The organism is Pararhodospirillum photometricum DSM 122, assembly GCF_000284415.1.
Taxonomy (GTDB): Bacteria; Pseudomonadota; Alphaproteobacteria; order Rhodospirillales; family Rhodospirillaceae; genus Pararhodospirillum; species Pararhodospirillum photometricum.
Genome location: NC_017059.1, coordinates 3,089,545 through 3,204,887, shown reverse-complemented (window position 1 = coordinate 3,204,887; position 115,343 = coordinate 3,089,545). Strand labels below are relative to the sequence as shown.

Sequence of the window (115,343 nt, the reverse complement as noted above, 5' to 3'; positions counted from 1 at the left end):
CTTCGACGTCCGAGAGATAGATGACCATGCCGTAGTGGGGGGCGTATTTGGCGTGGACGGCAGCGGCGATCTTGCCCGCCACCGCCTCGTCGCAGACAATTTCAATACGGATATTAGACGAGACACCCCAGGAGCCCGACTGGATCCCCCGGCTGCCCTTGCCCCGCGCCTCGGTCACGGTATAGCCGCTCGGCCCCAGGGCGTCGATATCGGCCAAGATAGCGTTTTCCAAGGTGGCCTCGGTGATCACCGTCACCAAGCGACGGCGGTGAAACGAGATTTTTTCCATCACAGTCCCTCCACAAGGGCATGAACCTGCAAGGCGAGTTGGTAATACAAGGGAACGCCGAACAAGATATTGAAGGGAAAGGTGACGCCCAGCGAGGCCCCCAGCGACAACGCCGGGTTGGCCTCGGGAACGATCATGCGAAAAGCAGCCGGCACGGCAATATACGAGGCACTGGCAGCCATGGTCGCCAGCAGGGCCGAGCCACCAACCGACAAGCCCAGAAAGCTCCCCAACGTGGCGCCGATCACCGCGCCGACCAGGGGCATGATCAAGCCGAAGGCCAGCAAAAACAGGCCATGACGGCGCAGGGCACCCAGATGACCCGCGGCGATCAGGCCCATATCCAGCAAGAACAGGGCGAGCACACCTTTGAATAGATCAAAGAACAAAGGCTTGATCGGCGCTATCCCTTCGGGGCCCGCCCCCAGGCCAATGAACACGCCGCCGATCAACAGCACCAGTCCGCGCCCCAGGAAGACCTCGTGGGCCATGCGGCCCCAGCGGGTGTCGCGAGCCAGCCCCCGGGCCAGCAACACGCCCACGACAATGGCCGGGATTTCAAGGACCGCCACAAACACCGGCATGTGGTCCTCGAACGTCACCGCATGGTGGGCCAGGAAGGCGGCGGCAACGGCATAGGTGCCCACACTCACCGAGCCATAATGGGCCGCCACGGCCGCCGCATCGGCCCGGGGCAAGCGCCCTAAATGCCGCAAGACCGGGAACGCCAGCAAGGGCATCAGGGTCCCCATGGCCGCCACCGCAAGCACCTGGGGCAACACGGCGCCCAAGGATTGTTGCGACAACGCCACGCCGCCCTTCAACCCGATGGCCAACAACAAAACCATGCTCAAGAAGTCATGAATAGGCGCCGGTAAGCGCAAATCCGACCGCGATACACCGGCCAGAACCCCTAAAAGAAAGAACAAGATTACCGGATCAAGACTAGGCATCACACGATCCTTCCAGACAATGAGGGGTCTGGGGAGGTGAACCTCCCCAGCCTTCCCTTCCCTCCTTGGATCGCGACGGCCAGGACCGAGGCCGACCGCTCTTCTTCTAGGCCCGCACCGCCCGGGCCAGATCGGCGACAAAAGCCAGAGGGTCGCGCCCCTCGGCGATATGGCGCACGATGGCCGAGCCGACGACGGCGGCATCCCCCATTTTAGCGAAAGCCGCCGCCTGCTCGGGAGTGTTGACACCAAAGCCGACAACAACCGGCAGATCGCTCAAGGCGCGGATCCGGCCGATCATGGCGCGCACGGCGTCTTCCTGCGCCGACTGGGCGCCGGTGATGCCAGCGATCGACACCTGATAGACGAAGCCGCTGGCGTTCTTGAGAATGGTGGGCAGGCGCGCCTCGTCCGAGGTCGGGGTGGCCAGCAAGATCAGGTGCAGGCCATGGGCGCGCAACACCGGCTGGATCTCGTCGGCTTCCTCGGGCGGCACGTCCACGAGGATGACCCCATCGGCCCCGGCCTGGGCGGCGTCGCGAGCGAAGGCCTCGACCCCATAGATAAATACGGGATTGTAATAGCCCATCAAGACCACCGGGGTCTCGGTGTTGGTCTCCCGAAACGCCCCCAGGGTCTCCAAGGTGCCGGCCAGGGTCATCCCGCCCTTGAGGGCGCGCAAGGCGGCGGCCTGGATGGCGGGGCCGTCGGCCATGGGATCGGAGAAGGGCATGCCGAGTTCGATAATGTCAGCCCCGGCGCCGGGCAGGCCCTTCAGGACGGCCAGCGCACTCTCCCGATCGGGATCCCCGGCCATGACGTAGGTCACGAGGCCGCCGCGCCCCTCGGCCTTGAGGCGGGCAAAGCAGGCAGCGAGACGATCTTGGGACGACGAGCAACTCACGACGCGATCTCCTTGAGCAGGGCTTCAGCGCCCATGGCCTTGGCCACCGTGGCGATGTCCTTGTCGCCCCGCCCGCTCATGCTGACGACCACGAGGTGGTCGCGTGGCAAGGCGGGGGCGATCTTGAGGACGTGGGCGACGGCGTGGCTGCTCTCGAGGGCGGGGATGATGCCCTCCAGACGGGTGACGCGCTGGAAGGCGTCCACGGCCTCGTCGTCGGTGATGGGCACGTATTCGACGCGGCCCACATCCTTGAGCCACGCATGTTCGGGGCCAACGCCGGGATAGTCGAGGCCAGCGGAGAGCGAATGGGCCTCGGTGATCTGGCCATCGGCATCTTGCAGCAGATAGGTGCGGTTGCCGTGCAGCACGCCCGGCCGTCCCCCGGCCATGGAGCAGGCATGGCGCTTATCCAGACCTTCGCCGGCCGCCTCGACCCCGATCAGGCGCACGCTGGGATCGTCGAGGAAGGGATGGAACATGCCAATGGCGTTGGAGCCGCCGCCGACGCAGGCGACCACGGTATCGGGCAGCCGCCCTTCCACGGCCTGGATCTGGGCGCGGGTTTCCTCGCCGATGATCTTTTGCAAGTCACGCACCATGGCGGGATAGGGATGGGGCCCGGCGGCGGTGCCGATCAGGTAATAGGTGGACGCGACGTTGGTCACCCAGTCGCGCAGGGCCTCGTTCATGGCATCCTTGAGGGTGCCCGAGCCGCTGGTCACCGGCCGCACCTCGGCGCCCAAGAGCTTCATGCGAAAAACATTGGGCGCTTGGCGGGCCATATCGGTGGCGCCCATGTAGACGACGCACTGAAGGCCGAACAGGGCGCACACGGTGGCGGTGGCCACGCCGTGCTGGCCGGCACCGGTCTCGGCGATGATGCGGGTCTTGCCCATGCGCCGGGCCAGAAGGATCTGGCCCATGCAGTTGTTCACCTTATGGGCGCCGGTGTGATTGAGGTCTTCGCGCTTGAAATAGATCCGAGCTCCGCCCAGGGCCTCGGTCAGGCGTTGGGCCAGGGTGAGCGGGCTCGGGCGTCCCACGTAGCTCTTGAGATACCCATCCAGCTCGGCCTGGAACGCCGGATCGTTTTTTGCCGAGTCCCAGGCCTTTTCCAGATCAAGGATGAGGGGCATGAGAGTCTCGGCCACATACCGGCCGCCGAACGGGCCGAACCGCCCCCGTTCATCGGGGCCGCTGCGGAAGGTATTGAGGGTCTGAGTCATGGCTTTTCCTTGAGTGCGCACCGGGGCGGTGGTTATAGCGCACCCCCCGAACCGGGGAAAGAGGAGGCTCCCTTCCGAGGATGGCCAAATAAAACGGCGCCGTTTGCACTTTTTTAACCATTTCGCCCAGAAGAGCCTAAATAGAGCTTCTCCATCGCGATTCGCCGCAAACAAGGATTCCGGGCGATTTCCGCGAGCGTATGCCGCAGAGCCGAGGAACAACGCCTATGCGGAAAGCGATAGTAATAGCCCCTCCGACCTTGCCTGTACTTACCCCCTTTCACGCTTCTGACTATTCCCCTCAAGGCAGAATTTTTGACCAGAAACCACTATTTTCACGTGCATACATCCCCCTTTACCGCTGGCATCGGCTCTTTCCCTCGCTTAGGGAGCGTTAATTCCGAGTTGGAACTTTCCCCCTCTTTCCCCGCCCCCCCTGACCATTCCTCGCCCTTTGACCAGGGCTACACCCCTGGGTATATGAACGAAAAAAGAATAAAAAAAGAACATTAGAGCAACATAGATCAGAACCGCTTCAATTTTCTTTGTTTTTCTCCCATATCGGGTTGTTGGGCCTGTTACTTCGGATCCGCATCCTCCATCATCGGTTTTACCCACATATTCCTATTCTACTCCACCCTGACCCATTGACGCCCATCGGATCCCATGAGATACCATTCTTGTTCCGAAGGCAGGATCCACCGGTCAGGGACAAGGTAACCGGCCAAGCGCCGCCAACCACGAGACTTCCTGGGCCGTCCGGCGGCTGGGGTTGAGCGGTGCGACGGGAGGATCCTGGGCCATGCGGCCTTTCATCGGCACATACGAAAACAAGGTGGATCAGAAAGGACGGGTGTCCGTTCCCGCCAAGTTTCGTGCCGTGCTGCAGGCCGAGGGGTACGCAAGCATCGTCGTGCGGCCCGACCCGGAAAGAGGGTGCATCGAGGGATATGGCATGGATCGTCTGGAGCGCCTTTCGGACCTAACCCCTGACATCGTGGATCTCGACGATCCGCAGGCAGCACCCGTGTATCAAATCCTGGCCGAGTCCGAGGAGCTTTCCTTTGACCCGAACGGCCGCGTGCTGATCCCGGTGCCGCTCCTGGAAGCGGCGGGCCTTGGCGAGACGGCTGTTTTTGTCGGCCTGGGTCGGGTGTTCCAAATCTGGAACCCGCAGGCCTACACCGCTTTTCGCGCCCAAAAGCTGCGTCCGGCAGCGTCTGGCCCGGCAAAGGGGGCGACACCATGAGCCAGACCGTCACGGCCCCGGACTCTCGCCCTGATCTGCCAAGCCCGCTGCACATTCCTGTTTTGCGCGATGAAGCCATCGACGCCCTCGAGGTGCGCGATGGCGGCATTTACGTCGATGGCACCTTCGGCGCGGGCGGCTATAGCGTGTCGATGCTGACGCGCGCGGCTTGCACGGTCTGGGCCATTGATCGTGACCCCGAGGCCCGTGCCCGAGCCGCCGCCCTGGAAAGCCGCTTTCCCGGTCGGTTCACCTTGCTGGCCGGCTGCTTCGGCGCCATGGAAGATCTGCTGGCGGCCCATGGGGTCACCCGGGTGGACGGCATCGCCTTGGACCTTGGGGTGTCGTCGATGCAGATCGACCAGCCCGAGCGCGGTTTTTCCTTCCGCTTCGATGGCCCGCTCGACATGCGCATGAGCGCCAGCGGTCCCAGCGCCGCCGACCTCGTCAATACCTTGGACGAGGCGGTCCTCGCCGACATCTTTTATCACCTGGGCGAGGAGCGTCACGCCCGGCGGGTAGCCCGCGTTGTGGTGGAACGCCGGTGCGACACCCCGTTCACCCGCACCGGCCAGTTGGCCGAGGCGGTGCGCGCCGTGGTGCGCAAGAGCGGCGATGGCCTTGATCCCGCCACCCGGACGTTCCAGGCCTTGCGGGTTGCGGTCAACGACGAACTGGGGGAACTGACCCGGGGCCTGACCGCCGCCGAGCGCCTGCTAACCCCCGGGGGCCGGCTGGCGGTGGTCTCGTTCCATTCGCTGGAAGACCGACTGGTCAAAAGCTTCTTGCGCGGGCGCGCCGGCGAGCGCGCCGGGATCAGCCGCCACCTGCCAGACGCGGCGGTCCTGGGGCCCGAGCCGACCTTTACCTTGGTCTCGCGGCGGGCGATCCAGCCCGGCGAGGCCGAGGCCCGCCACAATCCCCGGGCTCGCTCGGCCCGCCTGCGCGTGGGCGAACGCACAGCCCACCCGGCGTGGCCGGTCGGCGAGCCCCAGTCTTCTCTCGTTCCGGGAGCCCTGACGGGGATCCTGGCCCAAGGCCGTTGGGGAGACGATGCATGATCCGCGCCAGCCATCTGGTCTGGGGTGCCCTGATCATGACCGTGGGCACCGGGCTGTTTCTGGTCGCCAACGAGGTCGGCGCGCGCGAAAAGGAACTCGCGCGGCTGTACGCCGACATTCGTCGCACGACCGAATCTTTACATGTTTTGCGTGCCGAATGGAGCTACCTCAATGATCCATCGCGCCTGGAGCGCTTGGCGAGCACCCACCTGGGGCTCGAACCGGTCCGCCCTGAGCAATATGTCAGCGTGAACCAGTTGCCGTTGCCGCCCGCCGAGACTGGCGAGGGCCTGCCGGCCTCCCTCCCCGGCGGCAAGGGGGGGCGCCACCCGGAGCGCCCCGTCGGCCAAGTCCCTGAGCGCCCACGCCACCCCCACGCCGCGCGGCAAGCCGGCGGCTCGGGGCGCTTCTGAATACCCCAAGCCCGACTTCGACGCCACGATTGGCACCCGGCCCACGCTGGCCCGCCTGGGAGCCCCGCGATGATCGGTCCGTTTAAAAAACGTCGACGCCCCTTTGCCTATCCTGGCGAAGAGATTCGCCTGCCGGGCTCGGGCCCGGCGCCGCGTGCTCCACGCGAGCAAAACGCCTCCAGCCGCGGCATCGAAACCGGGCGCTTGCGCCTGCTGGTGACCGCCTGCTTGTTCCTTGTGGCCTACAGCGTGGTCACCGGGCGCTTGGTCCAGTTGATGGTCCTGGCACCGTGGGCGGCGGAAGAGCCGGCCCAGGCCAGCGCCCCCGACCCGGTGCCGCTGGAAGTGCGCATGAATCGGGCCGACATTGTCGATCGCAACGGGCTGGTGCTGGCCACCAACCTGCCCACGGTCAACCTGATCGCCGACACCCGGGCCGTGCCCGAGCACGACTTGCAGCGCGCCATCCGGGTTTTGCCCACCTTGTTCCCGGAGATGAGCAGCGAGGACCTCAAGACCAAGCTGGTGCCGGGCAAGGCCTTTGTCTATTTGCGGCGCAATCTGACACCGGTGGAGCAGCAGGCGGTCAACGACCTGGGCATCCCCGGCCTGCATTTCGAGCGCTCGGAGCGTCGGGTCTATCCGGCCGGGCGGCTGGTGGCCCATGTGGTGGGGGCAACCGACATTGACAACCGCGGCATCGCGGGCCTGGAAAAGTCGTTCGACACCGCGCTGACCTCGGGTCAGGGGGCGTTGCACCTGTCCTTGGATCTGCGCCTTCAACATGCCGCCCACCAGGTTTTGAGTGATGCCATTACGCGTTTCGAGGCCCAAGGCGGCGCCGCCTTGGTGATGGACGCTCGCACGGCCGAGGTCCTGGCCATGGTGTCGTTGCCAGACTATGAACCGGAAAAGATCGGCGAAACCACCGAAGATGCCCGGTTCAATCGAGCCACACTCGGCGTTTATGAGTTGGGATCGGTGTTCAAGGTGTTCAATACCGCCATGGCCATTGATGCGGGCATGCGGATCACGGAGAGCTTCGACGCGGCCAATCCCATCCGCATTTCGCGCTTTACCATCACCGACTTTCACCCGGAGGGGCGCTGGCTGACGGTGCCCGAGATTTTGGAGCATTCCTCCAACATCGGCTCGGCGCGCATGGCCATGGTGGTGGGCACCGAGCGCCAGCAGGAATTTCTCGCGCGCATGGGGCTGCTGGAGCCCCTTCCCTTCGAGTTGCCCGAGGTCGGTCGGCCCCTGGTGCCCAAGGTCTGGCGCGAGATCAATACCATGACCATCTCGTTTGGCCATGGGCTCTCGGTTACGCCCTTGCACCTGATCACCGGGGTCTCGGCCCTGCTCAACGGCGGCCTTTACCATGCGCCGACCCTGCTCAAGACCGATCCCAACGCACCCCCCGAGGGACGCCGGGTCTTTTCAGAGGCCAACTCGATCCGCATGCGAGCCATGATGCGCTTGGTCGTCGAGGCGGGCTCGGGCAAGTCGGCGGACATCAAGGGCTATTATGTGGGCGGCAAGACCGGCTCGGCCGAAAAGCAGCTGCGCGGCGGCGGCTATGCCAAGGATGCGGTCTTGACCTCGTTCGTCGCCGGCTTCCCCATCACCGACCCGCGCTACATCGTTTTGGTGGTGCTCGACGACCCCAAGGCGGTCAAAGGCACCTACGGCTTTCGCACCGCCGGCTGGAACGCCACCCCGGCCGCTGGCAAACTGATCGCCGAAATCGCGCCGATCCTGGGGGTGGCCCCGGTTTATACGTCGCCGGCCGGGGCCTTTGACCCGACCCTGATCCGCCAGGTGGGGCTCAAGCTTGATGACGCCACGGAGGACAAGCATCTTGCGGCTCGCTGATGCCTTCACGGTCCTGGGCCTGCCGGTGCCGGCGGGTCTTGACCCGACCCTCACCCTGACGGGCCTGACCGCGGACTCGCGGGCGGTCGCGCCGGGCATGCTTTTTGCGGCACTGGTCGGTCAGAAGGGGGACGGTCGCAGTTATATCCCGCAAGCACTGGCGGCCGGGGCCTGCGCGGTGCTGGCCCTGCCCGACACCCAGGTGCCCAAGGGTACGGTCTTGATCGGCGTTGGCGAACCGCGCCGGGCCCTGGCCTTGCTGGCGGCCGCGTTTTATGGCCCCACGCCCCAGCCCCTGGTCGCGGTGACCGGGACCAACGGCAAGACCTCGACGGTCACCTTTGCCGCGGCCTTGTGGCGTCATCTGGGGCAGGCCGGCGCCGCCAGTCTGGGCACCTTGGGAGTGCACGGGGCGGGCTTTGACCGACCGGGGTCGCTCACCACCCCCGACCCGGTGGTGCTGCATCGGATCTTGGCCGAGTTGGCTCAGGCCGGCGCCGGGCCGGTGGCGATGGAGGCCTCGTCGCATGGCCTGGAGCAAGACCGGCTGGCCGGCGTGCGGCTGGCGGCCGGAGCCATCACCAACATCACCCGCGACCACCTGGACCACCACGGCACCATGGAAGCGTACCGGGCGGCGAAATTCCGGCTGTTCATCGACGTGCTGCCCGAGGGGGCGGCAGCGGTGATCAATGCCGACATTCCCGAGGCGGGCACCTTAGTTGCCATGGCCCGCGCCCGCTCCTTGCGCCTGCTGCGCTATGGCCGGATTGGCGAGGAGCTTCGGTTGGTCTCGACCACGCCTTTGCCCCATGGCCAACGGGTGACGCTTGACATTTTGGGGGAACGAATCGAGGTCGAGCTGCCCCTGGCCGGCCTGTTCCAGGTCTATAATGCGCTGGCGGCCCTGGGCTTGGTCCTCGGCGCCGCGTCGAAGGCAGAGGCCTCTTATCTCGAGAGAGCCGTGGAGGGTCTGGCCCACCTGCCTGGCGTGCCGGGGCGTCTGGAAAAGGTGGCCCAGCGGCGCAACGGCGCCACGGTGTATGTGGACTATGCCCACACCCCCGATGCCCTGGAAACCGTTCTTCAGGCCTTGCGCCCCCATTGCGCCGAGCGGCTGGTCTGCGTGTTTGGCTGCGGCGGGGACCGGGACCCGGGCAAACGTCCCTTGATGGGAGCCCTGGCGGCCCAGTTGGCCGACGCGGTGGTGGTCACCGACGACAACCCGCGCTCCGAGGATCCGGCGTCCATTCGCGCCCAGATCCTGGCCGCCTGCCCGCAGGCCCAGGAGATCGGCGACCGGGGCCGGGCGATCTGCGAGAGTGTGGCGCGGCTTGCGGCGGGCGACGTGCTGGTGATCGCCGGCAAGGGACACGAGACCGGCCAGACCATCGGGAGCGTCACCCATCCGTTCAACGACGCCGAGCACGCCCGGGACGCGGTGCGAAAGGAGGACGCATGAGCCCTTCCTCCCGCCCTCCCCTGTGGACGGCGCCCGAGGCTGCGCTTGCCCTGGATCTTCCCGCCGTTGGCGAGTGGAAGGCCCACGGCGTGGTCATTGACAGCCGTCAGGTCCGCCCGGGCGACCTGTTCGTGGCCCTGCCCGGCGAGCGCACCGATGGGCACGCCTTTGTCGCGGCCGCCCTGGCGGCCGGCGCTGTGGCGGCCCTGGTGGCGCGGGTGCCCGATGGGGTTGATCCCGAGCGCCTTTTGGTGGTCGAGGACGTTGTGGCCGGCCTCACCCAACTGGCCCGGGCGGCGCGCCAGCGCTTCAAGGGCATCGTGGTGGGGGTGACGGGCTCGGTGGGCAAGACGGGCACCAAGGAGATGCTGGCCCTGGCCCTGGGCGAGAGTTGCCGCGTCCATGCCACCGAGGGCAACCTCAACAACCATCTCGGCGTGCCCCTCACCCTGGCCCGCCTGCCGGCCGACGCCGGGGCGGCGGTGATCGAGATGGGCATGAACCATGCTGGCGAGATTGCTYCCCCTGGCCCGGCTGGCCCGACCGCATGGGGTGATCATCACCACGGTGACGGCGGCCCACCTGGAATACTTTCCCACCGTGGAGGCCATTGCCGACGCCAAGGCCGAAATCCTGGAGGGACTGGAGCCCGGAGGCGTGGCGGTGTTCAACCATGACATCCGGCACTTTGAGCGCCTGTATCGCCATGCCCGACGGTTGGGCGTCGAGCGGGTGATCAGCTTTGGCCAGCATATCGGGGCCCAGGCCCGGCTGCTCGATTGCGCGGTGGACAAGGACGGCACCGTGGTCCTGGCCCTGGTGGGCGACGAGGCCCTGTCCTACACCCTGCCGGTGGCGGGGCGGCACTGGGCCCTCAACAGCTTGGGCGTCTTGGCCCTGGGGCAATCCTTGGGCTTTGACCCGACGCGGGCGGCCCGGGCCTTGGCACGCCTTGAGGTTCCGGCCGGGCGCGGGCGGCGCCACACCGTTTCCAGGGCCGAAGGCTCCCTCACGCTCCTTGACGAGAGCTATAACGCGAGCCCCGAGAGCATGATCGCCGCCCTTCTGGCCTTGTCGCAAACGCGCCCCGGCCCCGGGGGGCGTCGGGTCGCGGTGTTGGGAGACATGTTGGAACTGGGGACGCAAGCCCCAGCCTTGCATGCCGGACTTGCCCGCACGGTCCTGGATCGCGGTGTCGATCTGGTTTATACGGCCGGCCCCCTGATGGCCCACCTTGATGCGGCCCTGCCGGCCTCGGTCCGCGGCGCCCACGCGCCCGACGCCGAGGCCCTGGCCCGGATCGTTTCGGACGCGGTGCGTCCTGGCGATGTGGTGATGGTCAAGGGATCGCATGGCAGCAAGGTGGGTCGGGTTGTGGCCGCCTTGCTTGCTCCTTCCCGCCCCGAGACCGGCGCCGGCGCGCCCCTTGGACATTGAGCTCACCTCGAGGAACCGGACCCTCCGCCCGATGCTTTTTCATCTGTCAGACTTCGCGGATCACCTGAGCGCCTTGAACGTCTTTCGCTACCTGACGTTTCGGGCGGCGGGAGCGGTGATCACCGCGTTGCTGGTGGCCTTTTTGCTGGGCCCGTCGCTGATTGCCTGGCTCAAACGCGTTCAGCACGAAGGCCAGCCCATCCGGGCCGATGGCCCCGAAAGCCACCTGTTGACCAAGAAGGGCACGCCGACCATGGGCGGGGTGCTCATTTTGCTGGGGGTGGCGGTGGCCACCTTGTTGTGGGCCGACTTGTCCAACCAGTTTGTCTGGGCGGCCCTGGCCTTGACCTTGGGCTATGGCGCCATCGGCTTTGCCGATGACTTTTTGAAGGTGACCAAGCGCAACTCCAAGGGTTTGCCGGGTCGTCTCAAAATACTGGGCCAAGTCTCCCTGGCGCTGATCGTGACCTTGTGGGTGGTCTCGTTGGAGGCGGAAGCCCAGGCCACCGCTCTCGCCCTGCCCTTTTTCAAGGATATCTTGATTCAGATGGGCTGGTTTTATGTGCCATTTGCCGTGTTTGTCATGGTTGGCGCTTCCAATGCCGTCAACCTGACCGATGGCCTGGATGGTCTGGCCATCGTACCGGTGATGATTGCGGCGGGGGTGTTCATGCTGATAGCCTACTTGGTGGGCAACATGATCTTCGCGAATTACCTGCAAATCCATTTCGTGCCGGGCACCGGCGAGTTGGCGGTGTTTTGTGGGGCCTTGGTGGGGGCGGCGCTGGGGTTCTTGTGGTTTAACGCGCCCCCGGCCCAGGTGTTCATGGGCGACACCGGTTCCTTGTCCATGGGGGGAGCGCTGGGCGTTTTAAGCGTTGTAACCAAGCATGAGATGGTCTTGGCGATCGTCGGTGGCTTGTTTGTGCTCGAAACCGTTTCGGTCATCGTGCAGGTCACCAGCTACAAATTAACCGGCAAGCGTGTGTTCCGCATGGCTCCTTTGCACCATCACTTCGAGAAGAAGGGCTGGGCCGAGCCGACAATTGTGATTCGCTTCTGGATTATCGCCTTGATTTTGGCCCTTGTCGGCCTTTCCACTTTAAAATTGCGTTAAGGAGACCGGCGGTGACGATCCTCAGCGACGCCTACGGCGGACAGGATCTAGCGATCATGGGCCTCGGGAAATCGGGGATGGCCACGGCACGCGCCCTCGTCAAATCGGGGGTGCGGGTGCACGCCTGGGACGACAACGCTTCCTTGCGCGACGCCGCCCGCCAGGAAGGGATTCCCCTTGTCAATCTGCTGGACACCACGGACCGCCGCTCGCCCTGGCCGGGGCTGTGCGGCATCGTCTGGAGCCCTGGCATTCCTCACACCCACCCCAGCGTCCATCCTGTCGCCACGCTGGCGCGGGAACGGGGCGTGCCCTTGTTCTGCGATATCGAACTGTTGATGCGGGCCCGCCGGGACAGCTTTTTTGTCGGCATCACAGGGACCAACGGCAAGTCCACGACCACGGCGTTGATCGACCACCTGCTGCGTCAGGCCCGCCTGCCGGTGCAGGTGGGGGGCAACCTGGGGATTCCAGCCCTGTCCCTGGAACCGCTTTCCTTCGACGGCACCTACGTGCTGGAGCTGTCATCGTACCAGCTGGAATTGACTCCTTCCCTCGATTGCGATGTCGCGGTGATGCTCAACATCACACCCGATCATTTGGCCCGTCACGGGGGTATGGAGGGATACATTGCAGCCAAGACGCGCATCTTCGCCGGGGCCGACCGGCCGCGCACCGCGATCATCGGTGTGGATGACGCGCCGTCCCGGCGCCTGCGCGACGATCTGGCCCGCACGCCGGTGCGCCGGATCATTCCCATCTCGGCCCAGGGCGTTCCCCAAGGGGGGGTGGGCGTGAGCCAGGGCAAGTTGGTCGATGCCATGACGGGCCGCCCCCGCCCCATCCTTGATCTCGCCAGCCTGCCGACCCTTCCCGGCCTCCATAACGCGCAAAACGCCGCAGCCGCCTACGCGGCAGCGCGGGCCCGGGGCGTGGACGCCCGAACGATCGCCAAGGCCCTGGCCACCTATCCCGGCCTGCCCCACCGACAAGAGCAGGTGGCCACCTTGGGCGGCGTGCGCTTTGTCAACGACAGCAAGGGCACCAATGCCGATGCCACAGAGAAGGCCCTGGGCTGTTACGACACGATTTACTGGATCGCCGGCGGCCAAGCGAAGGAGGGCGGCATCACGAGCCTGGAGCCCTTGTTCGGACGCCTGCGCCAAGCCTTTCTGATTGGCGACGCCACCGCCTTGTTCGAGGAGACCCTGCGCGGCAAGGTCGCAACCCAGCGCTGCGGCACCTTGGAGCGCGCGGTGAGCGCGGCGGCCGCCTTGGCCTGGAAGGAAGGACGACCGGGGGCCGTGGTGCTGCTCTCGCCGGCCTGTGCCTCGTGGGACCAGTTCAAGAGCTTTGAGCATCGTGGGGAAGTCTTTCGGTCGCTGGTGGCCGCCCTATCGCCCCCGGGAGGCCGCCCATGACCTTACGCGTCGTCACCGCCCCTGCCCCGCCCCCGGCGCCCCGACCCCAGCCCGTCCGGCCCGGGCGACRGTCGCCCCGTCGTTTACCCGGCTCGACACCAGCTTGCTCGGGCGCTGGTGGTGGACCGTGGACTGGGTCTTGCTGGGGGCGATCAGCGTCTTGATGGCGGTGGGCCTTTTGCTGATCCTGGCCGCCGGACCACCGGCCGCCGGGCGTATTGGCGCGGGCACTTACCACTTTGTTCAACGACAAGTTGTTTTTGTGCCCTTGGCCCTGCTGTTGATGCTGGGCGTCTCGGTGCTGCCGGTCCTGTGGGTCCGGCGCTTCGCGGTGACGACCTTTGCCTTTTTCTTCATCGCGCTGATGCTGGTGCCCCTGTTGGGGCAGAACGTGAATGGGGCGGTGCGCTGGATTCCGCTGGGGCCGTTTGCGCTCCAGCCCTCGGAATTCATCAAGCCGACCTTTGCCGTGGTCACGGCCTGGATGTTTGCCGCCGACCGCTCACAGGAGAATTTCCCGGGAACCCTGATTGCCATCGGCATGATGGCGGTGGTGGGCGGGCTTTTGGTGTCGCAGCCGGACTTCGGCATGACCATGGTGATCGCCGCGGTGTGGGGTACCCAGTTCTTCTTGGCCGGGTTGTCCCTGTTTTGGGTCGCGTTGCTGGCGGCCTGCGGCATCGGCGGCGCGGTCCTTGCCTACCACGCCCTGCCCCATGTGCAAAGCCGGGTCGATCGTTTCCTTGACCCGGCGAGCGGAGATCAATATCAGATCCGCCAGTCGATGCGGGCGTTCACGGAAGGGGGCCTGTTCGGTCGCGGCCCCGGCGAGGGACGCGTCAAGCAGTTTCTCCCCGATGCGCACACCGACTTTATCTTTGCTGTTGCTGGCGAAGAGTTTGGAATCTTTCTGTGTCTTCTGATCGTGGCGCTCTTTGGATTCATCATTAGTCGGGCAGCTGTTCGGTTGCGCCGAGAAAACAGCCTTTTCGTCTTGCTGGCCGTTGGGGGTCTGTTGACCCAAATCGGCTTGCAGGCTCTGGTTAACATGGCCTCCAGCCTGAGCATGATGCCCACCAAGGGCATGACCTTGCCGTTTATCAGCTACGGCGGGTCCTCGTTGCTCTCGACGGCCCTTAGCATGGGCATGATCCTGGCGTTGACCCGCCGGCGTGCCCCGGGAGACCCGTTGTGACGCCGGCCCGTTCCTCTTCCTCTCCTCCCGTGCACGTGGTGTTGGCCGCGGGCGGCACGGGAGGCCATATGTTCCCGGCCGAAGCCCTGGCCGAGGCCTTGCTGCGCCGTGGCTGCCGCCTGACCCTGGTCACTGATCGCCGGGGCGAGGCGTTTGGCGGTACGCTGGGCCAATTGGAGACGCGGCGCATTCGCGCGGGCGGCGTGGCCGGGCGCGGGCTGCTGGGGCGCCTGAGCGGCGGGATCAACCTGTTCTTGGGCCTGATCCAAGCCCATGGCCTGCTTCGCCGGCTGGCCCCGGATGTGGTGGTAGGCTTTGGCGGCTATGCCTCCTTGCCTCCCCTGCTGGCCGCCACCCACCTGAAATACCCCACGGTGGTGCACGAGCAAAACGCTCTGGCGGGCCGGGCGAACCGCTGGCTGGCGCGGCGGGTCACGGCCTTTGCCGTGGCGGTCGATCAGGCGCGGCTGCCGGCCGGGGTCGCGCCGGTGCGCGTCGGCATGCCGGTACGCCCGGCGGTTCTGGCGCTGCGCGACGTTCCTTATGCCGCGGCCGAGGGAACGGCGCCGTTTGTGCTGCTGGTCACTGGGGGCAGCCAGGGAGCGCGGGTGTTCTCGACCCTGGTGCCCGAGGCTCTGGCCTTGTTGCCCGAGGCCCAGCGCCGACGCCTCAAGGTGATGCAGCAAGCCCGGGCGGAAGACCTGGAGGCGGCGCGGGAGCGCTATGCGGGCACGGGGATCACGGTGGAACTGGCGCCTTTTTTTGCCGACCTGCCGGCGCGCTTGGCCGAGGCGCATCTGGTGGTGTGCCGCTCGGGGGCTTCGACCATGGGGGAATTGGCGGTGATGGGACGCCCGGCGATCCTGATCCCCTACCCCCACGCCATTGACGACCACCAAAGCGCCAACGCGCGGGGCATGGACGAGGCGGGCGGCGGCTGGCTGATGCCGCAAGCGCCCCTGACCCCCCATGCCCTGGCCGAGCGGATCTCCTGGCTGATGGATCACCCCGAGGTTTTGGCGCGTGCCGCCGCGTGCGCCCATGCCCTGGGCGTGCCCGACGCTGCCGAACGCTTGGCCGAGTTGACCCTTGCCACCGCCCGTCCTTCGGGGGAGACTGTGACATGAGAGCCCTTCCCCTCGACATCGGCCCCTTGCACTTCGTGGGCATCGGCGGCATCGGCATGAGCGGCATCGCGGAGGTGCTGCATAATCTGGGATATCGCGTGCAGGGCAGCGACCTGAGCGACAATGCCAACGTCAAGCGCCTGCGCGGCCTGGGAATCCCTGTGGCGATTGGTCATGACGCGGCTCACGTGGGCGAGGCTCAGGTGGTGGTGATTTCGTCGGCGGTGCAGGCGAGCAATCCCGAGGTGATGGCGGCCCGCGCCCGCTTTCTCCCGGTGGTGCGACGCGCCGAAATGCTGGGCGAACTGATGCGCCTCAAGTGGTCGATCGCCATTGCCGGCACCCACGGCAAAACGACCACCACGTCCCTCGTGGCCCAGTTGCTAGAGACTGCCAATTTCGACCCGACCGTGATCAACGGCGGGATTTTAAACGCGCGCGGCACCAACGCCTACCTCGGCAACGGCGAGTGGATGGTGGTCGAGGCCGACGAGAGCGACGGCAGTTTTGTCAAGCTGCCGGCGACCATTGCCGTGGTCACCAACATCGACCCGGAGCACCTCGACTTCTATGGGTCGTTCGACCGCGTGCGCGAGGCGTTCCGAACCTTTGTGCATAACCTGCCGTTCTATGGCTTTGCCTGTGTGTGCCTGGACCATCCCGAAGTGCAGGCGATGATTCCCCAGGTGCAAGACCGCAAGATCATTACCTACGGCCTGAGCCCGCAGGCCGACGTGCGCGGCACCAACCTGAGCCTGGGGCCGCAAGGCGCCTTGTTCGACGTGGTGTTGACCGACCGGCAGACCCGGGCGACCCGCACCATTGAGGCCTTGCGCCTGCCGATGTATGGCCGCCACAACGTGCTCAACGCCCTGGGCGCCATCGGCGTGGGCGTGGAGCTGGGCTTGTCGGACACGGTGGTGCGCGAAGGACTGGCCCGTTTTAAAGGCGTTCGCCGCCGCTTCACCCGGGTGGGCGAGGCCGGGGGCATCACGGTGATCGACGACTACGGCCACCATCCGGTCGAGATCGCCGCTGTGCTTAAGGCGGCCCGCGATGCCACAACGCGCGGCGTCATTGCCGTGGTGCAGCCCCATCGTTATTCGCGCCTCAACAGCTTGTTCGAAGAATTCTGCACCTGCTTCAACGACGCCGATGCGGTGGTGGTGGCCGACGTCTACCCGGCCGGCGAGCCCCCTATTCCTGGTGCAAGCAAGGATGCCCTGGCCGAAGGGCTGAAGGTGCACGGGCATCGCAATGTCCACGTCTTGCCCCGGGAGGACGCCTTGCCCGAGATGATTGCCCGGCTGGCCAAGCGCGGTGACATGGTGGTGTGCCTGGGCGCGGGGTCGATCACGACCTGGGCCCAGACCCTGCCCGACCGTTTGGCCAAGGTGTTGCGGGTCCCGCACCAGGACCGGGAGGGCTCGGCATGACGGCCTCCCTGAAGCGACAGGCTGACGCCCCCCTGGACACCACGCCCCTGCTGGCCCGCCTGCCTCAGGCGCGCGGCCGGGTCAGCGCCGGACAGCCGTTGGCCGGGCAGACGTGGTTTGGCGTGGGCGGCCCGGCCGAAGTCTTGTTCAAGCCGGCCGACGCCGAGGACCTCGCGGCCTTCCTGGCCGGGGTTCCCGCCGATGTGCCGGTGACGGTGATCGGGGTGGCCTCCAACTTGTTGATTCGCGACGGCGGCATTCCGGGGGTGGTGGTGCGCCTGGGCCGAGGCTTTGCCGACATTCGGGTGGAGGGCAACACGCTGGTCTGCGGCGCGGCGGCCCTGGATGGCTCGGTGGCGCGGGTGGCGCAGGCGGCGGGCCTGGGCGGCTTGGAATTTCTGTCTGGTATTCCCGGGACGTTGGGCGGTGCCGTGCGCATGAATGCCGGGGCTCATGGCCGGTCTCTTGCGGATCTTCTTGTTTCTGTACAGGCGGTTAACCGCTGTGGCCACTCCAGCACCTTAGGGGCAGACCGGTTAAGCCTCTCTTACCGGCACTGCGGATTGTCGGAGGACTGGATTTTTACCGAGGCTGTTTTGCGGGGAACGCCCGAGGACCCGGCCGTTATCACCCGACGCCACGAGGCCCTGCGCCTGAAGCGCGAGGAGAGCCAGCCTCTTCGGAGCAAGACCGGGGGCTCGACCTTTGCCAACCCCGAAGACGGCCCCAAAGCTTGGGAACTGATCGACGCGGCGGGGTGCCGGGGCTTGCGCCTGGGCGGCGCGCAGATCAGCGACAAGCATTGCAATTTTCTCCTGAACACGGGCACGGCCACGGCGGCCGAGTTGGAAGCGCTGGGCGAGCACGTGCGCCTGCGGGTTCGGGAGACGAGTGGCATCGAGTTGCGTTGGGAAATCCGCCGTGTTGGCGTCCCCCTCGATGACCCTCGGGCCCCCGCCCATACCGTTTCATCCCTTTTGGCAGGAGAGCACGCATGAGCCGGGCGCGCCGCGTCACCGTCTTGATGGGAGGCTGCTCCGCCGAACGCGAGGTCTCGCTCAACAGCGGCCAGGCGGTTGGCGCGGCGCTGGCGCGCGCCGGCTTTGCCGTGGACCTCCTGGATGTGAGCCGGGATGTCGGGGCGCTGGTGGCGGCTCTCACGGCCCGGACTCCTGACGTGGTGTTCAACGCCCTGCACGGACGCTTTGGCGAGGATGGGGCGATCCAAGGACTGCTCGACCTGATGGGCCTGCCTTACACCCACTCGGGTCGGCTGGCCAGCGCCTTGGCCATGGACAAGCCCTCGGCCAAGCTGGTGTTCGAGCACGTGGGCATCCCGGTCGCGCCACACGTGATCGCCACCCCGGCCGAGGTTCTGGCCGAAACGGTGATGCCCCGCCCCTACGTAGTGAAGCCGCTGAACGAGGGCTCCAGCGTGGGCGTGACCATCGTCACCGAGGGAACCAACGCCCTGCCCTTCACGGCCACCGACTGGCCCTTCGGAAAGCGGGTGATGGTCGAGCGCTTTATCCCGGGACGGGAACTGACCGTCGCCGTGATGGGCGAGCGTGCGCTAGGAGTGACTGAGATCACAACATCCCGGGGCTTTTACGATTACGATGCGAAATACATCCTCGGGGGATCGCGCCATATTGTTCCGGCACCGGTTGCACCTGAGGTGGCGACGGAGGCGATGAGACTGGCGGTTCTGGCGCATCAGGCCTTGGGATGTCGGGGTGTAAGCCGCGCTGATCTTCGTTTCGATGGCGAATCACTTTTCATGCTGGAGGTGAATACACAGCCGGGCATGACCGGGACTTCCCTGGTACCGGAGCAAGCCCTGGCGGTCGGCTTGAGTTTTGAGGCGTTGGTGAGCTGGATGGTGGAGAACGCGCAATGCGACACTTAACGGACGTGACGGCGGACCTGACGCCGATCGCGGCCGGCCGCGGCCGCGATCCCTTGCGCACGCTCACCCGCGCCAGCCTTGTGTTTTTGCTGGCGGGGCTGGTGGGGGCGGCCTATCTGGCGGCGCGCACTCCGTCGCTGATCCCGCTGTTGACCCAACCTTGGGGCACCGGGTCGGGTCTGCCCGGTGTGGCCGTGCCCTTTGCCGAACAGGGGATGGTACTGGCTCAGGTTTCCGTGACCGGTCGGCGCCAGACCGACGCGCGCGATGTTCTGGAGGCGGTCGGCGCCCCCCAGGGGACCCCCTTGCTGGCCATTGAGCCCGAGCGCGTGCGCAAGGCCCTGGAGGCCCTGCCCTGGGTGGCCGAAGCCCGGGTGGAACGCCGCCTGCCCGACCGCTTGCACATTGCCTTGCGTGAGCGGACACCCTTGGCGTTGTGGCAGAACAACGGCCAGTTCACGGTCATCGACTCCCTGGGCACGCCCATCCCGGTAGACCCGGCGGCGTGGTCGCATCTGCCTTTGGTGGTGGGGCCTGGGGCCCCGAGCCGTACCCGGGCGCTTTTGGATCTGCTGGGCACCCAGCCCGAGTTGGCCGGCAAGGTGGTCGCCTCGACCTTGGTGGGGGAGCGGCGCTGGACCTTGCGCCTGGGGTCCTTGCAAGAGGGAATCGTGGTCCGCCTGCCCGAAGCCGAGCCGGCCCAGGCCCTGGCTCTGCTGGTACGCCTGGACCGCGAGCAGGGCTTGTTGTCGCGTGACATCGACACCATTGACATGCGCCTGCCCGACCGGTTGGTCATCCGCGTTCGCAACCACCAGGAGGAGCGGCCTCGGTCTGACGTCGAGGCGAAGGCGAGCCTGCCCAATGCCGAGGCAAGGGCGAACCAACCCAATGCCGAGGCGAAGGCGAGCCTCCCTAATGTCCAGGCGAAGGCGAGCCAATCTGAGGTTGTGGCGAAGGCGCGCCGCCCCGAGGTCGAGACGCAGGCGCCTCCTCCCGCTCCTCTCCGTTCCCAACCCGCCGGTGCCGGAGCCCGGACGGGGGGACAAGATGCCTAGGGACGCTATGAGCCGAGACCCCACGCCCCCCCGCCCCCGGCGCAAGGAACACCGCGCCCCCCCACCCCGCCGCCAGCGTGATGGCCTGATCGCCGCGCTTGACGTCGGCACGACCAAGATCGCCTGCCTCATCGCCCGCGAGGAGGAGGACGGTCATCTGCGCGTGCTGGGGATCGGCCACCACCGCTCCCGCGGCATGCGCGGCGGCCAGGTCGCCAATATGGACGAGCTGGAACTGGCCGTGCGGGCCGCCGTGGACGCGGCGGAACAGATGGCGGGCGAGCGGATTGGGGCGGTGGTGATCAACATTTCGGGGGGGCAGCCCCACTCGACGCGGGTCGAGGTGGAAATGTCGATCGCCGGGCACGAAGTGCGGGCCTCGGACGTGCGGCGCATCCAGGCCTTTGGCCGCGAACAGCACACAGCGGTGGACCGCGAGTTGGTGCACTGCATCCCCATTTCCTACGCCATCGACGGCGCGGACGGGGTGCTCGACCCCCGGGGCATGTACGGCCAAACCCTGGGCGTGTCGATCCATCTGGTCTCGGCGGCGATGGGTCCCTTGCGCAATCTGGCCACCGTCATCGAGCGCTGCCACCTCGATATCGAGGACCGGGTGGTCAGTCCCTATGCCTCCGGCCTCGCCTGCCTGGGCGAGGACGAGAAGACCATGGGCGTTACCGTCATCGATATGGGCGGCGGCATCACCTCGATTGCCGTCTTCAACGAAGGCCACGTCATCCATACCGCCACCTTACCGGTGGGCGGCCAGCACGTGACCAACGACATCATGCAGGGGCTCACCACGCCGCTGGTGGCGGCCGAGCGCCTGAAAACCGTGCATGGCAGTTGCCTTGCCTCGCCCTCGGACAACCGCGAACTGTTGCGGGTGCCGCAAGTGGGCGAAGACGACGAGGCCAACGTGCACGAGGTGCCGCGCTCGATGCTCATTCAGATCATCCGGCCGCGCCTGGAGGAAACCTTTGAGCTGGCCCGCGCCCACCTGGACGCAAGCGGCCTGCGCAAGATCGGCGGCCGCTTGGTGGTCCTAACCGGCGGCGCCAGTCAACTTCAAGGGGTCCGTGATCTGGCGGAGGCGGTCTTGGACCGCCCGGTGCGCCAGGGCCGCCCCCAACGCATCCGGGGTCTGGCCGACAGCGTGTCGGGCCCCGCATTCTCCACCTGCGCCGGTCTGCTGCGCTATGCGGTGCGCCATCAGGTGGAAACCCCGGAGTCCGACCCGGCGCTCGAGGAGACCGCCGTGTCCGGGGCTTTGGGGCGGTTTGCCCGATGGTGGAAGGAAAACTTTTGACGGCGCGGACCATCTCTTGCGCGGCCTTCGTGCCTGCGGTCCTCGGGAGCGGACCGCAGGGACGAACAAGCGCCCTGGTCAGGGAGCAAGGGGCTGACCACCCCATCATGACCACAATCCAGTGACCCGGAGGCTTACCATGGCTCTTACCTTGAACATCCCCGAGGGGCCGGATACCCCTCACCTGCGGCCGCGCATAACCGTTGTGGGCGTGGGGGGCGCCGGCGGCAACGCCGTCAACAACATGATCGAGGCCAACCTGAACGGCGTTGACTTCGTGGTGGCCAACACCGACGCCCAGGCCCTCAGTCACTCGCGCACCAGCCGGCGCATCCAATTGGGCACCGAAGCCACGCGCGGCCTGGGCGCCGGCGCCCGGCCCGAGGTCGGCCGCGTGGCCGCCGAAGAGGCCATCGAGGCGGTGGCCGCCGAGCTGCAAGGCTCCAACATGGTGTTCATCACCGCCGGCATGGGCGGCGGCACCGGCACGGGCGCGGCCCCGGTGGTGGCCAGCGTCGCGCGCGAGTTGGGCATTCTGACCGTAGGTGTGGTGACGAAGCCGTTTCAGTTTGAGGGCGCCCATCGCATGCGCCTCGCCGAGGCGGGCATCGACGAGTTGGCCCAGTTCGTTGATACCTTGATCATCATTCCGAATCAGAATCTATTCCACGTTGCCAATGAAAAAACAACGTTTGCAGACGCCTTTAAGCTGGCCGATGAAGTGCTGTACTCGGGCGTGCGCAGCGTCACCGACCTGATGATCAACCCCGGCCTGATCAACCTCGACTTCGCCGACGTGCGCACCGTGATGCACGACATGGGCCGCGCCATGATGGGCACCGGCGAGGCCGAGGGCGAGCGCCGGGCGCTCGACGCCGCCGAGGCCGCCATCGCCAACCCGCTGCTGGAGGACACCTCCATGCGCGGCGCCCGGGGCGTGCTGATCAATATCACCGGCGGCACCGACGTGACCTTGTACGAGGTGGACGAGGCGGCCAACCGCATCCGCGAGGAAGTGGAAACCGAAGCGCATATTATTTTTGGCTCCAGCCTCGACGACAGCCTGCACGGCCGCATCCGCGTGTCGGTGGTGGCGACCGGTATCAGCGCCGAGGCCATGGGCCGATCGCAACCGGTGGCCCCGGCCCAGCCGGCGCCCCAGGCGGCCGCCCCGGTCCAGACCGCGCCGCGCCCGGTGGCCGAGCCGCGCCCGGTGCCGAAGTTGGCCCAGGCCCGCCCGGCGCCGCGCGTGGCCCAGGCCGTGGCCTCGGTTGCGGCCCGGGCGGCGGCGGCAGCCCATACGGCGGCGGCCCCGGCGGCCGGAGCCTCGCTGACCAGCGCCGGCCGGCCCGAGGTGCCGCCGCGCCCGGTGAAGAACGAGCAGTCGGTCCGGCTCCTGGAGTCCCTGGTGCTGGAAGCCAACGCCAAGCGCGACGCCCAGGGCACGGCGGTGCCGCCGCCGGCCCCGACGATGCCGACCGCGCCGGTCAGCCAGCCGGCCGCGCCCCAGCCGACGGCGCGTCCACTCAGCCGTCCGGCCCCGACCCTGCCGCTGGGCGGCAGCGCGCGTCCGGCGGCTGCCTCGACCCCCGAGGTCAAGCGGCCCCTGGGGGCTCGATTGTCGCGCGACGCCTTCATTCCCCAGCCGCCGGTCGATACCGGGTCGGCGGGACGGGCCGCGCAGGCCGCCATGGCAGCCATCAAGGCCCGCGAAGCCACACGCTATGACGTCCCGCCGCCGGCGGCGTCCGCGGCCCCCGTCCATGAGGACCTCCACAGCCCCGAGCCCGCGTATCTGGAAGAGGAGGAGACCTACGCCCGCTTGGAGGATGAGGTCGATCTGCCGGTGACGGCCGATGGCACCATGGCCCCGGCCATGCGCGCCCCTGTGTTCCCGCCGCTGCCGGAAACGTCGCGCGGGGCCTACGCGCCGCCGCCGCCGCGCCCGACGCGGGCCAGCGAGCCCGAGGACCTGCCGCCGCCGCCGCCGCCCGCCCCGACCCGCGAACGGGCGGAGAAGCCTAGCCTGCTCGCCCGCATCACGGGTCTGGGCAGCCGGGCGTCGAGCCATCCCGAACCCCGGGAAGCCCAGGCCCAACAGCCCCCGCTCATGGCCAAGACCCTGAGTGCCGATCCCCGGGAGCGGCCGGTCGCCTCCCAGGGTGAAGACCACCTGGAGATCCCGGCTTTCTTGCGGCGTCAGGCCAACTGACGCTGGTTTGCTCCGGGTCGCTTGTCTAACCGCTCCCATGGGGCCCGTCGTTTTGGCGGGCCCTTTTTTCCTGTCTCAAGGGGGGAGCCACGGCGGGTCCGGCGCACGCCACGACTCCGCTCTTTGCCGTCGAGTCCCGCACGCCCTGCCCGTTCATGGCAAGATCAGGGCGCAACATATTGCAACAATGATTGATTTGAGCCTTGCCGCCCCGAGGCCTAGAACCATCCTTGGACGCTCGCCCTTGGGAGGGGTGTCCGGCCTCCCCGCAGGGCCTGCCCCGGGAGACAGGCCAGACCACGAAGAACAGAGAAGGGATACGCATCATGGACGGTCTGAACTGGTGGGGCGAAGGCCCCGCAGGCGAGACAAGCACCGACCTGGAGTGCGATCCTCAGGGGCGTCCCCAGGGGACAGCCTTGCAACGCACCCTCAAAACCACCATCGGCTGTACCGGCGTTGGCCTGCATTCGGGCAAGCCGGTGTCTCTGACCTTGCGCCCGGCGGCCCCCGGCACGGGCTTGGTGTTTCGCCGCCTCGATCTGCCCGAGAACGCGGCACGGGAGTTGCCCGTCAGCGCCGGCAAGGTAACGGACTCCCGGCTGTGCACGACCTTGTCCAATGACGCCGGCGTCAGCCTTTCCACCATTGAGCACCTGATGGCCGCCCTGGCCGCCCTGGCCATCGACAATCTACTGATTGACGTCGATGGCCCTGAACTGCCCATCATGGATGGCAGCGCCCAGCCTTTCTTGTTTCTCATCGACTGCGCCGGGATCCAGGCCCAGGCGGCGCCCCGGCGCGCCTTGCGCGTCTTGAAGCCGGTCAGCGTGGGCGACGGGTCGGCTCAGGCCAGCCTGATGCCGGCCGAGCGGGGCCTGACCATTTCCTTCGAGATCGCGTTCCAAGCCGCCGCCATTGGCCGTCAGTCCTGCCGGTTCATGATGACCGAGAGCATTTTCCGCCGTCACGTGGCCCGGGCCCGCACCTTTGGCCTGCGCGAGGATGTCGATCGACTGCACGCCGCAGGGCTGGCGTTGGGAGGATCGCTCGAGAATGCGGTTGTGGTGGATGGGGCAACCGTTCTCAACGAAGACGGTTTGCGCTACGAGGAAGAGTTCGTGCGGCATAAGGCCTTGGACGCCATCGGCGACCTTTATATGGCCGGCCTGCCCCTCATTGGCCGCTATCACGGCACCCGGGCCAGCCACCACCTCAACAACCAGCTTTTGCGCACCCTGCTCGCCGATCCCACGGCGTGGCGGCTGGAGGCGGTGAGAGAGGCTGAGTTGGGGCTGACCGACGTGTCGCCGTTCCAGGCTCGCCGTGAGCCGGACGCGGTGTTGCGGGCGTGTGCTTGAAGAAACAAGGCTGGGGAGGCGCGGCCTCCCCAGGCCCCTCGCTTGGCTTTACAGGTGTGAGACGAGGCGCACGGCGCCCCAACGACGTCCCAGGACAAACACCGGGGCGTCGATTTCTTTGTAGAGGGTGAAGTTTTTCTCGCCCATGTCGCGGTGGTAGGTCTGCACCAGGGGCTTGAGGCAGCGCGCGGCCAGGATGCCGGAGCGATCGTCGTAGATGCGGCGATTGCGGGAGTTGGCCTTGTTCCACTTCGAATCGCCGGGGCGTTGCGGCTGCGCGTATTCGGGCGCATGGACGGCGACGTAGCCGTTGCGGTCGGTAAACACCGCCCCCTCCACCCCCTGGCCCAAGTTCTTGGAGCGCACGATCACGGGGCCCAAGATCTGTTCGGCCAGCGCGGTATGGCGGGCCGTAAACTGGGTAGGGTCGGTTCCCGGGATCGGGGTGTAGGTGGCATCGAACAGGTCATCCACCGAAATGCGGCGATCATGGACAGCGCTTTCCAGCAGGCGTGACGCCTCGCGCGCCACCTCCTCAGCCATGGCCATGAGGGGCTTGTCCTTGAGCTGTTCGGCATCGATGCGCTCTTGCAAGGCGGCTTGTTGCTGCGCGCTGCCCTCGGTGAATCGCAGGTTGACCCCGAGATCGCTGACATTGACCACCTCGGCCGCCACCCGGCCCACTCCCTCGATCTCGATGGTTCCTGTTCCTTGCGGGGCCCGGTCATCGGACAGCACCAGTAGCAGACCGCCGGTAGAGAGGTCGGCACTGACCCCGCTGATGGTGAGTCCGCCGAACGTACCGCGCACCTTGACGGCAACGGGCAACCGGGCTTCCTGGCGGCGGTTGCCGCCATAGGAGGTCCGCAAGATCACGTAAAGGCGGGTGCGCAAGGCGTCAATGTCGCGATTGACCATCCCGGAGAGGTCATTCACCCGGGTGGCGACGGCGCGGGTCATCTCGGCCCCGGCCATCATGGTCCCCACGCTGTCGGCGACGGCCTGGGTATGCTGGGCGGCCTGCACGGCGCTGGTCATGATTTCGGCGGTGGCGGCGCGCTGTTCGGTGGCGGCGTGGGCCACGTCGGCGGCGATGGCGTCGATGTCACGAATGGTCTCGACCACCCCTTGTACCGTCTCCACGGCGCCCCGGGTGGTGTTGCCGATGGTGGCGGCCTGTTCGCTGATGGTACCGATGGCCCGTTCGGTCTGGTCGGCCAAGCCCTTGACCTCGCCGGCCACCACGGCGAAGCCGCGCCCGGCGTCCCCGGCCCGGGCCGCCTCGATGGTGGCATTGAGGGCGAGCATGCGGGTTTGACCGGCGATGCCCTGGATCAGGTTGACCACCGAGCCGATTTGGGCTGTGGCGTCGCTCAGGCCTTCCACGCGGTGGGCGGCATCGTCGCCACGGGTGCGGGCCGCCTCGGCCAGTTTGGAGCTTTGATCGACCTGCTCCGAGATGGCGCGGCTGGAAGCTTCCAATTGCTCGGTGGCACCGGCCACGGTCTGGACGTTGCCACTGGTAATCCGCACCGACTCGGCAACCTCGCGGGCCTTGGCAAGCAACTCACCGGCCACGTCCGACAACTGGACGGCCCCTTCGCGCAGGCGGTCGGACTGGGCCGAGATGTCGCCCACCGTTTCTTGGACCTCGCCTTCAAGGAGTTCGGTCAAGGCTAGCATTTCCTGGCGGAGCTTGTTTTCGCTGCGCTGGGCCAGCTCGGCCCGTTCCAGAACGAAATACGCCATGCGCGCCTTGAGAGCCCGCAAGCGGCTGGCCAGCACATCGTACTCACGCACGCCGATGGGGGGGGATCTGGTAGAGGAGGTTGCCAGCGGCCACCGCGTCCATGTGGCTTTCCAGATTGCTCAAGGGCCGCCGAACAGTACGCCACACCCAAAGCCCCACCGCGAGTATTGCCGCCAGACTGAGAACCGTGGCGACGCTGGCCAGGATGGCCTGCCAAACCAGGGTTTCCCGGGCTTCCTTTCGGAAGCGCTCGGCATCATCGTGCTGGTAGACCACCAGGGCTTGAAGCGCCTCTTGCGCCGCCCCGAACAAGGGGCGAGCCGTCCGTTCGAGATGCCCGGCCAGGGCCTTGAGGTCACCGCCTTGGGTCAAGGCTGTCAAAGGCGCCACCCCCTGATCGCGCAAGGCGGTGAAGCGGTCGAGAAACACCTGCTGCAAGGTGTGCTCGTCGGCAGGATGTTCTCCCTGAGCGTAATCCTGCCAGCGTGGCCCAATCGCCTCAAGGAGGCGCTGAATTTGGACCAGCCGCGCGCCTGCTTCCGGGTCCCTCCCCTCCAGTTTGAGGCCTTCGAGCGAGCCTGCATGGCGCTCCATCTCGGTCAGGAGAGTGCCCAAGGTCGCCAGATCAATGACCGCCCCCACGTTGTCGTCGAAGACGTGCTGGAGTTCGTCATTGATCACCACCATGCCGCGCCACCCGAGGCCGGCAGCCCCGATCAGCACCCCGGTGGACAAGGCAAGAACCAGCCCCAGGCGTCCGCCCACACTGCTCAGGGCCCGGATCAGGCGGCCCCAGGGGGTGGCCTGGATCACCTCGCCTTCCCTGAGGACCGTATGGGGCAGACGGTGAGCGCGCATCCCGGCGTACAGGGCCTCGGCGTCGCGAACGGCGTCACGCGACGGTTTGGTCCGAATGGAGATATACCCGATGACCTCGGTCTTGTTCATGGTCGGGGTGACATTGGCCCGAACCCAATAGTGGTCGCCGTTTTTGCAGCGATTTTTAACGATACCTTCCCACGGTCGCCCCGCCTTGACGGTTCGCCACAGGTCGGCGAAGGCCTCGGGCGGCATGTCGGGATGACGCAAAATATTGTGGGGAGATCCGATCAGTTCGTCTTCCGTAAAGCCACTAATATGAATGAACTCTTGGTTGGCAAAGCTAATGCGCCCTTGAACGTCGGTGCCGGACACGATGATGGCATCGTCGGCGAGGGCGATTTCCTTATTCGTGACAGGTCCATTGTCGCGCATACCGGTTCCCCTGCGGGTGGCGGGACAAGCGATGCCTGCGCTTGCCCGCTCTCACACCGATCAAGGTACAGCGCAACGGATGTAACTTCAATGAGATCTCGGCCCGTCCCAAGGGCAATCGGGTGAACGGGGCTCTGGGGCCGCGAAAGGAAAAAGGACGGCTGGGAAGCGCGGCCTGCCCAGACCCCTCCCGTCCTGGGGCATGCCGGACGCGAAGGACCTGACTTCCTTTTTTCCTTTCGCCCTTTCTTCCCCCGATGACCCAGCGCGCCGGCGCCCCTTGCCTGCCCTCGGGAATCGCGCTAGGAGACGGGTCCCCCCCCGCCCCGTCGCGACTCGGCTGGACGAAGGGGCTCCCGCGTTCGCACTCCCCCTGCGAACACATCCAATCGATCAAGAGGGTTTCCATGGCACGCAAGAAGATCGCCCTGGTCGGGGCCGGCAACATCGGCGGCACGCTCGCGCATCTGATCGGCCTTAAGGAACTCGGCGACGTGGTGCTGTTCGACATCGCCGAGGGGATTCCGCAGGGTAAAGCCCTGGACATGGCCGAGGCGACCCCGATCGAGGGCATCGACATCGCCTACGCCGGCACCAACGATTACAGCGCCATCAAGGATGCCGACGTGGTGATCGTCACCGCCGGCGTGCCGCGCAAGCCCGGCATGAGCCGCGACGACCTGATCGGCATCAACGCCAAGGTGATGAGCGCCGTTGGCGCCGGCATTAAAGCCAACTGCCCGGATGCCTTCGTGATCTGTATCACCAACCCGCTAGACGCGATGGTGTGGGTCCTGCGCGAGGCCTCGGGCCTGCCGCATAACAAGGTGGTGGGCATGGCCGGCGTGCTCGACAGCGCCCGCTTCCGCTACTTCCTGGCCGAGGAATTCAACGTCTCGACCGAGGACATCACCGCCTTCGTGCTGGGTGGCCATGGCGACACCATGGTGCCGCTGACCCGCTACTCCACCGTGGCCGGCATTCCGCTGCCTGACCTGGTGGCCATGGGCTGGACCTCGCAGGAAAAGCTCGACCAGATCGTGCAGCGCACCCGCGACGGCGGGGCCGAGATCGTGGGCTTGCTCAAGACCGGCTCGGCCTTCTACGCCCCGGCCGCCGCCGCCGTGCAGATGGCCGAAGCCTACCTCAAGGATAAGAAGCGCGTCCTGCCCTGCGCCGCCTGGGTCGAGGGCCCCTATGGCCTGGACGGCATCTATGTGGGCGTGCCCGTGATCCTGGGCGCCGGCGGCGTCGAGAAGGTTATCGAGATTACCCTCAATGACGCGGAAAAGGCGCAGTTCGACAAGTCGGTGGACAGCGTGCGCGGCCTGATCGCCGCCTCGCGCGAACTGATGCCGAAGTAAGACAAGTCCCGCCCGGCCCCTCTTGCGGGAGCCGGGCGGTCCTCACAAGAACGCTTTCACAAGGCGTTGGGGTCTGGCGTTTCGTTCGCTCCGTCGGAACAGGAGAGACAGAACACTATGAATATTCACGAGTATCAGGCCAAGCAGATCTTGGCCAAGTACGGCGTGCCCATTCTGGCCGGCGGGGTGGCCTACACCGCCGACGAGGCCCGGGCGGTGGCTGGCCGTTTGCCGGGACCGGTCTGGGTCGTCAAGTCCCAGATCCACGCCGGCGGTCGCGGCAAGGGGCACTTCCTGGAGGAAGCCGCGGGTGACAAGGGCGGCGTGCGCGTGGTGCGCTCCCTCGACGAAGTGCAGCAAAACGCCTTCCAGATGCTGGGCAACACCTTGGTGACCCATCAGTCCGGGCCCGAGGGCAAGGAAGTTAAGCGCGTTTACATCGAAGACGGCTGCGACATCAAGCGCGAGCTGTATCTCTCGCTGCTGGTGGACCGTGCCACCTCGACCGTTACCGTGATGGCCTCGACCGAGGGCGGCATGGACATCGAGGACGTGGCGGCCAAGACCCCGGAAAAGATCACCTTCCAGGCGATTGATCCGGCTACGGGCATTTCCGGCTTCCACTGCCGCAAGGTGGCGTTCTCGCTGGGCCTGGAAGGCAAGCAGGTCGGCGCCTTCACCAAGCTTCTGTCGTCGCTGTACACCTGCTTCATCGCCACGGACTGCTCGGTCCTGGAGATCAACCCCCTGGTGGTCACCGGCGACGGTCAGGTCATCCCGCTTGATTGCAAGATGACCTTTGATTCCAATGCGCTCTACCGCCATCCCGAGATCCTGGAGTTCCGCGACGAGGCGGAAGAGGATCCGATGGAGCTGGAGGCCTCGCGCCACGACCTCAACTACGTGAAGCTTGAGGGCAACATCGGCTGCATGGTCAACGGCGCCGGCCTCGCCATGGCGACGATGGACATCATCAAGCTCAAGGGCGGCGCGCCGGCCAACTTCCTGGACGTGGGCGGCGGTGCCACCCGTGAGCGGGTGACGGCGGCGTTCAAGATCATCCTGTCCGATCCCAACGTCGAGGGCATCCTGGTCAACATCTTCGGCGGCATCATGCGCTGCAACGTGATCGCCGAAGGCGTGATCGCGGCGGCGCGCGAAGTGTCGCTGAATGTGCCGCTGGTGGTCCGTCTGGAGGGCACCAACGTCGAGCTGGGCAAGCAGATCATGGCCGACTCCGGCCTGCCCATCATCTCGGCCGACAATCTTGCCGATGCCGCCGAGAAGGTGGTGAAGGCCGTTAAGGAGGCGTCCTGATGTCCGTTCTGGTTGGTAAGGATACCCGGGTCATCTGCCAGGGCTTCACGGGCTCGCAGGGCACCTTCCACTCCGAGCAGGCGATCGCCTACGGCACCAAGATGGTCGGCGGCGTGACCCCGGGCAAGGGGGGCACCACCCACCTGGACCTGCCGGTGTTCGACACCGTGGCCGAGGCCCGCGAGCGCACCGGCTGCAATGCCACCGTGATCTACGTGCCGCCGCCGTTCGCCGCGGACGCGATCTTGGAGGCCATCGACGCCGAGCTGGATCTGGCGGTGTGCATCACCGAGGGCATCCCGGTGCTCGACATGGTCAAGGTCAAGCGCGCCCTGCGCAACTCCAAGACCCGTCTGGTCGGCCCCAACTGCCCGGGCGTCATCACCCCGGGCGAGTGCAAGATCGGTATCATGCCGGGCCACATTCACAAGCGCGGCAAGATCGGCATTGTCTCGCGTTCGGGGACCTTGACCTACGAAGCGGTGGCGCAGACCACGGCGGCGGGTCTTGGTCAGTCCACCTGCATTGGCATCGGCGGTGACCCGGTCAACGGCACCAACTTCATTGATTGCCTGGAGATGTTCCTCGGCGACCCCGAGACCGAGGGCATCATCATGATCGGTGAAATCGGCGGCTCGGCCGAGGAAGAAGCGGCCGAGTTCCTGAAGCAGTCCAAGATCCGCAAGCCGATGTGCGGCTTCATCGCCGGCGTCACCGCGCCGCCGGGCCGTCGCATGGGCCATGCTGGCGCCATCATCGCCGGCGGCAAGGGCACGGCCGAGGACAAGATGGAGGCCATGCGCTCGGCCGGCATCTTGGTCGCCGACAGCCCCTCGGCCCTGGGCAGCACAATGCTCCAGGCGCTTAAGGTCTGACGCCTCTTTCAGCCCCCCTCTGTGAGCTTTCCTGTTCTTCATACAGGGAATCGATCCCTGAAGAAGGCGCTCGTCGCAACTGCAACGGGAGGGGCAATCCTGAGGGAAGCCCGTTCGGCTCCCGTGGTACAGGCCTTGAAAGACGTAACCGTATCCCTGGAGCCAGGCGATCGAGTTGGCCTGATCGGAACGAACGGCGCCGGCAAATCCACTCTCTTACGCGTAATTGCGGGGATCTATGAACCGGACACGGGAGACATACACATCAGTGGTGACGTGATGCCCCTGCTCGATCTCGGTCTTGGTTTCGATGGTGATTTGACCGGACGAGAAAATATACGCATGCGAGGCATGTATCTTGGCCTCAAACCACACGATTCAAAAAAATTAGTCCCCGAAATTGCCGCGTTTACCGAATTAGGAGATTACCTTGACCTTCCAGTTAGGACCTATTCTTCTGGAATGCAAATGCGGCTTTCCCTTGGAGTAGCAACAGCGATACAACCTGATATTCTACTTATGGATGAATGGATGATGGCTGGAGATGCGACCTTTATGGAGAAAGCAAAAAAGAGGATCGATACATTTATAGAAAAAGCAAATATTCTTGTTTTAGCTTCTCATTCAGAAGCGATAATAAGACAATGGTGTAATAAGGCAATTATGTTAAAAGGGGGAAATATGATTTCATATGGCAAGACAGATAACGTATTTAAAGATTACAACAGAATAATGTCATCAGAAAAAATATAAAACAAATTCGCTGGTTAATTCCAAATTAACCAGCGAATTTGTTTTATTTTAGAAATAACCAACCGCAAACAGTTTTAATAATTATGTTAAATTTATTAAACTTAACAATTAATAAGTTTATAGAAGATACCCCGCATAAAGTCACTTTATTTAATTAATACGCTAACAAATATTAGTTATATGTTTATTGAATCGATAAAACATTCAGTGATGTTTACCATTGAGAATAGATGCACCTCAGATTAATGTTTCGTGGAGCCATGGAATGTTTTATTATTCTCCAAAATAGAAACATACGGAACCACCCCGATCTCGTCAAAATAAAATCTAAATAGAGAGCTGTAAAWTGRAAAAAATACCTTGCATTGTTTTTATTTATGAAAACCTAGAAATTATTCGCCGGTCTATTGACTGTATCGGACGTCACTCTGATAGACTTGATATATACATTATTGAAAACAAAAGTTTATCAACAGAAAATTATATAGAGCCAGCAATGTTAAAGCTGATTAATCTTGGTATTGTTAAAAAATATATACAGATGGATAAAAATATTTTAAGTAATGCCGTTGAAATAGCTTTAGAAAGTGGAATTATTGAGCTTGATAATAACTACGTTATACTGACGGATGGAGATGTTATAGCCACTCCAGGGTGGTTTGAAGAGCAAATTTCTATTCTTGAAAAATATAAAAATGTTTTTTGTTGTACGGTAAAAATGGATCTAACAGGGTGGATGCCTGCTGCAATTGATGCCTTCCCTAAACCACTCTCTGTAAATGATGATTATATAGAGATTGGTTCTGGAATGTGGCTTTGTATGTTCAGAACATATGAATTCTTAGAAGTTACAAAAAGACTAAGACAAAATGGAATTCGTCTTCGCGACTGGTATATGGAGGTCTATGCTCGTATATTTATGCAAAAAATTTGGGTTTCTACAATAAATTCTGTCGCCCAAGAACTAACGCGATGCGGATACGCGACACCTTCATATCAAAATGAAAAAATAGCATTAGTGAATGAATATGGAGGGCACTACAATTTTTGGTGTCACGATACATTTTGTGATTTCACTGTATTTGACAAAAATGGATCATCGAGGAATCATCCTCCTTTATTTAAGTACGCGAGACCAGAATCAGAAAATACATCAAATGATCCTATTTTACATAGCTTGATTTCTCGAAAAAATATGCTTGGCTGGTTGTTTGTACACCCCGCTTCCTACAGGAAAGGATGGGTGCATATCGTTCGGTATCCATTACACTCAATCGCGTGGGAAGATTCAGACACGTATTTTATTAATTGGCCTGAAGGCGATGCTCCACCAGAATTTTTTGAAAATTTTAATTATTTATATATTTATAATTACTTACACCTTCTAAACGGCGAAGGGATACATTTTTTATTATCTGCCGTAAGGAAGTGGCTCTGCCAAAATGGCATTTTGCGTATTGCTGCCACCAACTATGGCGCTGTTATAAAAGCTCAAGATGAAAACGATGTCGGTTTTTTTGATCGCTTAAGAGGGGCTGACCCGGGATCATTCTATCCAAATTTATCTAATGTGGAATTTGTTCAAAAGTTGCGCACCGAGTTCATTACCCCCTTGTCCGACATCAACGTCATGAGCACATTTGCCCTCAAAGCTGGCTTCAGTCGGGTTGAGCAGACTGACTTCGACCCCACCCTCGATCCAAACGGCCCGAGCGTTGGTGTTTTTTCTGTTTTTTACAATATTTATAAATAAAGTAACTACTCACGGGGTTGGTCGTTTAGCGATGAGGGAAGAGAGAATTTTCCGCTGAAAGGCGGAAAGAGGGCGATAACGGGTTGCCAAGCGGTCGTCGCTGGATTCGCATACGAGCATGATCAAAAAGGGCTTCTTGAGCGCGGAAGAACGACAAGGGTTGCTGGTTCAGGTTCGGCGTCCGTCTGGGGTGCACGGGCCGGCACGGCGTGCCCATGTGATTTTGTTGCTCGACGACGGCCTGTCTGTGCCGGAAGTGGCGCGGCTCATGTATTTGGATGATGACACGGTCTACCAATGGCATCGGCGTTGGATCGACGGGGGACCGGCGCGGTTGTCCGAGTTTGGCTGGAAGGGGTCGTCGCCTCGACTGTCCTTGGAAGACGAGGTGGCGCTGGTCGATGTGCTGAAGAGCCGGCTGTTCACGACCACGGTGGAGGTGACCGCCCTAGTCGAGGAGCGGTTTGCCGTGCGTTACAGCCGATCTGGGATGATCAAGCTGCTCCACCGGTCGATGACCAGACCGTCTCCGCCACCGCGACCGGACGGTCAGCGTGTGGTGTTATCCGCGACATCGACGCCTTAGGCGTGTGGGTGGAGGTCTGACCCATGATTATCAGCCAAGCCAGCCTGTCCGCTATCACGACCGGTTTTCGGGTGCTGTACCAGGGAGCCTTTGATGCGGCGCCGTCGGATTGGGACAAGATCGCCACCGAGGTGCCCAGCACCACCCGCCAGCAGACCTATGCCTGGCTGGGCACCACGACCCGCTTCCGGGAGTGGGTCGGCGATCGTGTGTACCAGAACCTGGGCGCGCACCAGTATGCGATTCCCAACAAGTCGTGGGAAAACAGCATCGAAGTAAACCGTGACGACATCGAGGACGATCAGCTTGGTGTCTACAGGCCACTGGTCACTCAATTGGCGCAAGACGCCAAGACTCACCCCGACGAGCTGGTGTTCGGGCTTCTTGCGGCCGGGTTCGCGACGCCGTGCTATGACGGGCAGTATTTTTTCGATATCGATCACCCGGTAACCGACGCCTCCGGCGCTACTGTCAGCGCGTCGAACATGACGCCGGGCACCGGCGCACCCTGGTACTTACTCGATACCACCAAGGCCGTGCGTCCGGTCATTTTCCAGAAGCGGCGACCGTACACATTCCAGGCCATGGACAAGGCAGACGATGAGGCGGTGTTTAGCCGCAAGGCATACCGCTATGGCGTTGACGCCCGCGTTAATGTGGGGTTTGGCCTGTGGCAGGTGGCGTATGGCAGCAAGGCCACGTTGACCGCCGAGACCTACGCCACCGCCCGGGCCGCCATGATGTCGATCAAGGGAGACCAGGGCAAACCCCTGAACATCCGCCCGTCGTTGTTGGTGGTCCCGCCGTCCCTCGAGAAGGCTGCTCTCGAAGTCCTGAAGGCTGAACGCGACGCCTCGGGAGCCACCAACGTCTACCAGAACACCGCCGACTTGCTGGTGACGCCATGGCTGGCCTGATCCGGGTGAGCGCGCGCCGCGCCGGCTTTCGCCGGGGCGGCCGGGCGTGGGGCTTGGCTCCCACCGAAGTGGACGCCGCTACCATGACCCCCAGCCAGCTCGCCGCCCTGGAGGCCGAGCCCATGCTGGTGGTTGAGCGGCTGGCCGAGGCCGATGGCAACCCCAAGCAACCCAAACCGGGCAAGGAGGCGTGATGGCTTACGCAACCCCCGACGACTATATCGCCGCCGTTGGCGCCGCCGAGGCGGAGGACCACGCGCCGGCGGCGGGCGGCGGGATCGACACCGCACGCCTGACGGCGCGGCTAGAAGCCGCCAGCGACGAGATCGACGGCTACCTGGGAGGGCGGTACCTGCTGCCTGAGGGACGCGCCCGGGCGGCGTGCGTTGCCTTGGCCCGCTACCGCATGGCGGCGGACGCMMCCCCCGAAGGCCGGATCGGCAAAGATTACGCCGATACCCTCCAATACCTGCGTGACGTTGTCGCCGGCAAGACGGCCCTGACCCCGGTTGCTGACGGGACCCCCGTGGGCGGAGGGGCGGTGCTGGTGTCGGCTCGCCGCGTCATGACCTGCGACACACTGCGGGATTACTGACATGGCAGGGGTGTCCATCAGCCTTACCGGCGCCGACCTCGTCACCAAGGGGTTCGACGGCCTGCTGGCCCGCGTCGGCGACATGACGCCGGCCTGGGCCAGCGTCGGAGGCATGCTCAAGACCAGTGTGGATCGGCGCTTTGAGTTGGGTCTTGACCCCGACGGCAACCCCTGGCCGCCGTCGGTGCGCGCCCTTGCCGAAGGGCACACTCTCGTTGAGCGCGGGCACCTGCGGGACTCCGTCACTCAGGAGGCCCAGACCGACCGCGTGGTCCAGGGGAGTGCCTTGGTTTACGCCCGCATTCACCAGCTCGGTGGGACGGTCCTCCCCAAAACGGGCAAGCGACTACGGTTTAGGCTCGGCGACGCCTGGGTGTCGCCAACGTCCGTCACTCTGCCGGCCCGTCCTTACCTCGGCGCAAACGCCGAGGACACTGCCCAGGCGGCCGAGATCCTCGCCGAGTGGGTCGCCGAGGGGTGGTTATGATCGCCGCCCCCCTGATCTCCGCCCTCGTCCCTGTCCTTGCGGGCATCGAGGGTGTCCGCCGGGTGGCGGAGGCCGACGACCTGGCGCTGCTGATCGCAGCGATGGACCTGCCACAAACCACCCCCGCCGCCTTTGTGTTGGTGACGGGGGAGGAGGCGGAAACGCTTTCGCGTACCTTGCACACCGAGCGCGTGCTCTCCCAGCTTTCGGTTGTTCTGGTGGGGCGGCCCCGAGCCACCCCACAGGGGCAGGCCCTGGGCGAGATCGGGCGGGGTGTGGTCGGCGCCCTGTCGGGACGTATCCCGGCCGACGACTGGACCCCGTTGGGCTATCGCGGTGCCACCCAGCAGGTGCGGGCCGCAGCGCGGGACCGTCAGGGCGCTCTTTTCCTGACGCTCCACTTTGACACCACCACGACCCTGAGAGGTTGCTCATGAGACCCGCCGGGACCTACGTCCACGACGACGCCCACGCGGCCCCGCGCCCGGACACCCCGGCCGCCCCGCCGCTGGCCGTCCCTCTCCCGCCCCCCGCTCTCCCTGCGCCCGCTCCCCCGACTGAGGGGCGGCGCCGCCGGGGAGAGGTGAGCGACCCACAGGAGGCCTGACATGGCATTGTCCACCCGCAGTCGGCTGATCGCAGCGGCCGTTGAGACGGCCTATGGCCAGGGTGCCGCGCCCGGGGACTATGTCCCCTTGCTGGCCCTCGATGCCGAGCTGCCCTCCCTCGACGCCCAGGAGGTCGAGCGCAACACCATCGAGCCACACCTTGGGGCTAGGCAAAAGTTCCACTGGCAGAAACGCTGGCCCCTGACGTGGTCGCATGAAGCCGTGGGCTCGGGCTCGGTGACGACGCCGCCCCACTTTGACGCGCTGCTGCGCGCCTCCGGCTGGTCGCGCGTCGCTCTGACCGGCACCGCAACGGTAGCGCCGCGCGCGGTCCCGGTGGGGGTGCCGGTGGGGACGTGGGCTTATACCGTCCAGACGGGCTACACCGGCCTTAACCGCCGCCGCGTCGTGGTGGCCTGCACCACGGCGGGCGGATCGGGGGTGGCGCAGGTGTCGGTGAGCGCCCCCGCGACTGGGCTGGGGGCCACGCGAGAGGTAGCCTACAGCCAGACCGCCACTGTGACCGACGCCCAGCCCCTGACGCTGCCCGGGGGTGCGGCGGTTGTTCCCACCCTCACCGCGCCGCTTGCGCTGGGTGATACGTGGGCGATTGAGTTGATCCCTCCTGGGATTGAGTATTGGCCGAACTCTGAAAAGAAAAACCATGAGAGCGCCGTCGTCAAATACAATGTCGATGGCACTCTTTTCGATATCACCGGGGCTCGCTTCCAGCTTTCTCTTGACTGGGCAATTGGTGCGTTCGGGGTGGTTAAATTCACAGGGCGCGGGCTTTACAGTGAGCCTAGCGCAGCACTGCTCGACACCGCCGACTTCTCGGCAGTCAAAGACCCAGAAGTCCTGGATGCGACCACGTTTGCCCTCCAGGTGGGTGAGGTTGACCTGGGGGCCGTCGGCTGGGTCCCCGTCGGGCAGTCCCTCACCCTGAGGGGTGGAGGCGAGGTTAAAAGCAAGTCGCGCACGAGCTACGACGCGGTCGAGGTCACTGACCATGCCCTGTCCGGCGAGGTGCTTTTTGAGGCGCCCGAGCTGGCGACCTATAACCCGTGGGCGCACCTCGACGGGTACCAGCGGATTATTGCCACGCGCGGCACTCGCCTAGGAGAGCGATGCGAGGTGTGTATCTACAACGCCCAAATAAGGGGGCGGGGCGGCGCGCCCGGCCGGATCACCACCGGGTCGATGGCTCCGGCCGAGGACACCAGCAGCGTTCCATCCGTTGGATCCAAGGAGGCGACCAGCACCCGTCCGCCGGCTCCGTCCCGACCGGCTGCGGCCGCGACCCGGGTCAGCAGAACCTCGGGGGAGGCATCGGGGGTATCGTCGAGGGTGGCACGCAAGGCGGCATGCAGGCGCGCGGCGATCAAGGTGCCCTCCACCCCTCGGGCGGCCAGGGTTCCCAGCGCCACCACCACCCGGCCCCCCGGCGGGGCCAAGCTCACCACCACGTCGCCGCCCGGTCCCCCACAGGGTCGGCGCTCCACCGCGACCTCGGCGGCAAAGCCGGGTCCGGGCGGGGGCAGCGCGACGCGGCACAAACTCTCCATCAAGGCCAGGGCGAGGCGACGTTCCCCTTCAGCCCGGTCCACCGCGAGGCGGGCCGCAGTCTTGAGGCGGGCTTTTTCCAAGCAGGCGCTCACCCGGCCTTCGAGCAGGCGGACGTTGAAGGGTTTGGGCAAGGAGTCCTCGGCCCCCAGGTCGAGGCACGTCAAGGTGTCCTCCATGTTGGCGAGGGAGGAAATGACGATCACCGGTGTATCGGTCAGGAAGCCTTCCTTGCGCAAACGGCGCAGGACCTCGGTGCCGGACAACCGGGGCAAGTTGAGATCGAGCAGCACCAGATCAAAAGTGCGGCTTTTGGCGATCTCAAGGGCTTCGCGGCCGTCGCCGGTCACAGTGATATCGGAAAACCCCGCCTTGCGTAAATAAAGGGCGATCAGGTCCTGGCTGAAGACATCGTCTTCGACGACCAACAGACGTTCGGGACGGGGCATGAGCGGGGAAGGGGACGCGGCACTCATGAAGGGCTCCAATGAGACACCAAGGGGTGGGGGGCTCCGGGCCAAAGCCAGGGCGGCAGTCCCCGCGTTTTCCGGGAACTGCCGCCGCCGACCGCAATGGAGCGTGACCCGAGCCGTTGGGGACGCGCGTCAGTTTTCGGTGAGAGCGTCCGCCGGGACGGTGACCTTGTGGGCCTCGGCCGCGCTCTTGGACATGATCAAGCGGGGCGTGGGCAGGATCACGGGCAAGGTTCCGGCCGGGGCGCCGCCCAGGACCTTGGCCACCTGCTCGGCCGCCGTGCCGCCCATGGCGGAGACCGGCGGCGTGTAGGCGGCCAGCCACTTGCGCAGCACGAAGGTCTGGGTGCCGCCAAAGAGACGGACCTTGTCGCCGATCGCGGCTTGGATCTCGCCGGCCTTGGAGCCCAGGAAGCTGTCGGCGCCGGCATACGCGGCCTCGGCCGTGAGGGCACCCGACTTGATTTCTTCCAGCACCGTGGTGAGGGAGTCCGTATCGGGGACCACGCGCCGCGCCGTAACGCTCACCCCCTTGGCCGCCGCCCATTCCGAGACCTGGGCCTCGATGATGTTGGCGTTGGGCTCACGAGCGTTAAAGAACAAAATCAGCGACTTGAAAGGCGAGAGCGTCATAAAGGCGTTGAGCTGGTCGTTGATGGGCACGCCATTGGTCACGCCGGTGGTGTTGCCGCCAGGCTGCTCCAGGGATTTAACCAACTTGCCGCCCACGGGGTCGAAGACGATGTTGAAGACGATGGGCACCGCTTCTTGGACCACCTGCTGTGTCACCTGGGTGGTGGTGGTGCCGAACGAATAGATGACATCGTATTTTTTGGCCTTGATGTCGGTCTCGGCGGCGCGCAGACGCTCGGCCAGCACCCCCCGGTCCTGATCGCCGACGATTTCGGTGTATTTCACCGCCACCCCAAGCTCGGCCAGCTTGGCCTTGAAGGCCTCTTCCGGCTCGGTGATGCCGCGCCAGAGCACCATCAGGACGTTCTTTTCTTGGGCGTGCGCCGGCGACGCGATCAGCCCCCCCATCGCGAGGACCCCCACCAGGGCCAAGGCCATTACCTTTCTGATCATGACACTCCCTTTTTTCGAAGAAATAGGAACGGAGGTGTATCGAAAACCAAGATCCAAGGCCCACCCTCGCTCGCCTTGGACGGATACGACGCATGACCTTAGACCACAACTCGCCCAATTTACAGCTTCATAAATCGTAAAAGTTGGTTTATGGTTCTGTCTGTACCAGCGCCATACTTTGTGCGCGTGAAGCGTCGTTTCTGACGGAAGCACGCTGTTTTGTCATTTTTCCACAACGAAAGCCGTTCCTATGCCGCTTCCTTCCCCCGAGATCTCGCGCCGGGTGCGCGGGGTTGTGTCTGGGCTTTTAAGCCTCTTCTTGGTTTTGGCTGTGCTGGGGGCCGTGGCGCGGCCCGGCTGGGCCGGCACGGTGCGCGAGGAGCACCTCGCCTCGGCGGTGCTGGGGCGCGACTATCCCTTCCTTGTCTACCTGCCCGATCCCCCGCGGGGTGCGCCCGGCAAGCAGGCCGGCGCCCCGTTGCCCGTGCTCTACCTGCTGCATGGGGCCAATGGGGACGAGCATGCCTGGGTGGACAAGGGCAAGATGGTGGCGACCTTGGATCGTCTGATCGCCGAAAAGCGCATCAAGCCCCTGATCGTCGTCATGCCCGGCCACAAGGGCATGTGGTGGGTGGACGGTCACGGCGACAAGGCCGAGACCGTGCTGCTGAAGGAGTTGCTGCCCGAGGTCGAGCGGCGTTTTCCGGTGCGCTCTGACCGGGCCGGTCGGGCGGTGGCCGGGCTATCGGCCGGCGGGTTTGCCACCCTCCGTCTGGCCTTCAAGTATCCCCAGCTTTTTGCCGCCGGGGCCGCCCTGAGCCCGGCGATCTACGCGCCCGAGCCGCCGGCCGGGTCTTCGGCGCGCAAGGATCCGGCGTTCCAGAAAAAAAATGGCCGCTTTGATGCGCGTCTGTGGCAGCGCCTCAACTGGCCTTCGCTGCTGGACGCTTATCGGAATCAACCCCTGCGGGTGCCGCTCTACATCAACAGCGGCGACCGCGACCGGTTCGACATCGCCTATCACGCGGCCGTGTTCCACCACACCGTGCGTCCCCTCCAGCCCGAGGCCATCGCGTTCCGGGTCGTGGATGGCGATCACGAGTGGCCGGTGTGGGAGCGGACCTTGGGTGATGCCTTGCTGTTCATGGACCCCTACCTCGGCGGGTAAGGCTTCCCGTCGGTTTTATTGGTGCCGTTGTGCCCCGGAACGCGCCGCGCTTCCGGGGTTTCCATGTCCTCCTCTCGCTTTCTCTCCCCCGCTTTTTCTCCCCCCGCTTTCTCGCGTCGAGTGTCGTCGCCGGAGTGCTCCATGACTCGCGCTGCCCCTCCCATGATCCCGGATACCGCCCTGATCCCGGCCTCGCCCGGAGAGTCTCCCCAGATCTATACCTGGGGCGATGCCATGACGTGGGACGACTACGACCTGCTGGTCGAGCGAACCCTGGCGCCCTTCGAGGGGTGCTTCCACACCGCGGACTTTGTGTACCGCCATCCCCTGGCTCTTCAGGCCCACTGGCCGGCGCATCAACGCAAGGAAACGCCGGTGCGTCTGACCTACACCGACTGGGGCGACCCCGAGGCGCCCGTGCTTCTGTGTGTGGGGGGGATCGCCAACACCGCGCGGCGTTGGGACTACTTGGCCCTGGGGCTGTCCGCTACCCATCGCGTGCTGTGCCTGGATTGGCCCGGGCGCGGTCAAAGCGACTGGATGCCGACCCAGGGAGACTACACCTTGGACACCAATGTGGAAGTCTTGCGCCAGTTTCTCGAGGCCCTGGACCGTGGGCCGGCGGCGGTGGTGGGGTCGTCGTTGGGCGGCAGTACGGCGCTGGCTTTGTGCCAGCGGCACCCGGCGCTGGTCCATCGTCTGATTCTCAATGACATCGGCCCCTACATCCCGGCCGAGCGTCGCACGCGCCGGGCGCAGGCGGTGGCGCGGCACTATGTGTTTCGCCGGCCGGCGGATCTGTTTCGTCGGCTAGGGGCATCGGCCAAAAACGACGGGCCGATCCACGAGGATGAACTGCTACACAACACCTATTTCCAGACCAAGCCCTCGGAAGGCGGGCGGATCTACCGCCATGATCCCCGGGCCCTCCAGGCCTACGCCGAGGAAGCCCAGGAAAGCCTGGAGCAGTGGCAGGCCTGGGCTCGCCTCGACATTCCCGTTCTCGTGGTTCACGGGATGCTCTCCGATGCCTTGCTGCCAGACACCCTAGCCGAGATGAAACAAAAGCCCGGGGTGACGGTGATGCATGTCCCCGACACCGGGCATACCCCGGCCCTCAGCGACCCCCACCAGATTGGCTTTCTTCTGGACTGGCTGGAAAGCCGGAGCCCGGAGGGGGATTTCACCTGTCTTAATCCACCCGCCGCCCCCCGCCATCTGTTCGCTGGAAAGACCACGCCATGAGTCTGCGCTCGCGTCGCTCCGCTACCGCCCAGCCTCTCCCCGCCGACTGGCCGGAGGGCGGGCCGTCGCTCGATCATCTCAAGGTCGATGCCACCTTGAGCGACTTACCAAGCCACGACGCCTTGGTTGTTGAGACCACCCCAGGGCGGGAGATCCAGGCGCTGTTCTTGCGACGCCCCGACCTGCCCGGCATTGCCGTGCGGCGCCACAACGGCGACATCTGCCTGCTGGCCCGTGCGCGTTTTCTTGAGTGCTTGGCCGGGCCCTTCGTGCGCGACCTTTACAAGAACCGCCCGATCGGCCGGCTGATCGACGCCATGGGGATCTCCACCCTGACGCTGTCGTCCCATGACCGCCTGGAGCGCGCGGCCCGTCTGGCTTTGCTGCGCCCGGCCCCGCAGGCGCACGACCCCTTGGTCGTCCTCTTTCCCAATGGCGAGCCGCGGGTGATGGATGTCCAGGTCATCTTGCTGGCGCTGTCCCATGTCCTGGCCCTGGCCAACAGTGAAAATCGCCGCTTGCTCAATCGGGTTCGGGTGAATGCCCAGCGCCTGGAGAGCACCTTTAACGAGTTGCAAGACGCGAAGGATCGCGCCGAGGCCGCAGCCCAGGCCAAATCCGCCTTCCTAGCGACCATGAGCCACGAAATCCGCACGCCAATGAATGGAGTCTTGGGCATGCTCGACGTTCTGGGGCGCACCGCGCTGTCCCCCGATCAGGCCCACGCGGTGGGGATCATCCGCGAGAGTGCCCACTCGCTGATGCGGCTGATCAACGACATCTTGGATTTTTCCAAGATCGAGGCCGGCCGGCTGGAGTTGGAGCACATTCCGCTCTCGCTGCCCGACACCTTGGAAAGCGTGCTCGCCCCCTTGCGGCCGGCGGCGCGGGCCAAGGGCCTGGGGCTCGGCGCCGAGGTGGGCCCCGACGTGCCGGCTCAGGGCCTGGGCGACCCCACCCGCCTGCGCCAAATTCTTTACAATCTGGTGGGCAACGCCCTCAAGTTCACCGCTGACGGCGAGGTGAAGGTCTGCCTTGAGCGCTTGTCGGTGCCCGGGGACACCCCCTGGATCCGCATCAAGGTGAGCGATACCGGCATTGGGATGACCCCTGAGCAGACCGCGCGCTTGTTTCGCCCCTTTGCCCAGGCCGAGGCCTCGACGGCCCGGCGCTTTGGGGGAACTGGCCTGGGGTTGTCCATCTGCCGCCAACTCGTGCAGGGGATGGGGGGGCGTATCGCGGTCGAGAGCAGCCCGGGGGACGGCACGACCTTTGGCGTGGACTTGCCCTTTCCCTCGTGCGAGGGGGTGCCCGCGACGGGGGCGGACGCCGCCGACGCCCCCGCGGACACGCCCTTGCCTTGCTTTGCGCCGGAGGCCCCGGTTTTGGTGGTGGATGACAATCCAATCAACCGCGAGGTCATCGTTTGCCAACTCCGGGCGCTGGGCTGTGCCGCCGTCACGGCGGTGGACGGCCACGATGCCCTGAGTGTTCTTGCGCGCCAGCCGGTGGCCCTGGTCATCACCGACTGCGCCATGCCGAGCATGGACGGGCTGGCGTTGGCGCGCCATCTCCGCGCCGAGGCGTCTCCGGCGGCCGGGGGCGGGAGCTTGCCTATTCTAGGCCTGAGCGCCAATGCCCAGGCCGGTGAGGCCCAACGCTGCCGTATGGCCGGCATGGATGACTTCCTGACCAAGCCGGTGAGCACCGCCCGGCTGGGGATGGCGCTGGCGCGCTGGCTTGCGCAAACCGATGGGCCGCCCCCCCGGCCGTCCGGTCCCCCCAACGGCGAGGGGTGGGGCGTTGTGCGAGATGGGAAGGGGCGCTTGATCTTGGATGTGCGCCCGTTCCAGGAAGTGGTCGGCGATGACAGGGAAGCCATCCGGGGCCTTCTGGGGCGCTTCATGGCCTCAAGTCAGCCCTTGGTCGATCGCCTCCGTGCGGCGGCTGCCGACCCTGAGACCCTTCGCGAGGCCGCCCATACCCTGAAAGGGGCGGCGGGCATGGTCGGCGCCCCGGCTCTGGCCGAGGCGTGCCAGACGGTGGAGCAGCGGGCGACGAGAGACTCCGCCTGCGGCAGTGCCGAGGCGTTGGCCGGCGTCGAGCGGGCCTGGCGCGAGGTGACGCAAGCGTTGGAGCCCTTCCTCGCCGGTCCCCGGGAGGCTGGAGCATGATCCGGCGCGTTGTGTTCCTGCGTCACGGCGAAACCGCCTACAACCGCTTGGGGCTGCGCTGTGGCGGGGATGTCGATCTGCCGCTCACGCCCACCGGCGAGCACCAAGCCCGGGCCGCCGGGGAGGCCTTGCGCGGCCTGGGGATCGAGCGGATCGTGGCGGCGCCTCTCCTGCGCACCCGGCGCACGGCCGAACTGGTGCAAGAGGCCCTGCCGGGCCTCGGCGTGACCTTTCATCCCGGCCTCAGCGAGCGACGGTTGGGGGCCTGGAACGGCCTCGACGTCGCGGCCACCCAGGCCTGGATCGAGGCCGGTCAGACGCCCCCCGGGGGGGAAAGCGAGGACGCGTTTCGACGGCGGGTCAACGAAACCGTGGAAGACCTCCTGTACGCCAACGCCATGGTGCCGCTGCTGGTCAGCAGCCGGGGGGTCGCCCGGGTTCTGAGGCGGTTCAGCGGCCAGGAGGCGGGGGCCGGACTGGGCAACGCGGCGGTGATGGAACTGGCGTTTCCCCTACCCGAGGGCGGCGCGCCATAACCAGGCCCAGCGGGGGACGGAGGCCGCGCCTGCCCAGCCTTCCTTTCCCCGCCATCGCCCGGCGGTATCCCCCGCACCTTTTGCGCCAATCCTCCATGGCCTTTGCCGATCTGACGGCTTAAAGAGGAAATGTGGAATTTATCCCCTTGGTTGGACACGTGCTAAGGGAATACGCTCTGGGCGCTCAGGCGCTCTTCTTGGTCGCCTCGCTCATCGCCGACCGGCATCCGTGCGGAAGAAGGACCACAACATGATCGGACTGTATCGCCGTAGTCTCATGGTCCGGGTCATCGTGCCCATTGCCCTGCTGTTGGCCATCATCGCGGTGGCGGCGACTGCCGGAATCGCCTGGACCACCATGACCGCCGCCCGGCAGGCGCTCGACGAGCGGGCCGGCATGATGACCTCGGTTCTGGTGGGCGGCGCCGGTGAGGCCCTTTGGAACATGGACAAGGGCGCGGCCGAGGCCATTCTCTCTTCCCTTGCCGCCGACCCCGACTATCGTGGCAGTGCGATCTTGGGCAAGGGCGACAAGGTGTTCGCCGCGCATGGCGAGCAAGCGGCCGCTGCCGATACGATCGTCCAGCGCGCCCCCATTGTGCGCGGCCCCCGCAAAGAAGAGCTAGGGGCCATCGAAATTCGTCTCTCGACCAAGCGTTTCGAGCAGAACCTCCAGGCCACCACGGGGACGATCGCGGCCGTGGGCGCCCTGACCCTCGTTTTGGTCTGCGGCATTCTGGTCGTGATGGTGCGCGGCATCACCCAGCCGATTCAGCGCATGACCGGTGTGATGACCATCCTTGCCGCCGGCAATACCAGCGTCGAGGTCCCGGCCCTGGGTCGCGAGGATGAGGTGGGGCGCATGGGCGCCGCCGTTGAAACCTTCCGCGAAAATGCCCTGGAAAAGCGCCGCTTGGAAGCCGAACAGGTCCGGTTACGCGAGGAGGCGGAAAAGCAACGCCAAGCCGCGCTTGCCTCGGTCGCCGACTCGTTCGACAGCAAGGTCGGCCGTTTGATCACCAGCGTCAACGAAACCGCCGGCGCCATGAGCCGGTCGGTGGGCGATGTCGCCGAGAGTGCCGACGCCAACGTGCGTTTGAGCCAAGCCGCCGCCACCGCCGCCCAGGAGGTTACCGCCAACGTCCAGACCGTGGCCGCCGCCGTCGAGGAACTGGCCGCCTCCATCCGGGAAATCGCCGTGCAGGCCCAAACCTCCACCGGGGTGTCGGCCCAGGCCAACGAGCGGGTCGATGGCACGGTGGCCCGCATGCGCCGTTTGGTCGAGGATTCCAACAAGGTGGGCGACGTGGTGACCCTGATCTCGTCGATCGCCGGCCAGACCAATCTGCTGGCCCTCAACGCGACCATCGAGGCGGCGCGGGCCGGCGAGGCCGGTAAGGGCTTTGCTGTCGTCGCCCACGAGGTCAAGACCCTGGCCAGCCAGACCGCCCGGGCCACCGAGGAAATCTCGGGGCTGATCAACGCGATCCAAAACTCGACCAACGACGCCGCCGCCCAAATCGGCGAGATCGCCCGGGTCATTGGCAGCCTGAGCGGCATCAGCGCCGCCATTGCCGCCTCGGTGGAGCAACAAAACGCCGCGACCAGCGAAATCAGTCAGGCGGTCCACAAGGCGGCCCAGGGCACCGAGATCTTGCGCCAGAACGTCGAGGGGGTCGCCTCCTCGGCCCAGTCCAATGGCAGCGCCGCGAGCCACCTGCACCAGGGGATCCGCTCGCTGGAGGAACGCTTCCGCACCGTGCAGGCCCATGTGGATGATTTCGTCACACGCTTGAGCGCGTAACCCCCAGGAACGGAGGGGTCTGGGGAGGCAAGCCTCCCCAGCCTTCTTTTTACGCCTGCCGGGCGTCTCTTTGTTTTTCACGCCTGCCGGGCGTCGATCACCGCCTGACGGATGGCGCGCGTCTTGGTGAACAGTTCTTCCAACCGCTCGCCCTCGCCCCAGCGAATAGCGCGCTGCAAGGCAGTCAAGTCTTCAGTGAAGCGCTGCAAGATATCCAGCACCGCCTCGCGATTGTTGAGGAAGATGTCGCGCCACATCACCGGATCCGAGCCGGCGATGCGGGTGAAATCGCGAAAACCCGCCGCCGAGAACTTGATCACCTCGGTGGACAACTGCTCCTCCAGATCAGCCGCCGTGCCGACGATGGTGTAGGCGATCAGGTGAGGCAGGTGGGAGGTGATCGCCAGCACCCGGTCGTGGTGCTCGGGGGTCATGATCTGCAACAGCATGCCGGCCCGGCGCCACATCTCGGCGACCTTCTCCACCATCAGGGGGTCGGTGTTGGGCGGCGGGGTCAGGATGCACCAGCGGCCATGGAACAACTCGGCGAAGCCGTTTTCCGGGCCGCTTTTTTCCGTACCGGCCACCGGATGGCCGGGCACGAGGTGAACCCCGGCCGGCAGATGGGGCACGATCATGTCCACCACCATCTTCTTGACCGAGCCGACGTCGGAGACGATGGCGCCCGGCTTCAAGGCGGGGGCGATGATCTCCATCACGGCCCCGGTGGCGCCGACCGGCGCGGCCAAAACCACGAGGTCGGCCTCGCGCACCGCGAGGGCGAGGTTATCGGTGGCCTCGTCCACGATGCCCAGGCGCAGGGCCCGGGCCGGGACGTCGCCCCGGTCGCCGGCCACCACGACCTTGGCCACGCCCTCACGCTTCAGGGCCCGCGCCAGCGACGAGCCGATCAAGCCGATGCCGAGAATGGCAACGCGGTTGAAAAGGGGGGTGCTCACGCCCGTCCTCCCCCTTCAACGAAGTCGCCCAGGGTTTGCACGAGGCTGTGCATCTCGTCGGCTTGGCCAATGGTGATGCGCAAGGCGTGGGGCAGGCCATAGCCTCCCATGCGCCGGCAGATCAGGCCCCGGCCGCGCAGGTAGGCATCGGCCGCTGCTACCGTGAGCGGCCCCTCGGCCGAGAAGTGGGTCAGCAGGAAGTTGCACGAGGAGTCGGTGACGGCCAAGCCCATCGCCTCCAGGCGTTCCCGGGTCCAGGCGCGCCAATAGCTGTTGTGCTCGCGCGCCAGGGTCTGGAAGGCCACGTCCTCAATCGCCGCCGTCGCCGCGACCAGCCCGACCGAGGAGACGTTGAACGGGCCGCGCACCCGGTTGAGCACATCAACGATAGGGGCCGGGCCGTACAGCCAGCCCACCCGCAGACCGCCCAGGCCGTGGATCTTGGAGAACGTGCGCATCATCACGGTGTTGGGGTGGGAGTCCACCAAGGCGTTGCCCGGGTCGTAGTCGTTGCGCTCCACGAACTCGGCGTAGGCCGAGTCGAGTACCAAGATGATGTCCTCGCGCAGTCCCTCGCGCAGCCGGCGCACGCTGTCGGCGTCCAGGATCGTCCCCGTGGGATTGTTGGGGTTGGCCAGGAACAGCAGGCGCGTGGTGTCGGTGACGGCGGCCAGCAGGGCATCCACGTCGGCGGTCAGGTTGGTTTCGGGGGCGAAGTGTGTTTCCACTCCCGCCCCCTTGGCGTAGATCGAATACATGAGAAAGCCGTGCGCACTCTGGACGATACTGTCGCCCGGCCCGGCATAGGCCCGCACCAGGAAGCTGATCAGCTCATCCGATCCGGCACCGCACACCAAGCGGGCCGGATCCAGGCCATGGCGCCGGCCCAGGGCCTCGCGCAGGTCCGTCCAGGCGCCGTCTGGATAACGATGCGCCTGGGCCGCCGCGTCCACAATCGCCTGCCGGGCCTTGGGGCTGGCGCCCAGGGCTCCCTCGTTGGAGGCCAGCTTGATCACCCGGGTCACGCCGGGAACGGAGGACTCTCCGCCCGCATACGGCGTGATGTCGAGAATACCGGGGCGCGGCTGGGGAAAAGCGATCGTTGCACGCATGGCGCCATCCTCAAGAAAACGCGGCCCTCCCGGGTCCGCGACATGGCGCGCCAGTGCGCTGGCGCGCCTGGAAAGGAAAGGAAGGAAACCAGCCCGGGGGCTGGCCTCGCTCAGGGGCCGTCCAGCTCGGCGTCGCTGAAGGGTTCGGCGTAGATGCCCAACACCACAACGCGATGCACGGCGCCATGACTGGCGGCGCTTAAGGGCCCCAGCCGGTCGTCGTTGCGGGTCAGGCAGCCGCGCACCTCGATGAGGGTCAGGCGCACGTCCTCGCCCTGGGAGCGGGCATCCAAGACGGCCAGCGGGTCGAGGCCCCCTTGGCGCAGGCTGTCGAGCAGACCGGCCCGGCTGAGATCGGGGCCGCTTTCAATGCCCAGCAAAGAGCGGTCGGCGCCGCCCGAGGGTTCGGGTTCGGCAGCGGCCAGGACAAAGGCCTCCAGGCCCTTGCTGCCGCCGGTCACGGGCAGGCGGACGATGACCCGGGGGGTGCCGGGCAGCGAGGACATCAGGGCTGGCCACCACGCCACGGGATCCTCGTGACGGGGCAGGGGCACCACGCCGACCGTGGCCCGCCCTTCGCCCACTTCCTGCACCACTTGCCCGACCGACTGGTGAACCGTGGCCGAGGTGAAGGAGCCGTATTGATTGCGGGCCAGTTCCAGGTAGCCGGCGCCGCGCTCGGGCATCCATACGGCCATGGTGATGCGGCCTTGCATGGAGACGACCACACTGAAAAWCTCGCGCCACAGGCGGATCAGCACGCGCCGGGGAAAGGGGCCGCTGTGGCGGGCGACCAGTCGGCGCAACACCGCCGCCTCGCGTCCGGGCAAACGACGGGTTCGACAAGGCCGCCATCTGAGCCGTGGTCACACCTTGGATCTGGGCCGTGGTCAGGGCTGCCACCTGGGCGCTGCCCAAGCTGGCCACTTGCGCGGTAGCAAACGCGGCAATCTGGGCCGTTCCCAGGCCGACGATCTGGTCACTGGTCACCCCCCCCAAGGCAGCCGTGCTCAAGGCCGCGACCTGGGCGGTGGTCAGGGCCCCCAGTTGGGCCGAGCCGAACTCCCGCAGATCACCCGACGACAGCGAGGCAATCTGGGCTGTGGTCAAGGCACCGATCTGTCCCGAGGTCAGGCCCGAGATCTGGGTGCTGGACAACGCCGCCAAGGTCGCGGTCGCCAGCCCGGCGATCTGGTCCGTGGTCAGGGCCGCCATTTGGGTCTTGGTGAACTCGCCCAGGTCGGCTGTGCCCAGGGCATTCAACTGCCCCGTGGTCAGGGCGGCGATCTGGCTCGACGTCAGGCTCGCCGCCTGCGCGCTCGACAACGCCGCCAAGGTGGCGGTGGCCAAGCCGGCCATTTGCGCGGTGCCAAGCGCCGCCACCTGGGTGGCACTCAACTCGCGGACATCGGCCGAGGTCAGGCTGTTCAACTGGGTCGTGGTCAACGCCCCCACCTGGGCCGTTCCCAGGCCCGACAGTTGGGTCGCGTTCAAGGCCGTGACCGCCGCGGTGGCCAACGCGGCCACTTGCGCCGTGGTCAGCCCCCCACCTGGGTCTTGCTCAGGCCAGCGACACCGGTGGTGCTCAGGCTCTCCACCTGATCGGTGGTCAGGGCCGCCACTTGGGCCGTGGACAAGGCGCCCACCTGCGTGGTGCCCAGCGCCTGAACCTGCGCGCTCCCCAGAGCCTGGATCTGGGTGGTGCTCAAGGCGCCCATCTGGTCGGAGGTCAAGGTAACGACGGCCGCTGTGGACAGGGCGGCCACCTGAGCCGTGGACAAGGCGCCCATCTGAGTGGTGGTCAGGTCACGCACGTCGCCGCTGGTCAAAGCCGCGACGTGGGCCGTGGTCAGGGCCTGGATCTGGGCGGTGCCAAGGGCGGCCATTTGGACACTGGTCAAGGCCGAGAGGGTCGCGGTGGCCAGGGTCGCAATCTGGGCGGTGGTCAGCGCCCCGATCTGGGTCACCGACATCCCCGCCAGCCCGGCGGTGGTCAGGGCCGCCCACTGGTCCGAGGTCAGAGCCTGAATTTGAGCCGTCCCCAAGGCCGCCATCTGGCCGGAGCCCAGCCCGCGCACCTGATCCGTGCCCAGGGCCGCCAGTTGGGTGGTGGTCAGGCCACTGATCTGAGCGGTGGCCAGGGCTCCCATCTGGGCCGAGCCCAGGCTGGAAATCTGGGCGGTGGACAAGGCGCCCACCTGGGTGGCGGCGAACTCGCGCACATCCGCCGAGGTCAAGGCGACCAGTTGGGCCGTGGTCAGGGCCCCGATCTGGGCCGTGGTCAACCCGCCCACCTGGGCGCTGGAGAGAGCCGACAGGGCTGCCGTATCGAGGGCCGCCACTTGATCGGTCGTCAAACTGGCGATTTGGGTGCGGGTAAACTCGGCAAGATCCGCCGAGGCCAGGGCATTCAACTGTCCCGACGTCAAGGCGGCCACCTGCGCCGTGCCAAGGGCCGCGATCTGGGCACTCGACAGGGCGGCCAAGGCGGCGGTGCCAAGGCCGGCGATCTGGGTGGTGGTCAGAGCCGCCACCTGCGCCGTGGTGAATTCACGCAGATCGCTGCTGGCCAGCGCGGAAAGCTGGGTGGTGGTGAGCGCCTGCATTTGAAGGGAACTCAACGCCCCGATCTGGGTACCGGTCAGGGCGGCGAGGCCAGCCGTGCCCAAGGGGGCAATCTGGGCGGTGGTCAGGGCGGCGACCTGAGTATTGGTCAACTCGCGCATGTCATTGGAGGACAAGGCCGTGAGCTGGTCGGTGGTGAGGGCGGCGATCTGGCCGGTGGTCAGGCCCGCCGTTTGGGCCGAGGTCAGCCCGGAGAGAACCGCCGTGGCCAGGGCACTGACCTGGGCGGTGGTCAGGGTGCCGACCTGGGTGCGGGTCAAGCCCGCCGCCGCCGCGGGGGTCAGGGCGCCGACTTGATGGGTGCCCAGGGCCCCCACTTGAGCCGAACTCAAGGCCCCCACTTGGGCCGCCGTCAGAACCGCCACCTGGGCGGTCCCAAGGGCGCTCATCTGGGCGGTGGTCAGACTGCCCACCTGGGTGCTGGACAGGCCCGCCAGCGCTGCCGTTCCGAGAGCGCCGATTTGATCGGTCGTCAGCGCCCCAACCTGCGTGGCGGTGAAATCGCGCACGTCAGCCGAGGTCAGGGCCGCAATCTGGGCCGTGCCTTGGGCCTGGATTTGCGCGGTTCCAAGGGCGGCGATTTGGCTGCTGCTCAGGGCCGAGAACTGGGCCGAGCCAAGGCCCGCGACCTGGGTGGTGGTCAGACCCGCGATCTGGGTACCGGTCAGGGCGGCGAGATCGGCCGTGGTCAGCACGGCCAACTGGGCCGTGGTCAAGCCCTGGATCTGCGCGCTGGACAGCGCCCGAAGTTGGCTGGAGCCGAGGGCATCAATCTGGGCCGTCCCCAAGGCGGCGATCTGAGCCGTGGTTAGGCCGGTGACCTGGGCGGTGGTGATGGCGCCAAAAGCCGACGACGTAAGGGCCGCGACCTGGGCTGTGGACAAAGCCCCCAGTTGGGCCGCGCTCAACTCCCCGATGTCACGGGTGGACAAGGCGGCCACCTGAGCGGTGGTGAAGCCGGCCATCTGGGCCGTGGTGAGACCTGCCACCTGGGCCGAGGTCAGGGCCGCGATTTGATCGGTGCCCAGGACCGCCAAATGCCCCGTGGACAACACGCCGATTTGGGTGCGGGTCAGGTCACCGATATCGGTGGCCCCCAGCCCGGTGAGCTGATCGGTGGTCAACGCCGCCACCTGGGCCGTGGTCAGGGCCGCCATCTGGGCACTGGACAGCGCGACAAGATTTTGGCTGGACAGGGCCGCGATCTGAGCGGTGGTCAGGGCCGCCACCTGGGCCGTGCTGAACTCGCGCATGTCGGCCGTGGTCAGGCCATCAAGCTGATCAGTGGTCAGGGCTGCGACCTGGGTCGCGGCCAAGCCGGCGAGTTGGGCCGACCTGAGGGCCGAGAGGCTGTCGGTGGCCAGCGCGACGAGTTGGGCGGTGGACAGGGCACTGACCTGAGTCTTGCTGAAGCCAAGCACGCCGGCACTGGCCAGAGCGGCCACCTGGGCGGTGGCGAGCGCCCCGATCTGGGCGGTGGTCAGGGCGGCCACCTGCGCCGAGCGCAAGGCCCCCACCTGATCGGAGGTCAGCGCGCTGACCTGGGTTGCGGCCAAGCCGGCCACCTGGGCCGAGGTCAAGGTCGCCACGGCGCTGGTCGCAAGGGCGGCGAGTTGGGCGGTGCCAAGACCGCGCAGCTGCGTTGCGGTCAACTCACGCACATCGGTCGAGGACAGGGTGGCGATCTGGTCGGTGCCCAGGGCTCCCAGTTGGACGGTGCTCAGGGCTTGCGTCTGGGCGCTGGTCAGGGCCGACAAGGTTGCGCTCGAGAGGCCGGCGATTTGGCTGGTGGACAAACCGGCCACCTGGGTGGCGGCAAGGCCGGCGATACTGCTGGTGGCGAGCGCCCCCAAGTGGTCCGTGGTGAGCCCGGCAATCTGGGCGGTGGTCAGGGCGCCGAGTTGGGCCGAGCCCAGTCCTTGAACCTGGGTGGTGCTCAAGGCGCCGATCTGGCCGGCGCTGAGGCCGGCAACCTGGGTCTTGGTCAGGGCGGCCACGGCGGCCGAACTCAGGGAGGCGACCTGATCGGTGCTCAGGGCGCGCACCTGGGCCGAACTCAGGTCACGCACGTCGGAGGTCGAGAGCGAGGCCAACTGCGTGGTGGTGAAGCCAGCCACCTGGGCGGTAGAGAGGCCACTGATCTGGGCACTCGAGAGCGCGGCAAGGGCGGCGGTGGACAAGGCGGCGATCTGGGCGGTGGTCAGGGCGCCCATCTGGGTCTTGGTCAAGTCGGCGAGATCGGCGGTGGAGAGGCCACTGACCTGGGCGGTGGTAAGCGCCGCCACCTGCGCCGCTCCCAGGGTGCCCATCTGGCCACTGTTCAACGATGAAAGAACCGACGTGGTCAGCCCGGCCACCTGGGCGGTGGTCAGGGCCGCGACCTGGGTTTTAGTGAACTCGGCGATGTCGGCGCTGCCCAGGCTGTTGAGTTGCGCCGTGGTCAAGCCGCCCACCTGGGCGGTGGTCAAGGCCGCGACCTGAGCCGAACTCATGGCCGACAAGGTGGCGCTGGTCAGGCTCGCCACCTGATTGACGCTCAACGAGGCCACCTGCGAAACGATGAGTTCGCGGATGTCCTGGGTGCTGAGACTGGCGATCTGGGCCGTGGACAGGGCGGCGATCTGGGTGGCGGCGAGCCCGGCCATCTGGGCGCTGTTGAGGGCCGTCAGGGCATCGGTCGCGAGGCTGGAGACCTGATCGGTGGAGAGGGCCGCCACCTGGGTTTTGGTGAACGCGGCCAGCCCGGCCGAGGTCAAGGACGCCACTTGGCCGGTGGTCAAGCCCTGGATCTGGGTGGGGGTGAGGGCGGCGACCTGAAGGGAGGTGAGACTTTGAATCTGAGCGGTTCCCAGGGTCCCGATTTGGGTCTTGCTGAGGTCGCGCACATCCGTGGAAGTCAAGGCGGCCAACTGGAGCGTGCTCAGGGCCTGCACCTGATCCGAGGTCAGGGCCTGCACTTGTGCCGAGGACAGGGCGTTGAAGTCCGTGTCCAAGGCCACGATCATCTCGGTACTGAACGCGAGAAGCTGGGCCGCATTAAAAACAAGCTGGCTGGAGGTGAATGCCTGGACCTGGGCCGTGGTAAGCGCCTGGATCTGAGCGGTGTTCAGGGCTGCGACATCGGCCGTGGTGAGCGCTGCAATACTTGCCGTTGAAAGAGCCGTGACCTGTGCTGGGGATAGAAATGTAATCGGCGAGACCATGATTGCTCTCCACTAAAAGACATGATGACGCCAGACAGGCGCCGTTACCGTTTCTCTTGTGGGGAAAAGGGCCTCACTCCAGATCGTGCCTTCCACCAAAGGTGACACGGCGCAGTTTCAGCCTGAAGATGCAGCGCATGACAAACCTCCCTTCTGGGGGCCAGCATTCTTGGCGCGTGTTCCATCAGAACACGACGAAAAGACGAACTTATCTTTTTAGCAACCCTGGATCCAAAGAACTCCCTCGGGCCATTTTACTTAAAATTCGCATTTAATCAACAGGCGCCCCCTCCTATCACTTTCGCTCGATCTATATGAGATTTGCGAATATTAAATATTAACATTTATTCACACTGAACAGATCCGGCCGATCGCACAAAAGATGGATTTATCCACAGAAAACCCTTTGTCGGAGGGTGACTATTTTTGCGTTTTAAATTAAGTTAAAAAATGATCAACAACCCCTGGCCCAAAGGATATGCCTGCCCGGCAAACAGACAACCCAATGGGCAGTCCCTGAGGTTTCTCAGGCACCTTTTTTTATTCTTGGTTTAAAAAACGCGCCCAATCCCTGACCAAAAGGGGGATTTTTTCCCGATCCTCGGAAAGGCCGCAGCTTCCAGCTTGGAATTGTTTAAATTAACGCAATCACGTCTCGCGCGATCCGGCGTGACCAAAGGGAGCCAAGACGAGTCGCCGGCGCGTCGGGACGCACGCAGGGCGTCAGAAAAAGGAGGGAAGGCCGGGATCGCGGCGCCGTTCCGTGAGGCATTCCCCTGATCCCGGGAGCGGCACCGTCCGGGGGCTCAAGGTGGCCAAGGGAACGCTCGGCTTCAAAACCCCCCTTCGCGCAGCAGCACGGTGGCCGCCCGGCGCACCAGGAAACCGGCCCAGGAGCGGCGCTCTGCGTCGATCGTCACCCGCCCCCGCTCCACCACCGCACTCTCGCGCCCGTCCTCGGGCCCCAACACCACCCGGTAGAGGGCGGCATCGGGGACCAGGGCCTTGCCATCAAAGCGGGCGGGCAGCGGCCCCCCATGGGGCACGGCCAACTCGGGATCGGACAGGGTTTTGCGGGCCACGCGATCAATGGTAAGGACCCGGGCCCGGCGCCGGGCCCCGCCGCTGTCGGAGAGAAAGGAGGCCGATGCTCCCGCCTGGAAACGAGGCACATCCTCCTCGGCCACATAGGCCTCGATCCGAGCGCCGGCGCGGATCCCCAGCAGACTGACCCCGGGATTGATCCACTGCCCCCCCTGCACCTCGGGATCGACATCGCAAACAGTGCCGGCGAGAGGGGCCCTCAGGGTCAGGCGGGCCTGATCGTGTTCCAGGGCCCGCCGCTGCGCCAAAAACGGCCTCGTACTCGCGCTCAAGGACCCTGAGCCGACCACGAAAGACCTCCTCGACCCCCCCGGCGGCGCGTTCATAGGCCAGCACCGCCAAGCGCAACTCGGTTTGCTCCAGCCGCGCCTGACGATCGGGGTTGTCAAGACGGGCCAGAATCTGCCCGGGCTGGACAGTATCGCCGGCCTGAACATCCACGCTCTCCAGACGAGCGGGCCCCGGGGCATGAAGGGTGACGTACTCGCCGGCCTTGAGCAGGGCCGAAGCGGTGACCCGACCATCCCAGGGGATCAAGGCCAAGCCGACCAGCCCGGCAACAACGCCCACGGTGATCCACGGGCGCCGACGCCGTCCCCATGCACCGGCGCGACGACGCCATTCCCGAAGCTCGGCAACGATGGGCCGCATGACAAACCACCAGATCTCGACAATAAAAAGAAAGATACCAACAATCTTGATAAAAAAATGATAAACAAGAACCGCAATGCTCAAGAATAAAACCAGACGATAGATCCAGACCAAACCGGCAAAAAAGATCATTCYCCGCCGTGTGGCGCCGGGTAAAACCTCGGGAGGCGGCTCCCTCACATCGAACAGCCACTCGCGTAACGCCCAACGCGCCAACGCAAACGAGCGCGGATGCAAATTTGGCTGATTGACCGCATCCATTAACAAAAAATAGCCGTCAAAACGCATGAAGGGCGACAGATTAAGGAGCAAAGAACTGATCCAGGTGGTAGCCGCCAAGGTAAAGCTCAACGATCGCAAGACCCCCTCGGGCAGCAAGGCCCACGCCAGGGTCGCCCAGGCAGCCAAGGCCAGCTCGGCCACAATCCCGGCGCCTCCCACCCACAACCGCTGACGTCGGCTGGGCAGGGCCCAGGCCTCGTTCACGTCGGTATAAAGGACGGGCATCATCACCAAGAAGGCAACCCCCATGGTCGGCACCCGCAGGCCAAAATGCCGCGCGGTCAGGGCGTGGCCCAGTTCGTGCACGGCCTTGGTCAGGACCAGGGCCACACCAAAAGCGGCCAAACCGGCCCACGACAGGTGATCAACCATGGTGGTGGCAAACGCGCTGCCCTGACGGCTCACCAAGAACACCCCGAGCAGCAAGGCTGCCAGCGTGGCCCGGCGAAACCCCGCCCCCCCATCCAGCTCACCCAGGGCAGCAAGACATCAAGCAAGCGCCCGGGACGCAGCAGCGGCACCCGAAAAAACAGATAGTGGTGCAAGAGCCACGTCCCCCAGCCTGTCCTGGCACGGTCCTCCTGGCCCAGCAGACGGGCGACATCGTCGGGGCCGCCGGCGTGCACGAGGTGGGCCTCGGTCAGAAAGGCCGCCAGGGCCCACACCTCGTCCTCATCGGGGGTCAACGGGGTCTGGGCGCGCACGGCGGCCACCACCGCCCGGGGGTCGCCCAGCGACCAGCGCGCGAGGATCTCGAAGGCGGGCCAACTCAGACGGTAAAAGCGATTGCGGCCGGGATCATGCAAGGTCCATGTCGGGGCGCCCGCGGGATCGGAGGGGCCCTCCAGCAGCCTCACGTCCTCGCGCAAGGAGGGGAGCCCGGGGGGAGACACCATCGTCACACCCCCAGCCTTTGCCGAAGGGTAGTGAGCGGCTTGCGCAGCACCCACCACACCAGGGGAACCGTCTCCCCCTCGATGCGCGCGGTCCCCTTGAGGCCCAGGCGCGGCCGGACCTCTGCGTCCTCTAGGCGGGCGCGCACCCGGTGAGCAACGCTGGCGTCGGGACGCACCACGGCCTCATAGGCAACGGCGGTCACGCGGGCCCGCAGGGGGGACAGAGGGGCGGTGTTGAGAAACAAGGTCAGGCGGGCCCCCGGACGCACCCAGCCAACGTCGGTGACCGCAACCCACGCCTCGACCTCCGTATCCTCGGGGTCGGCCACGGCCATGACCTTCTCGCCCACGACCACCGGCTTGCCGATCCAATCGCTGGGGTCGTCGAAGACCGCCACCCCGGCGCGGGGCGCCCGGGTGGTGATGCGTGCCAGTTGGCTTTCCAAAAGCCGCACCTCGGCCGCCTTTTCCTCGGCCTTGCCCTGCAACAGCGGCACCTGGGCTTTCGCCTTGGCATCGAACACCATGGCCTGGGCCGCCTGCCGATATTCGGCCTGGGCGGTTCCCAACTGCTGGCGGGCCACATCAAGAGCGCCGGTGAGGGTGGTGGCGTTGAGTTGGAACAGGACCTGCCCCTCCTGCACGCTTTCGTTGGGCGCCACGGCGACGTGATCGACCACCCCCTCCAGTGGGGCGCGCACCACCACCGGATGGGCGGGCACCGCATCGGCGGGGGCCAGGACGGACTCGGTCACCGGGAGCAGCGCGATCCCCAGCCCGACCACGCCCCCCAAAAGCAGGCGGGCCCGGGAGATGGACCGACGCGGGCGCGCCACGCTGCGCCGGGCCGCGCGCACCACGGCGGCGAGATGAGTCAAAAGGGCGATATCGGGCGGGGAAAAGGGCTCGTCGCGGGCATACAGCAAGGCCTCGTCGCCCAGGGGCAGGAACAGCGCCTGGGCGGGCAACCAATCGGCCCAGCCCTCGGCCAACGCGGGCGGCAGGTCCAAGGCGGTCAGGGGACGAGCGGCGGGCGTTGCGGCCAAATGACGGAACAAGCGGCCCAGCCACAAACCATACGGCGTGGCTTCCGGCACGGTCGTCGCCCCGGAGAGGGCCACGATCTCTCCGCGGATGCCAGCAAGGACGCCCTGGCGGTAGGGCACCAGGGCATGGGCCATGTTCACCGCCAGAAAGGCCACCTCCACCGACCGCTGGGCTCCCAGCAGGCGTTGTTCCAAATCCAAAAGGCGCAGAAGGGCATCGTTCATGACAGGCCTGCTTGCACAAAAAGAGAGCGTGACACCAGCCGCGATCGAGGCTGGATCAGGGCTCGGCCAGCAAGACTTGGCCACTCATCCCGGCAAGCAGTTCGGGAAAATGCCCCCCGATGGCCCCGGTCACCTTGACCGTCTGGCTCACGGGGTCGATGCGCGCCCCGGTCCGCACCAGCTTGACCGGGTAGGTCTTGCCGGTTTCCTCGAGGACCACCTGAAAGGCGGTGCCGGGCTTGAGCCAAGCCAGCCACTTCGAGGGCACCACCACCTCCAACTCCAGCACCGAGTCATCCAGAATGTCGAGCAGGGCTTGGCCGGGTTGGACAAATTGCTGGGCACGCACCTTTTGTTCCACCACCCGACCATCGAAGGGCGCCTCGATCTGGCACTTGCCCACGGCGGCCGAGGTCGCGGCGATGCGGGCCCGGGCCTTATCCGCCTCGGCCAGGGCGAGGTCGTTCTCCAGTTTGCCGATGGTCTTGAGCTCCAGGAGCCGTCGGTTGACGGCCACGGTCTTTTCCGCCGCCGATAGGGCCGCGCGGGCCTCGTCCCGCTGGGCCTTCTGCATCGAGCAGTCAAAGCCGACGAGGACCTGCCCCTTGGTGAAGCGGTCGCCGTCGCGCACCGTGAGCCGGTCCACCTTGGCGCCGATCTCGGCGGCCAAGGTGGTGAAATCACGCGGGCTCAACTGGGCGCGCAGATCCAGGCCGGTCTGGGCGCCGGCCGGGGCGACCCCCAGGGCCAGCACCAGCGCGACCCCGGCGCGAGACCCCCTCATGGCTGCTGTGCGGCGAGGACCGCCCCTGGCGCCCCGCTCGGGCTGGCCTGCGGACCGGCGGACTCGGGAGGCAGGGGATCCTCGCCCAGGGTTGACAGGATCTTGGCGTAAGCCTGCTCCATCTGGGCATAGCCCTGGAACCGGCGGACCTGCGAGGTGATGCTCGACGCCTGTGCCGCCACGCGCTCCAGCACGCCTTGGGCATTGCTCGCGCTGCGGGCCTCCGACAGCTCGGCCAAGCGCCGATCCACCGACCACAAGGCGTCGGACTGGCGGAACTGGGTCACGGCGTTGCGGAACTGGCGCTCGGCCACGTGCACCTGGGCCAAAACGGCCATCCGCAGGGCCAGACGCCGGGCCTCGGCGACTTTTTCGTTGGTGTCGGCCAGCTTCAGCGTGGTGGGCGCCGCCACCAAGTTCATCAGGCTCCAAGACAGCTTGGCCCCGGCGCTGAACCACTGCTGATCGACCAGGAAGCTGTTGCTGTCGTACTGTGGTCCTGCTGTCAGACTGACACCGGGCAGCAGCTTCAAGATCGCCTTACGGGTTTCCTCGACGGCGATGCGCGTCTGGTAGCCCTGCTCGCGCAGATCGGGGTTGTTGTTAAAGGCCAGATCCTCCATGCGCTCCAGGGGCATGTCCCAGATCCGCACCGCCAGATCCGCGGGCACCACCACGCGGATGTCCTGACTTGGCGGCAGGTTGACCAGGGCGGCCAGCTCCAGGGGGGCGGTGGAGAGGTCTTGTTGCAAGAGGGTCAACTGGCGCAAGGTTTCCAGAAGCGACTTTTGGTAGCGCAGCGCCTCGGCCGGAGCCCTCAGGTTTTCTCGTTCCACGATGCGCGAGCGCTCCAGGGCGGCCTGGGCCTCCTGCATGGTGCGATCCACGTCGCCTTTCAGGGTTTGGTAGGCCGCCGTGCGCCAAAAGGCCGTGCGCACTTCCTGGACCAGGGTGTGCACCGCCTTGCGCCGCCGCTCTTGAGCGATCAGGGCTCGGTTGGCGTTTTGGTGAGCGGTGTAATAGGACACGCCGAAGTCAAGAATGTTCCAGGACATGGTCAGATCGGAGGTGAACACCTCGCGGTCTTGGGAGTAGGTCGGATTGATGTTGGGGTTGGTGATGCCGGTCACGAGATCACGCGAGCGCGTTGCGTAGTACTCGGATCGGTAAGTGTACCCCGCGTTGGCGGCCAGCTTGGGCAGCATCTCGAACGCATCGACCTCGGTCTGACCCAGGGCCAACGCCTCCTCCATCATCTTGGAGCGCTTGTCCAGGTTATGGGCCAAGGCGCGGGCCATCGCCTCGTCCAGCGTCATTGGCCCGGCCAGCGGCGCGGTATCCTTGAACAGTGCCAGCCGGTCGTCGAGCGCCTGCTGGGCCAGATCGCTCGCCGTGAACGGCTCGGGCTGGACGGCGCAAGCCGACAGCAGCGCCAGGAAGGAGACACTCAGCCCCAGACGCATCTTCATGGAAACCCCCATTTTCATCCCCCTCGTCACACCCCAACCCGGTCAGCGACCGCCCCGAACTGGGCCCGCATCTGGGCGGCTCGCCCCTCTGGGCTCATGCGCTGAAACTGCGCCGTCAGACTGGCCCGTCCCGGCATCAGGGCGTGGCGCACCGCCCCGCCGCCGAGATCCCCGCGCTGCTCGCCCGGCGCCAGACCGGTTCCCTTGCCAACGACAATCTTGAACGTCTGGACCGCCTCACGACCGGCGCTATCGCGGGCCGTGATCTTAACCACCACCTCACCGCTAAACCCTGCCGGCGGCGTGCCCCGGAAGGTCCCGGTCTCGGCATCAAAGCTGATCCACGCTGGTAAGGCCTCGCCGTCAGCCCGGGTCGCGTCCAAGGTGACCGCAGCGCTGGCTTGGGTATCAACGAAGGCCGTTGAGGGCACCTTGACCTCGAAACGCTCGCCCAGGGCCAAGCCCACGTCGGCGATCGGATCGTTGGAGACCAAGCTGTCGGGTTGGCCGGCGGCCCGGGTTCCAACCAGCACCGGGAAGCTGCCCCTAGTGGCGGCGGTCAGCCCCGAACTGCCAAGGTCCACCCGCCCGCCGAACGACGCGGCCCCCCCCTGCCCGGCCAAAGACGACGTCCCCGTCCTCGACTCCGCCGAGGAGGATCCAAGGCCCCACCCCTGCCCTGGGCTGGAGGCGCCGGCCCCAACCATCGTCACCAAGGAAACCGGGGCGAGTCCGCTCGCCGAGGTCACCAAAGCGCCGCCCGAATCGGTCCCTCCGGCCCGCACGACGGTGCGCAAGGAGTCGGCACTCCCCTCGGCAAACGCCGTGGCCGTAGAGCGCGTATCCCGCGCGTCGCTTTCAAGGGTCGGGGTCGTCGATGCGACGGAATCGCGGGGAGTGGTCGCAGGCAGCGAGGCCACCAACGACACCGCCAGCGTCGCCGCCGGGCCGGTGTTCCCGGCCGTGTCGGTTGCCTGGGCCACGAGGCTGTGCTCGCCAAACGCCAAGGTCCCGCTCCAGGTCCAACGCCCGGTGGCGTCCACCGTCACCGTTCCCAAGGTCGTGCCGCCCTCGCTCAGGATCAGCGTGCTGTTGGGCTCGCCGCTCCCGGAGACCGTCACCTCCTGACTGCCCGCCGTGAGGGTGGCCCTCAGGGTCGGCGCGGCGGGCGCGCTGGTGTCCAGGGTATAGGCCAGGGTGAACACGCTTCCCGTCCCCTGGGCATTGCTGACCCGGGCCAAGACCACCCCGGCGTCGGTCAACGTGGCCTCGACCGACCACGCACTCGCCCCCACCCCGGCGGTTGCGGTTTTCCAGGTCGCCCCGTTATCGAGGGATACCTCGACCGTTTCGCCGGTCGCGAGAGGCGCGCTCAAGGTGCCGCTCAGGGTCTGGGCGGTGGTCTTGGTGAGGCCGTCGCTGGCGCTGGTCCCGGTATCGGCCGACAAGGCGGCGGCGGTGATGGCGGTGGTCGGCGCGCTGACCACGCTCAGGGTCAGGGTCTTGGTGACGCTGTTCCCGGCCCGGTCGGTTGCCGTCACCTCAACGCTGTAGGTCCCCACCGCCAAGCCCCCGGTCTGGGCAATCACCAGGGTTTGCCCGACCACGCTGAACTTGCCCCGATCGGCCCCTCCGGTGATTGCGTAGGTCCAGGCGTCGGTAAAACCGGCGATCGCCGTGGCATCGGTCGCGTTCAAGGCGCTGAATGTCGCGCCGGCTGCGGCAGCGCTCTGCCCCAGCGTGGCACGCGCCACCGTCATATCGCTGGGCGCGGTGCGATCAATGACGATCTCGCGGGTCGCGGCGCTCGACACGTTGCCCGCCGCATCGGTGGCGGTGACGCTCACGGTGTAGCGACCGTCCCGGGCATAGGCGTGGGCACCACTGGCGCTGCCGTGGGCCGTGCCATCGCCGTAGTCAATATCAAGGGTGGCTCCGGCTTCGGCGCTCACCGTCACGCTGTGGGTCGGCGTGTTGCTCACCGCCGGCCCGGCCAATGTCAGATCCGGCTGGGCCGGGGCGCTGGTATCGACGACATAGGCCTGCGAGAAGGCCGGGCCGGTCCCCTCGGCATTCTTGACCCGGGCCTGGAAGGTGCCGCTGCCGCTCAGAGTGGCGCCGACACTCCACCGGGTCCGATCGGCGCTCATGGTCGCCGCGCTCCAGGTCTGGCCGTTGTCGAAGGACACCTCGACGCTTTCCTCACTGGCCAGCGCCGCGCTCAGGGTGCCGCTCACGCTTTGGGCCGCCGTGTTGGTGATCCAGTCGCTGGCGCTGGTCCCGGTATCGGCCGACAAGGTGGCGCTGGGGATGGTGGTGGTCGGCCCGCTGACCACGCTCAGGGTCAGGGTCTTGGTGACGCTGTTCCCGGCCCGGTCGGTTGCCGTCACCTCAACGCTGTAGCTCCCCACCGCCAAGCCCCCGGTCTGGGCAATCACCAGGGTTTGCCCGACCACGCTGAACTTGCCCCGATCGGCCCCTCCGGTGATCGCGTAGGTCCAGGCGTCGGTAAAACCGGCGATCGCCGTGGCATCGGTCGCGTTCAAGGCGCTGAATGTCGCGCCGGCTGCGGCAGCGCTCTGCCCCAGCGTGGCACGCGCCACCGTCATGTCGCTGGGCGCGGTGCGATCAATGACGATCTCGCGGGTCGCGGCGCTCGACACGTTGCCCGCCGCATCGGTGGCGGTGACGCTCACGGTGTAGCGACCGTCCCGGGCATAGGCGTGGGCACCACTGGCGCTGCCGTGAGCCGTGCCATCGCCGTAGTCAATATCAAGGGTGGCTCCGGCTTCGGCGTTCACCGTCACGCTGTGGGTCGGCGTGTTGCTCACCGCCGGCCCGGCCAACGTCAGATCCGGCTGGGCCGGGGCGCTGGTATCGACGACATAGGCCTGCGAGAAGGCCGGGCCGGTCCCCTCGGCATTCTTGACCCGGGCCTGGAAGGTGCCGCTGCCGCTCAGAGTGGCGCCGACACTCCACCGGGTCCGATCGGCGCTCATGGTCGCCGCGCTCCAGGTCTGGCCGTTGTCGAAGGACACCTCGACGCTTTCCTCACTGGCCAGGGCCGCGCTCAGGGTGCCGCTCACGCTTTGGGCCGCCGTGTTGGTGATCCAGTCGCTGGCGCTGGTCCCGGTATCGGCCGACAAGGTGGCGCTGGGGATGGTGGTGGTCGGCACGCCAAAGACGGTGAGGGTCAAGGTCTTGCTGAAGGTGTTCCCGGCCCGGTCGGTCGCCGTCACCTCGACGCTGTAGGTCCCCACCGCCAGCCCCCCGGGCTGGGCGATGACAAGGCTCTCATCGGACACACGGAACTTGTCCCGATCAGCCCCCCCGGTCACGGTAAATCGAGACCTCTCTCTAAAGCCGGGAATCGCCGTGGCATCGGTCGCGTTCAAGAGGGCGAACGTCTTGCCGGCCCCGGCATTGCTTTGCCCCAGCGTGGAGCGGGACGGCGTGATGTCGCTCGGCGCCGTGCGGTCGATGACAATTTCGCTCGTCGCCACACTCGACACGTTGCCCGCCGCATCGGTGGCGGTGACGCTCACGGTGTAGCGACCATCCTGGGCATAGACGTGGGAGCCGCTGGCGCTGCCGTGGGACGTGCCATCGCCGTAGTCAATATCAAGGGTGGTTCCGGCTTCGGCGTTCACCGTCACGCTCTGGGTCAGGACGTTGCTGGTCTCCTCCAGCGTCACCTCGGGCTGGGCCGGGGCGCTGGCATCAACGACATAGGCCTGCGAAAAGGCCGGGCCGCCACCATCGCTGTTTTTGACCCGAGCCTGGAAGGTACCACTGCCGCTCAGGGTGGCTCCGACACTCCACCGGGTCCGATCGGCGCTCACGGTCGCCGCACTCCAGGTCTGGCCGTTGTCGAAGGACACCTCGACGCTTTCCTCACTGGACAGGGCCGCGCTCAGGGTACCGCTCACGCTTTGGGCCGCCGTGTTGGTAATCCAGTCGCTGGCGCTGCTCCCCGTATCGGCCGACAAGGTGGCGCTGGGGATGGTGGTGGTCGGCAGCGAGGCGGTGACCCCCAAGGTCAAGAGGGTGGCAAAGGTGTTGCCGGCGGTATCGGTCACCGTCACCTCGACCTGATACGAGCCGGTCGCCAGGGCTTGGCTGACCACCAGCGCGTTGCCCGAGAGACTGAACTTGGCTTGGTCAGCCCCTCCGGTGATCGTATAGGTCCAGGCGTCGGTAAAGCCAGCGATCGCCGTGGCATCGGTGGCGCTGAGGGTGGCGAAAGTCGCCCCCACGCTGGCGCTGGCCCGTGGCACCGAGGAAACGCTGGGCGTGATGGCGGTCGGCGCGGTGCGGTCGATGACCAGCACCCGCGTGGTGGGGCTGGAGACATTACCGGCGGCATCGGTGGCGGTGACAGTAACGGTGTAGCGGCCGTCCTGGGCATAGGTGTGAAGGCCGCCGGCGCTGCCATGGGGCGTGCCGTCGCCGTAGTCGATGTTAAAAGTCACCCCGGCGTCGCCGTTCACCGTGAGAGTCTGGCCCGGAGTCCCGGTCACGCCATCGCTGGCACTGGCCCCGGTGTCGCTGCCCAGGGTCAGGCTGGGCGCGGCGGGCGCGGTGGTATCAAGGACATAGGCCTGGGACACCGGGGTACCGACCCCATAGGGATCGCTGATGCGAGCCTGGAAGGTGCCGCTGCCACTCAGTGTTCCCGTGGTGGACCACGTGGTTGCGCCGGTGCTGTAGGTGGTGGCATCGGCCCAGGTGACGCCGTTGTCAAAGGACACCTCGACCTTTTCCCCGGCCTTCAAGCTCCGCGAGAGGGTCCCGCTCAGGGTCTGGGCGGCCGTGTTGGTCAGCCAGTCGCTGCTGCTGCTTCCGGTGTCGGCGGACAAGGTGGCGGTGGCCACGCTGGTGGCGGGTCGGCTGGTGCGCGTGACGGTGATGAAGGTGTCGGTGGCGTTGTTGTTGACGATCAGGTCGGCCACCGTCAAACCGGCGAAGCCCGAGAGGGTCACGGTCAGGTCGGCGCCGCCGACACCATCGGTGTCGATGGCCAAAAGGGCGTCGGCGCCGCTGGTGGACACGCTCATGCGGCCGACCGGCACCACCGCCCCCGTCACCACCAAGGCATCGCGCCGCGAGAGGTCGGTGATGGTATCGCCGTCGCCGATATGGAACCGATCGTCACCGATCCCGCCGGTCAGGAGGTCGGCGCCGCCCCCCCCGATCAAGGTATCGTCGCCGGCCCCGGCGCTCAGGGTGTCGTCGCCATCGCCGCCATCAATCTTGCTGTTGCCGGCACCCGTGTCGGTAAAGCTGTCGTTCCCCCCAAAGAAGTAATACCGCAAAATGTTGCCGTTATTATTCACCGGATCACTAGAGACAACCGACACCGTTTCGGGATTGACAGCGGTACCGTTGTCGTCGCTGTCGTAAATGGCCCAATATGTTTGGGAAGAGTTATTGTTTGTAAACGTGTGCGCCCCGGTCTTCCCATACGATTCGACAAAAATGCCCACCGCCGTATTGCCGAGATTGTTGTCGTGAACGTTGAGGCTTGACGTCATTTCATACAAGCTCACCGCCACGGTGGCGCCGTTTTCGTCGGACACCCCCCCTTCCGCGCTGAAGGTATTGTTCGCCACCTCGCTGACCCCGGCTTGACGCAGCATGATGCCGGACGAGCCATAGACCGGGTTGTTGGATCCGAGGCCGCTGATGGTGTTGCCGGTAATGGTCGCGGTGGTACCGGTGCGGGCGCCGGCCGAGCCGATCTGCATGCCGTTTTGCACCGACACGCCCAAGGCGCCCATGGCGGTGATGGTATTGTTCAAGATGTTGACATGCAGCATCGGCCCCCAGGCGATGATGCCGGTCTTTTGGTAGGTATTGATGGTCGAATTTTGAATAGTGACCGTCGCCCGGCTGCTCAGGGCGCTACTGCCCTCAACGAGAAAACCATAGTTCTCGCTGTTGCCCGAGTATTCGCCGGTTGTTGAATCGGGGGTAACGGCAATACGCTTGACCGTGACATTGTCGATCAGCGCATTGGTATCGAACACCCCAATGCCGATCATGTCCTTGTTGCCGTTAAACGCATCGTCCACGGCCTGGAACCGGCCATCAATGGTCAGGTTGCGCACCGTCACCGTGCCCTGCCCGGCCACCGTGGTGCGCAAATCCAGAATTGGCATGCGCCAGCGACCATTGTTGGTGAGCTGATCTTGCGGTGACTTGACGAGATTGGCGGTGTCGGGCGCCTCCAAGGTCACGGCACCCTGGGCCCCGTTGACGGCATCGATGGTCACGCCCGTGGTCGCCACGAACTGCCCCTGATAGGTGCCGTCCTGGATCAAGAGGGTGTCGCCATCCACCGCCCGGGCCAGGGCCTCGGCCAGATTGAAGCCGTCAGCCGCATCACCGTCGGTGTCATAAGCGGTTTGGTCCACATAAAACGTGGAACTGGTTACCGTGGCGTCGGCGTGGGTGGTCACACTGCCGTTGTTGAGGGAGAAGCGCACGGTGGCGGTACCATAGGGGGTGGCGTTGCTGTAGCCGACGGCCCGCAAGACCGCCGTCACCGCCGCATCATTGGCGGCAGCGCTAAACGTGATGCTAAGACGGCCGCTGGCGCTGGTGTAGGTCCAACTGGCAACCTGAGTGCCACCCACACTCAAGGTTCCATCGGTCACGTCCTGACCGCGGGTGATCGTGCGGTTGGCCGTGACTCCGCTGGTAAAGGAAAAGACGTCGTTGGGCGTGCCATCCGCGGTGCCGGTGCTGCTCACCCGCTGCACCGTCAACACGTCCCCGGCCCAACTTCCGCCGCTGTCGCCCAGCGTGGCCGTGGCGGTGGCAAGACCGCTCCCGGCGTCGGCCAGGGCGCGGGTGGTGCCCACCCCGGCCGCCGCCCCGTTAAGGTCAAGACCGTTGACGATCGACAGGGTCAGGGTTTTGGCAACGCTGTTGCCGGCGCGATCGGTCGCTGTCACCTCGACACCATAGGTCCCCACGGCCAGCCCCCCGGCCTGGGCCACGGTCAACGCTGTGCCCGAGGTGCTGAACTTGGCCTGATCGGCCCCCCGGTCACGGTGTAGGTCCAGGCATCGGTATAGTCCGAGATCGCGGTGGCGTCGGTGGCACGCAAGGTGGCCAGCGTGGCTCCCTGAGCGGCCCCATCCAAGGAAATGACCGTCTGGCTGGGGGTGATGTCGGTGGGCGCGCTGCGGTCAACGACGACGATCAGAGTTCCGCCTTCGGACGTGTTGCCGGCCACATCGGTAGCCGAAACCCAAATCGTATATTTGCCATCGCTGGTGAAGGTGTGGCTGCCCGATCCGCTGCCCGTCGTGTTGTCGCCATAGTTGACATAGAAGGCCGCCCCGGCCTCCGCCGTCACGGTGACGGTCTGGGTCGCCGTTTTGGTGATGCCATCGCTGGTGTTGGCACCGGTATCGGCGCTGATCGCCACCGAGGGGGCGGCGGGGGCCGTGGTGTCCAGGATATAGGCCTGGCTCAAGGCGGTGCCGCTGGCCGAGCCATCACTGACCCGCCCCTGAAAGGTGTTGCTCCCCGACAAGGTGGCGGTGGTGGACCACGCGGTGGAGCCCACGCTGTACGAGGAGGCATCGGCCCAGGTAGCGCCGTTATCCAGCGACACCTCGACCTTTTCGCCCGCCCCCAACGCCGCGCTCAAGGTGCCGGAGATGGTCTGGTCGGCGGTCTTGGTGATCCAGTCGGTCGAACTGCTGCCGGTATCGGCCGACAGCGCGGCCGAGGTCACCGTGGTCGTGGGGCCGACCGGCAACAGGCCTTGGTAGTCGGCGGGCGCCACACTGCGGGTCTCGATCCCCCCGTTCTCGACCTCCAAGATCCAGTTGCCCGATGCAGCCGCCGGGCCGGTGATATCCCGCGATGCTGCCACGTCTGCCCCCGTTATCCGGGCGAGCGCTGCCACAAAGTCCTGGCCGGCCTTGCCCTGGGCGACATCGCAGCCATAGAGCAACAGATCACCTTCGACGGAGAGGGCTTGGCCAATCTGGGTCAACTCGGCTTGGATGTCGGGGGTAGCCAGGGAGACCAGGGACACGGTCTCGGTTCCCAAACGGATCTCGGCCTCGCTCCCGTGGGAGAGAATGTGCACGGCGTCATAGCCGCTGTTGTCGCGGGCCCACTGGGCGATCTGGGCCAGCCCCTCTTGCCCGCTGTCGATTTCGACGATCGCCACCCCCTCGGGCAGACCGGCCTCCAGGGTCTTAAAGTCGGCCAGCGAGGTATCGATGAAGGCGGCTTCCTTTTTGCCGCCGTTCTTGTCCGGCTGGGCGTCGCGCACGGTCACCGGGGCGGGGACGTCGGCGGATGCCGTGTGGGCGCTGGCGTCAACGGCATGGGCCGCCTCGCCGGCCGCCGCTCCGTCGAACATCAAGCGGGGCTCAAGGGCCATGATCAACGGCGCCCCACCCTTCTGGCCGGACCTCTCTTTGGACATGGCGCTCATCCCTGATCTCCGAAAAAGCATCGCTTTAGCAACGAGCTTTCAAACGAGGCAGGACGACGGCAACGTCTAAAGCCGAGTAGGCGAGGAAAGATACCCCCAGGTTGAGAATCAAAAAAACTGAGCGCGCAAAAAGGCAAACCCCCCTAAATCCCGGCCGCGGGAGGGACGACGTCGCCAATCTCTCCCGTTTAAAAAGGCAACCCTATGATTTATAGGATATTTTTCCGAAGCCGGATCGGTTATGCCGAAAAAATCACGGAGAAAGGGGCAATAACGGCGTCAAATACAGGCGCATTTCCTCTGGATCAACCGGCTTGGCGAGGAAAGGCAGCCCGCTGTCGGCAATTTTATACATGCGTTCTGCCGTAGACTCGCCCGAAACAATCAGAACAGAAATCAAAGGCCATCGTTCCCGCAGGAGGCGCGCCAGATCCACCCCATCCAAGGGCCCAGGCAGAAGAAAGTCCACAATAGCCACCCGGGGCTCGATCCCCCCTTCGGCCAAAAGACGCAAGGCCGCCTCGCCTCCCTCCACCCCCACGGGCAGACAATGCCAGCGGCGCAAGACAGCCTGGGTCGCCTTGAGCACAGCCTCGTCATCCTCCACCACCAAAACGGTGGGGGGCTTGTGCGGGCTGACTTCCCCCGGATCGCGAACGGGATAGCTTCGCGAGGCCACCAGCACATGGCCGCGATCATCGACCAGGGCCAGGGGCAAGGCGGCGTGGCGAACAAAATCCCACACGCCGGCCAGCACGCGCCCCTTCTCCTCCCCCAGCAACAAGGTCAAACGCCGACGGATCTCCTCGTTTGGCTTGTCGGCTCCCCGCTCCCAGCGCGAGACACTCTTTTGGCTCACGCCAAGAAATGTCGCCAAGTCGCTCTGCGTGAGATCGTTTTCCTGCCTGAAGCGGCGAATCAACGACGGCCAGTCGCGATGGGTCATGCCTGCCCCCGCCCCACGGGAACACGAAGGGCAAACAAGGTGCCCCGACCGGGCTGGGAGTGCACCAGCACCGGATGCCCCAAGAGATCGGCCAAGCGGCGCACGATGGTAAGACCCATCCCCCCGCCAGCAGGGAGCGCCGGACCCTCCTCGTCGAACACATCGGCAAGAAGGCGGGAATCAATGCCGGGGCCGTCGTCGCAGACTTGAATCTCCAAAAAGGCGCCGCGCCGCCGGCAGCCCACGAGCACAACGCCCCCCCGTGCTGCGGCCAGGGCATTGGCCATCAGATTCGCCAAGATCCGCTTGAGGATCACCGGGTCCGTCCGCACCACGGCCGAGCTTGCCACCACCGTCAACCGTCCCCCGCTGACCCGGGCCTCGGGAGCGAAGCGGGCCTCCAGTTCTTCGAGCACGGGTCCCAGGGAAACGTCCTGCCACGTGGGAACAATCAAGCCGGCATCCATCTTAGAAAGATCAAGCAAGGCGTGCAAACTGTCTGCCAGATACCCGGTGGCCCGCCTCATCTGCGTCAGAAGATCGCGTTGCTCCAACTCCGGGGCCTGTTCGGCGGCGGCAAGCAACAGCCGCAAGGTGTGGACAGGCTGGCGTAGGTCGTGGCTGACCGCTGCGATAAAGCGAGATTTGGCCAGTGAGGCGGCCTCGGCCTGATCGCGGGCGTCGCGCAGCGCCAGGGTCTGCTCGGCGATGGTCTCGCGCAGCCGCCGCTCGTCTTGCTCGGAACAAATCATCAAGAAGGCGATCGACATCGAGAGCATGAAAACACCGATCGCAAGGTAATAAATAGCCAAAAACCCCATGGCATCCAGATAGGATTCCAACGCCGCATCACTGGAGAGAACATTCCAGATGCGCAAAATCAGCACCAAAGAGAAACAGAAAAAGATCCCCATCAACAAAAAATGGACGGGGCGCCTCCCGGTCTTGCAACTGGCCGCGTAAATGACCGCAGCCGCGTGCAGAAAAAACGGAATCCGTAACGCCGAGATGACAATGATCCGCGCGGCGGTTCCCCCGCCCCCCTCCATGAACGACAGCGCCAGTCCCAAGAGCACCGCCACCATGCCCGCGCCATACGACAAGGGGTGGACCGTGCGGCCGGCGTACAGGCAAGCCCCGGCGTGGGCACACAGCGCCGAGCCCATGACCAGAGCGTTGCCCGTCACCAGACACAGCGGGGTCGTCGGCCAAAAGACGATACACAACAGCCCCAGGCCATACAGCGCCGCCGACCCGGAAAAGCACACCCGGGTCAGCCGGGCACCGCGCCCGGTGGCGATAAAGGCCGTCGCCGCCGCTAGGGCCAAGGACAAAACCGAGGTTGTAAACGCGAGAGTACCGACATCAAGCCGCATGGATCGCTCACGCACCGCTTCCGGCGCCCTCCCCGGAGGGCTCGGAAGCGGCCCCCCCCTGAAAGTACCGCCATGAAAGTGCCAATACCAACCTGAGTTCGCGCCTGGCAAGTCCCTTCCCGATTTATACCCGTAAAGCGGTTACAACGCCACCGTCACAAGCTCCGCCCCATACCGCAGCCGGGCCGGGCGGCGGGCCGCCGTAAAGGCCGCCAGGGCGCGCAGCCGCGCCGGATCGGGCGCATGATCCGCAGCCCGCTCCAGACGCGCCCACACGGCGGCAAACGCGGTCTCGATGGTCAACTGCATGAAGGCGTCGGCGGCCGGGGCGGGATCGGGCCGCGCCAAAAGTTGCTGTCGCGCCTCCTGCCAGACGGCCAAAGCATCAAGAGCGCCACTGTCGCCGACAAACCGGGCAAAGGCCTCGGCGGCGGCCCCCTCGGCGTGGCGCAAAAGTCGGGTGACAAGAGAGAGCGCGTGAATGCCGTTGGCGCCCTCGTAAATCGCCGTCACCCGCGCGTCGCGCCACACCTGCTCCACCCGATACTCCCGCAAATAGCCATAGCCGCCCAACACCTGAATCGCCAGGGACGCCGCCTCGATCCCGGCCTCGGTGCAGGCCACCTTGCACACCGGGGTCAGGAAATCGACCAAAGGCGCGGTTTGCGGACAGTCCAAGGCCCCCAGGGCCACATGGCACAGGGCCCGTCCGCCCAGGGCCAGGGCCTCGGCCGTGTCGAGCATCCGGCGCACGTCGGGATGCCCGGCCAGGGGACGGCCGCCCTGGATCCGCGTCGCGGCGTAGGTCGTGGCGATGTGGCTGGCCCGCGTCGCGTGGGCCACGCCTTGCAAGGCAACGTCGAGACGGGCGTGGTTCATCAGGGTGAACATGGCCCGCAGCCCCTCCCCCTCCGGCCCAAGAAGCTCGGCGGTAGCGCTCTCGAACAGCATCTGACAGGTGGGCGAACCATGCAGCCCCATTTTTTCTTCGAGCCGCGTCACCTGAACGGGCAGGCGCTGCCCCGCCTCATCGTGGGAAGGCACCAAAAACAGGCTCAGGCCCCGGGTGCCGCTGCCCGCCGGCCCGGTGCGCGCCAGCACCAAATGAAGGATGCGCTCCGTCAGGTCCTGGTCTGCGCCCGAGATGAAAATCTTCTCCCCCGAGATCCGCCACGGCGCGGCCCCGGTTTCGGCCTCGGCTCGGGTGCGCACCCCCGACAGGTCCGACCCCGCCCCAGGCTCGGTCAAGGCCATGGTGGCCAACCATTCCCCGGACGCCAGACGCGGTAACCAGCGCTCTTGTTGGTCCAAGGTGCCAAAGCGTTCCAAGGTACGCGCCGCCCCGGGCACCAGCCCGGCCACCATCTGCAAGGCGTGGCAGGCGCCGGCAAAGATCTCGGTCACCGCCCCTTGCAGCGGCGGCGCCAAGCCCTGCCCCCCGTGCCGCTCGGGCAGCGAGAGGGCCGGCCAGCCCTGCTCGGCATAGGCACGGTAGGCGGTTCGCATCGCCGGGGGCAACCGCACCCGCCCACCCTCCAGGCAACAGCCCTCATGGTCGGCGGCCAGGTCAGCGGGCGCGATGACCTCCTCGGCCAGCCGGGCAAAGGGATCGAGGACCGCCCGGGCCAGCTCTGGGTCCCACTCCGACTGGGGACCCGCGGTGGCGGCGGTCTCGAGGCTGAACAAAATCCAGTCCGTGGGCGCGGCAAAGGGAATCATGGGTCCTCCCTGAGGTTCTTTTTTTGATGAGGGGCCTTGTTGGAAGCGCCGGGCTGCCGCCAGCGTGGGATCGTGGGGCTGGCGGCACCGTGGCCTGCCTCAGGCCGGCACCACCTCACGGCGATGGCGGGCAATGAGCATCAAGGTGGTGCCACCCGCGCACAGGATGATGGGCACCAAGGCGACCATGACATCGGCCGGGCTGCTGCCGCCGGCCACCAGCACCCCGGCCAGCAAGGGGCCGGCGATCGAGCCCAGCCGCCCCATGGCCACCGCCACCCCGACCCCGGTGCCTCGGCTGCTGAAGGGATAGCACTGGGGAGCCATGCCATAGAGCACGGCCTGGACGCACAAGATGGTGCCGCCCACCAAGCCGCCGCCAAGAAGCATCCAGCCCAGGGAGGGTGGCAGGAAGGCGATCATCAACAAGGCGATGGCGGTGGCGGCAAAGCCCAGGCCAACCGGGATCAGGGGATGACGCCGATCCAAGAGCCGCCCGCCCACCAGACTGCCGATCACGCCGCCAATGTTAAAGACAACCTGAACCCAGGAGGCATCGGCGCGGGTCAGGCCATGAGCAACCAGAAGCTGCGGCAACCAGTTCAGCAGGAGATAGACGACGAGCAACCCGAGGAAGAACGAAACCCACAGGGCCAGACTGGCGAACAAGACCGGGGGCGCCACGATATCCTTCAAGGAGTCCCCCATGCCACGGCGCACCGCCGTGGTTCCACGCAGCGCAGGCAGGCCCAGATACACCACCGGCGCCAGCAACAAGGGCAACACGCCGCCAACCATAAAGATAAAGGACCAACTGGTGCCCTGAAGTCCGCTCAGAACCGTAAGCCCAGCCAAGGCGCCGCCTAAGGGAACGCCGGCATACATGAGGGCCACGGCCCGGGCCCGCCGCGCCGGCCCCGCCGCTTCGTCGGCGATGTTGACCAGATTGGGCAAGGCTCCCCCCAGCCCCACCCCGGTCAGGAAGCGCATGATCAGCAGTTGGTCGAAACTGGCGGCCAGAGCGGTCGCCAGGGAAAAAAGGCCAAAGGTCACGAGCGAAAGGACAAGGCCGGCCCGCCGCCCCCAGGCGTCGGCGATCCGGCCACCGGCCAAGGCGCCAACGATCAGGCCCACGGTGGCCGCCGAGAAAAAGAGACCAATCTGGTTTGGCGTCAGGCTAAACACCGGCACCAGCTTGGGCGCGGCCACGCCGGCGGATTGAAGATCAAAGCCCTCGATCACGGCGGCCAAAAAGACGAGCAGCAAGGCCCGCCCGCTGGTCGCGGGGGTGGTGTCAACACGTGTCATGGTTTCCTCCCAGACGCCGGGGGGCAAGACCCCGGGATCGGCCTTTGTGGCCGTTTTTTTTATTGCCAAATCTTCGCCAGAAGCCGGCGAAGCTCGTGACGCTCCTCCACGCTCAGGTGTTGGAGCAGAACCTCTTCATGCTGCGCCACCCGCTCGATCCCCTGAGCGGCGACGTCCTGGCCGTGGCGGGTTGGGAACAGCCGTTGAATGCGGTTGTCGCGGCTGTCGGCCTCGCGCAGGAACAGCCCGCGCTCCTCCAGCTCGGCCAGGATGGAAACAATGTTGGCCCGCTGCATCCCCAGGACCCGACAGATCTCGGCCGCGCTGATCCCGGGCCTTTCCACGATGCACGACAGCACACTGAAGGGCACCGGCCGGCTGCGCACCGCTTCCAAGGCGGCACTGGCCCCTTGGAGATCGACAATCGACGCCCGACGCAGGTGGTAGCCCACCAAGTCGTCCAATCCCGGAAGCGCTGGGGTCGCGGTGGTTTTCTCGGCTTTCGGAGCCATGGCCTCTCTCACGCATTGTTCCTCTTGCCAACACGATAATGCTATGGCACATAACAGTCAACCCGCTATGAGATATAGCGGTTAATCCCGGGCCCCAGGCCCGTAACAAAATTTTGGAACAGGGAGTTAGGCATGAGCCAGGACCTCGAGACCGTTGCCTGCCACGTCGCTGACGGCATTGCCTGGGTGCGCTTCAACCGCCCCGACAAGCGTAACGCCATGAGCCCCGCCCTGAACCGCACCATGATGGAGGTTCTCGACAGCTTGGAGTTTCGCGACGACGTGGGGGTGTTGGTCCTGAGCGGCGAGGGCACGGCCTGGAGTGCCGGCATGGATCTCAAGGAATACTTCCGCGAGACCGAGACCCAGGGCCTGGGCGGCGTCCGTCGCGCGCAGCGCGAGGCCTACGGGTGGTGGCGCCGCCTGCGCTGGTACCAAAAGCCGACCATCGCCATGGTCAATGGCTGGTGCTTCGGCGGCGGGTACGGCCCGTTGTTTGCGTGCGACCTCGCCTTTGCCGCCGACGAGGCCATGTTCGGGTTGTCGGAGATCAATTGGGGCATCCTGCCCGGGGGCGGCGCCACCAAGGTGGCGGTGGAATTGATGCCGTTTCGCAAGGCCATGTATCACGCCCTGATGGGCGAGCCGATCGACGGCAAGACCGCCGCCGAGTGGGGCTTGGTCAACGAAAGCCTGCCGCTTGCCGCCTTGGAAGAGCGGGTGCGCACCGTGGCCCACACCCTGCTGGGCAAGAACCCGGTGGCGCTCAAGGCGACCAAGGATGCGGTGCGCCGTGTCGCCCTCATGCCCTACGACGAGGCCGAGGATTATCTGGTGCGGGCCCAGGAGGCGGCGAATTCCTTCGATAGTCAGGGACGTCAGGAAGGGATTCGTCAGTTTATCGACGAGAAGTCCTATAAGCCCGGCTTGGGGGCCTATGACAAGGATCGGGTGGCCGGCTGATTTTCCGGGGAAAGATAGGGGACAAGAAAAAACAAGGCTGGGGAGGCGGGCCTCCCCAGACCCCTCGGTCCTTTAAGGATAACAACAAAAAGAGTGGGAGGAGAACGATGCTGGAAGGTGTTTTCGCCGATCCCGTGGCGCTGCATGCTGGGTTGCGGCCCGAGGCCGAGGTGTGCCGGGATCTGGTCAGCGGCCGGTCTTGGACCTATCGCCAGTTCGACCAGGACATTCAGCGGGCTGTTGCGGTGTTGCAAAGCGAGGGGATCGGGGCGGGGGATCGCGTGGCGGTGCTGGCGCGCAACAGCGTCTCCCAGGTGATCGTGCAGCAAGCGGTCATGCGTTTGGGGGCGATCTTTGTGCCCCTCAATTGGCGTCTGTCGCCGCCGGAGTTGGCCCGATTGTTGGCCGACTGCACGCCCCGGCTGCTTTACACCGACGATCCCTTGCCGGCCATGCCGCCGGGCTGCCGAGCGGTCAGCCTGGATGCCTTGGCAAAAAACCTGGACAGCCAAACGCCGGCGCCTCGTCCGCCGACGCCCTCCGGGCTGGATCCGTGCATCATCCTCTATACCTCGGGAACCTCGGGGGTGCCCAAGGGGGTGCTCCTCACCCGGCAATTCCTGATGGCAACGGCCGTCAACTTTTCGGTGCTGGGCGAGGTGGACACCGGCGACACCTTTTTATGCGATAGCCCGATGTTTCACGTCATCGGCATTGTCACTCAGATCTGGCCGCCCTTGCTGCGCGGCGGGCGGTTTTTGGTCTCGCCGGGCTTCGAGGCGGAAAAGACCAACGAGCGCCTGGGCGATGCCCGCTTGGGGATTACCCACTACTTCTGTGTGCCGCAAATGGCCGAGGCGTTGCGCCATGCCCCCAACTTTGCCCCCCAGCACTGGACCCGGCTCAAGGCCTTGTTCACCGGTGGGGCGCCCAATCCCCCGGCCCATATCCGCTGGTGGCTTGACCAGGGGGTGTTGATGGTCGATGGCTACGGCATGACCGAGACCGGCACCACCTTGGGCATGCCCTTGTCGCGCCCCTTGCTGCGCGACAAAGCCGGCGCGGTGGGGCTGGCCGGTCCCTTGACCAGCGTGCGCTTGGTCGATCCCGCCGACCGTGACGTGCCCGATGGCACGCCGGGCGAACTCCTGGTGCGCGGCCCCAACGTCACCCCGGGGTACTGGAACCGTCCCGAGGAGCGCACCCGCTGTTTTACCGACGACGGCTGGATCCGCACCGGCGATATCGGCCGACGCGATGGCGATGGCTTTATTGCCATCGTGGACCGCTGCAAGGACATGTTCATCTCGGGCGGCGAGAACGTCTCCCCCGTTGAGGTCGAGGCGGCCCTGATCGAGCATCCGGGCGTGCGCGAGGTGGCGGTCATCGGCATGGCGGATCCCCAGTGGGGCGAAGTCGGCTGCGCGTTCGTCGTCGAGGCCCCGGGCTGGACCCTGGACCCCGAAATACTCACCCAACACTGCCAAGCCTCCCTGGCCCGCTACAAAATTCCCAAAGTCTTCCATGTGGTCGAGGCCCTGCCCCGCACCGGGTCGGGCAAGGTACAAAAACACCTGCTCCGCCGCCAAGCCACCACCGCCCCCGCCCTGACCTGACCCCCTCCCCCCAATCATCCCCATGAACGGAGGGGTCTGGGGAGGCCCGCCTCCCCAGCCTTGCCTTTCCCCTTACCGCCGCCCCGTCCGCCACGCCAGAACGCCCAAGCCCACCGCCATCAACAGCGCCCCCCCATCGACAGCCAGGGCAGCCGGGCTGACATGCCCCCACCACCCCAACGCGGGCACCAGCCTCCCCACCAGCGAGGTCAAAGGCAACGCCGCCGCCAAAACAGCGCCCAGCCCCAGCAAATGACCACAGGCCCGCTCGGCGCCCCGCCAAAACGCCCAGGCCACGCCCCCAAAAAACACCGCGTAATAAACACGCGCATGCCAGAGGGCGAGATCCTCCCCCCCCCCTGCAACCACTTCGCCGCGCCCATGGTCGCGGCAATCCCGCACAGGCAGCCCAGGCAAACCCCCACGGTCAAATTGGCCAGGATCCGAACATCGCGCCCTTGCCTCTTGCGCCGCGCCTCAATCCACAAAAGATTGCCGCTATAAAACAACCACGCACCGGCCAGCCCCAAAACAAAGGTCATGACTTTAACCGGGGTCCCGCCATACGACCCAAAATGCAGGGCAAAAAAGCTGCTGATCGTGGTTTGGGCGGCGCTTTGGTGCCCGGGCAGATACTCGGTAGTCAGCACCGCGCCGCTATAGGGATTGAAGGCCACGAACCCGCCCAGGGCGCGCGAAGCGATGCCCTGCGGATCTTGCCCCCAGACCCGGACCACCGGCCGTGGCCCCGTCAGTCCCAGGTATTGCAAATGGGTCGGCTCAAACGAGGGCGACAGGCCCCGGGCCTGGGCCACCAGATCGGCCGGCGGATGCAACCGCGCCGGATCAAGGGGGCGGAGGTCGGAGAGCGGCGGGGCCGGCGGATGCCACAGGGCAGCCAAGCGGCCGTCGTGGATCAGGGCGTCTTGCAGGTCATAAATCTGGTCATGAAAGGCAAAAACCGTCGCCGTCAGGGCCATAACCAGATGAAACGGCAGGCTGAGAAGCCCAACAAGGTTATGGGAATCCCGCCAGAACCGGCGGATCGGCCCCTCGGGACGCAAGGCAAAAAGATCGCGCACCAGGGTCGGCAGAATCAAGATCACCCCCGAGAGGAGGGCCAAGGCATAGAGCCCGGCCACGACCCCCATGATCCAGCGGCTAAGGTCGGTATCCACGGGCAGGCCGACCACCCGGTGCAAGACATCAATGAACTCGGCCAGCTTGGACGGCGCGACCTCCTCAATCTTGAGCGAGCCGGCCTCGTCGAGATGCGCGACATAATGGCGTTGGCCCAGGGAGTCATGGGGCGGCTCGTCGCCCGGCGCGGCCCCGGGGGTCACCCGCCATTCCAGCGGCCCGGGCACCGCCTCCCCTTTGCCTAAATGGAGGGTGAACTCGGCGGCCGCAGCCGGCGCCGCCGCCAGGGTCCGAGCGACCAAGGAGGGCCCCTGCTCCAAAACCAAGGGCGGCCGCGCCGTGGGGGGCGAAGCCCAGCGCGTCAGCGGGTCCTTGAACACCGTGAGCGCGCCGGCAAAAAACGCAATAAAAAGGGCAAGGCCGGTCAAAATACCGGTCCAGGTGTGCACCGTGCGGTACGCCCGCACAATATCGAGAGCCATGGCGGGGGTCCTTCTCTTCAAGCAATCCGTCAGACGGTGCGCAGCAGGAAAGCGATGGCCCAGACCACCACGGTGGCCCCGCCCAGCCCCAGCCAAAGCCGGCCGGCCCGACGAAACGCCACGCTGGCCCCCAGCACACTCAACCAAACCGGCACAACCCCCCACATCCCCGCCTGCGCCGCCACCCCCAGGGGCAGAAACGACAGGAGGGAGACAAGAATGCTGCTCACGCCCAGGGCCAAGGCTAACCCCAGCCCCGTGCCGGCCAGGAGCTTGGAGCCCCAGTTCCAGGAGCGAGTCTGCGTCATGTCAGCGCCCTCCCCGCCCAAAGCGCAGCGCCGCCACGACGGGCCACACCATGAGAACCACCATGCCCCAGGTGACCAGGGTAAAGGCGGCGGCAACCCCCTGCATGCTCCCCCCCAAGACCAGGAACGCCAGCCCCCACAGCACCCCTCCCGCGACAAGAAAACGGCGAGGAGATCGCACGGAACCGAGCAAACGCTGAGAGGGAGACGCCAGATAAACCCCCAGCCCCCCCACCACCATCAACACCAAACTCACAGCCACCCCCAAAGAAAAGGCAAGCGACATGGCACACCCCCACGTCAACGAGAAGAGACAGAACAAAAATCCCGAGGGGTCTGGGGAGGCCCCGCCTCCCCAGCCTTCCTCTAACACTCTCTAGAACGTCCCCTTGATCCCAACACCAATCATGCGCGGCTCAATGGTGTTAGCGACGATCCCACCCGCCGTCCGGTCGTCGTACAAATAAGCCGGCGCCCGCTTGTCAAAAATGTTGTTGGCAAACACGTAGACTTGAAAATACTCGCGAGGCGCATAACTCAAGCGAGCATTAGCCACAGTGTAACCCTCGACGGCATAGGCCGAGATATTTTCATCGGTGGAGAAATACCCATCGGTGTGCCGGACCTCGCCACTCAAACGAACCTGGGGAAGAATGTCCCAGTCCGCCCCAAGACTCAGGGTGTAGCTTGGCGCCCGTCCGAATTCGTTGCCCTCATACGAGGTGCCATCGGCCCCGGTGAAAGAACCGATGTGGGTTTGCAGCAAACCCGCCCCGGCCCGCACGCGCACGGACTCCAGCATCTGGTAGTCCATGCCCAGTTCCAGCCCGTAGGACTGGGCTTGGTCGGCATTGACCACAACACTGCCGTACTGCACCCCGTTCAAGTAGTCGGGCAGCAGCCTTTGGGAATCGGCGTGGCGGCTATAAAAGAGATTGCCGTTGAGGGTCAGGCGGTCGTTGAGCAAGCGCGCGCGGGTGAAGAGTTCATAGTTCCAGACGCTTTCCGCCTCGAAGGTGATATAGCGCGCACTGGCAAAGCTGAGATTGACGCCGCCGGGATTGTACCCCCGATTGATCATGGCCCCGACCGTGACCTCCGGCGTCACGTCATACGCCAACGACACTTTCGGCAAAAACGCATCAAAGGACTCGTCATAGTCCAGGGCCTGACGGGCATAGCTCGACGTGCCGCTGCGCTCAACATGATCGCGCTGATACCGCAGCCCGCCGGTGAGCGTCCAGCGCTCGCCCAGACGATAAGAAACCTCGGAGAACAGCCCAAGATTTTGCTTTTCGTCGTCAAAACGCGTGGTGCCGCGAAGATAAAGCAAATCATCAGACACAGTGCGGGCTAGATAGAGGCCGGCCATGCCGCTCAAAGGAGACTGGGCGCTGCCGTAGTTGACCCGCAGTTCGTTCGAGATCGTGTTTTGATCGACCTTGGCGGTGCCGTTGCTCTCGGGCTCGGTTAGGCGCTTGACGCCGGTATCCGAATACTGGGTCTGATTGACCAGCTTCAGGCCATTTTCGAAATCATAGGTGACGTCTGCCACCCCGGTATGGGTGTGCTGTGCCCAACTCGGCATGGAGAGCGTGCTGTTGTCGAGATCGTCATACGGCGCCGAGGCGCTCTCCCAAGTCGGGCGGTTGGCACTGCCAAAGGAATAGGTGAGCTTGGTGGTCAGGCCCGGCAGGGCATCGGGAACCCACAAAAGCTTGCCGCGCGCGCTCAGGGATTGGAGGTCCTGATCCGTGTCGCCCTTGGCGAAGTTCTTGTTGACGTAATCGATGAAGGTATCGCGCCCCGAGTAGTCGATGGCCATGCGTCCGGCCAGTTGATCGCCCACCAGGGGACCGGACACGGCCAGTGAGGTCCGCCGTCGGGCATAGCTGCCGATTTCGGCCTGATAAGAGGCCTCGGGCTTGAAGGTCGGATCCTTGGTGTTGACGATGATCGCCCCGGCGATCGCGTTCGCCCCTTGGGAGGTGGTTTGCGGCCCGCGGAAGACCTCGATGCTCTCGACATCCCAAATGGACGTGGTCCCGAAGACATACTCGTAATAATTCTGGTAATGACCATCCAGGTTAATGGTCGCTCGCGGGATCGTGCCGCCAAAAAAGGCCGTCGAGCCAAAATTGGGTCCCTGGGTGTCCTGCCCTCGAATGATAGGCGCCCCCACCGTCCCCGTGTAGACCACATTGGGAACGTCGCTCAGGGCCTCGGCGACCGAAGAGGCGCCCTTGGCCTTTTCGCTCAGGTCCTTCGCTGGGAGGATGGCCACGGAGGAGGCGGTATCCTCAACCCCCCGCTCCATCTTTTCGCCACTCACCACCACCGCAGGAAGAGTCAGGACGCTTTCCTCTTGCCCATCCTCGGCCAAGGCAGGGGGCGCCAGACTGGCGGACAGCGTGACCAGACCGGTCCCGCAAAAACGCGTCAAATTCTTCCTGTATGGCCACATGACGGCTCCTCCGTTGCGATTGACAACGGCTTTCATTAGCGCGGCCCTTTTGCGGAATCCATCCCGCATTGTGGAATAGGGAATGGTTTGGGTGGGTTTCCGTCGATGATAAAAAGGAAGGCTGGGGAGGCTCGCCTCCCCAGACCCCTCCGATCCTGGGGATTCCCTCAACGCGAAGCACCAGCGGGAACGAGGGGTCTGGGGAGGCCCGCCTCCCCAGCCTTCCCTTCCTCCAAAATCAACAGGAAAGTTTTGCGCCATGTCCACCGCCTCGCCCCCAGGGGACCCCGAGGAACGACGCCCGGGGACCATCCAGTCGGTGTCAATCGCCGTGCGCTTCCTTACCGTGCTGGCCAATGCCGAGGAACCCCTGGCCCTGGGCGTGCTCGCGCGCCGCACCGACACGGGCGGCTCCACCGCGCACCGCTATATGCAAAGCTTGGTCAAGGAGGGGCTGGCCCGGCAGGACGCCCAAACCGGTCTTTACGACCTGGGGCCGTTGGCGCTCAGTGTCGGGATCGCCGCCCTCAAACGCACCGACGCGGTCGAGATCGCCGCCCGGCACATGAAGGCCCTGGCCAGCCAAATCGCGGCCAGTGGCGGGGTGGCGATCTGGACGGAACGTGGCCCCACCTTGGTGCGCTGGTATCGCAGCGCTTATTTTTCCATCAGCTCGCTGGCCCTGGGCGATATCTTGCCGCTCGACAACACGGCCTGTGGCTTGGTGTTCCAGGCGTTCTTGGACCCGCATCACGTCGAGGCGGCCCGCCAGCGCCAGCCCGACTCTTTCCGCGGCACGCCGCCCCCCGCCGAAGTCCTAGACCGCATCCGACGGGAGCGCCGGGCCGAACTGACGGGCCACCTGCTGCCGGAAATCACCGGGCAGGCCGTCCCCGTGTTCGATGCCCAGCACGAGTTGGTCTGCGTCATGACCACCGTGACCAACCTGGGGCAGGTCTCCAAGCCCGAGGACCGCGACGCCCTCACCCGGGCGGCTCTCGCCGTTGCCCAGGAAACGGGAGGCCAGGAAACGGGAGGCCAGGAAACGGGAGAGGAGAGGCGAGAAGACACCCAGCGGACATCATCGCCGTGACCCCGGCGAGGCTCCTTTTTTGCAAGGAAAGGAGCCTCGCCAGGGCTGGCAACCGCCCGTCTCTTTTACTGAAATGCCGGCCCCACCCCCTCGGGCAGGCGGGCCTCGGCCTGCCCCAGCGCGGTCAGAACCCGCCCCTCGGTCGCCGGGGTATTCAGGCACAGGAGCAACAGGCGGGCCAGTTCCCCCCGGGTAATCCAGCCGTGGCCTTGGGGATCGTCGTACAAGGCGCCCCGGCCATCGGCCGGCCCGTCGCGCAAGCCCCCGGGGCGCACCACCGTCAAGGCGAGCCCCGCCGCGCGGGCATAGGCTTCACCCCGCCCTTTTTCATCCAGCACCGGACCAATGGCGTCGATCAAGCGCGGCGAGGCATAGACGCGGCTCTCCCCGACCCCCAGCGACGTGACCAGCACCAGCCGCCGGGGTCCGGTCGCCGTCAGGGCATCAACCACATTGACCACGCCCTGGTGATCAGCGCTGGCCCCGAGCGGGCCGCCCCCCAGGGTACTGACCGCCCGGGCGTCGGGATGGGCCGCCACCACCGCCCGCACCCGGGCCGCGTCCAAGACATCGCCCTCCTCGACGACGCAGCCCAAAGCCTGCAACGACGCGGTGTCGGCCCCCGAGCGAGCCAGGGCGACGACCGCCAGACCGTGGGCACGGGCCAGCGCGGCCAAGGCCAAGCCGGTGCCCCGGGTGGCCCCGAACAGCAGCAGCGAGAACGCCTGATCATTCGCCATGGGGGCTCTCCGCCGCCGCCAGACGGGCTTTTAGGGCATTAAAGCGCGCCACTTGCTCGGCCTCCAAGCCGCCTTGCGCGGTGCGGCCGACGAAGATCTTGAAGAGCACCGCCCCCGACGCCGCAAAAAACCACACGGCATGGCTTTCGTGCCCCATGAAGGGGCGACTGACAAAACGCAGGGCGGCGCAGGCCTCGGGGCGCAGGTGGCCGCCCAGGGGTCCGGCGCCACGAAGGTTGTAATAGCCGTGCCCCAAGGTGCCGGCCGGCAGCGCTCCCTTGCACTCCAAGATCCCCGCTTCGGTGTGGGTCAGCAGCAAGATCTCGCCCCAGGAGGCGATGTCGCTCAGAACCTCCAGGAAATGGGCGCCGGACACCTCCAAACCGGTCTCGGGCGGCAGACAGGCGGCGGCCTCGCGCACACTCAGACCATGCTCGGCGGCCAGGGTTTCCAGCACCCCATCGGACGACGCGGCCAGACGGGCGCGCAAGGCGGTCTGGGGATCGGGGGACATCATGGTCATCGGCACAACGCTCCTCACGTGGGAAAGAGTCAACAGGCACTCAGGTGATCGTGCAAGGCGGCGATTAGGTTGGTTTGCCAAAACCAGCCGGCCGGGGTCAGGCGCGGCCCGCCCGGGTCGGGGGTGATCAGGCCGGCCGCTTGCCAATGCTCCAAGACCGGGGCCAGACGCTGGACAAACCCGGGGCCAGCCACCGCCTCCAGAACCTCGGGCAGGATCCGCCCACTCTCCAAGCTGGCGGCCAGACGGGCCCGCCGGGGCAGGTCGGGCGGCAGGGGGGTGACAAGGGCCAGGGGCTTTTCCCCACAGGCCACACGAGCCCGATAGGTCGCCTCGTCGCCCTCCACGGTGTAGCGATAACCGTGCAACAATCCGCCGGCGCCCGCGCCAAAGGCCAGACAGGGGGTCTGTTCCCGCGACATCTGATTATAAAGATTGCGCTCGCGGGTGGTGCGGGCCCAGTGGGCCTGGGTCAGATGCCGCCAGCCGGCGCCATCCAGCAAGGCCAAGCCCTCGGCATAGAGGCGGGCTTGACCACCCAGGGGAGCCGGGGCCGGCAAATGCCCGCCGGTCACCGCCCGCGCCAGCCCGCTGTTGGGAAACATCGACAGGGCATAGAGGTCCACGCCGTCGAGACCGAGATCAAGCACCGTGCGCACATCCTGGAGCCACAGGTCCAGGGTTTGCCCGGGCAAGCCATACATCAGGTCGCAGACCACCACGGCCCGGTCGCGGGCTTGCAGGCTCTGGAGCAAGGCGATAACCGTGTCGCGATCGGCCCGCCGCCCCAAGCGACGGCGCACCGCCGTATCAAAGGTTTGAACCCCCACGGAAAACCGGTTGGCCCCGGCCTCCAAGCAGGCATCGACCTTGTCGGGATCGAAGCCGTGCACCCGCGCCTCCACCGTGATCTCGCAGTCGCCGGCCAGCGGCAGGCAGGCGCGCACGGCTTTGAGCAGCCGGGCCAGATCGTCCGCGTCGAGGGCGGTCGGCGTCCCGCCCCCCAGATAGACGGCCCCGATGGCCCCCTGGGCCACGGCCGGCCGCCCGGCCTCGCCCTCTATCTCGCGGATCACCGCATCGGTGTAGGGCGCCGAGAACCCGCCCGGCGCCGAATGGCGGTAGAAGCCGCAGAACAGGCAATGGCTCACGCAAAACGGCACATGCACATAGGCAATGGCCCGCGTGGTGCGCGGGTGCTGGACCAGGGCGGACCAGGTGGCCTGGGGATCGACCGGCTGCGGTGGCCCGGCGAACCAGTGGGTCGGGCGCCGTGCCGCAAAGGCCTCGGTCAGGGGATCGACCCCCAGGCGGGCGCGGGCCCCGGGAGGAATCTCCCCCGCGCTATCCGCTAAGACGGGCTCAGGCCGAACCATCCTCTCCCTCCGTCAACACCACCGTGAAGCCCTCGAACTGTGGCCCCTCGCTCAACAAGGCGCGGGTCTGGCCGCCGTTTCTATGGGCGGCGGCAAAGGCCTCCGAGTGGGCCCAAGCCTCGAAGTCGGCCTCGGTGCGCCAACAGGCGTGGCTGACATAGAGCACATGGCCCTCGGCCGCCGGCCCGCGCAGCAGGTGAAACGACAAAAAGCCGGGCTGGCGGCCCAAGCGCCCCTCGCGCCCGCGCCAGATCGCCTCGAAAGCCGGGGCTTGGTCGGCAAGAACCTTGAAGCGGTTCATGGCCACAAACATGGCATCCTCCTGTTGACGTCCTGACGAAACGAAAGCGCCGGGGGGCTCCCTCGCCTCCTCTCCACGGGCCGCGACATCCCCCTCACCCCGCCATAACCTGGGGCCGGTCCCGGGTCGGGTGACGGCCGATCACCACCTTGAGGCCAAAAACCCGCTCGAACAGGGCGGCGGTCAGGACCTCGTCGGGGGGGCCGTCGGCCACCACCCGGCCCTGGGCCAGAACCACGATCCGGTCGGCGTAAAGCGCCGCTAGGTTGGGATCATGAAGCACCGCCAGCACGCCCATCCCYYCCCCGCCCCCCAACCCGGCCAGGGTCATCACCGTGTGTTGGTGGGCGAGGTCCAAGGCGCTGGTGGGTTCGTCGAGCAGCAAAAAGCGCCCGCAGGCCGCGCCGGGCTCGGGCCAGACCTGGGCCAGCACCCGGGCTAGGCTCACACGCTGCTGCTCGCCCCCCGACAAGGCGGTGAACGGCCGCTCGGCCAGGGCTAGGGCATCGACCGCCGCCAGGGCCGCCCGGGCCACCCGCAGATCCTGCCCGGCACTCGATAGCCCGGCATGGGGCAAGCGGCCCAGCAAAACCACGTCGAGGGCCCGAAACGCGAAGGCCATTTGGGAGCGCTGGGGCAAGACGGCCCGGCGGCGGGCCAAGTCGGCCCGGGGCCAAGCGGCCAGAGCCCGCCCCTGCAACCGCACCTCGCCGCCACCGGGGCGCAAGGCGCCGGACAGCAGATGCACCAGGGTCGATTTCCCCGCACCGTTGGGACCGAGCAGGGCGCACACCCGGCCCGGGCTGATCTCCAATGACAGCCCGTCCACCACGGGACGCCCGGCACGCGCCAGCGAGAGGTTTTCAGCTTGCAGCATGGGGGGGCTCTCCAAGGGCGCGCCGGGTCATAAGCGGCCCCGGTGATGTCGCAACAAGCCGAGAAAGAACGGCCCCCCCACGCAGGCTGGTCAGGATGCCGATGGGCAGTTCGGCCGGTAAAACCACGGTGCGGGCCAACAGGTCGGCCAGCAGCAACAGCACGGCCCCCAGCAGCACCGAGGCCGGCAGCACCCCCCGATGGTCGGGGCCCAGCAGCAGCCGGGCCAGGTGAGGCACCACCAGCCCGACAAAGCCGATCACCCCGGTGACGGCGACCGACGCCCCCACCCCCAACGCCCCCAAAACAATGATCCGGCGCTTGGCCTGCTCGACATCAAGGCCCAGGTGGACCGCCTCGGTCTCGCCCAGCAAAAGCGCGTTGAGCGCCGACGCCAGGGGCAAGGCCAACAGCGCAGTGCCCCCCAAGATCGGCGCCACCAGGGCCAAGCGGTCCCAGGTCACGCCGCCCAGGCTGCCCAGCATCCAGAAATTGAGATCGCGCAAGGCCTGATCGTCGCTGACATAAACCATCAGGCCAATCACCGCGCCGGCCACGGCATTGAGGGCGATGCCGGCCAGCAGCAAGGTCGGCACGTCGGTGATGCCGTCGCGCGTCGCCAGCCGGTGCACCAAGGCGGTGATCCCCAGGCCCCCGGCAAAGGCGGCCAGGGGCAAGGTGACGGCTTGGCCGATCCCGAGCGCCGCCACGAGGCCGACCGGCAGGGCCGAGCCCAGGCCAATGACCAGCGCCGCCGCCAAGGCGGCCCCGGTGGAAACGCCGATCAGGCCGGGATCGGCAAGCGGGTTGCGAAACAAGCCCTGCAACAAGGCGCCCGACAGGGCCAACGAGCCCCCGACCAGGACCGCGAGACAGGCGCGGGGCAGCCGCAGCGCCCAGAACACCGTGGCCTCAACCGGGGATGCGGGCGTCGCCACCGGGAGCCCGACGCCCTGCCCGAGCAGCCCGAGAACAGTCCCCGGCGACAGGGCCAGCGCCCCCAGGCCGACCGACAGCACGAACACCACGACCAAAGCCAGGACCAACGCCAGCAGCACCCAGCGGGTGCGCCGGGCCTGACGGTCGAGGACGCGGGCTAGGGCCGGGTCCTCGGGCAAATCGTGTTCCATCACGGACGAGCGGGCGGACGTCATGCCTCACGGTCCCTTCGCATGCAGGCCGGCCGCCAGCTCGGCCACCGCCTCGGGCAGACGGGGGCCAAAGCCGAGCAGCAGCATGGTGTCCATGGCCACCAAGCGCTTGGCCTGGGCGGCCGGACTGCCGGCCAGCTCGGGCCGCGCCAAAATCGCCTCGGCCCCGCCCAAACCGGCCAGGGTGCGGGTTGGCACCAGCACCACATCGGGGCGGGCGGCGGCGGCCGCCTCGGGCGACAGGGGCTTGAAGCCGGTGAAGCCATCGAGAGCGTTCACCCCACCGGCCAAGCGGATCACCGCCTCGGCCGGGGTGTCGCGCCCGGCCGCCAAGGGTGCCCCCTCCCCCACCGACATCAAGAACAAGACGCGCGGCGCGGCCCCCTCGACCGGGCGAAGGGCGGCCAGACGGGCGTCGAGACTCTGGATCAGAGCCTCGCCCTCGTCCGAACGACCCAAAGCCTGGGCGACACGGCGGACCTTGTCGTGCACCCCGGCCACACTGGGCTGGTCGGGCACGTCCAGCACCCGCACCCCGGCCGCGCGCACCTGGTCGAGCACGGCGGGCGGCCCGGCCCCCTCGATGGCCAAGATCAGGTCAGGCGCCAGCGACAGCAGCGGCTCGGCCGCCAGCCGGCGCATGTAGCCGACATCGGGCAAGGCATCGGCGGCCGGGGGATAGGTGCTGGTGGCATCCACCGCCACCACGCTGTCCTGGGCCCCCAGGGCATAGACGATTTCGGTCAGCGCGCCGCCAACGACGATCGCACGGCGGGGCGCCGAGGCATGCAGCGGATCAACCGTCAACATCGACAGCACAAGCAACAGCACCGCCACCCGAAGCAAGGCGGGACGCAACCGAGGGGGAAACCGCATCACCGTCCTCCTCACCACGCCTGCGTGTAGGACAGCATCATCTTGAAGCTGCGGCCCACCTCGGTGGCATCGGTGTAAACGCGGGAATATTCCTGGTCGAAGACGTTATCGAAGCCCAAGTCGAGCCGCGCGCCCTGCCAGGGACCTTCCGACGGCTGATAGGTGTAGTACAGGTCATGCACCTGATAGGCGTCGCGCTTTTCATCGGGGTCATTGACCTTGGTGAACGCGCCGGCCAGGGTGGCGCGCCAGCCCACCACCGAGTCGATTTCGGGGAGTTTCAAGGCGGTATCGAGGGTGACGGTGTCTGGGGTCAGGATGCCCAGCTTTTCGCCGGTCTTGGTGTTCTCGCCGTCGATGGTCGAGAAGCCCAGCCCAAAGCGCACGCGGTGCATCTCGTAGTGAGCTTCCACCTCGGTGCCCCACAGGCGAGCGCTCGGAATATTGACCGACGACGTGGTGCCGTCACACGCGCCTCGCACAAACGGCGAGCAGTCGGCAAATGGGGTGGGCTGATTGACGGCCAGATCAATGAAGTCCTCCCCCCAGGTGCGATAGTGCGACACCTTGACGCGGGCCTCGTCACGCGGCGTGATCACGTCGTGGAACGACAGGCCGCCGCCGACCTCGACGGTGCGGGTGGTCTGCGGCTTGAGGTCGGGGTTGGCCACGAAGCGGTTGACGATGCCCCGACCAATCGGCATCTGGAAGTGGACCCCCGAGAGGTACATTTCGTTAAAGGTCGGCGCGCGGAAGGCCTCGGCATAGTTGGCAAACATCATCAGCCACTCGCGCGGCTGGTAGGTGACGCCAAACCGTGGGGACACCCGGCTTTCCGTGGTGTTCTCGTCCACGAGATCGCTGGAGAGGCTGTAATAGTCAAAGCGGGCGCCGGGAATCAGCAGCAGGTGGCCGGGCAGGCCGAGCGGACTGTCCAGGTTGATCTCGGCTTGGGTGAACCCGCCGACGAAGGTGGCATCGGCGTTGGGCACGCCGCCCCGGTCGCTGCTGGCACTGGCCTCGCCCTCCTGGCTGTCGCGGTAACTCTCGACGCCATAGGTAAAGGTCACGCCCCCCAACTCGCCCAGCCCCACGCGCGAGCGGTTTTCCAGGCGCATACCCAAGGTGTTGACATCGCGTGTCAGCAATTCGCCCACCGGCCCGGCCCCGTTGCTGTCCAGGCGCAGTTCATCGGCGGAAAAGGTGGTGTAATAGGCCGTGGCGTCCAGATTGACCCACGGGTTGTTCGGGTCGTTATAGAGGTAGGCCACGCGGAAGTTGTCGTTATGAATACTCTTGTCAACGATATCATTGCCGCCCACCCCCTGGCCGTTGTTGGGCTCGCGGGCATCGTTGGTGAACCGGCTGAACGAGGTTTCCAGCCGATGATGGGGGGCCAGTTCGACCCCGCCCTTGACCAGGGCCGAGACAATGGAATCGTCGCTGTCCTCCAAGGTCTCGCCGCCGCCCAGGCGGATCGAGCCCGAGGTGCGCCGACTGACCTGCCCCAGCAGATCAACGCCGTCCATCGGCCGGGCATAGGTGGTCAGGGAGCCCAGCCATTCCTTGTTGGCGCTTTGCACCCCGCCGGCCACGGTAAACCCAAAGCGCTGGTCGGGCTCCAGAAAATCGTCTACCTGAGGGGTGCGGAAGTCGATGACACCCCCGGTGCCGCCACTGCCATACAACGACGACGCGGACCCGCGCAGCACCTCGACCCGGCTCAACGCGGCGGGGTCCAGGAAAAACCGTCCGTCATGGCCCGAACCAAAGTTCTGGCGCATGCCATCGACCAAGATCACCACGTCCGCCCCGGTGAAGCCGCGCAACGACGGCACCTCGCCCGAGCGACGCGGGCCCCCGGTAAAGGCCACCCCCGGCACCAGCTTCAAGGCATCGGCCGGCGTGGAACTTTGCAGGGTTTGCAGGCTTTCACGCTCCACCACCGTGACCATGCCTGGATACAGGAAGGGGTCGATGGGATTGCGCGTCGCCGTCACCGAAACCGGAGCCAGCCGCACGGTCTGGCCCGCCTCCTCCCCGGCTGGGGCGGCCACCGCCCCCGTCGCGCTCGTCCCCTCCGGGGACGGGGCGGGATCCTCTGCCCACGCCGTGGTGGCCAACACGCTCCCCACCATCATCCCCGCAACACCCCCCGCGAGCACACCCCGACCATGGTCGTGCGTGCCGCGCCGGGTCCTCCTGCCCTTGGCCATTCACCGTCCCTCCTGACCGTCAGCCCAAGATCCTGCGCCGCCCTGTCCTCGGTCGCGGACAGGGCGGCGCCGGGCTTCTCCCGACAATGGAGGCAACGCTAACGCGACTCACTCGCACTCACAAGAGGGGCTCGCGCTTTTTGGGAGAACACCCTCCCTCCTTCCCCGCCAAGACCCGGCCGTGGCGCCGCTCCTTGCGGCGACGCCGAAAAACACGTCCCGCGTGGGTATTGCGCTTATTCCGAGGCGGCGGGAACTTGGCTGAGGCTCTCGTTCGCCCGCCAGTCGATCCGACGGCGTTGCCACCGCCGGATCCGTTCCCTCCCCCCGGCAAGACGGGAGACGGGGATGTTGATCAGCCACAAGGCAAAGACAATCATCGTCCCGCCGATGACCATACTGCCGCTCAGGGCCTCCCCCAGGAACAAAACCGCGAAGGTCGTCGAGAACAGGGGGACCAAAAACAGGTAAGAACTGGTCAAGGTGGCCCCTTTCTTCGACAAGGCATAAAACCATAGGCCAAACGACCCGATCGAGGCCGGGATCACCAGCCAGACGAACCAGACCACGCCCCAGCCCTCAACGGCGCTGAGGTCGTACTGTTCGCCGACCAGGGCCGAAATCGCCAGCATGATCAGGGCCCCCAGGGTCAGTTGCCACCCGGTCAACACAAGCGCCGATTGATCGAGCCTGTATTTTTTCGACACCACGGTGGACAACGCCCAGCAGACCGAGCCGGCCAGCGCGATCAGGACCCCCGCCAGATTGTGCTCCGCGCTCACCCCAAGGCAGGTCGCCACCCCGGCAACCCCGCACAGCAGCGCGGCGATCTTGGCGCGCGACAGGCTCTCGCCCAAAAAGAAATGGGCAAGAATGGCCGTCCACAGCGGGTTGGTGAACAGCAGGATCGATGCCATCGAGGCGCTCAAGCTCCCCAGCGCCAGATTGAGAAAGCCCATCGTTCCAGCGGTCTGAAGACATCCCACGCCCAGCACCAGCAACAGCCCTTTCACACCCGACCCGCCCCTCGTGGGCAGGAGACGGGCCGGCCCCGCCCGGACCCCGGCCACCGCGAGAATCAGCCCCCCCGCCAGAAGAAAACGTCCCCCACCCATCATCAAGGCGGGCATCCCAAGCTCACTGATCAAGTATTTGCCGGAGGGAAAGGACGATCCCATGAACGCGGTGCACAGGATCATGGTGGCAACAAACAGACCGCTTGGAGAGAGGAAGACCCTCGGATCCATGGCTTGGCTCCATGCTTGAAGAGGGAGGACGCGGGGCGCTGGTCTTGGGTTCGGTGACCCGGGGCCGCCGCTGCTTACAAACCACATAAACCGGTTTAACAGGTTTTGTAAAGCCACAGCCCCCCAGACACGACAACGGCCCCCCCGATCCCGGAGGGGCCGTTGTCAGCGGTGGCGCGACGGGCGCGTCTACTCAGGACGACGGGGTCGTGTCTTTCTGGCGCTGGCGGAACGCTCCGCCCTTGGCCCGGCTGCCGCAGCGGTCCATCGAGCACCACCGCCGCCGTACACTGGGCGAGGTGTCGAGAAACAGCATCTGGCAATCCGGCTGGCCGCATGCCTTGATCCGGGGGCGCAAGGGGCCGCCCAAAAGATCCAGCGCGTCGCGGGCGATGGTGGCCAGCGCCGCCTCGACCGGATCGGCCGCCCTCCAGCACAGCGTCAAGGAGGCGGCCTCAAGCTGGGGGATGGGCACCGGCCGGGCGGCCACCGCGTTGAGGTGATCCACCGCCTCGGAGGGCAAGGCGGCATCGCGGATCACCGCATCGGCCAGGGTCCAAATGGTCTCGCGCAGCCGCCGCAGGGCGGTTTCCTGCGCCTCGGACAAGGGCAGAAGCTCCGCCACCAGCCCAGCCTCCCGCAACCACCGCGCCGGCGCCCCCGGAGACGCCAACACATCCATGGGCGTTGAAGCACGCCGCCGCACCGTCGCCGGTAAATCCAGCGCGAGGCGGCCGGCATTAAAGCGAAATTCCTGGGGGGTTTTCATACCAACGAGAAAAACCGGTTTGCCCGGAGCCGTCAAGGCACGACAAACAGGCCGCGCCCCGCTCTCCCCGCCCCCCATAAACCGCCACGGCCCTTGCGGCGGTCAGCCTTCACGACGCTGGCCGCATCGTTACTCATGAATAGTCAGACACGCCGTATGCTGTCCTTGATCGAGGGGGGCTCGGAAACATCCGCCAAGGCACGGCACAGGGCGGCCATCAAGCTGTGCGGTCATGAGGTGTGTTCCGTTTGAGATCCGCCGTTCGACGCAAACGACATACCGGGTTTCGTCGATTGTCAGGGTGATCTCCACCTCTTCCCAGGAGCGCGGCAGGCAGGGCCGCATCACCAACACCGCTCCTTGGCGACGCAGCCCCAACAGCCCCTCGATCCCGGCTTGAGACATCCATCCGGCGGCGCCCGTATACCACGTCCATCCGCCGCGCCCGATATGGGGGGCCACCGCATACACGTCGGCGGCAACGACATAGGGCTCGACCTTGTAGCGCTCCACAGCCTCAGGCGTCAGGGCATGACGGATGGGGTTAAGAAGGGCGAACAGGGCCTCGGCCTTGTCACCATCCCCCAGGCGGGCAAAGGCCAGCACCGCCCACAGGGCCGCATGGGTATATTGGCCGCCGTTTTCACGAAGGCCCGGAGGGTAGCCCTTGATGTATCCCGGGTCGCGCAGGGTAGCTGCGAACGGCGGCTCGAACAACAGCGCCACCCCGTCTTGCGGCCGCAGAAGGTGGCGCGCCAAAGACTCCATTGCCACCGCGCCCCGGGCTGGCGAGGCAACGCCGGACAAAACGGCCCAGGACTGGGCGATGGAATCAATCCGGCACTCGTCGTTGTCCGACGATCCCAGCCAACTGCCGTCGTCGTAGGTGGCGCGGCGGTACCAGGCACCATCCCAGGCCGCCCCCTCCAGGGCGTGGCGCAACGCCTTAGCCTCGGTGCGCCAGTGTCGGGCCCGGGAGGGATCGCGGGGGTCGGCCAGGGCAGCGAACATCTCAAGGGTCCGGCACAACAGCCAGCCCAACCACACACTTTCACCGCGTCCGGCGCTGCCCACCCGGTTCATGCCGTCGTTCCAGTCGCCGGTGCCGATCAGGGGCAACCCGTTTTCGCCGCGCAGGCTCAAGGCCTGATCGATACCCCGGGCCCCGTGCTCGAACAGGGACGCCACAACGTCGGCGCGCGTTGGCTGGAAACAGGCATCGGCGTCGCCGGGGAGTAGCGCGGGGCCGTCCAAAAAGGGGACCATCTCATCCAAGACCGCCACATCCCCCGAGGTTCGGACATACGTGGCGATGGCGAAGGCCAGCCAGACCCGATCGTCCGAAATGTGCGTGCGCACCCCAAGACCGGTGTCGGGCATCCACCAGTGCTGAACATCGCCCTCCACAAACTGACGGCTCGCGGCACTCAGCAGGTGGCGCCGGGTTTCCTCGGGCCAGGCCAAGCTCAGGGCCATGCCGTCTTGCACCTGATCGCGAAACCCGTAGGCTCCGCTGGCCTGATAAAAGGCGGCGCGCGCCCACAAGCGACAGGCAATGGTCTGGTAAAGCAGCCAGCCGTTTAACAGGATATCCATGGCCCGGTCCGGGCTCTTGACCTGAACGGCGCCAAGAATTTTATCCCAAAAAGCCTTCACCTCGGCCTGGATCTGGTCAAGATCGGCGTTGCGCCACCGCATGATCAGGGCGCGCGCCTCGGTCAGGGTCTGACCTTGGCCCAAAAAGATCACCACCTCCAGAGTCTGACCCGGCTCCAGCACCACCTCGCGACGGACCGCGCCACAAGGATCCAGCCCCACACCGCAGTGCCCCGACAACACGGCGCGCCCGGTCAGCGCGGCCGGGGCCGCCATGGTGCCATGGCGCCCCAGAAACTCGGTGCGATCGGCGGTCCAGGAGGTTTGGCTGCCGCCCATGTCGAGAAAAGCGACCTTGTCGGCCCCCTCAAGCCGCCAGGGGTTGCGAGCCAAGACCGCGCCCGTCGGTTCATCACAGGCCGTTACCAAGAAGGGGCCGGAGGTCCCCCGGGTGCTCCCCAAAACCCAGTCCACATAGGCCGTCACCGACACATGGCGGGTCAGCCCCGAGAGATTGCGCAATGTCAGGCGGGAGATCTTGACCGGCTCGGCAAGCGGCACGCTTTGAACCAAGCTCGTCGCGATCCCGTGGGCCGTATGGTCGAAGCGGCTGAACCCGAAACCGTGGTGCGCCGTGTAGGGGCCGTCGTCGCGCCGGGGCTGGGCGGTGGGACACCAAAACGCGCCACTGACCTCATCACGCAGGTAAAGTGCCTCGCCGGCGGGATCGCTCACCGGGTCGTTCGACCAGGGCGTTAGCTGGTTTTCGCGGCTGTTGCCGGCCCATGTGTAGCCGCTGCCCTCGGCCGAAACCTGAAACCCGAACTGGGGATTGGCGATGACATTGATCCAGGGCAAGGGCGTGGTCCGGCCGTTCTCAAGGTGAATGACATAGACCCGCCCGTTGTCGTCGAATCCTCCAAGACCATTGAAAAATTCCAGCTCGGAGGGCGTGGGCACGGGCCGGGCCGGCGGTGTGGCCCCCCGGGATATCCGCCAGTTTGGCACCAAGCGCGGCGAGACCACAACGCGAGGCGGCGGAGGCGGGCGCCGGGCCAGCCAGGCACTCAGCACACCTTGCCCCGCGCCCAAGACGACCCGGGCCACAGACAGCAGCAAAGCTCGAGAGGGCAGACTCATAAGGTCGGTTCGCAAGGCGTAAACGGTGCCCCAGCCTGGATCCAGGTCCCCGCGCGGGCGCGACAGATTATGACGCACCGCCCCCTCGACAGCGGCTTGCAGATCTTGTCGGTAGGACGAGGCATGTTCATTAAGGATCACCAAATCCACCGCCAACCCCTTGATGCGCCAATACTCATGAGCGCGGAGCATCTGACGCACCTGGGCTAGGTCGGCGATGTCGGTAATGGTCAGAACCACCACGGGAAGATCCCCGGAAATCCCCAGGGCCCACATCCCCGATTGGGGCCCAACCCCCGTCGTGATGGTTTGCGACGCGGAGCGAAAACGCGGGTCGGCATACAGCAACGGGGCGGCCAGACGCTGGAAATCCGCAGCCTCGCGTCCCTCAATGCCCAGATGGTGCAACTGGATCTGACCTTGGGTCCAGGCCAGGGCCTTAGCCCGATCGAAGGCATTGTGATCGTGGTGCTTGTCGATTAACGACAGGAGATCAGGGCGCGACGGCGCCGCCAAGGTCCAGAAGAACACGCACGCCACCGCGCCCGGCGCAACGACCACCCGGTGACGCAAGGCAAACACGGGATCCAAAACCACGCCCGTGGTATTCGACAACCGTGCCCCGGGCTGTAGGGCCTGGGCGGTTGCCACGGTGCGGTTGCGCCCCAGAAAGCGGGCGCGATCGCTTTCGTACTGCACCGCCGCGACGCGGGGCCCCTCGACCACCGCGAAATGCGCCGCCCACATGGCCGGGTCGGTGGGGGCCCGGGACCGGCGGGTGGCGATCAGGGCCTCGACCTCGGGCAGATAGGCGGTCTCCACGAACAGTTTGGCAAAGGCCGGATGGGTCGCATCCATCGCCGCCGGCCCCAGGACAAGCTCGGCATACGAGGTGATCTCCACCTCCACTGGGGTAAAACCGCTGTTGCACACCGACAGTCGGCGGACCTCGGCATCGTCCTCCCCCGACACCAGGACTTCCAAACTGGTGGTGAGGGCGCCATCGCGCCGGGTAAAAAGCGCCCGGTCCTCGTCGAACACCACCTCCTCGGTGTCGGGAACGCTGCCGGGACCGGCACCACAGGCCGACCATCCCAATCCGGTATGAAGATTGCGCAAAAAGATCAAAGATCCGGCGTCATCCCGGGTCACATCCTCGTGCCAGCGGGTGATCGCCAAGGTACGCCAGCGGCTGTAGCCCCCTCCACCGGCACTGATCATCACGGCATAGGAGCCATTGGACAGCAAGAGCACCTGGGGGGGACCGTCCGGGGAACCGCCGAGGTGACGGGTCGCCGGGGGAGTGCCCAGGGTTTCCGCCGCCGTCTCCATCCCTTCGCGCAGCGAGGGCGACGGGATCAAGACATCGCGCGGCACCCGCTCTTGCAAAAGAAGATCGCACGATTGAATCATGCGTTCGCGATGAAAGCGCAACCGCACGCGCCCCTTGTGCACCACGTTGTCGAGGGCGACAAGAGTCATCCCCTGGTGGTGGGCCATGAAACAGTGAACCACCGCCATGTCTTCTCCCTCGGAGAGACGCAAGGGAGTATAGTCAAGGGCTTCGTAGAAACCATGACGCCCCCGCGCGCCGATCTGGGCTAGACGCGCGAAATTGGCCACCGCCGCAGCAGGATCGACCATGGCGGCCAGGGCCGTGGCATAAGGGGCGATGACCACATTATCGGCAAGCCCGCGCTTGAGCCCCAGCCCCGGAACCCCAAAGGCCGAGTACTGATAGATCAAGTCCGGGTCGCGTGCGTTATAGGCGGATTCCGAGATGCCCCACGGCACCCCCAGCGCGCGGCCGTAGGCCTTCTGGCAGGTGACGACCAAGCGGCTGGTGCGCTCTAGCAAGCTGTCCGGGGGGGCCCGCATGACCAGCGAGGGCATCAGGTACTCGAACATTGATCCCGACCACGACACCAGGGCGAAGCCCGACCCCAGGGGAGCGGTCTCACGCCCCAAATGGAACCAGTGCCGGGTCGGAATATCGCCCTTGGCGATGGCAAACAGGCTGGCCAAGCGCGCTTCCGACGCCAAAAGGTTGTAACAGGTCGGATCAAGGCGGCTGTTGGCCAGGGAATAGCCGATCGACAGCAATTTACGCTTGGGATCAAAGAGAAAGGTGAAATCCATCCCCATCGCCAGGGTCCGCGCCGTGTGTGCCACGGCACGCAGTCGGCCCCGCAAAGCCTCCGGGTCCTGGGCGATCAGGCGACGGTCGCGGTCTTGTTCCAACACGCTTTGGGACAAAGCGCCCACCCAAAACAGCAGATCGGAAGTATCGGTGTCGGCCAGAGGGACCGTCAGCCCCAGCGCCGCCCGGGTTGCCTTTTCCGAAAGGCGCTGCAACATCGGCAACTGGGCGTCGATGGGGATATCGCCCCGCAAAGCGCTTTCCATCTCGTCGAGCACCGGGGTGAGCGAGGCCACCCGGTCGCGCCGCCCGGCGACCAGCGTCTCGATCGCCTCTCGGGTTAAGGACAGGGTTTCGCGCAACCCCTGGGCCATCTCGGGGGCGAGCAGGGCCTCGGTCCATTCCTCACAGGTGTTGGCCAACGCAATCAGATGACCCGCCAGATTGCCGCTATCAACCGATGAGACATAGGCCGGATCCATGACGCGCCCGTCTCTTGTGTCGTACCAATTGAAAAAATGCCCATTATAGCGAGGCAGTGTCGCAAGCGTTGCCAGTGTGGCTTCAAGACGTTCGATAGTTTGCGTGGTCCCAGCCCAGCCAAAATCCCGTGCTGATGCGGCAGAAAGCAGGTACAAGCCAATGTTGGTGGGAGACGTTCGGTGTGCGATAACCCGCTCGGGACTTTCTTGAACATTGTCAGGCGGCAGATGATTGTCTGACACCGTCACAAAGGTCTCGAAATAGCGCCAAGTCTGCCGTGCAATCAGGCGAAAGGCCTCGATCTCGGCCTCTTTGAGGACAAGACGACGCGGCGGGGGGGGGACAGGGCTTCGCCTTTATCGCGGGCCGCCTGAAACACGCTGTCGATCCAGGCATCAAGGGCCGCTACGCGGCGCTCGGGCAGGGCATCGGCCTCCAGGGCATCGAGCAGGGCGCGGGCCTCGTCGGTCCAGGTCAGGCCGGCGCGCAAGGAGGCCCAGTCGGCGGGCGGCGCGTCGCGATCGTCGAGCAGCCACTGGGCGGCCATCAGGGGGCGGATCACCAAGCCGTACTTGGCGCGTGCCGCCACCTTGGGGTCATCGGGCAGGTAGGTGTTCATGGCCGCTTTGGCCTCGCCCAGGGCGTGCCCGAGCAGGGCTTGGCGCGACAAGGTGCGGGCCAGCAGGGCGCGCAGGGCGGCAAGCGCGGCGCTCTCGCCGATCAGGGCGCCCGGGCTGCCCAACCACGACCAGACGGTGGCGTTGGAGCGCAGCACAAGGCGCAAGGCGCGCCGGGTGTCCCAGGCCAGCACGGCCGGCGGGCCCTCGTGCCGCAGAACATCGGCCGGTTCGGCCAAGCCCAGGTAGGCCGCGGCCGGGCGGGTGAACAAGGCGGTGATCTGGATGGCCTCGGCCTCGGCGCCGGGCACGCCCCAGGCGGCCGGGCCGCAGGGCACGGCCAGCACCAACCCGATGCCCTGGTCCTGGGCAAAGCGTTCCAGCGTGTCGCGCATGGTGTGTGAGGGCCCCATGGTCTTTCTCTTCCGTCTCGCCGTCCCCCCTTCGGGGACGGTCGTGGCGGGGGTGTATCACGCGGTCTCGGCAAACAGTTCGCGTCCGATCAGCATGCGGCGAATTTCGCTGGTGCCGGCGCCGATCTCATAGAGCTTGGCGTCGCGCAGCAGGCGACCGGTCGCGTAGTCGTTGATGTAGCCGTTGCCGCCCAGGCACTGGATTGCCTCCAGGGCCATCCAGGTGGCTTTTTCGGCGGTATAGAGAATGGCGCCGGCGGCATCCTTGCGGGTGGTCTCGCCGCGGTCGCAGGCCTTGGCCACGGCATAGACGTAGGCCTTGCTGGCGTTGAGAATGGTGTACATATCGGCCAGCTTGCCCTGTAAAAGCTGGAACGTGCCGATGGGCTGGCCGAACTGCTGGCGCTCGTGGACGTAGGGCACCACGATGTCGAGGCAGGCATCCATGATGCCAAGCGGTCCGCCGGCGAGCACAAGGCGCTCGTAGTCAAGGCCGCTCATCAGCACCCGCACGCCGCCGTTGAGGCTGCCCAGCACGTTTTCGGCCGGCACCTCGCAGTCCTGGAACACCAACTCGCCGGTGTTGGAGCCGCGCATGCCCAGCTTGTCGAGCTTTTGCGCCGTCGAGAACCCTTTGAAGCCCTTTTCGACCAAGAAGGCGGTGATGCCGCGTGAGCCGGCCTCGGGGTCGGTCTTGGCATAGACCACGATCACATCGGCGTCGGGGCCGTTGGTGATCCACATCTTGGTGCCGTTGAGGATATAGCGGTCGCCCTGGCGCACGGCGCGGGTGCGCATCGACACCACATCGGAGCCGGCGCCGGGCTCGCTCATGGCCAGCGCCCCGATTTTGGTGCCAGCGATCAGGCCCGGAAGGTAGCGCTCCTTCTGGTCGGGCGTGGCGTGGCGCCGGATCTGGTTGACGCACAAGTTGGAGTGCGCGCCATAGCTGAGGCCGACACTGGCCGAGGCCCGGCTGATCTCCTGCATGGCGACCACGTGCTCCAGGTAGCCCATGCCGGCTCCGCCCCACTCCTCTTCCACCGTGAGGCCCAGCAAGCCCAGGGCGCCCATCTTGCCCCACAGGTCGGCGGGAAACTCGTTGTCGTGGTCGATGGCCGCGGCGCGCGGCGCAATCTCGTCGGCGGCAAAGGCGCGCACGCTGGCACGCAGCATCTCGGCCGTTTCGCCAAGGTCGAAATTCAAGCTGGGATACGACAGCACGGGGACCCTCCCTGGACAGGAACGCGCCGGCCCTCGCGCGGGGAGGGCGGCCCCGGTTGTTCCGGGTTTTGGGTACCGTAATGACGCTGCCAGGACGCGTCAACACTCTCCTTTACGTAAACGGAAACTTTTCCGGGAGGGGTCGTTAACCGATTACCAGGGAAACTGTGCTATTTTTGAGAGCGTGCCAGTTGGTATTTGGGGGTCGCGGGCGCAGGGGTTTCGCGGTATCAGTACGCGCTTCCGATCTGAGGCGGGACCATCATGGACGAACGACGGACCATCATTGGCGACCTCTTAGGGGACGGGGAAATTATCGCCGCGTTGCCCGGCCCCTTGCGCGGGCTCGGGCGCAAGATCGGCGATCTCGTCCCCCACGCCCGCCGCCGACGCCTGGAGCGGGCTTTGAAACGCCTGTTCCCACGCTTGGCCTTTCTGGAAACTCGCCTGATGGACGGCAGCGCCCTGCTGCTTCAAGACCTGAGCGCCGACGAGGCCCTGACCAGCCCGGAGTGTGCCGAGCGCGGGTGGCAGGTGTTTCAAAAAGCGTGGCACGGCGGCATGATTTTTCTCAAGGATCTGGACGGCGAGGCCATCGCACCCGGCAAGAACGGTCTGGAAACCGCCTGCTGTGGCCTGAGCATGAAAGAGATCGAGGCCAATCTGGTGGCCCTGACCGCCCAGCACCTGTTTGCCGGCAACGAAAGCGGACTGGAAAAGATTGGGGACGCCCTGGGTGGCATCGACACCTTGCCCAAGCTGCGGGTGCTGGCCGAACTGGATGCCCTGCGCCTGGAGGTGTTCAAAGGCGCGCTCGGGCCCTTGTTCGGGCAAATTCTGGTGGGCCTGCCCCTCGATCGTCTCCAGGCCCTGGCCCTGCTCAAGCCTCACGCCTTGCACTCCCTGCGCAAGAGCATGGGCCGCGAGTTCATCCAGGTGACCGAGTGGGACGCCGAGGTTCTGATTGCCTTGGCTGAGTCGTTTGTGGTCGTCGAGCAGTACAGCGACCTTGGGCCCTACGTTACCTCCTTGCCCTCGGCCGAGCATATCCGGGTCATCGGCAATTGGGAGACCCGCGATATCACCGAACGCGTCAATCAGGAGCGCCTCAAGCAAGGCAAGCAACGTCTGAAAGGCCGGCGTTTCGAGACCGACATCGCGATCGTGATGCACGTCTTCGGGACCCATGTTGAGGCTCTTTTGGAGCGCCCCCCCGAGTTCGTCGATGTCATGGGGCGGCTGGCAGCCAAGACCGCTCAGTTGAAGGGGCTGGAGCGCAAGGAGCGCATGGACCAGATCGAGACCTTTGCCTCGCGCTACATGGAATACATGACGGTTGAGATGGCGAAGGCACTGCGCCTGTCCGTGGATAATCCCATGCTGACCGGTGCTCCCGAGGCTGATCCCCTGCAAAATCCCTCCTTTGCCGAGATCATTGGCATTCTCGACGGCTTGTGGAACAAAAAGGACTTGGGGCGGCCCTTCTTCGAGGGCAACTTCCAAAAGCCGCCGGGCTTCAAGGCGGTGGCCGGCCTGATCGCCAACTTCCTCGACATGAAGCGCCGGGGTTCCGTCAAGGGCGAGGAGGTCGATAAGATCCTGGCAACCACCCAGCTTCTGGATGCCAGTTTGCGCAGCGTATACATCCGTTCGTTTTAATCACATCGTCTTGTTGTGAATTTGTTTCGAGTCTTTTGCAGGGGGCTACGCCTTGAGGGCTTCTCCTCGCCGAGGGGCCCTCTGGGCGTGTTTCTTTTGCACGTAAAGCGTCTACCTCCCCCAAGGGAAGATCTCGTTCTGGTTTCAAAAGGCCTTGTTCTGACGAATTTCATGGAACTGTTCAAAGACTGAGTCTAAAAGATTTGGTAAGGGATCCGGGTCGGCGATAAACAAGAAGGCCGGCACGATAATCCACCGATGGTCCCTCGGACCCATCCTAAAGACCAGTGGAGGACCCCCATGGATGGCAATGGCCCGAGCAGCCATGTACAATGGTTGCTCTCTCGGATGATCGGGGCCTATGCTTGTGCCGATCAATCCGCCGAGTGTGGCGATTTCGCCCATCATATTCATATGTCCCGCTGCATTGCCGAACAGCTTCGGCAAGTGGCGGATACGGGGCGGGCCCCGTGCCCGCACGGATTGTACGACTTCCTGGACATGGTCGATCGCACGACCTCGGGAGGGCAGACCCCCGAAGACCGGGAGTTGCTGGGCCTCATGAATTGGGCCCACCGCTTGTATGAAGAATGCGGCCTGCAAGAGCAGCGGGTCGGCTAACTCCCCCCCCCGCCAAGCCATCCCCCTCAACCAGGAACTCAACCGCCGCATCGCCGTGCGCATTTTCCCCAAAAACCAGTTCTAAACCTTTCCCCGCCCCCAAAAGACGAGGGGTCTGGGGAGGCCGCGCCTCCCCAGCCTTCCCTTTTTTCGTCGAGCGAGGCCATGAAACAAAGAGCACGGATCCGCACGACCCTCCTGATCGGACTGGCCTTGGCAAACACGCCGGCCTGGGCCGCCCCCCCGGCCAGCCGCCCCCTGGTCGCCTGTCTCGCCGAAGGCCCCCGGATCCTCAACCCCGCCCTCAGCCCCGCCCCCGCCACCCGCGATACCGTGGGCCGCACGGTGTACGAAGGCCTGACCCGCTTTCGCCCGGGCACCACCACCGTCGAGCCCGGGCTGGCCGAGGGGTGGACGGTGTCGGAGGACGGCAAAACCTACACCTTTGTCCTGCGCCCCACCGTCAGCTTCCACAGCACCGCCCGCTTCACCCCGACCCGCCCCCTGGAGGCCCAGGACGTGGTGTGGACCCTGGCTCGCCAAGGCAAGGACGACCACCCCTTCCACCGGGTGTCCGGGGCCACCTACGAGACCTATACCGCGCTCGGTCTGGGCGACCTGATCGAGCGCATTGAGGCCCTGGACGCCCGCACGGTGCGCCTGACTCTGACCCGCCCCTGGGCCCCCCTGCCCGCCGCCCTGGCCATGGAGTTCGCCGGGATCCACTCGGCCGAGTATGCTCAAGCCCGCCTCAAGGCCGGAGCGCCAGAGGACGTGGACCGCTTCCCGGTGGGAACGGGGCCCTATGTCCTGCGCGAGGCCACGGACGATACCCTGCGCTTTGACGCCCACCTTGGATATTGGGAGGGCAAGCCGGGCCTTGAGACTCTGGTGATCAAGATCGTTCCCGACGACAGCCAGCGCGCGCAAAAACTGCGGGCCGGCGAATGCCACATGATCGACGCCGTGGCGCCTGCCGACCTGGAGCCTTTGCGGACCACCCCGGGCGTGGCCCTGCCCCAAGGGCCCGGGCTGGCCCTGAGCGTTCTGGCCTTCAACACGGAAAAGCCGCCCTTTGACAGCCTCGCCGTGCGGCGGATCCTGGCCCAAGCCCTGGACCCGGTCGCTTTGGTGGCCGGCCCCTTCAACGGCCGAGGCGTGCCCCTGACCCGGGCCCTGCCCCCGGCCCAGTGGCCCTTGCCCGAGGCACCGCCCCCAACCCTTGCCACCTCCGACACCCTGAAAGCCGAGTTGGCCGCCCTGCCGGCAATAGGGCCGATCACGCTGTGGGCCCTGCCGGTTCGCCGCGCGTCCCTGCCCGACCCCAAAGCCGCCGCCCTTTGGGTCAAGGCGGCCTGGGAAGCCCTGGGCCTCTCGGTCACGGTGGAAACCCTTGACTGGGGTGACTACCTAAAGCGCGCCCGCGCCGGCGATGCCCAGGCCCTGTTCCTGACCTGGAGCACCGACACCGGGGACCCGGATGACTTCCTGAGCCTGCTGGGCTGCGAGGCGGTGGGCGGCTTCAACGTCGCCCGCTGGTGCCACAAGCCCTTTGACGACCTGTTGCGCCGGGGCCGCCAGAGCGTGGACCCGGAAGAGCGGGTGTGGATTTATCGCGATGCTCTGGCCCTGGTGCGCGATCAGGTCCCCTGGGTTCCCCTGGCGGCGCCGCTTCTTATGCAAGCTCACCGAACATCCGTGACCGGCTGGACCGTGTCGCCTTTTGGCGGGCCCAGTTTTCGCGCCGTCGGGATGACGCCGTGAGGGGGCTTGGAAAAAGGAAGGCTGGGGAGCCGCGACCTCCCCCCCCTCCTCGGGCTTTGGGAGGTCAGGTTTTTTTGGCCGGCTCCGGGGCGTCCCACGTGCGCAAGATCAGGTCGAGGGCCACCCCGCCCTTGCAGCGGTGCAGTGATTTGCCGGCAGAGCGGGCCACGGGGATTTTGAGGACCTTGCAGTAGGCAATAAGAACATAAATCAATTCGGCATTGGGAAAGAAACGGGTCGTGCGACGGCCCGATGGAGCAACCAACGTCGCCACCAGTTCCAGGGGGTCGTCGCTGGTCACGAACACCGAGAGCACTTTTTCCTTGGCATCGGGCAAAGAGACTTTGGAAAAGCCACTCCGATCGGCCTCGGCAGCCAACCGAAGCGCTTCGGCGCGCACGGTCAGGGTGATGGCCTCTTCCATTTCGCTGTCGCGAAAAACAAGGCGACGCATTTCCAGCGGCATGAGCGTCCCTATTCCGACGGGAGACCAGCCTCCCAGCGCCTGAGAAAACGCAGGACCACCGGTCCCGCGCCGTGATCGTATAGATCTACATGGCCTCCAGACGGCGGAAAATAGGTTTCAACGGGCCCGCGCACGGCCTGGGCCATGGTTTCGGCGTGGGCCAGGGGCACGATCGCGTCCCGGCCCCCGTGCAAGATCAAAAAAGGCCCCCGTACCCGCGACACAACCGCGAGATTATCGAAGCGATCGCGCATAAACAGCGCCACAGGGATCCAGGGGTAGCGTTTTTGCGCCACGGCAAGGGCGCTGGTGAAACCACCATCCAGAATCACCCCCCCCGGCGCCGGCCCCTCGGCCGCCAACCGCACCGCCACCCCCGAGCCCAGGCTTTCGCCATAAAACACCAAAGAAGCCGGCGCGATCCCCTGCGCCAGCAAGAAGGCGACGGCGGCGCGGGCCTCGGCCAGCACGCTTGGCTCCGAGGGCCGGCCGGGAACGCCGCCAAAGCCCGGCCATTCGACCAGAAGCACCCCCAAGCCCGCGTCCAAAAAAAAGCGGGCCCGCTCCAGGCGGTCCACCACGGTGCCCGCATTGCCATGGAAATAAACAACCACACGACCCGCGGGGGGCGGCGGGGCATACCACGCCAAGCGCGGCCCGGCCGCTCGGGCGACGACCTGCAAGCGGGGCTCGCCCAAGGTGGCGGGGTCGGGGATAGGGCCTGGTCCCGGGCGGTATTGCAAGCGGCGTTGCCCGAGGGCCAGGGCCGCCACCACCGCGCCATAGGCGCCGGCCAGGGCCAGGATCAATGCGGCCCCAGTCATGCCGGTCGAGGTCCGAGGGAGGGCATTCGGGGCTCCGCCAAGAGAGGATGATGGATAGATAGATAGATAGAAAGGCTGGGGAGGCTTGCCTCCCCAGACCCCTCATCGGCTAGAGTTTGTCAGGGAAAAGTGRGCACCGCTTTTCCCGAAAAGACAAACTCAAACAAAGGGATCTAGAGTCCATTTGCTTCAGGATGAAGCGGATGGACTCTAGTCTTAGCCTTTGAGGCGTTCGTCGGCGCCACCCAGGCGGGCGGCCAGGGAAGCGGCCATGAAGGGATCCAGGTCGCCGTCAAGGACGCCTTGGGTGTCGGAGGTTTCCACCCCGGTGCGCAGGTCCTTCACCATCTGGTAGGGCTGCAACACATAGGAGCGGATCTGGTGACCCCAACCGATGTCGGTCTTGGTGTCTTCCAGGGCCTGGGCAGCGGCCTCGCGCTTTTGCAGTTCCAGCTCGTACAAACGCGCCTTCAGCATCTTCCAGCAGTTATCCTTGTTCTGGTGCTGGGAGCGTTCGGACTGGCACTGCACGACGATGTTGGTGGGCAAGTGGGTAATGCGCACCGCCGATTCGGTTCGGTTCACGTGCTGACCGCCGGCCCCGGAAGCGCGGTAGACGTCGATGCGGCAGTCCTTTTCTTCGATCACAATGGCAATGTTGTCATCGACCACCGGGTAAACCCAAACCGAGGAAAAGCTGGTGTGGCGCCGGGCGGCGCTATCATAGGGCGAAATGCGCACCAGACGATGCACGCCGCTCTCGGTCTTGAGCCAGCCATAGGCATTGCGTCCGACGATCTTGAGGGTACAGGACTTGATGCCCGCCTCTTCGCCTTCGCTCTCTTCCAGGTATTCCACCTTGTAGCCGTGGCCCTCGGCCCAGCGGGTGTACATGCGCAGCAGGATCTGAGCCCAGTCCTGCGCCTCGGTGCCGCCCGCGCCGGCGTTGACTTCGAGGTAGGCATCGTTGCCATCGGCCTCGCCGGAGAGCAGGCTCTCCAGTTCCATTTGGCGGGCACGCTGGGTCAGGCCCTGCAACTGAGCCTCGCCCTCGGCAATGGTCGCGGAATCGTCCTCGGCCTCGCCCAAGTCGATCAGGGTCACGGCATCGTCGAGGGTGCGCTCCAGGGCACGCACGTTGTCGATAGCGTCGGCAATCTGGGTGCGCTCGCGCATCAAGGCCTGGGCCTTGGCGGCGTCGTTCCACAGATTGGGATTTTCGGAGAGGGCGTTTAGTTCATCGAGGCGGCGAAGGGCATTTTCCCAGTCAAAGATGCCTCCTCAGCAGGGCCATCGCCTGCTCGATCCGGTCGATAAGCGCTTGATTTTCCGCACGCATGAAGCGGTGAACCCTTTCATGAGAGGGGGGAAGGTGGGGGGCACCGTGCCGCGCCACGTCCCCGCTTGCAACAAAAAAACAAGGGAAGGCCGGGGAGGTAGGCCTCCCCGGCCTTCCCGTCTTTTTAGTACAGCCCGCCGGCTGACGGTGCGGTCTCGGGCGCTCCCGAGGGCACCGGTGCCGCTCCCTCCCACGCCGGCGCCTGCACCGGAGCCAGAACCTGCCCCCCGACCGGCGGCAAAGTCCCATCGGCCGGGGCGGCCCCCCAGGTCGCCGGATCCGCCCCCAGGGGGGTCGGTGCCGAGCCGTCAATCACCACCTGGGCATCGCTGGGCTCGGTGCCGGGCTTGAAGGCCTCCAGGAGGGCTTCCGGCGATCCGGGTCCGGCGCGCTGGCCGGTGTGGCGATCAATGCGCACGAACTTGATGCCAGGCGGCACGCGAAACGGCAGGTCGGGCTTGTCGGCCAGGGCTTCCTTCATGAAGGCGGTAAAGATCGGCGCCGCCGTGGTCGAGCCGGCCTCATGCCCGCCCAGCGAGCGCGGCTCGTCGTAGCCCACGAACACCCCGCACACCAGATCGGGCGAGAAGCCCACAAACCAAGTATCGAGGCTGTCGTTGGAGGTTCCGGTCTTACCGGCAACGGTCTTGCCCACGGCGCGCACCTTGGAGCCGGTCCCGCGCTGGACCACCCCTTGCAAGATCGAGACCATTTGATACGCCGAGAGCGGGTCGGTCATCTGCTCGCGGTTATCGACGATCACCGGTACAGCCCCGGGTTGGGAGGCCAAACAGGTGTCGCACGGGCGCTGATCGTGGCGGTACACGGTCTTGCCGTTGCGGTCTTGGATACGATCGATGAGCGTGGGCTCAATGCGCCGACCGCCGTTCACCAGCATGGCATAGGCGGTGGTCAGGTTCATGACCGTGGTTTCCACCGCCCCCAGCGAGGCGGCAAGCACCCGGGGCATGGTCTCGACCACGCCAAAGCGCTCGGCGGTCTGGGCCACCACATCCATGCCCACGGCGTTGGCCAAGCGCACGGTCATCAGATTGCGCGACATCTCGATGCCGACGCGCAAGGTGGTGGGGCCGTAGTATTGGCCGCTGTAGTTTTTGGGCCGCCAGAGCGGCTGACCCGGGCCGGGATCGTACACGAAGGGGGCATCGAGAATGATGGTGGCCGGGGTATAGCCGTGATCGAGGGCCGACAGATAGACAAAGGGCTTGAAGGCCGAGCCGGGTTGACGCTTGGCCTGGGTCGCGCGGTTGAACTCGCTGCGCCCGCGGGAAAAGCCGCCGACCATGGCCAACACGCGCCCGGTGTGGGGATCCATGGCGACCAGAGCGCCCTCAACCTCGGGCATCTGGCGCAGGGCGAAGGTACCGTTGGGATAGGGCTTGCCCTTGGCGTTGGCCTTGAGAGCCTCGACCAAGATCACGTCGCCGACTTTCAAGATGTCGGCGGGCTTACGCGGGGCGGCGCCCAGGCGGCCATTTTGCAGCGGGCGGGCCCAGGCCAGTTCGGCGGTCGGGATCGAGCCGCCATAGCCATCGGTGAAGCCCAGGCGGGCCTCGCCCGGATCCAGGCGCAAGACCACGGCCACGCGCCACATCTCGGGCAGGCCGGGCGGAGCGGGAATGGCGGTAAGAAGCTCTTTCCAGCCGTTGACAGTGGGCAAGCTGGCGACGGGACCGCGATAGCCGTGGCGCTGGTCATAATTGATCAAGCCATTCCGCAGGGCGTCGGTGGCGATGTCCTGCAAACGCGGATCCAAGGTTGTGCGCACATACATGCCGCCCTTGTACAAGGCCTCCTCGCCGTAGCGGGCCTGCAACTGGCGGCGAACGTCCTCGGAAAAGAACTCGGCATGGCGCACGATGCGCGCCTCGTCGCGCTCGCGCACGACCAAGGGTTCGGCGGCCCCCGCCTCGGCCTGTTCTTTGGTGATGTGGCCATCCTCGGCCATGCGCTCCAAGACCCAGTTGCGCCGGGCCCGGGCCGCCTCGGCCTTGCGGGTGGGGTGGTAGTTGTTGGGAGCCTTGGGCAGGGCTGCCAGGTAGGCCGCCTCAGCCACGGTCAGCTCGTCGAGCCCCTTGTTGAAGTAATTCATGGCGGCCGCCGCAACGCCATAGGACCCCTGGCCGAGATAAATCTCGTTCAGGTACAATTCCAAGATTCGATCTTTGGAAAAGGCCTGCTCGATGCGAAACGCCAAAATGGCCTCCTTGACCTTGCGATCAATGGAGACTTCGCTCGACAGCAAGAAATTCTTGGCGACCTGCTGGGTGATGGTGGAGGCGCCCACCGGCCGGCGCCCGGAGCCCACATTGCGCACGTTGGTGACCACGGCGCGGAACAGGCCGACGAAGTCCACCCCCGAATGCTCGTAAAAATTCTTGTCCTCGGCGGAAAGGAACGCGTTGATCACCGTCTGGGGAATGGCCTGAATCGGCACGTAAACCCGACGCTCAATGGCATATTCGGCCATCAAGCGGCCATCGCTGGCCAGCACGCGGGTGGTAATGGCAGGCTCGTAATTGGCCAAGGCCCGATAGTCGGGCAAATCGCCGCCAAAGCGGTTGGCAATCACGGCCACTCCCCCGGCACCCCCCATCAGGGAAACCAGGGCCAGGGTCAGGACAATCCTCATCATGGACGACAATCCGCGCTCCAGAAGTCAGGACGCTAGGGGAGGCTTCCCCCCACCCTGGCGGGACAAGACACGCCAGGCGATATCCCGTCCGCACGGCGCGGCGCTCGCCTTTGGGTCCCCTGCGAGGGTCCAAAGACAGAAGCGCCGGCCTTGGTCGCCCCCTTAAGGACGCCCAGCCCGCTGCTGCTGAAGAACGGTATAATCGTCGATGCTGCGGACGATCGCATCGGCGAGCTTGGACCGGTAGCCGGCGGTCCGCAAGAGATTTTCGTCGGTCTGATTGGACAAGAACCCCATCTCGACGAGAACGGAGGGCATGTCGGGGGCCTTGAGGACGGCGAAGCCGGCGGAACGATGGGTCTTGATCAGCTTGCGCACGTCGCCGGGGAGGTTGCGAATCAAGGTGTTGGCAAAGAGGGCCGAGTTGTTCATGGTCGCGCGCTGGGCCAGATCAATCAAGATGTTGGCCACGTCGGGCGATTGGTTGGACAAGTCGGCGTTGAGCAGGATGTCCGCCTTGTTTTCGCGGTCGGCCAGGGCGCCGGCCTCGGCATCGGAGGCGGTTTCTGACAGGGTGTAGACCGACAAGCCCCGCACCCCGGGGTCGCGCATGGCGTCGGCATGCAGGGAAATGAACAAGTCCCCCTCGGCCTGCCGCCCAAGGGCGATGCGGTCGCGCAAGGCAATGGAGCGGTCGTCGGAGCGGGTCATGACCACCCGATAGCGGCCGGTTCCCTCCAGGGTCTTGCGCAACTCGCGCCCCATGGTCAGGGTCAGGTCTTTTTCATACTGGCCCGACGGACTGATGGCCCCGGGATCACGTCCCCCGTGGCCAGGGTCGAGCACGATGGTGGGGCGGCGCACGGGCTGAGCCGCCAGCGTCGCGGCCACGGGAGCGCCGGCGGGCACGGCGGGCTTGCGCGGCGGCACGGGGACGCGCTGGCCATCGGCCAAACGGACCATGACGGCCCCCCCGGCCTGGGCCTCGGGCAGGTCGGAATAAAAAACTTCCCCCCCTTCTCGACTCACGGGAGGCGTCGGTGCGACGACCCGTCATCGGCATCACCGCCGACAGCGAGGAACAGGGCGGCGGATATTCCGCCCTTCCCTGGTATGCCTTGCGCCATAACTATTGCGACGCGGTCACCGCCGCCGGAGGGCTGGCCGTCATCCTGCCCCATGACGTCACCACCGTGCCCGACGTTTTGGACCTGATTGATGGCCTCCTGATCACCGGGGGCGCCTTTGACGTGGATCCCGCCTTGTTCGGCGCCACCAGCCGCCACCACAGCGTGGTCTTGAAGCAACGGCGCACCGCCTTCGAACTGGCCTTGCTCAAAGGGGTGCTGACGCGAGATCTGCCGGTGTTGGGCATTTGCGGCGGGCAGCAGCTCTTGGCCGTGGCCCTGGGCGCGACCTTGCATCAGCACATTCCCGACGCGGTGCCCGGCGCCTTGGCCCACGAGCAGCCCAATCCCCGTACCGAGGCTGGGCACAACGTCACCGTGGTTCCCGGCACCTTGCTGCACAGCATCGTTGGCCAGACCACCGTGGCGGTCAACAGTGCCCACCACCAAGCCGTGGCCACGGTCCCCGATACCCTCGTTGTCAACGCCCGCGCGGCCGATGGTGTGATCGAGGGGATCGAGGATCCGCAGGGCCGCTTCCGTCTTGGGGTGCAATGGCATCCCGAATATCACATCACCCCCGCCGACACCGCCTTGTTCACGGCCTTGGTTGCGGCCGCCGGAGACCGCTCATGAATGCACCGCCCAAGCCGACACCTTCCCCCAGCGCGGGTGAGCGCCTCGCCAAGGTCATTGCCCGCGCCGGCGTGTGCTCGCGCCGCGACGCCGAGGAACTGATCGCTGCCGGGCGGGTTCGCCTCAACGGCCAGCCGGTGAGCACCCCGGCCACCCTGGTGGGCCCCAGCGACCAGGTGATGGTCGATAACAAGCCCTTACCGGAGAAGCCCGCCACCCGCCTGTGGCGCTACCACAAGCCAGCCGGCTTGGTGACAACCAACCACGATCCCCAAGGGCGACCGACGTTGTTCGAGCGCCTCCCAGCGGACATGCCCCGCGTCATCAAGGTGGGGCGCCTCGACCTGGACTCCGAGGGGCTTTTGCTGCTGACCAACGACGGCGCCCTAGCCCGCGACTTGGAACTGCCGGCCCAGGGCTGGCTGCGGCGCTACCGCGTGCGGGTGTTTGGTACCCCCGACCCGGTGCGTCTGGCCAGCCTGGAGAACGGCATCACCATTGAAGGCGTGACCTACGGCCCGATCAAGGCGGTTCTCGAGCGCCAGCAGGCCTCCAACGCGTGGCTCTCGGTGTCGCTACGCGAGGGACGCAACCGCGAGATCCGCCGGGTCATGGAGCACCTGGGCCTGCCCGTCAGCCGCCTGATCCGGGTGGCCTATGGCCCCTTCCAGTTGGGGCAACTGGCCCCCGGCGCGGTCGAAGAGGTGCCGGGCAAGATCCTGCGCGAGCAATTGGGCAAGCTGGCCCCCCCCGCCCCGCCCCGCCCCCATGACCGCGACGACAAAAGCCAAACGGGGAAGCAACGCCGGGGCTCAAGGCGATCGGGCACACACTAAAGGACCCAGCCCCCGGACCTCGGGCGGCCGGACGACGAGCGTGCGCCCCCACGGGAGCCAAAGCCTCAGGCGGACGCGACGCCGGCGGCAAGCGATGAGGATCGTGGCCGGGCGCTGGCGAGGCCGCACCCTCGCCGTGCCGCCGGGCCTGGGGGTGCGCCCCACCGGCGACCGGGCACGCGGCGCGGTGTTCAACATCGTGACCCACCGCTTCGAGGGCCGCGACGGCTTTTCCCTCAAGGACGCCCGGGTGCTGGATGCCTTTGCCGGTTCGGGCGCCCTGGGGCTGGAAGCGCTTTCGCAAGGCGCGGCGAGCGCCACCTTTTTCGAGACCGACGCGGCGGCGCTGGCGGTGGTGCGGGCCAATGTGGCGGCGTGCCAAGCCCAGGCAAGGACGGCGGTGCGACGCGTGGATGCCTGCCGCCCCCCGCCCCCCGACGAACCGGTCGGCTTGGCCCTCCTCGATCCGCCCTATGCCCAGAGCCTGCTCGAACCCGCCCTCGTCGCTCTGGCCACAACGGGCTGGCTGGCACCGGGCTGCCTCGTCTATGCCGAAAGCGATGGACGAGCCCCGGCGCCAGCGTGGCCCGACGGGTTTAGCGTGGTGGATGAACGGACCCAGGGACGGCCGAGGCTGACGTTCTTACGCTGGGGGGCGGCTTAGCGCGGTGACACGGGGCTACCGCCCCGGACCCCGCCTGGAGGCGATGCCTCCAGACCTCCCCTTCTTTTATTAATTGACACTCCACCTCCCCCCCTTTTGAAAAGCGCGCTTTTCAAAAGGGGGGGAGGTGGAGTGTCATGAACGAAAGAAAAGGGGGTCTGGGGCATCGCCCCAGGCGGGGTCCGGGGCGGCAGCCCCGCGTTGCCGCGTCGAGCCCCCTCCCCTCGTCGCAACAGAAAGGACCGCCTATGCCGCCCAGCAAGGTTGAGATCATTGCCCGCGAAACCGCCTACAAGGGCTATCTCCAGGTGGATCGGATCCGCTTGCGTCACGAATTGTTTGCCGGGGGCCAGGGTCCCGAGGTCCGGCGCGAGGTGATCGAGCGGGGCCATGCGGTGGCGGTTCTGCCTTACGATCCCGGGACCGACACGGTGGTGCTGCTGGAGCAGTTCCGCCCCGGGGTGTGGGCGGCGGGCGAGACCGGCTGGATGCTGGAAATCGTGGCCGGCATTATTGAGGACGGCGAAACCGCTGAGGCGGTGGCCCGGCGTGAAAGCCTTGAGGAATGCGGCTTGGCCGTGGAAGCGCTGGAGCCGGTGGGGCGGATTTTTGTGTCGCCCGGCATTTTGACCGAGACCGTGACGATCTATTGCGGCCGGGTGGACGCGAGCCAGGCCGGTGGCATCCATGGGGTGGCGGCGGAAGGGGAGGACATCCGGGTTTTTGCGCTCCCGGCAACCGAGGCCCTGGCGTGGCTTCAGGCGGGGCGCTTTACCAATGCGACGGCCTTGGTTGCCATGCAGTGGTTGGCGCTTCATCGCGAGGCGCTGCGGGCACGGTGGGCTTAAGGGGAAACGGTCGGGGGTGGGGGCGCCCCCGGCCCAGGTCTTCAAGCGGGCCAGATCTCAGGAGGGAATATCCGAGAGACTGAGCAGGTCTTCGACCTGACGGTGGATTTCCCGGGTAATCTTGGGGTCCAGCTTGGACA

Annotated in this window: 92 protein-coding genes and 1 pseudogene (2 of these 93 only partly in view); 44 read left to right on the top strand and 49 right to left on the bottom strand. The window is 65.9% G+C overall.

The genetic code is table 11. The annotated features are described in order from the left end of the window. From RSPPHO_RS14325 to trpB, 4 genes are all read right to left on the bottom strand, one after another. Positions 1-289: the 5' portion of a P-II family nitrogen regulator gene (locus tag RSPPHO_RS14325; protein ID WP_197535614.1), read on the bottom strand. The gene continues 23 nt to the left of window position 1, outside the view; only the first 289 of its 312 coding nucleotides appear in the window; its start codon is at positions 287-289; its stop codon lies beyond the left edge, outside the window. Then, positions 289-1,242 (bottom strand): sodium-dependent bicarbonate transport family permease, encoded by a 954-nt coding sequence (locus RSPPHO_RS14320; RefSeq protein ID WP_041795672.1) that lies wholly within the window; start codon positions 1,240-1,242, stop codon positions 289-291. The genes RSPPHO_RS14325 and RSPPHO_RS14320 overlap by 1 nt, the downstream gene beginning before the upstream one ends. A gap of 106 nt (positions 1,243-1,348) precedes the next feature. Next, positions 1,349-2,146: a tryptophan synthase subunit alpha gene (gene trpA / locus RSPPHO_RS14315; protein WP_014415928.1), complete on the bottom strand. Its 798-nt coding sequence runs from the start codon at positions 2,144-2,146 to the stop codon at positions 1,349-1,351. Beyond that, positions 2,143-3,375: a tryptophan synthase subunit beta gene (gene trpB / locus RSPPHO_RS14310; protein ID WP_041795670.1), complete on the bottom strand. Its 1,233-nt coding sequence runs from the start codon at positions 3,373-3,375 to the stop codon at positions 2,143-2,145. The genes trpA and trpB overlap by 4 nt, the downstream gene beginning before the upstream one ends. Positions 3,376-4,177: 802 nt before the next feature. Here trpB and RSPPHO_RS14305 point away from each other — a divergent pair. The 18 genes from RSPPHO_RS14305 to lpxC all read left to right on the top strand — a co-directional run bounded on the left by RSPPHO_RS14305 (position 4,178) and on the right by lpxC (position 25,020). Beyond that, positions 4,178-4,624 carry a division/cell wall cluster transcriptional repressor MraZ gene (locus RSPPHO_RS14305; protein WP_014415926.1) on the top strand — a complete coding sequence of 149 codons (447 nt, stop codon included), beginning with the start codon at positions 4,178-4,180 and terminating at the stop codon, positions 4,622-4,624. Further along, complete coding sequence (gene rsmH / locus RSPPHO_RS14300; RefSeq protein WP_014415925.1) at positions 4,621-5,685, top strand: 16S rRNA (cytosine(1402)-N(4))-methyltransferase RsmH; 1,065 nt, start codon at positions 4,621-4,623, stop codon at positions 5,683-5,685. The genes RSPPHO_RS14305 and rsmH overlap by 4 nt, the downstream gene beginning before the upstream one ends. Further along, positions 5,682-6,098: a cell division protein FtsL gene (gene ftsL / locus RSPPHO_RS21280; RefSeq protein WP_051013914.1), complete on the top strand. Its 417-nt coding sequence runs from the start codon at positions 5,682-5,684 to the stop codon at positions 6,096-6,098. Before rsmH ends, ftsL begins: the two co-directional genes overlap by 4 nt. 69 nt (positions 6,099-6,167) lie before the next feature. Further along, a complete protein-coding gene (locus tag RSPPHO_RS14290) occupies positions 6,168-7,973 on the top strand; it encodes a peptidoglycan D,D-transpeptidase FtsI family protein (protein ID WP_014415923.1) in 1,806 nt (601 codons plus the stop codon). Then, positions 7,960-9,435, top strand: a complete 1,476-nt coding sequence (locus RSPPHO_RS14285) for a UDP-N-acetylmuramoyl-L-alanyl-D-glutamate--2,6-diaminopimelate ligase (protein ID WP_242390510.1) — start codon at positions 7,960-7,962, stop codon at positions 9,433-9,435. Before RSPPHO_RS14290 ends, RSPPHO_RS14285 begins: the two co-directional genes overlap by 14 nt. After that, positions 9,432-10,112, top strand: coding sequence for a Mur ligase family protein (locus tag RSPPHO_RS21275; RefSeq protein WP_014415921.1), 681 nt, complete (start codon positions 9,432-9,434; stop codon positions 10,110-10,112). Before RSPPHO_RS14285 ends, RSPPHO_RS21275 begins: the two co-directional genes overlap by 4 nt. Beyond that, entirely contained in the window at positions 9,994-10,872 is an 879-nt protein-coding gene (locus RSPPHO_RS21270; RefSeq protein ID WP_277905334.1) for a UDP-N-acetylmuramoyl-tripeptide--D-alanyl-D-alanine ligase, read from the top strand. Before RSPPHO_RS21275 ends, RSPPHO_RS21270 begins: the two co-directional genes overlap by 119 nt. Positions 10,873-10,903: 31 nt before the next feature. Beyond that, positions 10,904-11,989 (top strand): phospho-N-acetylmuramoyl-pentapeptide-transferase, encoded by a 1,086-nt coding sequence (gene mraY / locus RSPPHO_RS14275; protein ID WP_041795668.1) that lies wholly within the window; start codon positions 10,904-10,906, stop codon positions 11,987-11,989. An 11-nt stretch (positions 11,990-12,000) separates the two neighbouring features. Further along, a complete protein-coding gene (gene murD, locus RSPPHO_RS14270; protein ID WP_014415918.1) occupies positions 12,001-13,410 on the top strand; it encodes a UDP-N-acetylmuramoyl-L-alanine--D-glutamate ligase in 1,410 nt (469 codons plus the stop codon). Continuing rightward, positions 13,352-14,605, top strand: a complete 1,254-nt coding sequence (gene ftsW, locus RSPPHO_RS14265) for a putative lipid II flippase FtsW (RefSeq protein ID WP_242390509.1) — start codon at positions 13,352-13,354, stop codon at positions 14,603-14,605. The genes murD and ftsW overlap by 59 nt, the downstream gene beginning before the upstream one ends. 68 nt (positions 14,606-14,673) lie before the next feature. Further along, positions 14,674-15,732 (top strand): UDP-N-acetylglucosamine--N-acetylmuramyl-(pentapeptide) pyrophosphoryl-undecaprenol N-acetylglucosamine transferase, encoded by a 1,059-nt coding sequence (locus RSPPHO_RS14260; protein WP_157879379.1) that lies wholly within the window; start codon positions 14,674-14,676, stop codon positions 15,730-15,732. Next, entirely contained in the window at positions 15,729-17,168 is a 1,440-nt protein-coding gene (gene murC / locus RSPPHO_RS14255; protein WP_051013913.1) for a UDP-N-acetylmuramate--L-alanine ligase, read from the top strand. Before RSPPHO_RS14260 ends, murC begins: the two co-directional genes overlap by 4 nt. Further along, positions 17,165-18,166 (top strand): UDP-N-acetylmuramate dehydrogenase, encoded by a 1,002-nt coding sequence (gene murB / locus RSPPHO_RS14250; protein WP_051013912.1) that lies wholly within the window; start codon positions 17,165-17,167, stop codon positions 18,164-18,166. The genes murC and murB overlap by 4 nt, the downstream gene beginning before the upstream one ends. Beyond that, on the top strand, positions 18,163-19,077 hold the full coding sequence (locus RSPPHO_RS14245) for a D-alanine--D-alanine ligase (protein WP_014415913.1): 915 nt from the start codon (positions 18,163-18,165) through the stop codon (positions 19,075-19,077). The genes murB and RSPPHO_RS14245 overlap by 4 nt, the downstream gene beginning before the upstream one ends. After that, entirely contained in the window at positions 19,065-20,135 is a 1,071-nt protein-coding gene (locus RSPPHO_RS14240; protein WP_014415912.1) for a cell division protein FtsQ/DivIB, read from the top strand. The genes RSPPHO_RS14245 and RSPPHO_RS14240 overlap by 13 nt, the downstream gene beginning before the upstream one ends. 7 nt (positions 20,136-20,142) lie before the next feature. Further along, positions 20,143-21,447 (top strand): cell division protein FtsA, encoded by a 1,305-nt coding sequence (ftsA, locus tag RSPPHO_RS14235; protein WP_242390508.1) that lies wholly within the window; start codon positions 20,143-20,145, stop codon positions 21,445-21,447. A 139-nt stretch (positions 21,448-21,586) separates the two neighbouring features. Next, positions 21,587-23,659, top strand: a complete 2,073-nt coding sequence (gene ftsZ, locus RSPPHO_RS14230; protein WP_041795660.1) for a cell division protein FtsZ — start codon at positions 21,587-21,589, stop codon at positions 23,657-23,659. Between the two features lie 326 nt (positions 23,660-23,985). Continuing rightward, complete coding sequence (gene lpxC / locus RSPPHO_RS14225) at positions 23,986-25,020, top strand: UDP-3-O-acyl-N-acetylglucosamine deacetylase (protein WP_081581799.1); 1,035 nt, start codon at positions 23,986-23,988, stop codon at positions 25,018-25,020. Between the two features lie 48 nt (positions 25,021-25,068). Here the strand turns inward: lpxC and RSPPHO_RS18130 are convergent, their stop codons facing one another. Together RSPPHO_RS18130 and RSPPHO_RS18125 are read right to left on the bottom strand one after the other, a co-directional pair. Next, the gene (locus tag RSPPHO_RS18130; RefSeq protein ID WP_014415908.1) at positions 25,069-26,820 is read right to left on the bottom strand and encodes a methyl-accepting chemotaxis protein; all 1,752 of its coding nucleotides are present in this window, start codon (positions 26,818-26,820) and stop codon (positions 25,069-25,071) included. Next, positions 26,813-28,024 (bottom strand): PAS domain-containing protein, encoded by a 1,212-nt coding sequence (locus RSPPHO_RS18125; protein WP_014415907.1) that lies wholly within the window; start codon positions 28,022-28,024, stop codon positions 26,813-26,815. The genes RSPPHO_RS18130 and RSPPHO_RS18125 overlap by 8 nt, the downstream gene beginning before the upstream one ends. A gap of 407 nt (positions 28,025-28,431) precedes the next feature. On the opposite strand from RSPPHO_RS18125, the gene mdh reads away from it, so the two are divergent. The 11 genes from mdh (at position 28,432) to RSPPHO_RS14170 (ending at position 37,108) form a co-directional block, all read left to right on the top strand. Next, the gene (gene mdh, locus RSPPHO_RS14215) at positions 28,432-29,388 is read left to right on the top strand and encodes a malate dehydrogenase (RefSeq protein WP_041795657.1); all 957 of its coding nucleotides are present in this window, start codon (positions 28,432-28,434) and stop codon (positions 29,386-29,388) included. A 117-nt stretch (positions 29,389-29,505) separates the two neighbouring features. Continuing rightward, positions 29,506-30,705, top strand: a complete 1,200-nt coding sequence (sucC, locus tag RSPPHO_RS14210; protein WP_041795655.1) for an ADP-forming succinate--CoA ligase subunit beta — start codon at positions 29,506-29,508, stop codon at positions 30,703-30,705. After that, on the top strand, positions 30,705-31,580 hold the full coding sequence (gene sucD / locus RSPPHO_RS14205; RefSeq protein WP_014415904.1) for a succinate--CoA ligase subunit alpha: 876 nt from the start codon (positions 30,705-30,707) through the stop codon (positions 31,578-31,580). The genes sucC and sucD overlap by 1 nt, the downstream gene beginning before the upstream one ends. Positions 31,581-31,703: 123 nt before the next feature. After that, positions 31,704-32,333, top strand: a complete 630-nt coding sequence (locus tag RSPPHO_RS19345; RefSeq protein ID WP_242390507.1) for an ABC transporter ATP-binding protein — start codon at positions 31,704-31,706, stop codon at positions 32,331-32,333. 496 nt (positions 32,334-32,829) lie between these two features. Continuing rightward, entirely contained in the window at positions 32,830-34,086 is a 1,257-nt protein-coding gene (locus RSPPHO_RS20225; protein WP_242390506.1) for a protein kinase family protein, read from the top strand. Positions 34,087-34,204: 118 nt separating this feature from the next. Continuing rightward, positions 34,205-34,672 carry a helix-turn-helix domain-containing protein gene (locus RSPPHO_RS14195; protein WP_051013910.1) on the top strand — a complete coding sequence of 156 codons (468 nt, stop codon included), beginning with the start codon at positions 34,205-34,207 and terminating at the stop codon, positions 34,670-34,672. Positions 34,673-34,695: 23 nt separating this feature from the next. Next, positions 34,696-35,589, top strand: a complete 894-nt coding sequence (locus tag RSPPHO_RS14190) for a Mu-like prophage major head subunit gpT family protein (protein ID WP_014415902.1) — start codon at positions 34,696-34,698, stop codon at positions 35,587-35,589. Beyond that, positions 35,577-35,783 carry an HI1506-related protein gene (locus RSPPHO_RS14185; protein ID WP_014415901.1) on the top strand — a complete coding sequence of 69 codons (207 nt, stop codon included), beginning with the start codon at positions 35,577-35,579 and terminating at the stop codon, positions 35,781-35,783. Before RSPPHO_RS14190 ends, RSPPHO_RS14185 begins: the two co-directional genes overlap by 13 nt. After that, positions 35,783-36,184 (top strand): phage protein Gp36 family protein, encoded by a 402-nt coding sequence (locus RSPPHO_RS18120; RefSeq protein ID WP_051013909.1) that lies wholly within the window; start codon positions 35,783-35,785, stop codon positions 36,182-36,184. The genes RSPPHO_RS14185 and RSPPHO_RS18120 overlap by 1 nt, the downstream gene beginning before the upstream one ends. A gap of 1 nt (position 36,185) precedes the next feature. After that, entirely contained in the window at positions 36,186-36,671 is a 486-nt protein-coding gene (locus tag RSPPHO_RS14175; RefSeq protein ID WP_014415899.1) for a phage virion morphogenesis protein, read from the top strand. Next, positions 36,668-37,108 (top strand): phage tail terminator protein, encoded by a 441-nt coding sequence (locus RSPPHO_RS14170; protein WP_041795652.1) that lies wholly within the window; start codon positions 36,668-36,670, stop codon positions 37,106-37,108. Before RSPPHO_RS14175 ends, RSPPHO_RS14170 begins: the two co-directional genes overlap by 4 nt. Before the next feature lie 1,313 nt (positions 37,109-38,421). On the opposite strand, the gene RSPPHO_RS18115 is transcribed toward RSPPHO_RS14170, so the two are convergent. Further along, on the bottom strand, positions 38,422-39,318 hold the full coding sequence (locus RSPPHO_RS18115; protein WP_081581797.1) for a response regulator: 897 nt from the start codon (positions 39,316-39,318) through the stop codon (positions 38,422-38,424). Positions 39,319-39,447: 129 nt separating this feature from the next. Beyond that, complete coding sequence (locus RSPPHO_RS18110; RefSeq protein ID WP_081581796.1) at positions 39,448-40,401, bottom strand: ABC transporter substrate binding protein; 954 nt, start codon at positions 40,399-40,401, stop codon at positions 39,448-39,450. Positions 40,402-40,651: 250 nt separating this feature from the next. On the opposite strand from RSPPHO_RS18110, the gene RSPPHO_RS14155 reads away from it, so the two are divergent. The 5 genes from RSPPHO_RS14155 (at position 40,652) to RSPPHO_RS14135 (ending at position 47,328) form a co-directional block, all read left to right on the top strand. Next, complete coding sequence (locus RSPPHO_RS14155; RefSeq protein WP_014415896.1) at positions 40,652-41,569, top strand: alpha/beta hydrolase; 918 nt, start codon at positions 40,652-40,654, stop codon at positions 41,567-41,569. Between the two features lie 141 nt (positions 41,570-41,710). Then, a complete protein-coding gene (locus tag RSPPHO_RS14150) occupies positions 41,711-42,814 on the top strand; it encodes an alpha/beta fold hydrolase (RefSeq protein ID WP_157879257.1) in 1,104 nt (367 codons plus the stop codon). Further along, positions 42,811-44,988, top strand: coding sequence for an ATP-binding protein (locus RSPPHO_RS14145; RefSeq protein ID WP_014415894.1), 2,178 nt, complete (start codon positions 42,811-42,813; stop codon positions 44,986-44,988). Before RSPPHO_RS14150 ends, RSPPHO_RS14145 begins: the two co-directional genes overlap by 4 nt. Further along, on the top strand, positions 44,985-45,524 hold the full coding sequence (locus RSPPHO_RS18105; protein ID WP_051013906.1) for a histidine phosphatase family protein: 540 nt from the start codon (positions 44,985-44,987) through the stop codon (positions 45,522-45,524). The genes RSPPHO_RS14145 and RSPPHO_RS18105 overlap by 4 nt, the downstream gene beginning before the upstream one ends. 250 nt (positions 45,525-45,774) lie before the next feature. Then, a complete protein-coding gene (locus RSPPHO_RS14135; RefSeq protein ID WP_041795651.1) occupies positions 45,775-47,328 on the top strand; it encodes a methyl-accepting chemotaxis protein in 1,554 nt (517 codons plus the stop codon). A gap of 77 nt (positions 47,329-47,405) precedes the next feature. On the opposite strand, the gene RSPPHO_RS14130 is transcribed toward RSPPHO_RS14135, so the two are convergent. The 18 genes and pseudogenes from RSPPHO_RS14130 to RSPPHO_RS14060 all read right to left on the bottom strand — a co-directional run bounded on the left by RSPPHO_RS14130 (position 47,406) and on the right by RSPPHO_RS14060 (position 76,009). Continuing rightward, positions 47,406-48,287, bottom strand: a complete 882-nt coding sequence (locus RSPPHO_RS14130; protein ID WP_014415891.1) for a prephenate/arogenate dehydrogenase family protein — start codon at positions 48,285-48,287, stop codon at positions 47,406-47,408. After that, entirely contained in the window at positions 48,284-49,399 is a 1,116-nt protein-coding gene (gene hisC / locus RSPPHO_RS14125) for a histidinol-phosphate transaminase (protein WP_014415890.1), read from the bottom strand. Before hisC ends, RSPPHO_RS14130 begins: the two co-directional genes overlap by 4 nt. Positions 49,400-49,509: 110 nt before the next feature. After that, on the bottom strand, positions 49,510-50,229 hold the full coding sequence (locus tag RSPPHO_RS14120; RefSeq protein WP_242390505.1) for a chorismate mutase: 720 nt from the start codon (positions 50,227-50,229) through the stop codon (positions 49,510-49,512). A gap of 61 nt (positions 50,230-50,290) precedes the next feature. Further along, positions 50,291-50,926 (bottom strand): annotated as a pseudogene (locus RSPPHO_RS22080) (beta strand repeat-containing protein); the annotation flags it as partial. A gap of 11 nt (positions 50,927-50,937) precedes the next feature. Next, complete coding sequence (locus RSPPHO_RS14115) at positions 50,938-55,227, bottom strand: beta strand repeat-containing protein (protein ID WP_014415888.1); 4,290 nt, start codon at positions 55,225-55,227, stop codon at positions 50,938-50,940. 833 nt (positions 55,228-56,060) lie between these two features. Beyond that, positions 56,061-56,309, bottom strand: a complete 249-nt coding sequence (locus RSPPHO_RS20445) for a hypothetical protein (protein ID WP_051013905.1) — start codon at positions 56,307-56,309, stop codon at positions 56,061-56,063. Positions 56,310-56,313: 4 nt separating this feature from the next. Continuing rightward, positions 56,314-57,669, bottom strand: coding sequence for a site-2 protease family protein (locus RSPPHO_RS19340; RefSeq protein WP_157879254.1), 1,356 nt, complete (start codon positions 57,667-57,669; stop codon positions 56,314-56,316). Continuing rightward, entirely contained in the window at positions 57,666-58,160 is a 495-nt protein-coding gene (locus tag RSPPHO_RS18095; protein ID WP_051013903.1) for a hypothetical protein, read from the bottom strand. Before RSPPHO_RS18095 ends, RSPPHO_RS19340 begins: the two co-directional genes overlap by 4 nt. Positions 58,161-58,162: 2 nt before the next feature. Then, the gene (locus RSPPHO_RS14105) at positions 58,163-59,431 is read right to left on the bottom strand and encodes an efflux RND transporter periplasmic adaptor subunit (protein ID WP_041795649.1); all 1,269 of its coding nucleotides are present in this window, start codon (positions 59,429-59,431) and stop codon (positions 58,163-58,165) included. A gap of 55 nt (positions 59,432-59,486) precedes the next feature. Then, positions 59,487-60,215: an efflux RND transporter periplasmic adaptor subunit gene (locus tag RSPPHO_RS14100; protein ID WP_041795647.1), complete on the bottom strand. Its 729-nt coding sequence runs from the start codon at positions 60,213-60,215 to the stop codon at positions 59,487-59,489. Continuing rightward, positions 60,212-61,684, bottom strand: a complete 1,473-nt coding sequence (locus tag RSPPHO_RS14095; RefSeq protein WP_242390504.1) for a TolC family protein — start codon at positions 61,682-61,684, stop codon at positions 60,212-60,214. Before RSPPHO_RS14095 ends, RSPPHO_RS14100 begins: the two co-directional genes overlap by 4 nt. Before the next feature lie 26 nt (positions 61,685-61,710). Further along, positions 61,711-68,688, bottom strand: a complete 6,978-nt coding sequence (locus RSPPHO_RS14090) for an Ig-like domain-containing protein (protein ID WP_242390707.1) — start codon at positions 68,686-68,688, stop codon at positions 61,711-61,713. A 2-nt stretch (positions 68,689-68,690) separates the two neighbouring features. Beyond that, positions 68,691-70,139, bottom strand: coding sequence for a DUF4347 domain-containing protein (locus RSPPHO_RS14085; protein ID WP_162138097.1), 1,449 nt, complete (start codon positions 70,137-70,139; stop codon positions 68,691-68,693). 262 nt (positions 70,140-70,401) lie between these two features. Continuing rightward, entirely contained in the window at positions 70,402-71,094 is a 693-nt protein-coding gene (locus tag RSPPHO_RS14080) for a response regulator (protein ID WP_014415879.1), read from the bottom strand. Beyond that, positions 71,091-72,485, bottom strand: coding sequence for a sensor histidine kinase (locus RSPPHO_RS18090; RefSeq protein WP_157879253.1), 1,395 nt, complete (start codon positions 72,483-72,485; stop codon positions 71,091-71,093). Before RSPPHO_RS18090 ends, RSPPHO_RS14080 begins: the two co-directional genes overlap by 4 nt. Positions 72,486-72,611: 126 nt before the next feature. Next, positions 72,612-74,189 carry an acyl-CoA dehydrogenase family protein gene (locus RSPPHO_RS14070; protein ID WP_014415877.1) on the bottom strand — a complete coding sequence of 526 codons (1,578 nt, stop codon included), beginning with the start codon at positions 74,187-74,189 and terminating at the stop codon, positions 72,612-72,614. A gap of 99 nt (positions 74,190-74,288) precedes the next feature. Next, positions 74,289-75,497: an MFS transporter gene (locus RSPPHO_RS14065; RefSeq protein ID WP_041795641.1), complete on the bottom strand. Its 1,209-nt coding sequence runs from the start codon at positions 75,495-75,497 to the stop codon at positions 74,289-74,291. A 59-nt stretch (positions 75,498-75,556) separates the two neighbouring features. Then, on the bottom strand, positions 75,557-76,009 hold the full coding sequence (locus tag RSPPHO_RS14060) for a MarR family winged helix-turn-helix transcriptional regulator (protein WP_051013901.1): 453 nt from the start codon (positions 76,007-76,009) through the stop codon (positions 75,557-75,559). A 132-nt stretch (positions 76,010-76,141) separates the two neighbouring features. Here RSPPHO_RS14060 and RSPPHO_RS14055 point away from each other — a divergent pair, with 132 nt between their 5' ends. Together RSPPHO_RS14055 and RSPPHO_RS14050 are read left to right on the top strand one after the other, a co-directional pair. Further along, positions 76,142-76,972 carry a p-hydroxycinnamoyl CoA hydratase/lyase gene (locus tag RSPPHO_RS14055; protein ID WP_014415874.1) on the top strand — a complete coding sequence of 277 codons (831 nt, stop codon included), beginning with the start codon at positions 76,142-76,144 and terminating at the stop codon, positions 76,970-76,972. Between the two features lie 107 nt (positions 76,973-77,079). Next, entirely contained in the window at positions 77,080-78,588 is a 1,509-nt protein-coding gene (locus RSPPHO_RS14050) for an AMP-binding protein (RefSeq protein WP_014415873.1), read from the top strand. Between the two features lie 209 nt (positions 78,589-78,797). Here the strand turns inward: RSPPHO_RS14050 and RSPPHO_RS14045 are convergent, their stop codons facing one another. From RSPPHO_RS14045 to RSPPHO_RS14035, 4 genes are all read right to left on the bottom strand, one after another. After that, the gene (locus RSPPHO_RS14045) at positions 78,798-80,210 is read right to left on the bottom strand and encodes a PepSY-associated TM helix domain-containing protein (RefSeq protein WP_242390503.1); all 1,413 of its coding nucleotides are present in this window, start codon (positions 80,208-80,210) and stop codon (positions 78,798-78,800) included. Between the two features lie 29 nt (positions 80,211-80,239). After that, positions 80,240-80,518, bottom strand: coding sequence for a hypothetical protein (locus RSPPHO_RS18085; RefSeq protein WP_051013900.1), 279 nt, complete (start codon positions 80,516-80,518; stop codon positions 80,240-80,242). A gap of 1 nt (position 80,519) precedes the next feature. Continuing rightward, on the bottom strand, positions 80,520-80,804 hold the full coding sequence (locus RSPPHO_RS14040) for a hypothetical protein (RefSeq protein WP_041795638.1): 285 nt from the start codon (positions 80,802-80,804) through the stop codon (positions 80,520-80,522). A 90-nt stretch (positions 80,805-80,894) separates the two neighbouring features. Continuing rightward, positions 80,895-82,982: a TonB-dependent receptor gene (locus tag RSPPHO_RS14035; protein WP_041797516.1), complete on the bottom strand. Its 2,088-nt coding sequence runs from the start codon at positions 82,980-82,982 to the stop codon at positions 80,895-80,897. Positions 82,983-83,241: 259 nt separating this feature from the next. Here RSPPHO_RS14035 and RSPPHO_RS14030 point away from each other — a divergent pair, with 259 nt between their 5' ends. After that, positions 83,242-84,075, top strand: a complete 834-nt coding sequence (locus RSPPHO_RS14030; RefSeq protein ID WP_014415867.1) for an IclR family transcriptional regulator — start codon at positions 83,242-83,244, stop codon at positions 84,073-84,075. A 65-nt stretch (positions 84,076-84,140) separates the two neighbouring features. On the opposite strand, the gene RSPPHO_RS14025 is transcribed toward RSPPHO_RS14030, so the two are convergent. From RSPPHO_RS14025 to RSPPHO_RS13965, 13 genes are all read right to left on the bottom strand, one after another. Next, on the bottom strand, positions 84,141-84,815 hold the full coding sequence (locus RSPPHO_RS14025; RefSeq protein WP_014415866.1) for an NAD(P)H-binding protein: 675 nt from the start codon (positions 84,813-84,815) through the stop codon (positions 84,141-84,143). After that, on the bottom strand, positions 84,805-85,338 hold the full coding sequence (gene hutX / locus RSPPHO_RS14020) for a heme utilization cystosolic carrier protein HutX (RefSeq protein WP_041795637.1): 534 nt from the start codon (positions 85,336-85,338) through the stop codon (positions 84,805-84,807). The genes RSPPHO_RS14025 and hutX overlap by 11 nt, the downstream gene beginning before the upstream one ends. A 29-nt stretch (positions 85,339-85,367) precedes the next feature. After that, positions 85,368-86,714, bottom strand: coding sequence for a heme anaerobic degradation radical SAM methyltransferase ChuW/HutW (hutW, locus tag RSPPHO_RS14015; protein WP_014415864.1), 1,347 nt, complete (start codon positions 86,712-86,714; stop codon positions 85,368-85,370). Beyond that, entirely contained in the window at positions 86,701-87,027 is a 327-nt protein-coding gene (gene hmuQ, locus RSPPHO_RS14010; protein WP_014415863.1) for a heme-degrading protein HmuQ, read from the bottom strand. Before hmuQ ends, hutW begins: the two co-directional genes overlap by 14 nt. Before the next feature lie 82 nt (positions 87,028-87,109). Next, entirely contained in the window at positions 87,110-87,892 is a 783-nt protein-coding gene (locus tag RSPPHO_RS14005) for a heme ABC transporter ATP-binding protein (protein ID WP_041795635.1), read from the bottom strand. Continuing rightward, positions 87,879-89,045 (bottom strand): FecCD family ABC transporter permease, encoded by a 1,167-nt coding sequence (locus RSPPHO_RS14000; RefSeq protein WP_014415861.1) that lies wholly within the window; start codon positions 89,043-89,045, stop codon positions 87,879-87,881. Before RSPPHO_RS14000 ends, RSPPHO_RS14005 begins: the two co-directional genes overlap by 14 nt. A 3-nt stretch (positions 89,046-89,048) precedes the next feature. Further along, positions 89,049-89,918, bottom strand: coding sequence for a heme/hemin ABC transporter substrate-binding protein (locus tag RSPPHO_RS13995; protein ID WP_051013899.1), 870 nt, complete (start codon positions 89,916-89,918; stop codon positions 89,049-89,051). Positions 89,919-89,929: 11 nt separating this feature from the next. Then, positions 89,930-92,134 carry a TonB-dependent hemoglobin/transferrin/lactoferrin family receptor gene (locus tag RSPPHO_RS13990; protein WP_014415859.1) on the bottom strand — a complete coding sequence of 735 codons (2,205 nt, stop codon included), beginning with the start codon at positions 92,132-92,134 and terminating at the stop codon, positions 89,930-89,932. Positions 92,135-92,370: 236 nt separating this feature from the next. After that, entirely contained in the window at positions 92,371-93,381 is a 1,011-nt protein-coding gene (locus RSPPHO_RS13985) for a DMT family transporter (RefSeq protein WP_041795632.1), read from the bottom strand. Between the two features lie 193 nt (positions 93,382-93,574). Beyond that, on the bottom strand, positions 93,575-94,150 hold the full coding sequence (locus tag RSPPHO_RS13980; RefSeq protein WP_041797508.1) for a CGNR zinc finger domain-containing protein: 576 nt from the start codon (positions 94,148-94,150) through the stop codon (positions 93,575-93,577). 129 nt (positions 94,151-94,279) lie between these two features. Next, entirely contained in the window at positions 94,280-99,508 is a 5,229-nt protein-coding gene (locus RSPPHO_RS13975) for a glycoside hydrolase family 94 protein (protein ID WP_242390502.1), read from the bottom strand. A gap of 284 nt (positions 99,509-99,792) precedes the next feature. Then, positions 99,793-100,539 carry a nucleotidyltransferase domain-containing protein gene (locus RSPPHO_RS13970; protein WP_051013897.1) on the bottom strand — a complete coding sequence of 249 codons (747 nt, stop codon included), beginning with the start codon at positions 100,537-100,539 and terminating at the stop codon, positions 99,793-99,795. Positions 100,540-100,596: 57 nt separating this feature from the next. Beyond that, positions 100,597-101,715 carry an isovaleryl-CoA dehydrogenase gene (locus tag RSPPHO_RS13965; protein ID WP_051014053.1) on the bottom strand — a complete coding sequence of 373 codons (1,119 nt, stop codon included), beginning with the start codon at positions 101,713-101,715 and terminating at the stop codon, positions 100,597-100,599. A gap of 312 nt (positions 101,716-102,027) precedes the next feature. On the opposite strand from RSPPHO_RS13965, the gene RSPPHO_RS13960 reads away from it, so the two are divergent. The 3 genes from RSPPHO_RS13960 to RSPPHO_RS13950 all read left to right on the top strand — a co-directional run bounded on the left by RSPPHO_RS13960 (position 102,028) and on the right by RSPPHO_RS13950 (position 105,807). Then, the gene (locus RSPPHO_RS13960) at positions 102,028-103,422 is read left to right on the top strand and encodes a hypothetical protein (RefSeq protein WP_014415854.1); all 1,395 of its coding nucleotides are present in this window, start codon (positions 102,028-102,030) and stop codon (positions 103,420-103,422) included. Positions 103,423-103,722: 300 nt separating this feature from the next. Next, entirely contained in the window at positions 103,723-104,043 is a 321-nt protein-coding gene (locus RSPPHO_RS13955; RefSeq protein ID WP_041795627.1) for a hypothetical protein, read from the top strand. Between the two features lie 165 nt (positions 104,044-104,208). Continuing rightward, positions 104,209-105,807, top strand: coding sequence for an ABC transporter substrate-binding protein (locus tag RSPPHO_RS13950; protein ID WP_014415853.1), 1,599 nt, complete (start codon positions 104,209-104,211; stop codon positions 105,805-105,807). Positions 105,808-105,871: 64 nt separating this feature from the next. Here the strand turns inward: RSPPHO_RS13950 and RSPPHO_RS13945 are convergent, their stop codons facing one another. The 5 genes from RSPPHO_RS13945 to RSPPHO_RS13925 all read right to left on the bottom strand — a co-directional run bounded on the left by RSPPHO_RS13945 (position 105,872) and on the right by RSPPHO_RS13925 (position 112,121). Beyond that, positions 105,872-106,273 carry a hypothetical protein gene (locus RSPPHO_RS13945; RefSeq protein WP_014415852.1) on the bottom strand — a complete coding sequence of 134 codons (402 nt, stop codon included), beginning with the start codon at positions 106,271-106,273 and terminating at the stop codon, positions 105,872-105,874. 8 nt (positions 106,274-106,281) lie between these two features. After that, positions 106,282-107,097: an alpha/beta hydrolase gene (locus RSPPHO_RS13940; RefSeq protein WP_014415851.1), complete on the bottom strand. Its 816-nt coding sequence runs from the start codon at positions 107,095-107,097 to the stop codon at positions 106,282-106,284. 216 nt (positions 107,098-107,313) lie between these two features. Next, positions 107,314-108,436 (bottom strand): peptide chain release factor 2 gene (gene prfB / locus RSPPHO_RS13935; protein WP_157879252.1). Its coding sequence is split into 2 segments (ribosomal slippage): positions 107,314-108,366 and positions 108,368-108,436, totalling 1,122 coding nucleotides; the frame shifts between segments, so codons are not numbered across the junction. 124 nt (positions 108,437-108,560) lie between these two features. Then, on the bottom strand, positions 108,561-111,092 hold the full coding sequence (locus RSPPHO_RS13930; RefSeq protein ID WP_041795624.1) for a penicillin-binding protein 1A: 2,532 nt from the start codon (positions 111,090-111,092) through the stop codon (positions 108,561-108,563). A gap of 162 nt (positions 111,093-111,254) precedes the next feature. Continuing rightward, on the bottom strand, positions 111,255-112,121 hold the full coding sequence (locus tag RSPPHO_RS13925) for an N-acetylmuramoyl-L-alanine amidase family protein (protein WP_051013896.1): 867 nt from the start codon (positions 112,119-112,121) through the stop codon (positions 111,255-111,257). Between the two features lie 11 nt (positions 112,122-112,132). Here RSPPHO_RS13925 and RSPPHO_RS13920 point away from each other — a divergent pair, with 11 nt between their 5' ends. From RSPPHO_RS13920 to RSPPHO_RS13905, 4 genes are all read left to right on the top strand, one after another. Continuing rightward, positions 112,133-112,855 (top strand): gamma-glutamyl-gamma-aminobutyrate hydrolase family protein, encoded by a 723-nt coding sequence (locus RSPPHO_RS13920; protein WP_014415847.1) that lies wholly within the window; start codon positions 112,133-112,135, stop codon positions 112,853-112,855. After that, positions 112,852-113,691 carry a pseudouridine synthase gene (locus RSPPHO_RS13915; RefSeq protein ID WP_157879251.1) on the top strand — a complete coding sequence of 280 codons (840 nt, stop codon included), beginning with the start codon at positions 112,852-112,854 and terminating at the stop codon, positions 113,689-113,691. Before RSPPHO_RS13920 ends, RSPPHO_RS13915 begins: the two co-directional genes overlap by 4 nt. A gap of 94 nt (positions 113,692-113,785) precedes the next feature. Continuing rightward, positions 113,786-114,355: a 16S rRNA (guanine(966)-N(2))-methyltransferase RsmD gene (rsmD, locus tag RSPPHO_RS13910; RefSeq protein ID WP_041795621.1), complete on the top strand. Its 570-nt coding sequence runs from the start codon at positions 113,786-113,788 to the stop codon at positions 114,353-114,355. A gap of 248 nt (positions 114,356-114,603) precedes the next feature. Continuing rightward, positions 114,604-115,203 (top strand): NUDIX domain-containing protein, encoded by a 600-nt coding sequence (locus tag RSPPHO_RS13905; RefSeq protein WP_041795620.1) that lies wholly within the window; start codon positions 114,604-114,606, stop codon positions 115,201-115,203. 57 nt (positions 115,204-115,260) lie between these two features. Here the strand turns inward: RSPPHO_RS13905 and draG are convergent, their stop codons facing one another. After that, positions 115,261-115,343 carry the 3' portion of an ADP-ribosyl-[dinitrogen reductase] hydrolase gene (draG, locus tag RSPPHO_RS13900; protein ID WP_014415843.1) on the bottom strand. Its footprint extends 805 nt past the window's final position, so 83 of the gene's 888 nt are visible here — the last part of the coding sequence; its start codon lies beyond the right edge, outside the window; the stop codon is at positions 115,261-115,263.

What these genes read in the sequence shown, in the direction of transcription:
- hisC (WP_014415890.1), bottom strand. Translation starts at nt 49,399, where the DNA reads ATGCGTGCAACGATCGCTTTTCCCCAGCCGCGCCCCGGTATTCTCGAC.
- RSPPHO_RS14150 (WP_157879257.1), top strand. Translation starts at nt 41,711, where the DNA reads ATGACTCGCGCTGCCCCTCCCATGATCCCGGATACCGCCCTGATCCCG.
- RSPPHO_RS14000 (WP_014415861.1), bottom strand. Translation starts at nt 89,045, where the DNA reads ATGACGTCCGCCCGCTCGTCCGTGATGGAACACGATTTGCCCGAGGAC.
- RSPPHO_RS14245 (WP_014415913.1), top strand. Translation starts at nt 18,163, where the DNA reads ATGAGCCGGGCGCGCCGCGTCACCGTCTTGATGGGAGGCTGCTCCGCC.
- RSPPHO_RS13980 (WP_041797508.1), bottom strand. Translation starts at nt 94,150, where the DNA reads ATGAAAACCCCCCAGGAATTTCGCTTTAATGCCGGCCGCCTCGCGCTG.
- ftsL (WP_051013914.1), top strand. Translation starts at nt 5,682, where the DNA reads ATGATCCGCGCCAGCCATCTGGTCTGGGGTGCCCTGATCATGACCGTG.
- RSPPHO_RS14040 (WP_041795638.1), bottom strand. Translation starts at nt 80,804, where the DNA reads ATGTCGCTTGCCTTTTCTTTGGGGGTGGCTGTGAGTTTGGTGTTGATG.
- RSPPHO_RS13960 (WP_014415854.1), top strand. Translation starts at nt 102,028, where the DNA reads ATGGACGAACGACGGACCATCATTGGCGACCTCTTAGGGGACGGGGAA.
- trpB (WP_041795670.1), bottom strand. Translation starts at nt 3,375, where the DNA reads ATGACTCAGACCCTCAATACCTTCCGCAGCGGCCCCGATGAACGGGGG.
- RSPPHO_RS14305 (WP_014415926.1), top strand. Translation starts at nt 4,178, where the DNA reads ATGCGGCCTTTCATCGGCACATACGAAAACAAGGTGGATCAGAAAGGA.
- rsmH (WP_014415925.1), top strand. Translation starts at nt 4,621, where the DNA reads ATGAGCCAGACCGTCACGGCCCCGGACTCTCGCCCTGATCTGCCAAGC.
- sucD (WP_014415904.1), top strand. Translation starts at nt 30,705, where the DNA reads ATGTCCGTTCTGGTTGGTAAGGATACCCGGGTCATCTGCCAGGGCTTC.
- RSPPHO_RS13975 (WP_242390502.1), bottom strand. Translation starts at nt 99,508, where the DNA reads ATGGATCCGGCCTATGTCTCATCGGTTGATAGCGGCAATCTGGCGGGT.
- RSPPHO_RS14025 (WP_014415866.1), bottom strand. Translation starts at nt 84,815, where the DNA reads ATGGCGAATGATCAGGCGTTCTCGCTGCTGCTGTTCGGGGCCACCCGG.
- RSPPHO_RS14290 (WP_014415923.1), top strand. Translation starts at nt 6,168, where the DNA reads ATGATCGGTCCGTTTAAAAAACGTCGACGCCCCTTTGCCTATCCTGGC.
- RSPPHO_RS13970 (WP_051013897.1), bottom strand. Translation starts at nt 100,539, where the DNA reads ATGGGGCCCTCACACACCATGCGCGACACGCTGGAACGCTTTGCCCAG.
- RSPPHO_RS14065 (WP_041795641.1), bottom strand. Translation starts at nt 75,497, where the DNA reads ATGACACGTGTTGACACCACCCCCGCGACCAGCGGGCGGGCCTTGCTG.
- RSPPHO_RS18110 (WP_081581796.1), bottom strand. Translation starts at nt 40,401, where the DNA reads ATGATCAGAAAGGTAATGGCCTTGGCCCTGGTGGGGGTCCTCGCGATG.
- RSPPHO_RS20225 (WP_242390506.1), top strand. Translation starts at nt 32,830, where the DNA reads ATGTTAAAGCTGATTAATCTTGGTATTGTTAAAAAATATATACAGATG.
- RSPPHO_RS14050 (WP_014415873.1), top strand. Translation starts at nt 77,080, where the DNA reads ATGCTGGAAGGTGTTTTCGCCGATCCCGTGGCGCTGCATGCTGGGTTG.
- RSPPHO_RS14055 (WP_014415874.1), top strand. Translation starts at nt 76,142, where the DNA reads ATGAGCCAGGACCTCGAGACCGTTGCCTGCCACGTCGCTGACGGCATT.
- RSPPHO_RS14145 (WP_014415894.1), top strand. Translation starts at nt 42,811, where the DNA reads ATGAGTCTGCGCTCGCGTCGCTCCGCTACCGCCCAGCCTCTCCCCGCC.
- RSPPHO_RS14260 (WP_157879379.1), top strand. Translation starts at nt 14,674, where the DNA reads ATGTTCCCGGCCGAAGCCCTGGCCGAGGCCTTGCTGCGCCGTGGCTGC.
- RSPPHO_RS13930 (WP_041795624.1), bottom strand. Translation starts at nt 111,092, where the DNA reads ATGATGAGGATTGTCCTGACCCTGGCCCTGGTTTCCCTGATGGGGGGT.
- RSPPHO_RS14195 (WP_051013910.1), top strand. Translation starts at nt 34,205, where the DNA reads ATGATCAAAAAGGGCTTCTTGAGCGCGGAAGAACGACAAGGGTTGCTG.
- RSPPHO_RS13955 (WP_041795627.1), top strand. Translation starts at nt 103,723, where the DNA reads ATGGATGGCAATGGCCCGAGCAGCCATGTACAATGGTTGCTCTCTCGG.
- RSPPHO_RS18115 (WP_081581797.1), bottom strand. Translation starts at nt 39,318, where the DNA reads ATGAGTGCCGCGTCCCCTTCCCCGCTCATGCCCCGTCCCGAACGTCTG.
- RSPPHO_RS13940 (WP_014415851.1), bottom strand. Translation starts at nt 107,097, where the DNA reads ATGACTGGGGCCGCATTGATCCTGGCCCTGGCCGGCGCCTATGGCGCG.
- RSPPHO_RS13990 (WP_014415859.1), bottom strand. Translation starts at nt 92,134, where the DNA reads ATGGCCAAGGGCAGGAGGACCCGGCGCGGCACGCACGACCATGGTCGG.
- hutX (WP_041795637.1), bottom strand. Translation starts at nt 85,338, where the DNA reads ATGACCATGATGTCCCCCGATCCCCAGACCGCCTTGCGCGCCCGTCTG.
- RSPPHO_RS14115 (WP_014415888.1), bottom strand. Translation starts at nt 55,227, where the DNA reads ATGGTCTCGCCGATTACATTTCTATCCCCAGCACAGGTCACGGCTCTT.
- RSPPHO_RS14105 (WP_041795649.1), bottom strand. Translation starts at nt 59,431, where the DNA reads ATGAACGATGCCCTTCTGCGCCTTTTGGATTTGGAACAACGCCTGCTG.
- RSPPHO_RS14320 (WP_041795672.1), bottom strand. Translation starts at nt 1,242, where the DNA reads ATGCCTAGTCTTGATCCGGTAATCTTGTTCTTTCTTTTAGGGGTTCTG.
- RSPPHO_RS14030 (WP_014415867.1), top strand. Translation starts at nt 83,242, where the DNA reads ATGTCCACCGCCTCGCCCCCAGGGGACCCCGAGGAACGACGCCCGGGG.
- RSPPHO_RS18095 (WP_051013903.1), bottom strand. Translation starts at nt 58,160, where the DNA reads ATGGTGTCTCCCCCCGGGCTCCCCTCCTTGCGCGAGGACGTGAGGCTG.
- RSPPHO_RS14175 (WP_014415899.1), top strand. Translation starts at nt 36,186, where the DNA reads ATGGCAGGGGTGTCCATCAGCCTTACCGGCGCCGACCTCGTCACCAAG.
- murB (WP_051013912.1), top strand. Translation starts at nt 17,165, where the DNA reads ATGACGGCCTCCCTGAAGCGACAGGCTGACGCCCCCCTGGACACCACG.
- RSPPHO_RS13985 (WP_041795632.1), bottom strand. Translation starts at nt 93,381, where the DNA reads ATGGATCCGAGGGTCTTCCTCTCTCCAAGCGGTCTGTTTGTTGCCACC.
- ftsZ (WP_041795660.1), top strand. Translation starts at nt 21,587, where the DNA reads ATGGCTCTTACCTTGAACATCCCCGAGGGGCCGGATACCCCTCACCTG.
- hutW (WP_014415864.1), bottom strand. Translation starts at nt 86,714, where the DNA reads ATGGTTCGGCCTGAGCCCGTCTTAGCGGATAGCGCGGGGGAGATTCCT.
- mraY (WP_041795668.1), top strand. Translation starts at nt 10,904, where the DNA reads ATGCTTTTTCATCTGTCAGACTTCGCGGATCACCTGAGCGCCTTGAAC.
- RSPPHO_RS14095 (WP_242390504.1), bottom strand. Translation starts at nt 61,684, where the DNA reads ATGAAGATGCGTCTGGGGCTGAGTGTCTCCTTCCTGGCGCTGCTGTCG.
- RSPPHO_RS14240 (WP_014415912.1), top strand. Translation starts at nt 19,065, where the DNA reads ATGCGACACTTAACGGACGTGACGGCGGACCTGACGCCGATCGCGGCC.
- RSPPHO_RS13950 (WP_014415853.1), top strand. Translation starts at nt 104,209, where the DNA reads ATGAAACAAAGAGCACGGATCCGCACGACCCTCCTGATCGGACTGGCC.
- hmuQ (WP_014415863.1), bottom strand. Translation starts at nt 87,027, where the DNA reads ATGTTTGTGGCCATGAACCGCTTCAAGGTTCTTGCCGACCAAGCCCCG.
- RSPPHO_RS13995 (WP_051013899.1), bottom strand. Translation starts at nt 89,918, where the DNA reads ATGCGGTTTCCCCCTCGGTTGCGTCCCGCCTTGCTTCGGGTGGCGGTG.
- RSPPHO_RS13945 (WP_014415852.1), bottom strand. Translation starts at nt 106,273, where the DNA reads ATGCCGCTGGAAATGCGTCGCCTTGTTTTTCGCGACAGCGAAATGGAA.
- RSPPHO_RS14045 (WP_242390503.1), bottom strand. Translation starts at nt 80,210, where the DNA reads ATGGCTCTCGATATTGTGCGGGCGTACCGCACGGTGCACACCTGGACC.
- RSPPHO_RS14100 (WP_041795647.1), bottom strand. Translation starts at nt 60,215, where the DNA reads ATGAGGGGGTCTCGCGCCGGGGTCGCGCTGGTGCTGGCCCTGGGGGTC.
- RSPPHO_RS14170 (WP_041795652.1), top strand. Translation starts at nt 36,668, where the DNA reads ATGATCGCCGCCCCCCTGATCTCCGCCCTCGTCCCTGTCCTTGCGGGC.
- RSPPHO_RS13915 (WP_157879251.1), top strand. Translation starts at nt 112,852, where the DNA reads ATGAATGCACCGCCCAAGCCGACACCTTCCCCCAGCGCGGGTGAGCGC.
- murC (WP_051013913.1), top strand. Translation starts at nt 15,729, where the DNA reads ATGAGAGCCCTTCCCCTCGACATCGGCCCCTTGCACTTCGTGGGCATC.
- RSPPHO_RS18085 (WP_051013900.1), bottom strand. Translation starts at nt 80,518, where the DNA reads ATGACGCAGACTCGCTCCTGGAACTGGGGCTCCAAGCTCCTGGCCGGC.
- RSPPHO_RS13905 (WP_041795620.1), top strand. Translation starts at nt 114,604, where the DNA reads ATGCCGCCCAGCAAGGTTGAGATCATTGCCCGCGAAACCGCCTACAAG.
- mdh (WP_041795657.1), top strand. Translation starts at nt 28,432, where the DNA reads ATGGCACGCAAGAAGATCGCCCTGGTCGGGGCCGGCAACATCGGCGGC.
- RSPPHO_RS14060 (WP_051013901.1), bottom strand. Translation starts at nt 76,009, where the DNA reads ATGGCTCCGAAAGCCGAGAAAACCACCGCGACCCCAGCGCTTCCGGGA.
- RSPPHO_RS14135 (WP_041795651.1), top strand. Translation starts at nt 45,775, where the DNA reads ATGATCGGACTGTATCGCCGTAGTCTCATGGTCCGGGTCATCGTGCCC.
- RSPPHO_RS13965 (WP_051014053.1), bottom strand. Translation starts at nt 101,715, where the DNA reads ATGCTGCGTGCCAGCGTGCGCGCCTTTGCCGCCGACGAGATTGCGCCG.
- RSPPHO_RS14070 (WP_014415877.1), bottom strand. Translation starts at nt 74,189, where the DNA reads ATGATTCCCTTTGCCGCGCCCACGGACTGGATTTTGTTCAGCCTCGAG.
- RSPPHO_RS18125 (WP_014415907.1), bottom strand. Translation starts at nt 28,024, where the DNA reads ATGCGCGACAATGGACCTGTCACGAATAAGGAAATCGCCCTCGCCGAC.
- sucC (WP_041795655.1), top strand. Translation starts at nt 29,506, where the DNA reads ATGAATATTCACGAGTATCAGGCCAAGCAGATCTTGGCCAAGTACGGC.
- RSPPHO_RS18105 (WP_051013906.1), top strand. Translation starts at nt 44,985, where the DNA reads ATGATCCGGCGCGTTGTGTTCCTGCGTCACGGCGAAACCGCCTACAAC.
- RSPPHO_RS14035 (WP_041797516.1), bottom strand. Translation starts at nt 82,982, where the DNA reads ATGTGGCCATACAGGAAGAATTTGACGCGTTTTTGCGGGACCGGTCTG.
- ftsA (WP_242390508.1), top strand. Translation starts at nt 20,143, where the DNA reads ATGAGCCGAGACCCCACGCCCCCCCGCCCCCGGCGCAAGGAACACCGC.
- RSPPHO_RS14080 (WP_014415879.1), bottom strand. Translation starts at nt 71,094, where the DNA reads ATGACCCATCGCGACTGGCCGTCGTTGATTCGCCGCTTCAGGCAGGAA.
- RSPPHO_RS14185 (WP_014415901.1), top strand. Translation starts at nt 35,577, where the DNA reads ATGGCTGGCCTGATCCGGGTGAGCGCGCGCCGCGCCGGCTTTCGCCGG.
- lpxC (WP_081581799.1), top strand. Translation starts at nt 23,986, where the DNA reads ATGGACGGTCTGAACTGGTGGGGCGAAGGCCCCGCAGGCGAGACAAGC.
- RSPPHO_RS14190 (WP_014415902.1), top strand. Translation starts at nt 34,696, where the DNA reads ATGATTATCAGCCAAGCCAGCCTGTCCGCTATCACGACCGGTTTTCGG.
- RSPPHO_RS14085 (WP_162138097.1), bottom strand. Translation starts at nt 70,139, where the DNA reads ATGTCCAAAGAGAGGTCCGGCCAGAAGGGTGGGGCGCCGTTGATCATG.
- rsmD (WP_041795621.1), top strand. Translation starts at nt 113,786, where the DNA reads ATGAGGATCGTGGCCGGGCGCTGGCGAGGCCGCACCCTCGCCGTGCCG.
- RSPPHO_RS14155 (WP_014415896.1), top strand. Translation starts at nt 40,652, where the DNA reads ATGCCGCTTCCTTCCCCCGAGATCTCGCGCCGGGTGCGCGGGGTTGTG.